Here is a 115,343-nt window from a genome sequence, read left to right on the forward strand (position 1 = left end):
CGGCTGAGAATGGCTGGATCATGGTCGGTTCTAACGGCACCAAGTTATCAGCCGCCACGTGCGCTTCGGTGCGTATCGATGAATACGCTGCTGAAATGCTCAAGGACCCGAATAAGGTTCGAGCGTTTTTCGAACGTGTGAATGGGGAAGCCAAGGCTCGCTGATGTATTGCATTTCTCCTTCTTTTGTTCTTGGTTTTCATGGGTGCGAACGAGAAATTGGCGAGCGCGTACTGGCTGGCGAGGCAACGCTCCTTGATAGTACTAATGACTATGATTGGCTTGGTCGCGGCGCCTATTTTTGGGAAAACAACCCGCAGCGCGCACTGAGCTTTGCGACGAATGCGCAAAAGCGGAGTTCTATCAAAAATCCCTTTGTGATTGGCGCAGTGATTGACTTGGGCCGTTGCCTGGATTTCACAACCGAGAGTGCGTTGCGTGAAATCCGTCAGACCTACCTCTGGCTTGAAGCCGCCTCTAAAGAAGAGGGCGGTCAACCGCTTAAGAAAAATAATCCCTACCTACGTCGTTTGGATTGTCAGGTCATAGATGCCTTGCATACCTTCCGGGAGGTTACAGAGGCACCTGCGTACGATTCTGTTCGTTCACCATTCTGGGAGGGTGAACGTCTTTATCCAGGCACGGATTTTATGCATGAAACGCATGTTCAGCTGGCGATCCGTAACGTAAAGAGCATCAAGGGCTATTTTAGAGTTCTGGATCTGACTGGGAAGCCGGTTGAGTTTGTTCGAGCCGAGTAGTTTCGTTGCCTGGCCCAGTCCTGGTGTTCACCATCAGAACAACAAAAAGGCAGCCCGAAGGCTGCCTTGTGATCATCCGGAAGAGCAGATCAGGACAAGAACCCACCATCCACATTCAACGAAACCCCGGTGGTGTAACTCGACGCATCACTGGCCAGATACAACACCGCCCCCGCCATTTCACTCGGATCCGCCACACGCTTGAGTGGAATCTGCTGCAACGCGGTGTTCAAAATAGCCTCGTTTTTCACCAAGGCCGAAGCAAACTTGGTGTCGGTCAGACCCGGCAGCAGCGCGTTGCAGCGGATGCCGAACTGCGCGCATTCCTTGGCGAACACTTTGGTCATGTTGATGACCGCCGCTTTGGTCACCGAGTAGATGCCCTGGAAGATCCCCGGCGAGATGCCGTTGATCGAGGCGACGTTGATGATGCTGCCGCCGCCGTTTTCGCGCATCAGCTTGCCGGCTTCCACCGACATGAAGAAGTAGCCGCGGATGTTCACGTCGACGGTTTTCTGGAAAGCGCTGAGGTCGGTGTCCAGTACGTTGCAGAACTGCGGGTTGGTTGCCGCGTTGTTGACCAGGATGTCCAGGCGCCCGAACTGTTCGCGGATGCCGGCGAAGACTTGGCTGATCTGTTCCATTTCACCGATGTGGCAAGCCACGGCAGTGGCTTTGCCGCCGGCGGCGATGATCGCATCAGCCACGTGCTGGCAGCCGTCCAGTTTGCGGCTCGAGACGATGACATGGGCGCCTTGCTGGGCCAGCAGTTTGGCAATGGCTTCACCGATGCCGCGGCTGGCGCCAGATACGAATGCGATTTTGCCGTCGAGGTCGAACAACTGAGTCTTGGACATGGTTTTTCCTTGTTATTGGGGCCAGTGGCTTGATCAGAGGCTGGATTTCGAAATGACTTGCAGGCTCATCTGCTCCAGCAGTTTGTTCATGTGAATGAACTGCGCGAAGCGTTTGTCCTGGGTCTGACCATGGAAGAAGCGGTAGTAGATCTGCTGCACGATGCCGGCCAGGCGGAACAGGCCGTAGGTGTAGTAGAAGTCGAAGTTGTCGATCTGGATACCGGAGCGCTCGGCGTAGTAATCGACGAACTCACGGCGAGTCAGCATGCCGGGTGCGTGGCTCGGCTGGCGGCGCATCAATTGCACCGGTGCCGGGTCGTCGGCTTCGATCCAGTAGGCGAGGGTGTTGCCCAGGTCCATCAGCGGGTCGCCGAGGGTGGTCAGTTCCCAGTCGAGCACGCCGATGATGTCCATCGGGTTGTTCGGGTCGAGGATCACGTTGTCGAAGCGGTAATCGTTATGGACGATGCTGGAGGTCGGGTGATCGGCCGGCATCTTGTCGTTGAGCCAGGCTTTGACCGCCTCCCACTTCGGCGCGTCCGGCGTCAGGGCTTTCTCGTAGCGATCGCTCCAGCCTTTGATCTGCCGCGCGACATAACCTTCGGGTTTGCCGAGGTCGCCCAAGCCATAGGCGTTGTAGTCGACCCGGTGCAGTTCAACGAACTTGTCGATGAAGCTCTTGCACAGCGTTTCGGTTTTCGCCGAATCCAGACCCAGTTCCGGCGGCAGTTCGGAGCGCAGGATGATCCCCTTGACCCGTTCCATCACATAAAACTCGGCGCCAATCACCGATTCGTCAGTGCAGTGCACATAGGCTTTGGGGCAGTACGGAAAACCATCACGAAGCTGATTGAGGATGCGAAATTCGCGGCCCATGTCGTGGGCGGATTTGGCCTTGTGGCCAAACGGCGGCCGACGCAGGACAAACTCCTGTTCCGGGTATTCCAGCAAGTAGGTGAGGTTCGACGCACCGCCTGGAAACTGGCTGATCTGCGGCAAACCACTCAGGCCCGGAATGTGGGCCTTGAGGTACGGATCGATCAGGCTGGCATCGAGTTCTTCGCCGGTGCGGATACGGGTGGACTGGTCAGTAAGCGCCATGCTTATCCCTTCTGCTTATTTTGGAGGCCTGAGACTATTGGCTAATCTAATGCGCACGCTCGACACCCACAACCACGAACAGCCCTTATAGGTGAGCGTGTTGCCGGGCAATCATTGTTTTTGATACACCTGTTTGAATGGTCGTCAGATCATGCTCGTCGTCGATGGCAGGGCAATCGGGGTCAATACCGGATTGCCGGTGAAGAACGCCACCAGATTGCGACCGACCAGCTCCACGGTGCCTTGAGTGGCTTCCGGGGACAAACCGGCGACATGCGGGGTGAGGATCACATTGGCCAACGCCTTGAAGGCATTGGGTACTTGGGGTTCTGTGTCGAAGACGTCCAGCGCAGCGCCGGCAATTCTGCGCTGCTCAAGCGAGCTGATAAGGTCTGCGGTGACGATCACACTGGCTCGGGCGATGTTGACGATGAACCCCTGGGGGCCCAAGGCGTCGAGTACTTGTCGGTTGATCAGGTGTTTGGTGCCAATCCCGCCAGGGGTGGCGACGATCAAAAAGTCTGATTTCCGTGCCAGCTCCGTGGGCGTCGAGCAGAAGCTGTACGGCACATCGCTGCGATGCTGGCGGTTGTGGTAACTGACCGTCATGTCGAAGCCGTGGGCGGCGCGTTTGGCGATGGCCATGCCGACCGCACCGAGGCCCAGGATGCCCAGGCGCTTGCCGGTCAGGGACGGGCGCATGATTTTCGGCCACTCACCCCGGCGCACGGCGGCGTCGCAACGGGGAATGTCACGTACCAGAGACAGCAGCATCGCCATGGCATGGTCGGCGACTGAAGAGGCATTGACGCCGGCGCCGTTGGTGACCGTAATGCCCCGGTTGGCGGCGGCTTGCAGGTCGACGTGTTCGTAGCCGGCGCCGATCACGCAGATGATCTTGAGATTGGGCAGGGCGGCGATTTCGTCGGCATACAGGCCCAATGGGCCGCGGGTCAGCACCGCATCGATCTGGGTGCCATGCCGTGTAATGGCATCGGCGCGCTCGGTAGGCGTGGGAGCCAGTATCAGGTGAAAGCCCTGATGTTCGAGAATCGGCAGGTAATCATTGATGGTTTCAACCAGTACCAGAACGGTTGCGGTCATGCTGGGCTCCTGTGGGCATCGGAAAGTCGGGGCTCGAACGTCGCTTCAGATTGCTGGTTGCGCAACGGTCTGGCATTTACCAAAGATAGCAGGCTTGTGGCCTGCGACCTCAGTGTAGGAGCGTTCCGTAGCGCTTACCTATCCACGGTGTTCAACACCTTTACGAATGCACCGTTCAACGTCGCGTTATGGTGTTCGATGATCGACCGGGCCGGCAGCGCCGGTGTGTCCATGCAGGTATGCGCATCGGCCACGAGTATGGGGTTGAACCCCAGTTCAGCCGCTGCCCGGCAAGTACTGTCGATGCAATATTGGGTTTTCATTCCGGCAATGAACACGTCAATGATCCCGCTTGCCCGCAGTTGCTCCGCCAGCGCGGTGGCGTAAAAGGCGTTGGGTCGGGTTTTGTCGAACAGGATGTCGGTGCTGGCATCCAGATCCAGTGCGGGCAATAGCTGCCAGAAGGGGCTACCGACTTCGATAGGCGAACCTTGAGGGCCGGTATGGCGCACCGCGAAGATCGGCACGTTGCGCTCCCTGGCCTGACGAATGAGTTGCTGGATGTTCGCCAGTACCCGTTCACCGTCGTAGGGTTTTTCCGGGCCATGGAACAGACCGACCTGCATATCGATGATCAACAGCGCTGATGACATGGGTGTTTCTCCTTGGGTGTCGTACGAAAAGTGCCGAACGGACGGGAGAAACGACAAGGCCCCGTCCATTGCTGGCGGGGCCTTGGGTTCACTGCGCTGTGTTTATCTCAGCCAGCCACCGCACGACCCGCCGGAAGCGGTCGTAGTGGTGCAGGTGAGATTCAGCGCAGGAATATTCATGAGGCCGATCATGCTGTCGGCGTCGCGGGTGTGTCAACGGCCGTGTCCGAGGTGAGAAATGTCCGGGCTGCGTCGAGAATTTCATCGGACAAGGCGTCACCACGGGTCGCGCGGGCCAGGGTCAGGGCACCGACCATCAGCGAATAATCCACCAACGCTTTTTGCCGATTGGTTTCGGGCTGATCCGCGCCCATCAGCGGTGCCAGCATCTGCAACAATGCCTCCAGCCCTTGGGTGTAGGTCTGGTGCAAACCGCTTTCTACGGTTTCATGGCACATGTCGCCGGCAAACGCGGTCACCGGGCAGCTTTCGCCCGGATTATCGCGATTGGCCGCGGACAGGTAGGGCGCGATGATGCTCTCGCGAGCCGAGAGACTGTCGTCGTTATCCTCTATTTTCTGCTTCCAGCGTTCCATTGATTGGGTGAACGCTCGGCTGCACGCCTCTTGTGCCAGCGCTTCCTTGGATTCGAAGTGACCATAGAACCCGCCATGGGTGAGGCCGGCCGCGCCCATCACGTCGACGACACTGATCCCGTGCAGGCCGCGTTCGCGAAACAGACGCGTGGCGGCCTCGACGATGATCTCGCGGTTGAGTTCGGCTTGTTTGCGGGAGACTCGGGGCATTGGCGGCTCACAGGTATATAAAAGGTAAAAATCAGCTGGTGTATTGGGCTATGCCGTTGCCGAAGGACCAGTTCTCTTTCTTTACTTCCACCAGATTGATGAACACATCTTCCAGCCGCACCGCCAGTTCCGCGTTAAGGCTCTCGGCAATGGTTTTGTAGAGGAGTTTTTTCTGCTCGATGGTGCGGCCTTCGCTCAGGGTGATCTGAATCACCACCAGATTGTCGGTGCGATTGATGCCCAGGTATCCCGGGTCAAAAATGAAATGCTGTTCATCGTGCTCGGCAAGAATCTGGAAATTATCGTTCTCCGGTACGCCAATGGCGCTGTGCATGGCGGCGTAGATCAATTGCCCGACACGTTTGGCGTGAGTAGGGTCTTGATGCTTTTTGATGTCGACGCGAACGAGTGGCATGAGAGGGCTCCGAAATTAGGGTTGCCGGTCAGCAGTCGGGATCGAAATTACATGACGGCGATCCTTTATTGAATAGATTTTTTAAAACATCTATTTAATAAAGGGTGCCAATGGATCTGATCCGCACAACCACTCCTCAGCTAAGTCTTTGCTTCTGCTCATTAATCCCGGACAATCGCGCCCCTGTTTCGGCCAGGGCGCTGCCTGTCGGATTTTTCCGACTCGTCCTGACCGGGTAGCAACTGACCGGAATGCGGAGATCCCACCGGATGAATGATCAGGCCAATAGCGTCGACGAACGCTATGTATCGGCGGCACCAGCCACGCTTGAGAGCTGGAATCGCCATGACACCACCTGGATGCTGGGCCTGTTTGGCACGGCCATCGGGGCTGGCACGCTGTTTTTGCCGATCAACGCGGGTCTGGGCGGCTTCTGGCCGTTGCTGGTCCTGGCGGTGTTGGCGTTCCCTATGACGTTTTACGCACACCGTGGCCTGACACGTTTTGTGTTGTCCGGACGCGAAGGCGCGGACATCACTGAAGTCGTGGAAGAGCACTTCGGGATCAAGGCTGGCGCACTGATCACCTTGCTGTACTTCTTCGCAATCTTCCCGATCCTGCTGATTTATAGCGTGGCCCTGACCAACACCGTGGGCAGTTTCCTCGAGCATCAACTGCACATCATGCCGCCACCGCGCGCCGTGCTGTCGCTCGTGCTGATCCTCGGCCTGTTGGCGGTGGTACGTTGCGGCGAACAGGTGATCGTCAAGGCCATGAGCCTGATGGTTTATCCGTTCATTGTTGCGCTGCTGTTTCTCGCGGTGTTCCTGATTCCTCACTGGAACGGCGGCATTCTCGCCACCGCGTCGACGCTGCCAGAACCGTCGGCACTGCTGCACACGCTGTGGCTGGCGATTCCGGTGATGGTGTTCTCGTTCAACCATTCACCGATCATCTCGGCGTTCGCGGTGGACCAGAAGCGTCGTTATGGCGATCACGCCGAAGAGCGTAGCTCGCAGATCCTGTCCCGCGCCCACGCTTTGATGGTGGTGATGGTGCTGTTCTTCGTGTTCAGCTGCGTGCTGACCCTGTCGCCCGCGCAATTGGCCGAAGCCAAGGCGCAGAACTTGTCGATTCTGTCGTACCTGGCCAACCACTTCAGCAACCCGACCATCGCCTTCGCGGCACCGTTGATTGCGTTCGTGGCCATTTCCAAGTCGTTCCTGGGTCACTACATCGGCGCCAGCGAAGGTCTTAAAGGTCTGATTGTGAAGAGCGGCAAGCGCCCGGCACCGAAGACCCTGGATCGCATGACTGCCGCCTTCATGCTGGTGGTCTGCTGGATCGTTGCCACGCTGAACCCGAGCATTCTCGGGATGATTGAAACCCTGGGTGGTCCGATCATCGCCGCGATCCTGTTCCTGATGCCGATGTACGCAATCCGCAAGGTTCCGGCCATGGCGCGTTATCGTGGTCAGGCGTCCAACGTCTTCGTGACGGCGGTGGGCCTGGTGGCGATTTCGGCGTTGATCTATTCGCTGACTGCCTGATTTTGGCTGAGAACTGAAATTCCTGTGGGAGCGAGCTTGCTCGCGATTGGGGGCGACTCGGTCTTAAGGCAAGCCAGTGCAGTCATTAAAAAACGCCGCTCATCATCACGATGAGCGGCGTTTTTTTATGGCGAACACCCAGCACCTGACCCAGGGCACACATCCAAACGGATTAGCGGCTACGATAAAGCCTGCATTGACGCGTCATAGAGCGTTCGTGGCCTGTTGATCTTTCTCAGGAGACGCTTCATGGCTCAGGCTCACGGTGCATCGGCGCAACCTCGTACCGATAAGCCAAACCGCTGGCTGGATGTCGTGGCCGGGTTGTCGATTGCCGGTTTGTTGTTGCCCGAGGCGGTCGCCTATTCAAGCATTGCCGCGTTGCCGCCCCAGGCTGGCGTGATTGCGTTGTTTGCCGGTTTGCTGTGCTACGGACTGTTCGGCACCAGTCGTTTTGCCATCGTTTCTGCGACCTCGTCTTCGGCGGCGGTACTGGCCGCCGCCACGGCCACTTTGGCCAATGGTGACTCGGGCCTGCGAATGGCCCTGGCGATTGGTCTGGTGCTGGTGACGGGTGGGTTTTTTCTGCTGGCCGGACTGTTCAAACTCGGCAGTGTGACGTCTTTTATTGCCAAACCGGTGCTGCGAGGCTTTGCCTTCGGTCTAGCAGTGACGATCATCCTCAAGCAAGTCGCGAGCATCGTTGACGTGCACTTGAGCAACGGCACCCTGATCCGTTTCGTACCGCAACTGCTGGAGCAGTTACCGCAGTGGAACCGGGTCGGCGCGCTGGTGGCGGCTGTGTCCTTGCTGGGGCTGTGGCTGTGCGCGCGGGTCAGGCGTTTGCCGGGAGGTTTACTGGTGGTGGCGCTTGGCATCGCAGCCGGCCAATGGCTGAACTTGCCCGCCTATGGGGTGAAACTGATCGGCGTGATCGATCTGAGCCTGGAAGTGCCTCGTCTTCCCGTGTTGCCGTTTACCGACTGGTTGCGCCTGGGCGAACTGGCGTTTGCCATGGTGATGATTCTGTATGCCGAATCTTACGGATCGATCACCTCGTTTGCGCTCAAGCACGGCGATCGTGTGTCCTCGAACCGCGATCTGCTGGCACTCGGTGCGGCCAATCTGCTGTCAGGCCTGTTTCATGGGATGCCGGCAGGCGCCGGTTACTCTGCGACGTCGGCCAATGAGGCGGCGGGTGCCGGCTCGCGTCTGGCGGGCGCGGTAGCGGCGGGGGTGGTGTTGCTCATCGTCTTGACGGTATTGCCCTGGATTGCCCTGACCCCCGAGCCGGTGCTGGCGGCCATTGTCATTCATGCCTTGGCGCGTGGCTTGAGCCTGCAGCCCTTGGGCCGTTATTTCATCTGGCGTCGTGACCGTCTGCTGGTGATCTGTGCCGTGGCGGCGGTGCTGGTGCTGGGAGTGCTGGACGGTTTGTTGGTGGCGGTGGTGATCAGCGTGGTGCTGATGTTGAAACAGATGTCATCGGCGGATATTCAGGTGCTGGGACAAATGGGCGGTGGTCATGAGTATGTCGATGTGCAACGCCATCCCCAGGCCAGTGAGATCCCCGGTGTGCTGATTGTCAGGCCGAGCGAGGCGCTGTTTTTTGCAAACGTGGAGCGCATCCTGGGCGGTGCACTGCGCCTGGCCCGACATGCATCGCCACCGATTCATACGATCATTCTCAGTCTGGAGGAGTCTCCCGACCTGGATGGCACCAGCATCGAGGCGCTGGAAACGTTCTTTATGCAAGTGCGAGCCGAGGACAAGCTGCTGATTCTGGCGCGGCTCAAACACGAGCCCAAAGCGGCTCTCGCGAAGTTACCGGCGCAGGAGCTGGAGCAGGTAAGTCTTAGCGGTTTGAGCGTTGACGGGGCGGTGCGACAAGCACTTAAGTCATCCGCATAACCTGTGGGAGTGAGCTTGCTCGCTCCCACAGGGGTTAGGGCAAAACTTACGTGCATAAAAAAACGCCGCTCATCTCACGATGGGCGGCGTTTTTTATTGCGTTGCAGCGTTAGGCTTGAACGACCGGGATGTTGGCGTTCGCAGCAGCTTCACGGAACTCGGCGATCTGGTCGAAGGACAGGTAGCGGTAAACGTCGGCCGCCATGCTGTCGATCTTGCCAGCGTATTCCATGTACTCCTCGACGGTCGGCAGGCGACCCAGGATGGAAGCAACAGACGCCAGCTCGGCCGAAGCCAGGTAGACGTTCGCGCCGTCACCCAGACGGTTCGGGAAGTTTCGGGTCGACGTCGACACAACAGTCGAGTTCGGCTCTACACGTGCCTGGTTACCCATGCACAGCGAGCAGCCCGGCATTTCCATACGCGCGCCGGCCTTGCCGTAGATGCCGTAGTAGCCTTCTTCGGTCAGCTGGTGAGCGTCCATTTTGGTCGGCGGCGACAGCCACAGACGGGTTGGAAGCTGACCTTTGACCTGTTCCAGCAACTTACCGGCAGCGCGGAAGTGGCCGATGTTGGTCATGCACGAACCGATGAACACTTCGTCGATCTTCTCGCCAGCAACGCTGGACAGCAGACGGGCGTCGTCCGGATCGTTTGGCGCGCAGAGCACAGGCTCTTTGATGTCGGCCAAGTCGATTTCGATGATTTCAGCGTATTCGGCGTCAGCATCGGCAACCATCAACTCAGGGTTGGCGATCCAGGCTTCCATCGCTTGAGCACGACGTTCCAGGGTACGCGCATCGCCGTAGCCTTCGCCGATCATCCAGCGCAGCAGGGTGACGTTGGAGCTCAGGTACTCGGTGATCGACTCTTTCGACAGCTTGATGGTGCAACCGGCTGCCGAACGTTCGGCCGAGGCGTCGGACAGCTCGAACGCTTGCTCGATGCTCAGGTTGTCCAGGCCTTCGATTTCCAGAATGCGGCCGGAGAATGCGTTCTTCTTGCCTTTCTTCTCGACGGTCAGCAGGCCAGCCTGAATCGCGAAGTAAGGAATGGCGTGAACCAGGTCACGCAGGGTGACGCCCGGTTGCATTTTGCCTTTGAAGCGCACCAGGATCGATTCCGGCATGTCCAACGGCATAACGCCAGTGGCTGCGGCAAACGCTACCAGACCGGAACCGGCCGGGAACGAAATGCCCATCGGGAAACGGGTGTGCGAGTCACCACCGGTACCGACGGTGTCCGGCAGCAGCATGCGGTTCAGCCAGCTGTGGATGATGCCGTCGCCCGGACGCAGGGAAACGCCGCCGCGGGTCATGATGAAGTCTGGCAGGGTGTGGTGGGTGGTCACGTCGATCGGCTTAGGGTAAGCCGCGGTGTGGCAGAAGGACTGCATTACCAGATCGGTCGAGAAGCCCAGGCACGCCAGGTCTTTCAGTTCGTCACGGGTCATAGGACCGGTGGTGTCCTGAGAACCCACGGTGGTCATTTTCGGTTCGCAGTAAGTACCTGGACGAACGCCTTTGCCTTCTGGCAGGCCGCATGCCTTGCCGACCATTTTCTGCGCCAGGGTGAAGCCTTTGCCGGTGTCGACAGGTGCTTCAGGCAATTTGAACAGGTCGGTAGGACCCAGGCCCAATTCTGCACGGGCCTTGTCGGTCAGGCCGCGACCGATGATCAGCGGGATACGGCCGCCAGCACGAACTTCGTCCAACAGCACCGGGGTCTTCATTTCGAAGGTGGTCAGGACTTCGTCAGTGCCGTGTTTGCAGACTTTGCCAGCATGCGGGTACAGGTCGATCACGTCGCCCATGTGCATGTTGGTGACGTCGAATTCGATTGGCAGTGCGCCAGCATCTTCCATGGTGTTGTAGAAGATCGGAGCGATTTTGCTGCCGAAGCAGAAACCACCGGCACGCTTGTTTGGCACGTTAGGCACGTCGTCGCCGAAGAACCACAGCACCGAGTTGGTGGCCGATTTACGCGAGGAACCTGTACCGACCACGTCACCGACGTAGGCGATCGGGAAGCCTTGACCGCGCATTTCTTCGATATGCTTCATCGGACCGGTGACGCCCTGGGCGTCAGGCACGATGCCTTCACGGGCCATTTTCAGCATGGCGAGGGCGTGCAGCGGGATGTCCGGACGGGACCAGGCATCAGGAGCAGGGGACAGGTCGTCGGTGTTGGTTTCGCCGGTGACCTTGAACACGCGCAGGCTGATCTTGTCGGCCAGGACAGGACGGTTTTTGAACCACTCGCCGTCAGCCCAGGATTGCAGCACGCCTTTAGCGTGAACGTTACCGTTCTTGGCTTTTTCAGCGACGTCGTGGAAAGCGTCGAACATCAGCAGGGTGTGCTTGAGTTCTTCGGCAGCGACTGGCGCCAGTTCGGCGTCGTCCAGCAGATTAACCAGAGTCACGATGTTGTAGCCGCCCTGCATGGTGCCGAGCAGTTCAACAGCGCGTTTCTTGTCGATCAGAGGGGATTTTGCTTCGCCTTTAGCGAGGGCAGACAGGAAACCGGCCTTTACATAGGCTGCTTCGTCCACACCTGGCGGAATGCGATTGGTGATCAGGTCAACGAGGAAAGCTTCTTCGCCAGCCGGGGGATTCTTCAGCAGCTCGACCAGGCCTGCAGTTTGTTCGGCGTTTAGCGGCTGGGGAACGATACCCAGTGCTGCACGCTCTTCGATATGTTTGCGGTAGGCTTCAAGCACAGTTATTACCCTCATCAGTGGTCCCAAATGGGTGTCCGGGACGCTCATCCCGAAATTGCCGTACTCATGCGCTGCATGGCGTTTTGGGCCACTTAGCCAGAATTACCGACAATTCCTTACAGAAGCTGCTTTCAAAGTTTTACGCCTGCAGAACGGGGAGCTGATGAGGGTTGGCGTTAGGCTTTTCCCCGCTGGAAAAACCCTTCGCCAACACCGCTCTGAAGGAACGACTGTGCTCGTGACGCTTTGAAAACAGCTTCTAACGGACATTGGCGCCTTAAAAGGCTGGCTGATTCTACGGCAAAAAAAAATTAAACGTAAGTTAGCCCCTGAACTTTGAGGGGTGATGAATGTTAGACAAAGGGCTAACATGCCGACCTGTTCTGCTTTCCCGTGCTTTCCCTACCTATGCCCAATCAGACCATCAAGACCCCTTGCGTCGGCCTCTGCTCCACTGTTTACGGTGATTTGGTGTGCCGTGGCTGCAAGCGTTTCCACCATGAAGTGATCAACTGGAATGGTTACAACGAGGAAGAAAAGCGCGCGGTGTGGCTGCGTCTTGAGCTGCTGCTGTCTCAGGTGATGGCCAGCAAGCTTGAAGTTTTCGACCCCCAGCGCCTGCGTCTGCAACTGGAGCAGCGCAAGATCCGCTTTGTGCCGCATCAGTCCGAATATTGCTGGGCGTACCAGTTGATCGCCCGGGGCGCGCGGGTCATCAACAACCTGGAAGCCTACGGGATGGTGCTGATGCCGGAGTTTCGCGACTGGAACCTGCCGGAGCTGCGGGATGCCATTGATCGAGAGTTCTTTTTGCTCTCCGAGGCGCATTACCAGCGCTACATTGCGCCGGGGTTTCTAAAAGACGCCTTCGGCGCCTAAAAGCATCGCGAGCAGGCTCGCTCCCACAGTTGGAATGCAATCCCATGTGGGAGCGAGCCTGCTCGCGAAGTCAATCTGACTGGCGCCGCAACCCTCAATGCTGAGTCACGATCTCCTCCAGATGATCCATGATCGTATCCGGCTTCAGCACCAGCACATCGCTCTCCACCGCATCCAGCACCACCTCCGCCGTATTCCCGATCAACGCCCCTGACAATCCGGACCGAGCCACGGTACCGATGACCGTCACCGCCGCCTGCAGCTTGTGGACCATGAACGGAATCAACACATCCGCCGGACCTTCCTCGATATGCAGGTGCTCGTCATCAATGTCGAACTCGGCCTGAAACGATTTGCACTGTTCGCGATAGCGCGCCTCGATGGTTTCGCTGAGTTGCAACGTCGGGTCGGCCGCCGACAGCATCGGCGACGGATGGGCGCTGACCACGTGCAAATGGGCCTTGGCCAGGCTGGCAATGTCGTAACCGTGATCGACAATACAAGAGTGCAAGGTGCGGTGTTCACCATCGGTATTACCGACATCGATCGCCGCCAGAATGACGCCGCCAGTCCAGGGTTTCGAGGTTTTGACCAGCAGCACCGGCGTCGGGCAGTAACGCAGCAGTTTCCAGTCCGCCGGGGTCAGCAGGGCTTTTTTCAGCGGACTGTCGGGGTAATGCTGCTTGACCACCAGTCCGCAACCTTCAGCCTGCTGCACATCGACAATGGTTTCGTGCAGGCTTTCGTTCCAGGCCTGCTCGGTGGTGACGCTGTAGCCGTCCTCGATCAGCGCGGCCTTGAGCACGCCCAACATGCCGCTGTGGTCATGCTTGCGGTCGCAGACCAGCAGATGCAGATGAGCCTGGGTCACGCCGGCAATCAGCTTGGCCCGTTTGAGCGCCAGGCTTTCCGAGTGTTCAGGTTCGAGGACCACCAGAATGCTGCGAATGGCTTGCATGATCGGGATCTCCATGAAGTAAAAAATACTGCGTTGGACAACTATAGTTGCTGGCTGGCTATTCGGGACTTGATGTATATCAACGGTCGCGACTGGTGGTCTGCCGGCAGGCCGGTATAATCGGCGCCCTTCGATTTTGAACCTCTTATCCGTGAGCCCCATGATCCTTCCCGAAATTCACGAGTTCCTCGGCTGCCGCACCCCCGATGGCTGGGTTCAGGCCGCGCTGGCTGATCAGGAAACCCTGCTGATCGATCACAAGAACTGCGAGAAAAAGTCGGCAATGCAACTACGAATTGTGAGAGTTTTCCATGCTGCCTGAAATCCATGATTTTCTAGGATGTCGCACCCCGGATGCGTGGGTTGAAGCTGCCCTTGGCCAGCAGGAAGTGATGCTTTTGGATCACAAAAACTGCGAATTCAAGGCCGCCAGTACCGCGTTGAGCCTGATCGCCAAGTATCACTCCCACGTCGATCTGATCAACCTGATGTCGCGTCTGGCCCGGGAAGAGCTGGTGCACCACGAACAGGTCATGCGCCTGATGAAAAAGCGCAAGATCGAGCTGCGTCAGCTGTCCGCCGGGCGCTACGCTTCGGGCCTGCGCAAAGTGGTGCGCAGCCACGAGCCGGTCAAACTGGTGGACACTCTGGTGGTCGGTGCCTTTATCGAAGCCCGCAGCTGCGAGCGTTTTGAAGCGCTGGTGCCGCATCTGGACGAAGAGCTGGGCAAGTTCTACTTTGGCCTGCTGAAGAGCGAGGCCCGGCATTTCCAGGGTTACCTGAAACTGGCGTACCAGTACGGTGACGCCAAGGACATCGCCCAGGTGATCGACAAGGTCCGCGCCGCTGAGCAAGAGCTGATTGAGTCGCCTGACGTGGAGTTTCGTTTCCACAGCGGTGTGCCAGCCGCAGCCTGACGTTTTCGACCGAAAATGTAAAAAACTCTTAAAAGAATGAAACATCTCCGAAAACCGGCCCCCGAGGCCGGTTTTTGCTGGGGCGGGTATCGCAATCCCATGGCGGGCAAGTGGAAGTGGCGGACTCGCCGTGGGGCGGGGCGTCGTTTCGCATGACCTGGGCGCACCAGGATTAAGTTTGTATTGTTCTTACTGGCCCCTTCGCGAGCAAGCTCGCTCCCACATTTTGGAATGCATTCCCCTGTGGGAGCGAGCCTGCTCGCGAAGGGGCCATCAGCACCACCGCCCGATCAAAAGATGTAAACCACCCGCGAAGCCAACGATGTCTGCATCCGCCGCTCGACTATCGGGCTATCCGCCGCATCGTTGCCCAGATATTGCACGGCCAGCACCGTCGAAACACTCCACTGATCATTGACGGGCAATGTCCAGGTCAAATCCGCCCCGCGACTCACCAGCCCTCCATGGTTGTCATAAGCCCTGAACCGACTGCGCGAAGCCTGGGCATCGCTGACGCCGTACCAGGTACGCACGTAATTACTGTCACCAAACTGGCTATTGAGGCTGCCCACGACCTTGCCATAGTCACCTTCATAAAACGGCGCGCTGATGCTCAGCTTCAAGCGGTTCCACGCCGAGCCGGTGTCGTGATCGTCATCGTCCTTTTCCAACGCATGCTCAAAGCACTGTGAACCGGCTTAGCGGCTCAAACCCAGGCGCTCATGCCACTCGGCGATGGATTCTTCGGGATAGACGTCGAACTGCTTGTCTCCAAGACGCACTTCAACTTCGACCCACTGCGCCTTGGAACCTAGCAGCAAATGCGTGTGTTCCGGCGGCACCGGCAGCGGGGTGTCGATGGCAGAGGCAAACGGGTGAATCAGCTCCGGCCATTCCGGGCTGAACAGCCACAAGCCTGAACCACAGACAGAACAGAAATGCCGCTCGGCGGTGCTGCTGTGGGCGCGTTTATCGCCTTCGTCCTTGAGTCTTGCGTGATAAATCGCGATGTGCTTGCGCCCTCGCACTTTCAGGCTGTTGGCATCACCAGCAATATTGATCGCATACCCGCCACCGCCCTGAGTCTTGCGACAGATCGAGCAGTAGCAACACTGATACGGGTAGGGGTGGGCGCTGGTCAAACTGAACGACACCGCGCCGCAATGGCAGGAACCTTCGAGCTGCATGGGAACCTCCGGCAGGCCTGGAACTTACCCAAGACAGCCTAGACCTTCAGCGCCCCTCGACCGGTACGAGAATCGCATCGCCGGTCAACATGCGCCGGGTTTTGGGGGAAGTCATAGTGGATAAGGGAGGGTGATGGGTCGTTGGATTAATGGTGAATGTGCTGGCCTCATCGCGAGCAAGCTCGCTCCCACAGGGTTCTTCTGTGAATACAGGTTTTGTATACGACAACAATCCCTGTGGGAGCCGAGCTTGCTCGCGATGAACGATAACGCGGTCCCACTGGACGCCCACTGTCCGCCGGGTCAGCATGGCGCCTCGAAATCGGGACCTTGATCATGCGACGACTACCCTCCCTGGCTGCACTCAGAACCTTCGAATGCGCCGCCCGTCACGCCCATTTCGGCCGGGCGGCGGCGGAGTTGTGCGTCACTGACAGCGCGGTCAGCCACCAGATTCGCCAGCTCGAAGAGCAATTGGGCGTGACGTTGTTCATCCGAGAAGGCCGGCAAATTCGCCCGACGATGGCCGCCGGGCGCCTGATGCAAAGTTTGCAGCAGGCCTTCGAGCTGATCGGCGATGCCTGCGATGAACTGCGCGACCCGTCATCGCTGGCGGTGTTGCGCCTGGCAGTCACCGCCGAGCTGGCGCAAAAGTGGTTGATGAGTCGCCTGACGGATTTCTACGCGCGCTATCCGCACATCACCTTGCACCTCTACGAACAACCGATCGACGCCACGGCGCCAGGGGAAGACATCGACCTGGCGATCACTTACGGCACCGGACCGGTGGACAGCAGCGCGTACTTCGTCAGGCCTTTGCCGGCGTTGCAGTTCTTCCCGGTGTGCAGCCCCGGTCTGTTCAACCAGGGCACGTTGAAAACCCCGAAGGATCTGGCGCGTCACTGCCTGCTGCACGACGATCAGGACGGCAAGACCTGGACCGCCTGGCTCACCAGCCATGCCGGCGATCAGCGCCCGGAACGTCAGCTGTATTTCGCTCACGCGGGTTTGGCGCTGGAAGCAGCGGCTCAAGGCCAGGGTGTGGCCATGGGCGATAACTTGACCGCGCAGGAGGATTTGCTTAGCGGTCGCCTGGTCCGACCGTTCACCTCCAGCATGACTGCACTTGGCCAATATGCGCTGGTGTGTGAGCGGGTGCGGCTGGAACGGCCGGCCGTGGCTCAGATGCTGGAATGGTTCAACGATCAGCTGATCGATTGATGAATTGAGTTCAAGTATTCCGAAATAATCATCGTTGGCGAGGAGGGCGCCGGCGACCGTAGCCTGTGGTCATTCCAATCCCCGCTGATGAGGTTTGACCATGGCACGTTTGCTCGACTCCACCCCCAAACTTGATGGTTTCCGTTTGCCCGGCGAGTTCGAAACCAAGTCCGGTTGCTGGCTCGGCTGGCCGGAGCGCACCGACGTCTGGCGCAATGGTGCCAAGCCTTCGCAGAAAGTCTGGGTGCAGATCGTCACCGCCATCTCCTGGAGCGAACCGGTCACCGTGTGCGCCTCCGCAGCGCAGTTCGCCACCGCTCGCCGCCAATTGCCGCCTCAAGTGCGGGTGGTGGAAATGACCTGCAACGACACCTGGTTCCGTGACAGTGGCCCGTGCTTTGTGGTCAACGACGACAGCGGTGAGGTGCGCGGCGTGGACTTTGAGTTCAACGCTTACGGCGGCCTAGACGGTGGCTTGTACTACCCGTGGGACAAGGATGATCAGATCGCCAGTAAAATTCTCGAAATCGAACGGTTCGACCGCTACCGCGCGCCGCTGATTGCCGAACTGGGCGGTATCCAGAGCGACGGCCAGGGCAGCATCCTCACCACCGAACAATGCCTGCTCAACCGCAATCGCAACCTGCATTTGGGCAAGGAAGAAGTCACCCGCCGACTGACCGATTACCTCGGCGCCGAGCAAATCATCTGGCTGCCACGGGGCTGCAAGTTCGACGAAACCGACGGCCATGTCGACGATCTCGCGTGCTTCGTGCGCCCCGGTGAAGTGGTGCTGCAATGGACCGACAATCGCGATGACCCGCAATGGGAAATCTACCAGGAGGCCTACGACATTCTGCGCAGCACCCGCGACAGCCGTGGCCGCGAGCTGAAAGTGCACAAGCTGCCGCAACCGGATGTGCTGGAATGGACCGCTGAAGAAGCCGAAGGCCTGGATCAGCAAGACAGCACGCACACCCGTCAGGCCGGGACGAAAATCTGCGCGTCGTACATCAACTACTACGCTGGCAACACCTCAATCGTGGTGCCGCTGTTTGGCGATCGCCATGATCAGGCGGCGCAAGCGACCCTCGCCGAACTGTTCCCGCAACACAAAATCGTCGGTATCGAAAACTCCAGGGAAATCCTCCTTGGCGGCGGTAACGTCGCCTGTATCACCATGCCGCAGTACGCAGGCAGTGCCTGCCACAAAAAGGGAGTTTGAAAATGGGCCTGCACAAACTGACTCAAGCATTACTGCTGGTGCTCGCACCCCTGTGTGTGCAGGCCGCCGACACCGCCAAACCGGTGGTCAATCTGTACATCTGGGGCGAGTACCTGGCCCCGGACACCCTGAGCAATTTCGAGAAGAAAACCGGCATTCACGTGGTGGCCGACCACTTCGACTCCCTGGAAACCGTAGAGACCAAACTGCTCACCGGCCGTAGCGGCTATGACCTGGTGCTGACCGCCGGCCAGCATTTGTCCCGGGCGATCCAGAGCGGTGCGATTCAAACGCTAAACCCGCAGCAGCTGCCGCATTTTGCCGGCGTGGGTGACGAGTTCCGCCAGCACATGGCGGTGTTCGATCCGGGCAATCGCTACGCCGGGATCTACGCCTGGGGCACCACCGGCGTCGGCTATCAGGAAGAAGCAATCAAGAAGCGCCAGCCCGACGCACCACGGGACAGTTGGGCCATGCTGTTCGACCCGGCGGTGGTATCGAAATTTGCCGATTGCGGGGTCAGTTTGCTCAATGATCCCAACGAAGTGTTCGCCGCGGTCATGAAGTACATGGGGCTGGACATCAACCGCCAGGACCTCGATGACCTGAAACGGGCAGAGCAGCAACTGGCGAAGATCCGGCCGTACATCCGCTACTTCGACAACGACCTGAATATCAGCGACCTGGCCAATGGCAACACCTGCGTCGCGATGTCGTGGAACGGCAACGTGGCCATCGCCGCCGGACAGGCCGAGGCTGCGAACAAGCCGTTCACGCTGAGTTATCGGATACCGAAGGAGGGCACGTTGATCTGGTTTGACGCGATGGTCATTCCCAAGGATGCGCCTCATCCTCAGGCAGGGCTGGCGTTGATGGATTATCTGATGACACCGGAGGTGATTGCGCCGATCACTGACACCATCCACTACGCCAATGCGATTACGGCTGCGGACGGGTTGATTGATCCGGCGATTCGCAATGATCCGGGGACGTATCCGTCGGCTGAGGTGAGGGCTTCGCTGTATAGCAAGAATGACAATGGCAAGGCGTTTAACCGGGCTTTGATTCGGGCGTTCAGTCGGTTGAAGTCGGGGTTGTGATTTGGGTGCGGTGTTCGGCATGACATCCACCCCTCACCCCAACCCTCTCCCCAAGGGGTAGAGGGCGCTGACCGAGGTGTTCTACGTGATCCGTCGACCTGTGAAGTCGAGTCGATTATGGATTCAATACAATACTTTCAGGTCGCAGTAATTCGTCAGGTCTTTACGGTCAGCCCCCTCTACCCCCTGGGGAGAGGGTTGGGGTGAGGGGTGGTTTCGGCACCCGCCACAAATACCACGCCGCCACCGTCCGATACGGACTCCACCCCAGCCCGATCTCAATCATCTGCTTGCGATTGGGCTGTACCTCCAGCCCCTTCATCCGCCGATACCCCTCACGCACCCCGAAATCATCGGCCGGCAAAATATCCGGCCGCTCCAGGCTGTAGATCAGCAACATTTCAACCGTCCAGCGCCCAACCCCACGCAGGGTGATCAAGCGTTCGATCAACGCTTCATCATCCATCGCCACTGCCTCAGCGTAATCCGGCACCACACCGTCCAGCGCCGCTTGGGCAATGCCCTGAATGGTCGCGATCTTGCCAGCGGAAAACCCGCAACCGCGCATTTGATCAAAGCCTGTCGCCAGAATCTGTTCAGGCCTCGGGAACGCACCCGTCCCAAACAACGCGATCAACCGACCGACAATCGCATCCCCGGCCTTCGCATGCAGTTGCTGGTAGGCAATTGCCCGCACCAGCGACTCATAAGGATCGCGAGCCGCATGGGGCTGATGCAGGCAAGGGCCGATGGCGGCGATGTGGCGGCGCCAGTCCTCATCGATGGACGATAGGAACTCGGTGGCGGGCAGATAGGCGTCGGGCATGGGGTCAAGCTTTCCCGGACGGTGCCAACAGGGCGTTCACTTCGCCATAGGTGAAGGCCTTCAGATCACGGCTGTCGAGTGTCCCTGTTTCCAGAAAGCTCTTGGCCAGTGCGCCCATGGCGCCATACAGAAACTCGGCGATGCGTGAACCCGCGCTCAAACGGCGTACGCCGAGGGCTTTTAGCTCTTCAGGCGATGGCAAGCCGGGGAGCCCGAGCACGTTCAACGGCAGCGGGGTGCCCTGGCACAGTGCAGCGATTTCGTACTCGGCGGTGACCCCGGCAGCAAACAACCCATCGGCACCGGCGGCTTGATACAACGCGGCGCGCTTGAGCGTCTCTGCCACGCGATCTTCGGCGGGGACCAGGCTCTTGAGGTAAACATCGGTCCGGGCATTGATGAATAGCTTCACGCCGCGACGTTCGGCCACCTGACGAGCGACTTCGATCTTGCGCACCAACAGCTCGGGCGGGGAAGCACCGTCCTCGATATTGATCCCGACGGCCCCGGCGGCAATCACCGCATCGATGAGGTCGGCCACCCGCGTCAGGTCATCGGAATAACCGGCCTCGATGTCCACGGTCAACGGCACCGAGATCACCCGGGCGATGGACTCGACCGTTGATATCAGGCGCTCAAGGGGCAGGGCGTTGCCATCCGGATAACCGTGAGCCCAGGCCACCGCTGCGCTGCTGGTGGCAACGGCTTTGCTGCCCAGTTGCTCCACGATTCGCGCCCCGGCGGCATCGGCGACGTTGGTGAGAATCAGCAGGCCGTCCTGGTGCAACTGGTGAAATTGGTTGTCGAGCGTGTGCATCGAATGTCCTTCCTTATGACTTTTTGAGAAACCTGCAAGTAATCAGAATGCGAGTTGTTGCGTGATCTGCACCGCCGCTTTTTCCAGCCTTAGCAAGAACGCCTTGCGCGGTTGTCCTCCACCATAGCCGGTCAGCGAGCCGTCGGCGCCGATCACCCGGTGACAGGGCACGACAATCGAGAGACGGTTATGCCCGTTGGCCAGGCCCACGGCGCGACTGGCGCCGGGCTTGCCCAATAACGCCGCAATGGCGCCGTAGGTGCTGGTCTGGCCGTACGGGATCTTCACCAGTTCGGCCCAGACCTGTCGGGCGAAATCGCTGCCAGGCAAGTGTAGTGGAACGTTGAAGTCAGTGAGTTTGCCGGCGAAATACTGCGTCAGTTCGGCTTCAATCTGCTGCAAATGCGCGTTATGTCCTGGCGCGACCGCATAGCCGTATCGATTCTGCAATTCTTCGACTTCCTTGGTCAGCGCTGGCCGATCAAGAAACTCCAGCAGCACCAGCCCGCGTCGTTCGGCCATGGCGATCATCGGCCCCAGCGGTGTGGTCAGGCGAGTGAACAGCAGTGGCTCGCTGTGGGCGGCGCGGCCGGGCGTGATGTTGAAGGACTTTTGAAACGCATCGCGAAACCCGCTCAGGGACTCGTAACCCGAATCAAATGCGGCGTTGTCGATGGAATCGCCCTGTTTGATCCCGCCCAACGCCATGCCGAGGCGTCGGGTGCGCAGCCAGGCGTGAAAGGTCATGCCGAAATGCTGCTTGAACCAGCGGCGCAGTTTCAGCGGTTCGATGCCCTCAGCCAGCAGCTGGGCATCGGTCCAGCGCTGCTCGGAGTCGGCGTCCACCGATTTGAGCAGCCGCTGCACCCAGTCCGGAGCGATGGCCGCCGCGTCCAGTGGTTTGCAGCGCAGGCAAGCGCGGTAGCCCGCGGACATGCACTCATCGGCATGGGCGAAGAACTCGACGTTCTCCGGTTTCGGCTTGCGCGCCGTGCAACTGGGGCGACAGAAGATGCCGGTGGTTTTGACCGCGGTAAAGAACACCCCCTCGTAGGCGGTGTCTCGTTCGAGCATGGCGCGAACCATCTCGGCGTGGGGCGGAAGCAAAGCGTTTTGTAGGTTCATGAGGTGAGCATAAGACGCGTCGCCCAGCGCCTCCACCGGAAAATCGACAGAGAATTCCAGTCATTCGTCATGAAGACTGCCTAATGGTTATGTCGGTGATGGATGTCCGGAAAATGTGGATGACTGTGGCGCAGCGGTGTGTGTTCATGTTCGTGACTGTGGGGCTCGGTACCGTCCCACTGGAGCGAATGTTCATGTTGATGATGCTCGTCATGCACGTGGCGATGAGCATGCTTGAGCGCCTCATGTTGATGCTCATGGGCATGATTTTCCTTGAGGTGAATCCATACCCCAAGGCCCATCAACAGCGAAGCGGCCCAAAATGTCAGCGTGACGGGTTCATCCAGCAGCAAGATGGCGATTGCCGCGCCGAGGAAAGGTGCCGTGGAAAAGTAGGCGCCGGTACGCGCAGTGCCCAGGCCACGAAGTGCCAGAACGAACAACACCAGGCTGATGCCATACCCCAGGAAACCGACGATCAACGTAGGCCCCAGCACCGTTATGTGTGGCAGCGTTGCGCCGAGCAACAGCGCCAGAGAACAGTTCACCACCCCGGCGACCAACCCCTTGATGCCGGCAATAAACAGCGCATCCGAGGCCGATACCTTGCGCGTCAGGTTGTTATCGATCGCCCAGCAGACGCAGGCCAGCGCTACCGCCAACGGTCCGATCCAGCCCTGTGACTGCGCCGGGTTCTGGGGCCAGGCCAGCAGTAAGCCACCCGCGACGATGGCCAGCATTCCGACAACGATGCGCCGGTCAGCGTTCTCCTTGAATACCACCCAGGCCAGCACGGCGGTCAATACCGATTCGAGGTTGAGCATCAGCGAGGCCGTGGCGCCGGAGGTCAGGGTCAAACCGAACATCAGCGCCACCGGCCCGAGCACGCCGCCAAACGCGATGGCACCGATCAGCCAGGGCCACTCTGACGATTTCAGGCCGCTGGACTGCCAGCCCCGGTCACGCAACAGTCTGATGAGCGTCAGGCCCAGGCCGCTGCCCAGGTACAACAACCCGGCCAGCAGCACCGGCGAAAGGTTCAGGCCCAGCAACTTGGCCAATGGCGTACTCGCGCCAAAAAGAGCGGCAGCGCCAAGGGCGTAGACAATGTTCAGGTTCATTCAAGGCTCGTCGGGTATTGAGACGGGATCAAACGCAGTTTGAACCTGCGTTGCATCCCGTCAATCCATAACTTCACGCCCGCCGCGCCATCAGCAACACTCCTTTTGCTCACACAGAGTTTAGTTGTGTTGGATCGCCGAACACGGTCACGTCATGCGTCTCCTGCGACCAAGCCTCTTGCCAGTCGTTAGTCAACGGCAAGGGGCGCGCTTCAAGCCAACTTGAAATAGTCGGGGATGCCGGGATCAGTGAATGTGTTTCTTGATGAAGGTAGCTGTCGTCGAAATCAGCTCGTCGATCTGCTTCTCGTCTTTGGTCATGTTGAAGGCGTGATCCATGGGCCGGACAAGCAACTCATGTTCTCCAGGGTGATGGCTGATAAAACTTTTTCCGAGGGTTGGCTGTGGAAAAACGATGTCGTCGTTAGTGCCGACGGCGACGAGCAGTGGTCCCTTGTATTGGGTGATCTCGGCGGCGGGATCGAGGGTCATCAAGCTGACAAAGAACGCGGATTTAAGCTTGACCTCGCCACCACCAGGTATTGGCAGTGCGACGGGGGTGTCACCGCTGTGCAACGCTTCCTTAATCTTCTCGGAGCCCCACAGCAGCGGGAAAGCGGCTCCCATATTGGTCGCGGGGTTCCAGAGTGCGACCGCGTCAAGTTTATGCGGGGTCCGCCCTGCTACAGCAGCACCAACTGCTCCGCCCATGCTCCATCCAACAAGAGCCATGCGGTTGGCGTCGACGCGCCCGGACTTGGCCAGAAAGTCGAGCGCAGCCAGCCCGTCCTGAACATCCGTATCGAGTGTGCCGTCGGTCTTGGCACCATCACTGTCGCCATCAAAACGGTAATCGATACGGAGGCTGGCAATGCCTTGTTTGGCCCAAAGACGTGCGGCACGGGCATAGATACCTTCATTGACGGCCGGAATGATCCCCTCATCCCTACTGCCCCCGAAACTGTGAAGTAACAGAACTACCGGGGGCTTCTTAACGCCGTCGGGCAGGTTCAGAGTGCCGACGACGTTCATTCCCTCAACGGAGAAGGTGACTTTTTCTTCAGCCGCAGACGCGAAATATGGGGCTGTAACCAGGCTTGCGAGAAGTACTAAACGGATCAAAAAAGTAGACATGGTGGGATCCTCAGCTAAACGGGTAAAGGTTTAATTCTTGGGCTGGGGGGCATCGCCCGAAGATGCACTCGGCGCTCCGAGCAGTCCGATAGCGCTGTACCAGAGCGGTCCTTGATTGATGCGGTCGGGGTGGAGTTCGATCATCTTGTCGAAGAACTCACGTGGGGTCGGCTTCTCGGCGAGTAGCTCTATGGCATCCAACAGGTACTGGCGGGTCTGCTCCAGAATGACTGGATCGTCGGCACGATTTTTTTGTTTGTGCCCAGCAATAACGATGCTCGGCTTCAAAGCTTCTACTTGGTCGATCGCCTTGACCCAAGCCTGGAGCCCCCCGTTGCCGCCTTCGAGGAGATATTGGTGTACACCGTTGTAGGCAACGTCGCCGGCCACCACCAGTCCCATGGACGGCACATACAGCACCGTGGTGTCGTCAGTATCTGTATGACCGACATCTATGGCCTGGATGGTATTGCCCTCAAGTGTGAAGCCTTCATCAGGTATCGGTTGAGCAATAACATCGGTCTTTCCAATGAGCCCGGGAAAGTCCTTGTCATATACCTTTTCGCGTCCAACAGTGGCCTGCTGGTGCATGAGCCGGATCGTGCCTTCAGTGGCATATACAGTGGCCCCTGGGAACCGATCGAGGATCTGTTCAGTACCGAACCAGTGATCGCCATGTCCGTGGGTTACGTAGATGTATTTCAAGTGCTTACCGGATTGCACAACCCAGTCGCTGACCTTTTGCGTTTGCTCACGGCTCATTGGTGGATCGATCAGCACAGCGTCGGTTTTCCCGAAGATCAGGGTTGAGGTGATCGGCGATGAAACGATTCGATCACCATTGGGTAGGCGTTTATCGCTCGCCCGAGTTACCCCGTCAGTAACGAGTACTTCATAGGACAATGTCGAAGGGTGGGACATATCGTTCACTCCTGTACTTTTCGCTGCGGCGGACTCAGCAGCGCCTGATAAGCAGGAGGCCGTGACCAAGATTGTGGTGAGCAGTGCCCGAATGGAGTTGCGGGGCATGACTGACCTCTATCTAGTGAAGTGGGACGGAGGTTGGACATCTGCTTGCGTTGCTGATGTCAGATGCGGCATTGATCGAGCCATTAGTCAAGAGTGCAGATTAGCACTGGGCACATGGGTCGGTACTCGATGCGATGCAGCTTCGACCGCTTATGTCCGGTTACTGCAGTGGTGGACATCGGTCGCGGTACAGCTGAGGGGTGTTTTGTTCAATACAGTCGTCAGGTCGCTCATTACCTTGAGGCCTCGTTCAACTGAATTGAAGAAGGTCTGTGATGAGTCTGATTATCTCGATGGCGGCGTTTGCACTGGTGGCCTCGATAACGCCAGGGCCGGTGAACATCGTGGCGTTGAGTTCCGGCGCGCAGTTTGGTTTTCGCGCCAGTCAACGGCATGTGGCCGGGGCGACGCTGGGTTTCGTCCTGTTGTTGGTGTTGATGGGATTAGGGCTGCATGAAGTGTTGCAGCGATGGCCAGCGCTGACGCAGGTGGTGCAATGGGCGGGTGTGACGTTCCTGTTGTACATGGCCTTCAAGTTGGCCGCTGACAAAGGGCATCTGGATGCGAAGGAATCTGGCCGGGCGCCGTCGATGCTGTATGGCGCGGTCATGCAATGGCTCAACCCGAAAGCCTGGCTGGCCTGCGTGGCCGGCATGGGCGCTTTTGTGGCGGATGGCGAGGCACGGCTGGTCTGGCAGTTTGCAGCGGTGTATCTGGTGATTTGCTACCTGTCCGTCGGCTGCTGGGCCTATGCCGGGACGTTTTTACGCGGGTATTTGAGCAACGCCAAAGGCATGCGGTTGTTTAACCGAAGCATGGCGTTGCTCTTGGTGGTGTGCGCGGGATATTTGTTCCGGGCTTAGGCGCTGCGCATCAACCCAGACCGCTCAGTGCATTTTCTACCGGTAGCGGCAGGGCGTTGAACCGATTGGCTCGCAGTTCCGTGATGGCATAGATGGTGCGCGCCGTGCGGCCATTTCCGTCGAAAAAACTGTGGTACCCCAGGAATGCCCCCAGCATCTGTTTGCCGAAGTGCTCATGAGCCGAATCCAGGGCTGCCAGGTGTTTTTCCAGCATCGCTGCGCCCGAAACGTTGGACGGGTAACGCGCTTGAGCAGTAGGTCTGCGCAAGGCATCTGTAGCTTCGGGTACCAGACGCCGATGCAGTTCTTTGTAAACGGCAGGGTCGGACAGGGACTTGCCATTACCGCTGAACTCGCGAAGCAAGCGCCTGATGTTATCAATCTCGTTTCGAGAGTTCGACGCTTTGAGAATCCAGGCGGCGGCTCGATCAGCGTTGTCGGTCAAGCGGTCCGGGTTAAAGGACACATCGTCGAGAAAGCCGCTGTAAGGTGCTTTGCCAAGGTCCGAAGCGAGCAATGTTTTTTGATGTTGATTCATTGCCGTCAGGTTTTTGTACTCCACCTCCAGAAGGTCGTTGAACAGCTCCGGCAGCGTCGTGTGATCCTTGAACTGTCGCAGGTTACCCAGGGAAAACGTTTGCGCTTGCTGGCGTATCAACGAATCGACAACGTCCGAATCCAGGACCTTCTTCAGCGATTGAGCGGTGTCAGACGGGCGTGCGAGGTCGGTCAACGAGCCTTCAAACAAATGCTGAAGCTCCGTTTGGGGAACGTTCTTGAGCAACTTTGCATCATTGGCTTGCAGGTGCTTGAGCACATGTTCGGCGGTTTCGAGCCCATCGTTTTTAAACAGCGCCCGCGCATGCGCTACGGTGTCGAGGCTCATGCGGATCCGCGCGGCCGCACCGGTGTGGTCGAGGGCGCGCAGCAGGTTGTAGGAATGGGCGCCTGTCAGGCGATACAGCTGCGCCCTGACGATATGCGCCGCAGGGGCAGTATGGCCGGCGAGTTTTATCGCGCCTCTGCCAATCAGTTTTACACCGCCCTTGATCAGGGTCGGTATTCCGTCCAGCGGGTTCAACAGGGAAACGACGGTGCGCGCGCCTATCCGGGACGCGGACAACAATTTTGTGGCCAATGACGCGCTCTTTCCAACGGCCTTGCCCACTTGTACCGGCACGCTGACGAAGACAAAGGCAACAAGCGCCGCGTCCATCACGCAACTGGCGATCGCGTCCCGCTGCCTGGCCGGAACACCGGAAGACAAACCCTCGATGCATTCCTTGAACGGAATGATCAAATTCAACAGCGTATTAATGATGGCATCGAACTTTTCCGACGCCAGTTCCTGTTCCGTGCTGTCACGGCCCATGTCCGCCAGTTCACTTTCGGTCAGGAAGGGATGCTGCTCAGCGATCAGGTCGCTGATGGCTTTTATGCGCTCGGCGTTGAAGTAAGCCATCGGTTTATTGGAGTGGCTCGGGTGCAACGCACTGTCGAATTCACCTATCTTGCGCACGAATACCGAAGACTTCGCATCACTGCGAGGCGCAGCGTTTTTAAAGTAGGCATCCAGATCCAGTGGCGCATCCAGAAGGGCGTTGTCTTTGACAAAGTTGGCCCGTGTGCCGTCCTGTTCATAACTAAACAGGTATTGACCGACTCTCCCCCGGAGTTCCGGCGTGCTCCGGCATTCAGAGCGCAACGGGAACAGCTCGAAGCAGCGAACCAGCGTGCCTTGATATTCCGCACAAATAATCACGCCGTAACGGCCCGTTCGCTCCCGTGTCGCCTCGGGTATTGGTCTTGCGTTCAAAGTCTGTTTGTAGGCTTCTACGCGGTAGATAGCCAATCGCCCATGTTCGATAAATCTTCTGTTGGATTCCTCCAACTGTGAAAACACATAGCGAATCGTGGTCGACAGGCCGGATATCAGATCGTTGTAGTGATTGTGCACGGCTGTTGCATATAGGTCGGCAACCGGGTACAGCGCCTTGAATCTGGGAAATTCCTGATAAATATCGCGGCCCCTGGTACGCCCCCAGTCTTGCGTGTGAAGTTGGTCGCTCATGTACAAGTCCAACACTGACACTTGGCGTCCGTTACCACCACCGGAGCCCCGGTGTTTGACCAGCCGTTCATGAGGGTCGCAGGCCGGTACGTTCGATGTCAGCTCTTTCAATGCGAGGGCTTTGCGCCGGGGAATTGGCTTGTTGATCGCGTTAAGCGCGGTAGACAGCGTCTCGACATACTCGTTATAGGCCTTGATGCCTTTATTGATCGTTTCAAGGCTCAGGTTGCCGTCCGCGTCGCGTTGGACCAGTCCATTCATCAATGCCCACGTAACGACCGGGTCAATCCCCGCCATGGCGTGCAAATCGTTGAGTTGCGGGGTGAGTCCCGAGATCGGGCTAAAGCCCAGCAAGTGTTCATAGGTCATGCGCCGGGAGCAACCGGGAACAATGCTTTCGGCCAGGCCCACGGCTTGGCAGAGGATGACCCAGCCCGGGGTTCCGACCTTCAACGACGGGGGTAGTTCGCGCACCAGATACTCCGGTGCCATACCCGCCAATACCAGTTCGGCCACCAGGGGGGCGATGAGTTTATCGAGCTTGAAGCGCTGAATCAGATGCGCTTCCAGGTCGTTGCGGACATCGGATGGCCGGCGCTGAACCTGGGCTGAGGAGTAAAGGTTGAACCCTGCAAACGTCGTGTTGGCCGTGTCTACCTCGGGATCGAGGTCCAGCAGCATGGCGGCGATCAGCAACTGATCGACGAATTGTTTCGATGCCTTGGGGCCTGACTCGTCGGTGAACCAACCCAGCGCATCAATGTAGTTTTGCCCGGTTTCATCCAGCAGGCGCGCGTCGCTGATCAGCCGTTGCAAGCGGTACTCGAGGCTCTGCGGCTGCTTGTCCGATCCTGCGTTTTCCAACACCAGCGATGCGCCAAAGTATTCGGCCAACGGCATTTCGTTGCCGATCAGTTGCGTGGTGATGTCACGAATAATCGCGCGTTTGCTCTTGGTTAACTCGAAGGGCGAATCCTCTGGAGCGTCCAGCAGCTCCCAGTAGTTACCCGTGTCCGGCATGTCCGGCATGTCCGGCATAACGGCGAAGTTGAGCAGGTCAATCAACGCTTTGGTACTTTCTTCATCGGTGGGCAGTGGCAAGTTGTGAAAACGCAGCCATTGGCCAACGGCAATTCGATCATTGGAAGATATGAAACCGCCCATTAGCCTGGCCATCTTTGCCAGTAACGCCAGATTCTGTTTGAACTCGGCAACGTCGGTAACATGAGAAGTGATGTCGACGCGCGCGAAGAAGCGGTTGGTGACCTGTTCAACTACATCGCCAGGACGGCCGAAAGAGCTGATGTCTTCCCGGACGTAATAGAGACGGCCTGCTTGGTCAACATGGAAACTGGCGTGTTCGCTGATAAATTGTTCGGCGCGGATGGTCATGAAGTCGGGCTGTCGAATCATTCGCGACAAAAGAAAGGCGCTGCTGTGATGAACTTCATGGAAGGCGGAGTTGGGCACGCAGGAAACGGCCAGTCGATCCCACGGCCACGCCAAGGTCTGGAGAATGTACTCATCCCCCAGGGCGTTGGTGAGCGCTTCGGTAATCGCCACTCGTTGGCGTTCATTGCCAGAAGTCAGGTTGGCCTGTACTTGTAACTGCATGATTTAAGTTCCATCTTCGAGTAAGTGAGTAAGTTCTCTGGTTGGCGGGAACTTACCCATTACGCTAATTGAACTGATGCGCGTTGTCGTTTTACCTATATGTCCATATATGTATAAAACAGGCGTGGGGTGAGCAGGGTGTCGGGTGATGTGCCAAATACCTTAGTGCGGCGATGTATTGCGGTATGTATATACGAAAGTTTGCCGCGGGTTCTTTTGTTTGATGACGGCTGATGTCAACTCCGATATTGCCCAGGCGTCGCCGCCAAATGCTGTTTAAATACCCGTTGAAAGTGTGCCTGATCGGCAAACCCGGCTTCGAGCGCCACATCGGCGATCAGCTTGCCGCTGCGCAGCTGATCGCGGGCGAACTGGATACGCCGGTTAACCAGAAAGGCGTGGGGTGTCATGCCGTAATACTGCTTGAACGCACGAATCAGGTAGGACGGCGATAGCTGAGCCGCCTCGCAAATGTCTTCGAGCTTGAGCAGGTGCGTGCAGTTGTCGCGGATGTAATCGGCCGCCCGCTCCAGTTTGAAATTGGGTTCGCGCAGCGGTTGATCGATCGGGTTGAGCCGCTGCTGCACGTCGGTGAAAAACTCCACGGCCGCGCTTTGCTTGCGCAACACGTCTTGCTGCGCATCGACCAGCACGTCGTACAAACCTTTCAGGCCGGTAAACAGGTCGCTGTCGTGAGTGTGGGTGCTGGAAAACCGGCGAAACGCCAAGTCCTGGCTGAAACCGAGCTGATGCTGCAAATCGGTCAGCCAGGGTGTCTCGACGTACAGCATCAGGTACGACCACGGCTGGTCATCGATGGGATTGCAGGCATGGACATCACCGGGATTCATCAGCACCACGGTGCCGGCACTGACCTGAAACTCCGATTGCTCGTGGAGGTAGGTACTGCACCCGGCCGTGATCGCACCGATGGAAAAGTGCTCGTGGGAATGCCGGCTGTAGCAGACCTCGCGGCCGTCGGCGATGGAACGCGCTTCGATGAAGGGCAGGGCGTCGTCGCGCCAGAAGCGTGGGGCTTTGTCAGCGTCTTTGGCAATGGTGTGCTTCATCGCAGGTGTTCTCGGCAGGCCAGAACCGGAGTGTATTAGCTCTCGCCGTTAAAGGCCCGCTGCAAGGCGGCGATGTCGAGTTGTTTCATCTGCAACATCGCGGTCATGGCGCGCTGGGATTTTGTCGTGTCAGGGTCTTTCATCATGTCCATCAGCGCCACCGGCACGATCTGCCAGGACACGCCGAATTTGTCTTTGAGCCAGCCGCATTGCTGGGCCTCAACGGGACCGCCCGCGGACAGGCGCCCCCAGAAGTGGTCGACTTCTTCCTGAGTATGGCAATTGACCTGAAATGAAACCGCTTCATTGAACTTGAAGATGGGACCGCCGTTGAGGCCGGTAAAACTCTGCCCGTCCAGTTCGAAACTGACCGTCATCACCGAGCCTTCGGGCCTGCCGTGAATCTCCTGGCCAGCCTTGCCGTAGTGGGTGGTGGCGCTGATTTTCGAATGATCGAAGATCGCACAGTAGAACTTCGCGGCTTCCTCGGCCTGATTGTCGAACCACAGGCAGGGCGTGAGTTTTTGAACGCGTTGCATGGCACAGCTCCTCTACGGATTACTCAGGCTGGACTTTGAGCGTAGTCAGCCTCGGGTCGTCTGGCCGTACCGTAGATCGACAAGTTGAAAGAGTTTCCTCTTCACGGAATCAACGATGTCGGCATGACCCGTTAGTCGCTAGACTGCCGATCTGTTTTGCCGCAAGGACGCTCTGCATCATGGTTTTCCCTCGTTTATTGGCTGTTTCCTGTCTGCTGGTTGCCGCTGCCGTAAGCGCCGAACCACTGACGTATCACCTCACGGACCCTGCGCAGAAATACGTCATCGACGTGCTGTTTGCTCAGCCGCCGACCCAGACCTTCGACGGCGCTCCCGCGCTGATTACATTGCGCGAAAGGGCCGGCGGTCAGGTGCTGCAGCGCATCGAGTCAGACGAAGCGTTCACGCTGTTCAAGCCAGGCCGCAAAGCTTCTGAGTTCGACCGCAACCTGGCGTATGCCGATCAAAGTTTGCTGTTGTTCGGCGATTTCAATTTCGACGGGCAGCAAGATCTTGCCGTACGCAATGGCAATGATGCGGGCTATGGCGGTCCTTCCTACGACATCTATCTGTTCGATCCCGAGAGCCCGACGCTCGTGTTGAGCAAGCCCTTTTCCGCACTGACCCGTGACGCGAATCTGGGCATGTTCGACATCGACCCGGTCACCAAAAGCCTGCATACCCAGTCCAAAAGCGGCTGCTGCTGGCGGCAGAGCGCGACCTGGCAAATACAGGACAACCGCCCTGTGAAGGTGGCCGAGAAAATAGAGGTTGTGCAGAAACCGTCGGAAGCCAACCCGTTCATGCCTTATGGGTATGTGGACGTCACCGATCGTGAACTAAAATCCGGCCAGTGGACGGAGCGTCGGCGCCTCGAGGGGCCCGTCGGTGAAGCGCCCGTCATGTTGCGCGGCACCCTCGATGACAAGATTCCCGTTGAGCTGTGGTGGCAACGTCAGGGTGATGTCTACGTCGGGGAAGTTCGCTACAGCAAGACCGGCAGCGGTCAACCGATCCGGCTGGTGGGCAATACCTACGAAGATGGCGGTATTGTTCTGCGTGAACTGGACGACGACGGTCAGATGATCGGCAACTGGTTCGTCGAAGGCACGCCGAACGAGCAGGGCAGCCAGACCGGCACGTGGATCAACGGCTCTCGTCAATTAAGCATCGATATGAGGCCGACTGCGTTCAAGGTCGCCGCGCAAAAACTTGAGCGGGTAGCAGACAGTCAGCGAGAAGGGCGCTACCTCGTGAGCAATGTCCAGGATCGGCGTGTCGGCGAGTTGACCCTCAAAGTATTGCCGGGGATCGACAACCGCCCCGAGATGGCGGACATCAACCTGAGCATTTTTCAGCTCAAGGACCCGCCTGTCGAAGTCCATCATCAGTACCCATTGCTCGCCGGCAATCTCGTCATCGCACTGGACCCCCAAGGCGATCCGCTGTTTCGCCTGCAGTTGCTCAATGGCGCCGCAGAAGTGACTGGTTTCGGCGAATATCAGAAGTACAGCGCGGCTTACGTGAAACAACCCTGATGTAGTCGTAATGACTTTTTGTAGGGTCGGTATGACTACCAATGGAAGTAGTCATATCGACTCGTGCGAACTCAATTGATTGATCTTCATGGGTTTTTAATCTGGCACGCGACTTGATACATCAAACGTACAACTGATCTAATTCAGGAGTACGGAAAAATGTTCGAGTTCTTCAACAATCCTCAGCACGTTTTGCATCTGTCGAGCCGGGTACTCGGCGCCGGTCTCGCGTTGCTTGTGACGGGTATCTACGGCGCTTATCTCTACGACAGTCATTTGCCGATCGTGGTGCTGGTGTCGATGCATGCGATGACCATCATCGGGCCGACCTTACTCAAAATTGGCTATGTGATGCGCCTTCTGGCGCAACATCGGCTGGGCAAACGTCTGGTCGGCGCTGTGGCCTGAAGGCGACGGTTCAGCGGCGGTCCTGGCCTCCTTTTTCAGCGATCCACCGGGTGGCCAAATCAATAAAGGCCCGCAATTTCGGCTGTGTCTGGGTGCGGCTGGGAAAGTACAGATACAACGCCGAGCTGAGTGGCACGAAGGGTTGCAGCACCCGTTCCAGGCGTCCATCCGCCAACTCGTCGGCAATCTCCAGATCACAGGCATAGGCCAGGCCCGAACCGCTGCGAGCGGCCGCCACCAACAACCGGCGGTCATTGACGATCACGCCGCCCTCGACGCCCACGGTGAAGTCCCGACCCTCGCGGCGAAACTCCCAGCGATGCGCGCTGCCGGAGGTCGAGAAGCGAAAGCCGATGCATTCATGTCGGGTCAGGTCTTCCGGGATGGCCGGTTTGCCAACCTTGGCGAAGTACGCCGGGGAGCCCACCACAGACCATTGCAGGTCAGGTGTCAGGCGCACCGCGATCATGTCTTTTTCAATCGACTCTCCCAGGCGAATCCCTGCATCGAAGCCGCCGGCCATCAGGTCGACCGTGGCGTCGTCCAGGGAAATATCGAGAGTGACCTGCGGGTACGCCTCGCGGAACAGCGGAATCAGCGGCTCCATCAACAGGGCCCCGGACAATCGCGGTGCCGTGAGTCGCAGCGTGCCCATGGGCTGATCTCGGAAACCGCTGAGCACCGCCAGGGCTTCATCGATTTCACTGGCCGCCGGACGCAAACGCGCAAACAGACTGGCGCCGGCTTCGGTCAGCGCCACCCGGCGCGTGGTGCGTTGAAACAGCAGCACGCCGGTGCGCCGTTCCAGCAGTTTGATCGCGTGGCTGACGGCGGTGGGCGTAACGGCAAGCCGAGTCGCAGCCAGGGTGAAACTTTTGTGCTCGGCGACCGCGAGAAACTCGGTCAAGCCATCGAACGGATCGTGGTTCATGTCGGCGCCATTATGAAAGAGCGTTTCATAGTGCTTGTAACACGAGGGCATTTTTCAGACCAATGTTCCTGCGTACCTTGTGCCTACCCCAACTGCCTACAAGGATTCGCGAACATGACCACTTCCCATAGCTTCAAACGTGTCTGGCTCATCACCGGCGCTTCTCGCGGTATCGGCGCCAAGATCGCTGCCGCCGCGCTGGCCAATGGCGACGCCGTGGTCGCCACCGCCCGTGACGCCGGCAGCATCACCCAGCGTTTTGGCGAGCAGCCAGGCTTGCTGGCCGTCACCCTTGATGTGACCAATGAAGTCCAGGGAGTTGCAGTCGCCAAGGCGGCCATCGAGCACTTCGGGCGCATCGACGTGCTGGTCAATAACGCCGGCTTCGGCGTGCTCGGTGCGGTGGAAGAAGCCAGCGCCGATGAAGTGCGCCGCGTGTATGAAACCAACGTCTTTGGCTTGCTGAATGTCACTCGCGCCGTCCTGCCGCACATGCGCGCCGCTCGCCGTGGACATGTGATCAATCTCTCTTCTGTGGGCGGTTACACGTCGGGGCCGGGCTTTGGTGTCTACTGCTCGACCAAATTTGCCGTCGAAGGCTTGAGCGAGGCGCTGCACGCCGAACTGGCACCGCTGGGCATCAACGTGACCATTGTCGAGCCTGGTTATTTCCGTACCGAATTCCTCGAAGGTAATTCGCTGGTCGAATCCCCGGCTTCGATTGCCGACTACGACAGCACGGCGGGTGAGGTGCGCAAAATTGCCAAGGCCGTGACCCTGAATCAGCCTGGCGATCCGGACAAGCTCGCCCAGGCCATGATCAAACTGGTGGAAGCGGAAAAAGCCCCGCTGCGCTTACCGCTGGGCAGCGACTGTGTCGCGGCGATCGAAGCCAAGAACACCTTCGTCGCTGAGGAGTTGCAGACGTGGCGTGAGCTGTCGGTGTCCACCGACTTCTAAGCCAAAACCGCATAAGAAGGCCGCCCATCGAGGCGGCCTTTGTGTGACCGGTGGTCGATGAACCTGTCCGGTGGGGCAATTTGCGCTTAGCTGTAGAGATAACCCGAGGCGCGCGTAGGTTCTGAACCGCCACAGCGACGCCCCTTCAGAACACCGTGAGTCTGAGGAAATTCGCAATGCTGACCCTCAACATCAATGGCAAGGACCAGGTGCTGGATGTCCCCGCAGACATGCCGCTCCTGTGGGTCCTGCGCGATGTCGCGCACTTGACCGGCACCAAATTCGGTTGCGGCATCGCCCAGTGCGGCGCCTGCACCGTACACGTCGACGGCGCGCCACTGCGTTCCTGCATCACGCCCGCCACAGCCGTGGCCCACGGGCAAAAAATCCTCACCATCGAAGGCCTGTCTACCGACGGTTCACACCCGGTGCAACAAGCCTGGGCCGAGCTCGATGTGGTCCAGTGCGGTTACTGCCAGTCCGGGCAGATCATGTCGGCGGCGGCCTTGCTGGCGAAGATCCCCAAGCCCACCGACAGCGACATTGATCAGGCGCTGTCCGGCAACATCTGCCGCTGCGGCACCTACCCAAGGATCCGCGCAGCGGTCAAGCGCGCCGCCGAGATCGGTTGATGCCACGTTGAAGGGAGTCTGAGCAATGAACAGCCTCAATCCTCTGTCACGCCGTGGTTTCCTCAAGGGCAGCGCAGTGCTGGGCGGCGGTCTGGTGGTGGCGTTTGTCATCCCTGGTGGCCATCGCTTTGCCGTCGGCGCCGAGAATCAAGGCAATGTTTTCGCGCCCAATGCGTTTTTACGGATCGGCAATGACAACAGCGTCACCATACTGCTCGGCCATTCGGAAATGGGCCAGGGCATCTGGACCGGCCTGACCATGTTGATCGCCGAAGAACTGGACGCCGACTGGTCGAAGATCCGCGTCGAACATGCACCGGCTTCGGCCGCCGAGTATGGCCTGGCCGGGTTTGGCGGGATGCAAATCACCGGTGGGTCGACCTCGACCTGGATGGAGTTCGACCGCTACCGGCAGGCCGGTGCAGCGGCGCGTTTGATGTTGATCGACGCGGCGGCCAAACGTTTCAATGTCGCGCCCTCCGAAATTCGCACCGAATCGGGTGTGGTGATTGCCGGCGACCAGCGCGCCACTTACGGCGAACTGGCCGATGAGGCCGGCAAGCTGCCGGTGCCGGACCCAGCGTCGATCAAACTCAAGGAGTCCAAGGACTGGAAAATCATCGGCAAACCGACCAAGCGCCTGGACACACCGGAAAAAATCACCGGCCGCGCCAAGTTCGGCATGGACGTGCAGTTCGACGGCCTGATGACCGCCATGGTTGCGCGCTCGCCGGTGTTCGGTGGCAGCGTCAAATCTTTCGAAGGTGCCGAAGCGCTGGCGATCCCGGGCGTGCACAAAGTGGTGCAGGTGCCCACCGGGGTGGCGGTGATTGCCGACCATTACTGGGCGGCGAAGCTGGGGCGCGATGCGTTGAAGATTGATTGGGACCTGGGACCGAACACCGGGCTCGACAGTCAGACGCTGCTGGAAAGCTTCCGCAAACTCGCCGCCACCCCTGGCATGTCGGCCAATCAGGCCGGTGATGTCGCGGCGGGTCTGGGGAAAGCGGTGAAGGCCATCGATGTCGAATACAGCGTGCCATACCTGGCCCACGCGCCGATGGAGCCGCTCAACTGCACAGTTAAAATCACCAAAGAAAAATGCGAAATCTGGACCGGCACCCAGTTTCAGACGCTGGATCAAATGGTCGCCGGGAAAATCACCGGGCTCAAGCCCGAGCAGGTGGAGATTCACACCGAGTTTCTGGGCGGCGGTTTCGGTCGCCGGGCCAATCCGACCTCGGACTTTGTCGCTGAAGCCGTGGAAGTCGCCAAGGCCGCGGGCGCGCCAGTGAAAACCGTCTGGTCCCGGGAGGACGACATTCGCGGCGGCTACTACCGCTCCGCGTTCCTCCATCAGGCCCGCATCGGCCTCGATGCCGGTGGCCTGCCGATCGCCTGGAAGCATGTGATGGTCGGGCAGTCGATCATGGCGGGCACGTCATTTGAGGCAACCATGGTCAAAAATGGCATCGACAAGACCTCTGTCGAAGGGGTCGCCGACAGTCCGTACCTTGAGGGGTTGGCGAATCACCAGGTTGATCTGCATTCGCCGCAAACCGGCATCCGCGTGCTCTGGCTGCGTTCGGTGGGGCACACCCACACCGCGTTCGTGATGGAGTCGCTGATCGACGAACTGGCAGAGGCGGCCGGAAAGGATCCGGTCGAGTACCGACGAACCTTGCTCAAGGACCATCCACGGCATCTTGGCGTGCTGAACCTGGCCGTCGAGAAAGCCAACTGGAAGGCGCCGCTACCGGACGGGCATGCGTTGGGTGTCGCGGTGCATGAGTCTTTCGGCAGTTATGTTGCCCAGGTGGCCGAGGTGTCCCAGGACAACCTGGCGATCCGCGTCCACCGGGTGGTGTGTGCGGTGGATTGCGGCATTGCGGTTAACCCGATGAGCATCGCGGCGCAAATGGAATCGGCCATCACCTTCGGCCTCGGATTTACCTTGCACAGCAAACTGACCTTCAAGAATGGGCAAGTGGTGCAGTCCAATTACCATGACTATCAAGTGCTGCGGCTCAACGAAATGCCGGTGGTGGAAGTGCATATCGTGCCCAGCAGCGACAAACCCGGCGGCATCGGCGAGGCCGGTGTGCCGCCCACGGCGCCGGCAGTGGCCAACGCGGTGTTCGCCCTGACCGGCCAACGCTTGCGGGAACTGCCGCTGCAACTGTCGGGGGTGTGAGATGAGACGACATCTGATTCTTGGCGCGGTGGTGTTGATCGGCCTGGTCGGCTACGCCGAGGACCTGTTCGCTGACGATAAGGAGGCCATCAAGGCGTTCGATACCGTGCAAAAGGTCTTTCAGAGCCCGCGCTGCCAGAATTGCCATATCCCCGGCGATTCGCCGTTGCAGTTCGACGCCGGGATTCCCCACGCCATGAACGTCGTGCGGGGCATGGACGGCAAGGGCGCGGCGGGTTTGCCCTGCGCTACCTGCCACGCCGAGAGTAATCCGCCGGCCAGTTACGGCGCTCACGCACCGCCGGGGGCGCCGCACTGGAGCCTGCCGCCCGCCGCGCACAAAATGGCCTGGATCGGTCTGCCGGCCGACCAGTTGTGCGCAATGATCAAGGACCGTTCCAGCAACGGCGACCGCGATTTCGCCGCGCTGATCAAGCATGTCAGTGACGACAAACTGGTGCTCTGGGGCTGGAATCCGGGTCAGGGAAGGGCGCCGGTGCCGGTGCCGCACGACATTTTTGTCACCCAGTTCAAACGCTGGGCAGACGCGGGAGGGCCATGTCCGGTCGTGGGTAGTTGACCGGCGGTCCGTTAACAGGGAGTCAAAACGGGTATGGACGACTCTAAGAAACATACCCGCCAATGGAGTGAGTAATGCTGATCCCAGGCAAACCGGTAAAACCAGGCGCGTGCGCCGACCTGTTGCGCACGCCACTGCAGGAGCGCGAGCTACTGCGTGACCTGGCCCGCAAGGCCGAGGAGGAGCTGATGGGCGTGCAGATGGCGAGCATGGACGAGTTGACGCTGCTCTCCAATCGACACGGTTTTACAGCGCTGGCCCAACAAGGGCTGGATGTCTGCCAGCAGCTGAAAAAGCCAGCGACGCTGTTGCTCTTCAATATTGATGACTTCAAACACATCAACTATCTCTATGGTCGTGCCGAGGGCGACAACGCCCTGAAAACCTTCGCTGATGTGCTGCGAATTGCCTTTCGCGAGAGCGATGTGATCGGCCGGTTGGGCAGCGACAAATTCGTCGCGTTACTGACCGGCTCAAGCGTTGTGGAAATACCCGCGATCAGGGCGCGACTCGAAGAAATACTCGAAGAGCGCAATGCTACGGTGCATCGCGGTTATGACATTCGCTTCAGCATCGGACAACTCGAGTGCAACCCTCTGCTTCCCGGCTCGATCGAGGAGCTGCTGGCACAGGCCGATGCGTTCACTTGGCAAACAACTGAGCCACATCCTTGAAAGCCTTGAACTCAAGCGCGTTGCCGCACGGATCGAAGAGAAACATCGTCGCTTGCTCACCTACCAAGCCCTGAAAGCGAATGCCCGGTTCGATCACGAATCGGGTGTTGAGGGCTTTCAATCGCTCGGCCAGCGCCTCCCATTCGTTCATCCCCAACACCACCCCAAAATGCGGCACCGGTACGTCATGACCGTCGACAGCATTGGTGTGCGCGGCTTCTTGAGAGGCGTTTTTCGGCGCCAGGTGAATGACCAATTGATGGCCGAAAAAATTGAAATCGACCCAATGATCGCTTGAGCGACCTTCTTCCAGGCCGAACACTTCGCCATAAAAATTCCGCGCGGCCGTCAGGTCGTAGACCGGGATGGCCAAGTGAAAAGGGGAGAGTTGCATCGAATGTGCCTCGGTTGTCTGGATTCAGACTGAGTTTAGCCCTGTGCTTTTTGATTAAAAGACGATAATTTTTGCATCGAGCTCAAATTATTTCGATCAATCGAGAACGCCATGCTGCGGGAACTGAAAACCTTCATTGCGGTGACGCGCTACGGCACTTTTGCCGCGGCCGGGATGCACATCGGCCTGACCCAGTCGGCCGTCAGCGCGCAGATTCGCAATCTGGAACAGGCTCTGGGTATTCGTTTGTTCGACCGCACCGGACGTCAGGCGCTGCTCAATGCGGCGGGCCAGCGGGCGTTGCCGATGGCCAGGGAAATGCTGGAGACCTTCAGCCGCATGGCGGTCAGCGATGATGTCAGTGAGTATCGCGGCGAGTTGAAAATAGGCGCGGTGGCCACGGCCCAGACCGGACTGCTGCCCCAGGCATTGCTACGACTGAGGCAACAGGCGCCATTACTGGAGCCGAAACTGGTGCCCGGCGTATCGCTGAACCTGTTGAGCCAAGTGGACACCGGTGAGGTGGATCTGGCGATCCTGATCAAGCCGCCGTTCGAGTTGCCCAAAGAACTGTCAGCGCAGCTCATCCGCAAGGAGCCGTTTGTATTGATCGTGCCTGCGGACCTTGAAGGCGATGAGCCGTTGCAGATCCTCGCGAGCCATCCGCAGGTGCGTTACGACCGCAATTCGTTCGGTGGAAGACTGGTGACGCGTTTTTTGCGTGAGCAGCAGATTGATGTGCAGGTGGCTTTGGAGCTGGATGAGCTGGAAGCCATCGTGAAGATGGTTGAATGCGGGTTAGGCGTGTCGCTGCTACCCGAGGCGGGGCTCTGGCTTGAGCATGGGGCGAAGGTTCGGATCATCCCGTTGGGGGAGTTGACGTTCTACCGCGAGATCGTCCTGTTGCAGCGCTATAGCCAGCGCACACAGCCGATCCAGCAGCTGTTTTCCAGCTGCCTGACACACATTTCCGGCTAAACACCAAACCCCTGTGGGAGCGAGCTTGCTCGCGATGGCGGAGTGTCAGTCGACATCAATTTTGATGGTTAGTCCGCTATCGCGAGCAAGCTCGCTCCCACATTGATTGCGCCAGGCCTGAAATTACGGGCACAAAAAAACCCGCCTCAAGAGGCGGGTTTTTTCGTTACAACCCGAAGATTACTCTTCAAGGCTGCCCATGGCCGTGGTGTTGAAGCCACCGTCCACGTACATGATTTCGCCGCTGATGCCGGACGCCAGGTCCGAGCACAGGAAGGCGCCAGCGTTGCCGACTTCGTCGATGGTGACGTTACGACGCAGCGGGGTTTGCGCTTCGTTGGCGGCCAGCATCTTGCGGAAGTTCTTGATGCCGGAAGCGGCGAGAGTGCGGATCGGGCCAGCCGATACGCAGTTGACGCGGGTGCCGTCCGGGCCCAGGGAGCCGGCCAGGTAACGAACGCCAGCTTCCAGGGAAGCCTTGGCCATGCCCATCACGTTGTAGTTCGGCATGGTGCGCTCGGCGCCCAGGTACGACAGGGTCAGCAGGCTGCCGTTGCGGCCTTTCATCATTTCGCGGCCGGCTTTGGCCAGGGCCACGAAGCTGTAGGCGCTGATGTCGTGAGCGATGCGGAAACCTTCACGGGTGGTGGCTTCGGTGAAGTCGCCATCCAGTTGGTCGCCCGGGGCGAAGCCGACGGAGTGCACGATGCAGTCCAGGCCGTCCCACTTCTTGCCCAGCTCAACGAAGACCTTGGCGATTTCTTCATCGCTGGCCACGTCGCACGGGAAGCACAGGTCAGGGTTGGAACCCCAGCTTTGTGCGAACTCTTCGACACGACCCTTGAGTTTGTCGTTCTGATAAGTGAAGGCAAGCTCAGCGCCCTCGCGATGCATGGCGGCAGCGATGCCGGATGCGATGGACAGCTTGCTGGCGACACCGACGATCAGTACGCGCTTACCGGCGAGAAAACCCATGTGTTGCTCCTCTCTTTCAGGTTATTGCGCAGTGGCTGGAGCCAGGAAAGCGGCTTCCAGCAACTGCTGTGTATACGGATGTTTGGGGGCCGCAAAAATACTTTGCGCGTCTCCCTGTTCGACCACTTGGCCTTGCTTGACCACCATCAGCTGGTGGCTCAGCGCTTTGACGACAGCCAGGTCATGGCTGATAAACAGATACGTCAGGTTGTACTTGGTTTGCAGTGAACGCAAAAGCTCCACCACTTGGCGTTGCACTGTCCGGTCGAGGGCCGAAGTCGGCTCGTCCAGCAGAATCAACGCCGGTTTTAGCACTAATGCCCGGGCAATGGCGATTCTCTGCCGTTGCCCGCCGGAAAATTCGTGGGGGTAGCGGTGCCGGGTTTCCGGGTCCAGACCTACCTCCTTGAGTGCCGCAATAATCGCCAGTTCCTGTTCCGCCTCGGTGCCCATCTTGTGGATCCGCAGGCCTTCGCCGACGATCTGGCTCACGCACATCCGTGGGCTCAGGCTGCCGAACGGGTCCTGAAACACCACCTGCATCTGCCGACGCAGCGGCCGAACCTGTTGCTGCGTCAGGCAGTCTAGCTGCTTGCCTTCAAAACGGATGGCACCTTTGCTGCCGATCAGCCGCAAAATTGCCAAACCCAGTGTCGACTTGCCCGAACCGCTTTCTCCCACAATCCCCAGGGTCTGGCCCTGAGGCAGGCTGAAATTGATGCCGTCCACCGCTTTGATGTGGTCGACGGTCTTTTTCAGAAAGCCTTTCTTGATCGGGAACCAGACTTTCAGGTCCTCGACTTGCAGCAAGGGCGGGCCGATAACGTTAGTTGCCGGCTTGCCGCTGGGCTCCGCTGCCAGCAGTTCCCGAGTGTACGGATGCTGCGGTGCGCGGAACAACTCTTCGCACGATGCCTGTTCGACGATGCAACCGCGCTGCATGACACATACGCGATGCGCAATTCTTCGCACAAGGTTCAAATCGTGACTGATCAGTAGCAGCGCCATGCCCAATCGGGCCTGTAATTCCTTAAGCAATTCGAGGATTTTCAGCTGAACGGTCACGTCCAGCGCGGTGGTCGGCTCGTCGGCGATCAGCAGTTCCGGCTCGTTGGCCAGGGCCATGGCAATCATCACCCGCTGCCGTTGGCCACCGGACAATTCGTGGGGCAGGGCCTTGAGGCGCTTCTCGGGCTCCGGGATGCCGACCATTTCCAGCAACTCCAGCGTGCGCTTGGTCGCCACTTTACCGATCAGGCCCTTGTGGGTGCTCAATACCTCGTTGATCTGCTTCTCGATCGAGTGCAGCGGATTGAGCGAGGTCATCGGCTCCTGGAAGATCATCGCGATCCGGTTACCGCGGATGTGGCGGATGGTTTTCTCTTTCAGGCTCAGCAGGTTCTGCCCGGAGTACTCGATGGTCCCGGACGGATGCCGGGCGAGCGGGTAGGGCAGCAGCCGCAGGATCGAGTGGGCCGTCACCGATTTGCCAGAGCCACTTTCGCCCACCAGCGCCAGGGTTTCGCCACGCTTGATATCGAAGCTCACGCCTTCGACCACCCGTTGAACGCGCTCGCCGACGACAAATTCGACGGCCAGGTCGCGCACTTCGATCAGATTGTCCTGATTCATTTCACTTCCTCGGGTCGAAGGCATCGCGAGCGGACTCGCCGATGAACACCAGCAAACTCAACATCAATGCCAACACGGCAAACGCGCTCATGCCGAGCCACGGCGCTTGCAGGTTGGATTTGCCCTGGGCCACCAGTTCACCCAGCGACGGTGCGCCAGGCGGCAAACCGAAACCGAGGAAATCCAGGGCGGTCAGGGTGCCGATGGCGCCGGTCAGGATGAACGGCATGAAGGTCATGGTCGAGACCATGGCGTTGGGCAGGATGTGACGGAACATGATCGCACCGTTTTGCATCCCCAGCGCCCGCGCGGCGCGCACATATTCCAGATTACGCCCTCGCAGGAATTCGGCGCGGACCACGTCCACCAGGCTCATCCACGAGAACAACAGCATGATCCCCAGCAGCCACCAGAAGTTCGGCTGCACAAAGCTGGCGAGAATGATCAGCAGGTACAGCACCGGCAGCCCGGACCAGATCTCCAGAAAGCGCTGCCCGGCCAAATCCACCCAGCCGCCGTAGAAACCCTGCAAGGCCCCGGCTATCACACCGATGATCGAGCTGAGAATGGTCAGCGTCAGGGCGAACAGCACCGAAATTCGGAAGCCATAAATCACCCGAGCCAACACGTCGCGGCCCTGATCGTCAGTGCCCAGCAGGTTGTCGGTCGAGGGCGGTGCGGGTGCCGGGACTTTCAGGTCGTAGTTGATGCTTTGATAGCTGTAGGGAATCGGCGCCCACAGGACCCAGGCGTCTTTTTCCTTGAGCAATTCGCGGATGTACGGGCTCTTGTAGTTGGCTTCCAGCGGGAATTCGCCGCCGAAGGTGGTTTCCGGGTAACGCTTGAGCGCCGGGAAGTACCAGCCGTTGTCGTAGTGCACCACCAGCGGTTTGTCGTTGGCGATCAGCTCGGCGCCGAGGCTCAGCCCAAACAGCAGCAGAAACAGCCACAGCGACCACCAGCCACGCTTGTTGGCCTTGAACAGTTCGAAGCGTCGGCGATTGAGAGGGGACAGGTTCATCTCAATGCTCCCGGCTTTCGAAGTCGATACGCGGATCGACAAAGGTGTACGTGAGGTCGCCGATGAGTTTCACCACCAGTCCCAACAGGGTGAAGATGAACAGCGTGCCAAAAACCACTGGGTAATCGCGGTTGATCGCCGCCTCAAAACTCATCAGGCCGAGGCCGTCGAGGGAGAAGATCACCTCCACCAGCAACGAGCCAGTGAAGAAGATGCCGATAAACGCCGACGGGAACCCGGCGATCACCAGCAGCATGGCGTTGCGGAACACATGGCCGTAGAGCACGCGGTGGTTAGTCAGGCCCTTGGCCTTGGCGGTGACCACGTACTGCTTGTTGATTTCGTCGAGGAAGCTGTTTTTGGTCAGCAGGGTCATGGTCGCGAAGTTGCCGATCACCAGCGCCGTCACCGGCAATGCCAGGTGCCAGAAGTAATCGAGAACCTTGCCGCCCATGCTCAACTCATCGAAGTTGTTGGAGGTCAGCCCTCTGAGCGGGAACCAGTCGAAATAACTGCCGCCGGCGAATACCACGATCAGCAGGATGGCGAACAGGAACGCCGGGATCGCGTAGCCGACGATGATCAATGAGCTGGTCCAGACGTCGAAGTGGCTGCCGTGTCGCGTCGCCTTGGCGATCCCCAGCGGGATCGACACCAGGTACATGATCAGCGTGCTCCAAAGCCCGAGGGAGATCGACACCGGCATCTTTTCCTTGATCAGGTCGATGACCTTGGCGTCGCGGAAGAAGCTGTCGCCGAAATCAAGCGTGGCGTAGTTCTTGATCATGATCCACAAGCGTTCCGGCGCCGATTTGTCGAAGCCGTACATGTGTTCGATTTCCTTGACCAGCATCGGGTCCAGGCCCTGGGCACCGCGATAGGCGGAGCCGGCCACCGAGACTTCGGCACCGCCACCGGCAATGCGGCTGGTGGCCCCTTCGAAGCCTTCGAGCTTGGCGATCATCTGCTCCACCGGCCCGCCGGGGGCGGCCTGGATGATCACAAAGTTGATCAGCAAAATGCCGAGCAAGGTCGGGATGATCAGCAGCAGTCGCCGAAAAATATACGCCAGCATCTGATTACTCCATGCCCGCAGGGTCGGCTTGCAGTTTGGTTTCGACTTCTACCGCAGGTTTGGCATCGGGCTTGACCCACCAGGTGTTGATGCCGATGTCGTACTTGGGGGAGATTTTCGGATGACCGATGTGGTTCCAGTACGCCACGCGCCAGGTTTTGATGTGCCAGTTGGGGATCACGTAATAGCCCCATTGCAGCACGCGGTCCAGCGCGCGTGCATGGGCCACCAGACTTTTGCGCGAATCGGCGTTGATCAGTTGCTCGACCAACTGGTCCACCACCGGGTCTTTCAGGCCCATGGAGTTGCGGCTGCCGGGTTTGTCGGCGGCGGCAGACATCCAGAATTCGCGCTGTTCATTGCCCGGTGAATTGGACTGAGGGAAGCTGCCGACGATCATGTCGAAGTCCCGTGAACGCACGCGGTTGATGTACTGCGAGACGTCGACCCGGCGGATCACCAGGTCAATCCCCAGGTCGCTCATGTTGCGCTTGAACGGCAGCAGCACCCGCTCAAATTCGGTCTGGGCCAACAGGAACTCGATGGTCACCGGTTTGCCATGGGTGTCGACCATCTTGTCATCGACGATCCGCCAGCCCGCCTCTTGCAACAGTTGATAGGCTTTGCGCTGTTGGGCGCGGATCATGCCGCTGGCGTCGGTCAGCGGGTTCTGGAACGCCTCGCTGAACACCTGCTCGGGAATCTTGCCGCGGAACGGGTCGAGGATCGCCAACTGATCGGCGTCCGGCAGGCCGCTGGCAGCCATTTCCGAATTCTCGAAATAACTGCGGGTGCGCACATAGGCGCCATTGAACAGTTGTTTGTTGGTCCACTCGAAGTCCAGCAATAGCGTCAAGGCCTGACGTACACGTACGTCCTGGAAAACTGGGCGGCGCAGGTTAAACACAAAACCCTGCATGCCGGTGGGGTTGCCGTTCGGGATCTGTTCCTTGATCAACCGGCCCTCGGTGACCGCCGGAATGTTGTAGGCGTTGGCCCAGTTCTTTGCTGCCATTTCGAGCCAGTAATCGAACTGCCCGGCCTTGAGCGCTTCCAGAGCGACGGTGTTGTCGCGATAGTAGTCGGTGGTCATCACGTCGAAGTTGTAGAACCCGCGGTTGGCAGGCAGGTCCTTGCCCCAGTAATCCTTGACCCGCTCATAGCGCACCGAACGCCCGGCCTTGACTTCGCTGACCTTGTACGGGCCGCTGCCCAACGGCATTTCCAGGTTGCCCTTGGTGAAATCGCGAGTCGCCCACCAATGCTTGGGCAGCACCGGCAACTGGCCGAGGATCAGCGGCAGCTCACGGTTGTTGTTGTGTTTGAACTTGAACAGCACCGTCAGCGGATCTTCAGCGACCACTTCCTCGACATCGCTGTAGTAACCGCGGAACAGCGGCGCGCCGTCCTTGATCAAGGTCTGGAAGCTGAAAACCACGTCCTCGGCGCGCATCGGATGCCCATCGTGGAAGCGCGCTTCGGGGCGCAGGTAGAAACGCACCCAGCTGTTGTCCGGGGCTTTTTCGATCTTGCCGGCGACCAGGCCGTACTCGGTGAAAGGCTCATCCAGGCCCTGTTTGGCCAGGGTGTCGTAGATCATGCTGATGTCGTCGGCCGCGACACCCTTGTTGATGAAGGGATTGAGGCTGTCAAAGCCGCCGAAACCGGCCTGACGGAAAATCCCGCCCTTGGGCGCGTCGGGGTTCACGTAATCGAAATGTTTGAAATCGGCCGGGTATTTCGGCGGCTCGTTGTACAGGGTCAGGGCATGTTGCGGGGCGGCACAGGCCAGCCCGGCGAACAACAGACCGCTGGCCTGCAAGAGCAGGGTGCGTACGGGTTTCATCGATCTTTCTCCGAAGATTTCAGCCACCAGGCGCTCAGGCCCAATGTGTAGGGCGGCGTGGTGACGAAGGCGAACCGGTTGCGGTAGGCCAGGCGGTGATAACTGAGGTACCAGTTGGGAATGATGTAGTGCTGCCACAGCAACACCCGGTCCAGGGCCCTGCCGGCGGCGACTTGTTCATCCCGGGTCTGGGTGGCGAGCAATTGTTCAAGTAAATGGTCGACCACCGGATTGGCGATGCCTGCGTAGTTTTTGCTGCCCTTGATCCCGACCTGGCTGGAGTGGAAGTACTGCCATTGTTCCAGGCCCGGACTGAGCGTCTGGTTGAGGGTCATCAGGATCATGTCGAAATCGAACTGATCAAGGCGTTGCTTGTACTGGGCGCGATCAACCGTGCGCAGCCGAGCGTCGATGCCGATGCTGGCGAGGTTCTCGACGTAAGGCTGAAGGATGCGCTCCAGGTTCGGGTTGACCAGCAGGATCTCCAAACGCAACGGTTGGCCGATGGTGTTCTGTAGCCTCTGACCGTTGAGTTTCCAGCCGGCCTCGGCGAGCAGTTCCAGAGCCTTGCGCATGGTTTCCCGTGGAATGCCGCGGCCTTCGGTCTGCGGCAGGCTGAACGGCTCGGTGAGCAGCTTGGCGGGCAACTGATCGCGATAGGGCTTGAGCAACAGCCATTCGTGACCGACCGGTAGCCCGGTGGCGGAGAACTCGCTGTTGGGGTAATAACTCATGGCGCGCTTGTAGGCGCCGCTGAATAGCGTGCGGTTGGTCCACTCGAAGTCGAACATCAACCCCAGCGCTTCGCGGACCTTGGCCTCGGCGAAGGTTGGCCGCCGGGTGTTCATGAACAGGCCCTGGCTCTGGGTCGGGATCTGGTGCGCGATTTGCGCCTTGATCACATCGCCACGGCGCACGGCCGGGAAGGTGTATCCGTTGGCCCAGTTCTTCGCCTGGTGTTCGATGTAGATGTCGAACTCAGCGGCCTTGAACGCTTCGAAAGCCACGTCGCTGTCACGGTAGAACTCGACTTCCATACGGTCGAAGTTGTATTTGCCGCGATTGACCGGCAAGTCCTTGCCCCAGTAGTCCTTGACCCGTTCGAAAATGATCTGCCGCCCAGGCTCTACCGACGTAATGCGATACGGTCCGCTGCCCAGTGGCGGTTCGAAGGTGGTGGCCTTGAAGTCACGACCTTTCCAGTAATGCTGGGGCAGCACCGGTAACTCGCCCAGGCGCAGGATCAGCAACGGATTGCCGGCGCGTTTGAAGACAAAACGAATGCGCTGCGGGTTGAGGATGTCGACCCGCGACACTTCTTGAAGGTTGGTGCGGTATTGCGGATGGCCTTCCTTGAGCAACAAACGGTAGGAGAACGCCACGTCATAGGCGGTAATCGGCGTGCCATCGTGGAAACGCGCTTCGGGGCGCAGGTTGAACACCACCCAGCTGCGGTCTTCGCTGTATTCCACCGATTGGGCAATCAGGCCATAGCTGGAGGTCGGTTCATCGCCGGACGGCGCGTACTGGCCGGTGCCGACCATCAACGGTTCGTTGAGCTCGTTGATGCCGTATTGCAGGAAGTTCGGTGTGGAAACCGGGCTTGAACCCTTGAACGTGTAGGGATTGAGCGTATCGAAGGTGCCAAACGCCATCACCCGCAACGTACCGCCCTTGGGCGCTTGCGGGTTGACCCAGTCGAAGTGGGTAAATCTGGCCGGGTACTTGAGCGTGCCGAACTGCGCATAACCATGGCTTTCGCTGATCGTCGCGCTTGCGGGGGAGCTCAAGGCCAGGCTGATCAGGAGCAGGAGGAGGGGACGCTTCAAGTCAGGGATCCGATCCAGGCGGCTTGGGCTTTGTGGCTCGTACAGTAACAGCTTGTATCGACAGGAAAAAGACGGGTGCTGAAAGCGGTCTCGGGGCATAAAAAAAGATCGCAGCCTGCGGCAGCTCCTACCTGCGTTTACATCCGCAGGAGCTGCCGAAGGCTGCGATCTTTTTGGGTTTCACATCAATCAGCGTGGGGAAGCCACCGTCAGCATCTGACCAGGCTTCAGCGCTTGGCCAACACGCGGGTTCCAGCGCTTGAGGTGCTGCATTTCAACGTTGAAACGCTTGGCCACCATGTACAGCGAATCGCCTTGCTTGACCTTGTATTGGGTCTGCGGCTTCTGTTTGTCAGCTTTACTGTTTGCTTTGCTGTTCGCTGCCACGACGGTGTTGACCCGACCGCTGCTGCGCTTGGCGGTGTCCTGCATGACCAGTGTCTGGCCGACCTTGAGGTTCTTGCCGGTCAGCTTGTTCCAGCGCTGAAGGTCCTTGACGTCGACCTTGTTGGCCTTGGCGATGGCGGCCAGGTTGTCCCCGCGTTTAACGCGGTAAGCGCGTTTGAGACTGGCGAGTTCGGAGTCGTCTGAGCCTTCGAATACCGGCTTGAGCGGCTTCTTGCTGATCAATTCTTCAGGACGCATGGTCGACAGGCTGGCGGTCAGCAGCTGCGCCTTGGACGTTGGCACCAGCAAATGCTGGGGGCCATCGATGGTGGTGCGCTGCTTGAAGGCCGGGTTGAGCTGGAACAGTTCGTCTTCGTCGATGTTAGCCACCGCGGCGACCTTGGACAGGTCCATGCGCTGGTTGATTTCGACGACCTGGAAGTATGGTTCGTTGGCGATCGGGTTCAGGTTCACGCCGTAGGCTTCAGGTGCCAGCACCACTTGCGACAGGGCCAGCAGCTTTGGCACGTAGGCCTGGGTTTCGGCCGGCAGCGGCAGGTTCCAGTAATCGGTCGGCAAACCGAGCTTTTCGTTGCGCTCGATGGCCCGGCTGACCGTGCCTTCGCCGGCGTTGTACGCCGCCAGGGCCAGCAGCCAGTCGCCGTTGAACATGTCGTGCAGGCGGGTCAGGTAGTCCATGGCTGCGGTGGTCGAGGCGGTGATATCGCGACGGCCATCATAGAAACGGGTTTGACGCAGGTTGAAGTAACGCCCGGTGGAAGGGATGAATTGCCACAAGCCAACCGCGTCGGCCCGGGAATAGGCCATCGGGTTGTAGGCGCTTTCAATCACTGGCAGCAGCGCCAGTTCCAGCGGCATGTTGCGTTCTTCAAGGCGTTCGACGATGTAGTGAATGTAGAGGCTGCCGCGTTCGCCGGCGTTTTCGAGGAAGGACGGGTTGCTGGCGAACCACAGGCGCTGTTGCTCGATGCGTGGGTTGACGCCCAGGCTGTCCTGCAACTGGAAGCCCTGGCGCATGCGCTCCCAGACATCTTGTGGAATTTGTGGAGTCGGTTTTTCGCTGAGCCAGATAGGTTTCTGTTTGGCTCGGGCGGCGATATTCGGAGTGTGTGTCGCTTCGGTCTGCGGCACATGGCTTGAGCAGCCCGCCAGAGTGGCGGACACAGCCACCGCGATGGCTTGAGCCAAGCGGGTCAATGCGTCTGAATTGATGGCTTTACGAATAGATGACGACATTGGCTGGAAGTAAGTTCCGGGCAAAAATGTCGGGCGATTCTAGAAAGCGCACCCCCTGCGGTCAACCATTCAGAATTTTTGTACCAGCGTGATGGCTATTTAGAACTTATCTTTCCAAGCACGCAGAGCAGCAAAAACTGCACTCGGAGCCCGGTTTTGGGTTCCATTCCGTTCGTCCACTTTTTCTTTAACGGATGTTTCGTCGACACGCAAAAACGGGTTGGTAAGCTTTTCAAGCGCCAGCGTAGAGGGCAGCGACATGATTCCGGCTTCACGTTGTGCGGTGACTTTTTCCAGACGTGCGGCAGTGTCCGGATTGCCCGGTTCTACCGCTGCGGCAAACTTCAAGTTGCTCAGGGTGTATTCGTGAGTGCAGTAGACCAGCGTATCTTCAGGCAGCGCGGCGAGGCGGGTCAGTGAGGTATGCATTTGCTCCGGCGTGCCTTCGAACAAGCGCCCGCAACCGGCGGCAAATAGCGTGTCACCGCAGAACAGCAAACCATGATGGTAATAGGCAATATGCCCAAGGGTGTGGCCGGGGACGGCAAAGACATCGAAGTCCCAGCCCAGCACGCTGACGCGGTCGTTGTCCTTGAGCGCCACGTCCCGGAGCGGGATGGTTTCGCTGGCCGGACCGTAGACTGTCGCGTCTGTCGCTTTTTTAAGCTGCTCGACGCCGCCGACGTGGTCATGATGGTGGTGAGTGATCAAAATATCACTCAACACCCAGCCCGGGTGCGCTGCGAGCCAGGCCTGCACTGGCGCGGCATCGCCCGGATCGACCACCGCGCAGCGCTGGGTGCTGTGGTCTTGTAACAACCAGATGTAGTTGTCGGTAAAGGCGGGCAGGGCACTGATCTGTATCATCGTCGGATTCGCCAAGCGGAAAACATTGGCGCATCTTAGAACTTCCTGGCGCGTTGGAGAATGCAATGACCGATAAAGCGTTCGCTCAGGCTGATCCTGAATGGCTGACATTGATCAGCGCGGCCCGTGAATGGCTGTCCGGCCCCATCGGGCAATTTCTGCTGGACGAAGAACGTCGCATGCTCGAAGACGAGTTGGGACGGTTCTTCGGTGGCTACCTGGTGCATTACGGTCCGTCGGCCCAAACACCGCCGTCGGCGCCGCAAGTCCAGCGCAATGTGCGGCTCGGCGCGCCGTTGCCGGGTGTCGAGATCGTCTGCGAAGAGCAGGCATGGCCTTTGAGCGAGCATGCCGCCGATGTGGTGGTGTTGCAGCATGGGCTGGATTTCTGCCTGTCGCCCCACGGTCTGCTGCGCGAAGCGGCGAGCAGCGTGCGGCCCGGTGGGCATCTGCTGATCGTCGGGATCAACCCCTGGAGTACCTGGGGCTTGCGTCACGTTTTCGCTCACGACGCCTTGCGCAAGGCTCGTTGCATCTCCCCGTCGCGAGTCGGGGACTGGCTGAACCTGCTGGGCTTCGCGCTGGAGAAACGCCGCTTCGGGTGCTATCGTCCGCCGCTTGCGTCACCCGCCTGGCAGGCTCGTCTGGCCGGTTGGGAGCGCAAGGCCGGTGATTGGCAACTGTCGGGTGGCGGCTTCTATTTATTGGTTGCGCGCAAGATCGTGGTGGGCCTGCGGCCCGTCCGTCAGGAGCGGCGCGAACCGATGGGCAAGCTGATTCCATTGCCGATGGCCAAGGTCAATCGTCGCCGCATCGATCCGTAATACACTTTTTATTTTCCCGGCCGGGTTTGCCCCGGCCTCGGGCATCGTCGATCACCGATTGGCGAGCCACCGCATTTTCTGGATAGATTGGCATGAGCGATAGCGTAGAACTCTTCACCGACGGCGCCTGCAAAGGCAATCCTGGCCCAGGCGGCTGGGGCGCTTTGCTGGTGTGCAAGGGCATTGAAAAAGAACTGTGGGGTGGTGAAGCCAACACCACCAACAACCGCATGGAGCTGATGGGCGCGATCCGTGGCCTTGAAGAACTCAAGCGCTCCTGCGACGTGCTGTTGGTCACCGACTCGCAGTATGTGATGAAAGGCATCAACGAGTGGATGGACAACTGGAAGAAGCGCGGCTGGAAAACCGCCGCGAAAGAACCGGTGAAGAACGCTGATCTGTGGAAGTTGCTGGATGAGCAGGTCAATCGCCACAACGTCACCTGGAAATGGGTGCGCGGGCACATCGGGCATCATGGCAACGAACGCGCCGACCAACTGGCCAATCGTGGCGTGGATGAAGTGCGCGGTTACAAGCAGGCCTGATTCAGTTTCTGCCAATACACCGCGTCGCGGCCATCGCGAGCAAGCTCGCTCCCACATTGGATCTCTATTGTGCGCAAATCCCCTGTGGGAGCGAGCTTGCTCGCGATGAACGATGACGCGATTTTGCTGAAAATCCACGGCGTTTGCATCACTTGGCGTGGCGCGCCGGATCCCGCGGGCGTGTTAACATCGCCGCTTTTGCACGAATGACCCGTTGAGAGCTGAGCACTGATGGCCACCAGATCCGTTGTACTCGATACCGAAACCACCGGCATGCCGGTGACCGACGGCCACCGGATTATCGAAATCGGTTGTGTCGAGTTGATCGGTCGGCGCCTGACGGGCCGGCATTTCCACGTTTACCTGCAACCGGACCGCGAGAGTGATGAAGGCGCCATCGGCGTCCACGGCATCACCAACGAATTTTTGGTCGGCAAGCCGCGCTTCACTGAAGTGGCTGAAGAATTCTTTGAATTCATCAAGGGTGCGCAGCTGATCATCCATAACGCGGCGTTCGACGTTGGCTTCATCAACAACGAATTCGCCCTGATGGGCCAGCACGATCGTGCGGACATCACGCAGCACTGCTCGATCCTCGACACCCTGATGATGGCCCGGGAACGTCACCCGGGGCAGCGCAACAGCCTCGACGCCTTGTGCAAACGCTACGGCGTCGACAACTCCGGTCGTGAACTGCACGGCGCCTTGCTCGACTCCGAGATCCTCGCCGACGTTTACCTGACCATGACGGGCGGCCAGACCAGCCTGTCCTTGGCTGGTAATGCTTCCGACGGCAACGGTTCCGGGGAAGGTGCGGACAATTCCGCCACCGAGATCCGCCGCCTGCCGGTCGATCGTCAACCGACGCGTATCATCCGTGCCAGCGAAGATGACCTGGCCCGACACGTGGCTCGCCTGGAAGCCATCGCCAAATCCGCCGGCGCGGCGTCACTCTGGCAACAACTGGCCGAGGCCAAGGCTCAAGCCTGATTTTCTCGCCACACAATGGTGCGCCCGACGACCTCCTTCGGGGCATCGCGCTCGCCACATGCGCTCGAACCCTCTACCCTGAGGTGATTGGCGGACCACGGTCTGCCGCCTCAGGACACTGAGCCTCATGTATAAAGATTTGAAATTCCCGGTCCTGATCGTCCATCGCGACATCAAGGCCGACACCGTCGCCGGTGATCGCGTGCGTGGCATCGCCCGGGAGCTGGAGCAGGAAGGCTTCAGCATTGTCTCGGCGGTGGATTACACCGAAGGGCGTCTGGTCGCTTCGACCCATCACGGTCTTTCCTGCATGTTGATTGCGGCCGAAGATGCCAGCACTCACTCTCATCTATTGCACAACATGGCCGAGCTGATCGGCCTGGCGCGGGTTCGTGCGCCCGACTTGCCGATCTTCGCGCTGGGTGAGCAGGTGACCCTGGAGAATGCTCCGGCCGACGCCATGGCCGAACTCAATCAGCTGCGCGGGATTCTTTATCTGTTCGAAGACACCGTGCCTTTTCTGGCCAGACAGGTCGCTCGAGCGGCACGCAAATATCTGGATGGTCTACTGCCGCCGTTTTTCAAAGCGCTGGTGCAGCACACGGCTGACTCGAATTATTCCTGGCACACGCCCGGCCATGGCGGCGGAGTGGCGTACCACAAGAGCCCGGTGGGTCAGGCGTTTCACCAGTTCTTCGGGGAAAATACCCTGCGTTCCGATTTGTCGGTGTCGGTGCCGGAACTCGGTTCTTTGCTCGATCACACTGGTCCGCTGGCAGAAGCCGAGGCCCGTGCTGCCCGCAATTTCGGCGCCGATCACACTTTCTTTGTGATCAATGGCACCTCGACCGCCAACAAAATCGTCTGGCATTCGATGGTCGCTCGCGATGACTTGGTGTTGGTGGATCGCAACTGCCACAAGTCGATATTGCACTCGATCATCATGACCGGCGCCATCCCGCTGTACCTGTGCCCGGAGCGCAATGAGCTGGGGATCATCGGCCCGATTCCATTGAGCGAATTCAGTAGCGAATCTATTCAGGCCAAGATCGACGCCAGCCCACTGACCAAGGGCCGGGCGCCCAAGGTCAAGTTGGCGGTGGTGACCAATTCGACGTACGACGGCCTCTGCTACAACGCTGAGCTGATCAAGCAGCAACTGGGCAACAGTGTCGAGGTCTTGCACTTCGATGAAGCCTGGTACGCCTACGCGGCGTTTCACGAGTTCTTCGCCGGGCGTTACGGCATGGGCACTTCCCGCAGTGAAAACGGCCCCCTGGTGTTCACCACCCATTCCACCCACAAACTGCTAGCGGCGTTCAGCCAGGCGTCGATGATTCACGTCCAGGACGGCGGCGCGCGGCAGCTGGATCGGGATCGCTTCAATGAAGCGTTCATGATGCACATCTCTACCTCGCCGCAGTACAGCATCATCGCTTCGCTGGATGTGGCTTCGGCCATGATGGAAGGCCCGGCCGGGCGTTCGCTGTTGCAGGAAATGTTTGACGAAGCGCTGAGTTTTCGCCGGGCGCTGGCCAATTTGCGCCAGCACATCGCCGCTGACGATTGGTGGTTTTCCATCTGGCAGCCGCCGTCGGTGGAGGGCATCAACCGTGTGGTCACCGATGACTGGCTGCTGCAACCCGACGCCGACTGGCACGGCTTTGGCGGCGTGACCGACGATTACGTGCTGCTCGACCCGATCAAGGTCACGTTGGTGATGCCGGGCCTGACGGCAGGCGGCGCCCTCAGCGAGCGTGGGATTCCGGCGGCGGTGGTCAGCAAATTCCTTTGGGAACGTGGGCTGGTCGTTGAAAAGACCGGGCTGTATTCGTTCCTGGTGTTGTTCTCCATGGGCATCACCAAGGGTAAATGGAGCACGCTGCTGACCGAGTTGCTGGAGTTCAAGCGCAGCTACGATGCCAATGTCAGCCTCGCGACGTGCCTGCCGTGCGTGGCGCAAGAGAATGTCGCGCGCTATCAGGGCATGGGTTTGCGCGATCTGTGCGATCAATTGCACGCCTGCTATCGCAGCAATGCCACGGCCAAACACCTCAAGCGCATGTACACAGTGCTGCCGGAAATCGCCATGAAGCCCTCTGACGCCTATGATCAATTAGTGCGTGGCGAAGTTGAAGCGGTGTCGATCGATGCTCTGGATGGGCGGATCGCCGCCGTCATGCTGGTGCCGTACCCGCCTGGGATTCCGTTGATCATGCCTGGCGAGCGCTTTACCGAGTCGACGCGCTCGATCATCGACTACCTGGCATTTGCGCGCACGTTCGATAGCAGCTTCCCGGGGTTTGTCGCTGATGTGCACGGATTGCAACACGAAGACGAGGGCAATGGACGGCATTACACCGTTGATTGCATCAAGGAATGAGGACCTTTCCCAGTATGCAACCGATCATGAATCCGAAATACCCAGGGCTGTCGGTGCGCGTTGCCGACGATGGTTTTGCAGCCTACATCTGGGGCAGTGATTTCAGTTTTGAAGTCGCGGCCTACGGCGCAGCCGAAATCGGCAAACCAGTGGAGCAGTGGCCGGTGACGCCGATCACGCCCTATCGCAAGTGCTACGGCATTGATCCCGAAGAGTTCAGCAGTTTCCGCGATGCCGCTGACAGCGCGATTTTCATGGCTTATCTCGATGATGAGCCTGTGGGTCACTTGGTGGTCAGCACCAACTGGAACGGCTTTGCCCATATCGACGAGTTGGCGGTGCATGCGCCAGCGCGCCGTCATGGTGTGGCCAAGGCGTTGCTGGATGTGGCGCAGTTCTGGAGTCGCAAAAAGAAACTGCCGGGCATCATGCTCGAAACTCAGAACAACAACCTGGGGGCCTGCCGGCTCTATGAGCGCAGTGGTTACGTCATGGGCGGAATCGATCACCTACGCTACCGCGGGATCGATCCGAACACCGCCGAAGTGGCGCTGTTCTGGTATCGATTGTTCGATAACCCGCTGGAAACCTCGCTTAGTTCGCCAACATCGCCACGGCTTGTTCCGTGATGATGCCCAGCAATGCCTGAACCGCTGACGATGGCTCGCCGTTCTTGAGGGTCAAGGCATAAAGGCTGATCGGCACGGCCGGCGCTAGCGGGCAGGCATCCAGCCCGGCCGATTTAGCCCCGAGGGCGGTGAAAGGGTCGACGATGGCCAGGCCTTCACCGGCCTCGACCATGCTGCGCATCATCTGATGAGTCTGTACCCGGGTCTGAATGACCGGGGCAGGGCGCAGGGCATGCAGCTTGTTTTCCAGCGCCGGGCTCAGCGGATCATGACCTTCCAGGCCCACCATCGATTGGCCGGCCAGGTCCTGCAGTGAGATGTACTTTTGTTTGGGTTGCAACCAGCCGTGGGGCGCGAGCAACTGAAGTTTCCCCTGGGCGATCATTTGGCAATGAATGTCGGTGTGATCGGGGTCATGCAGGCTCAGGCCCAGATCGCTTTCGCGCAGCAGCAGATTTCTGACGATCTCGCAGGTAGGTTGACTCAGAAGGGTGCAAGGCGCGTCAGGAAGGCGTCGGCGCAGGGCGGCAATGCTCTGTGGCAATAGCTGCTGTGCCAGGGGCGGCGTGCAGACGATCCGCAAGGGCGGAGCCTGATATTGCTTGAGGCTGTTGGCCAGCCGCTGAACCGGTTCGAGTGCTTCATAGACGTGGGCGATCTGGACCTGCAACTCCCGCGCCTCGCGCGTGGCCTGCAAGCGTCCACGCACGCTGGAAAACAGCATGAAACCCAACTGATCCTCGGCGTCGCGCAGAATTCCTTCGACTTCAGCCACAGGCAACTGCAGCCATTCGGCGGCGGTGCCCAGGTGACCGGTCTGCAAGAGCGCCTGGATCACTTCGATATGACGTAAACGCATGCGTGAAGTCCATGTTCAGCAGGTGAGGGAGTCAGTGGCTGAATCCTAACTCAAGTGCGCGCATATGACTTCTGCTCATAACACGGGGTTATGAAGCGACGTTGGTTTCCGGCAGCTTGCCGACATAGGTGTCGGGTTCGCGCACGATGGTCACGTCCGACTGCACCAGCAAAAACTGGTTCTCATCGAGTTTCCGCACGCGGTCGCCAATGGCCAGCTTATAAGTGGTGACAGGCACCGAGCCAGTGAGACCGTCTGCCGACGGGGTGGATTCCTGGAACTCATGCACGGAATAAACGCGGCCTTCCGCGTCTCTTGCATGGAACTGACCGACGAGTACTGCTGCCATCTGCTTAGAACCTCTGGGGATAAATCACTCAATTTGCGGCTCTGTAGACCGTGGTTGGGCGAGGTAAGTTTTCCTACAGGAAAAAAATAGTCAGGGGCGGCGTTTTCAGTCGCCCACTGGTTGAATCGTCATCTATAACTACTAGCTCTTTCCATCGGACAGTCGAGAATCCTCCATGAGCAACGTCTATACGATCGCTGTACTGGTCGGCAGCTTGAGAAAGGAATCGATCAATCGCAAGGTGGCGCTGGCCCTGGCCGACCTGGCGCCTGCCAATCTCAAACTGGTTATCGTCGAAATCGGCGATCTGCCGCTCTACAACGAGGACATCGATGGTGCTTCACCGCCGGCAGCCTACAGCACTTTCCGGCAACAAGTGAGCTCATCCGACGCGGTGCTGTTCGTCACCCCCGAATACAACCGTTCGGTGCCTGCGCCGATGAAGAACGCGATCGATGTGGGTTCGCGTCCCTATGGCAAGAGTGCCTGGAGCGGAAAACCTGGAGCGGTGATCAGTGCTTCGCCGGGCGCTATCGGTGGTTTTGGCGCCAACCATCACCTGCGCCAGTCCATGGTGTTTCTGGATGTGGCGTGCATGCAGCAACCGGAAGCCTACTTGAGCGGCGCCGGTTCAGCGTTCGACGAGGCGGGTAAACTGTCTGAGTCGCTAAAGCCGTTTTTGCAGAAATTCATCAATGCTTATGGTCTTTGGGTCGAACAACACAAGAAGGTGTGACAAATCTGGTGTAGGAGAAAGCATTGCACCTACAGGGTTCGGCTACAAATCATTGCATGTGATTAGGCTATAGCCCACCGATCTGTCGTATCAGCTGCCGAGCCCGCGAGGCAGCTACATCGACCCCGGTGCGTTTAGGAGCAGGGGAGCAAGTTTGGGCTTTACTCCGTTTGTGTCTTGCGGCTGAATCGCGGTTTGTTTTTCCGACAGGGCTGCGCTGCATGCTGATCGCATCGTTGATTTTCCTGCTGACCATCACCTTGGTGATCTGGCAGCCAAAAGGCCTTGGCGTCGGCTGGAGTGCGGTATTCGGCGCGGTGCTTGCGCTGATTTTCGGGGTCGTTCACCTGAGCGACATCCCGCTGGTGTGGCAGATTATCTGGAACGCCACCGGGACTTTTGTCGCGCTGATTGTCATCAGTCTGCTGCTGGACGAGGCGGGGTTCTTCGCCTGGGCGGCGTTGCATGTGGCCCGTTGGGGGCGGGGCAGCGGACGTAAGCTGTTTGCTTACATGGTGCTGCTCGGTGCGTTGGTGTCGGCGTTATTCGCCAACGACGGGGCAGCGCTGATTCTCACACCTATCGTGATTTCCATGCTGTTGGCGTTGCGCTTTTCCCCGGCGGCGACCCTGGCGTTCGTCATGGGCGCCGGTTTCATCGCTGATACGGCGAGTCTTCCGTTGGTAGTGTCGAACCTGGTGAACATCGTATCCGCGGACTTCTTCCACATCAGTTTCAACCGTTACGCAGCGGTGATGATCCCGGTCAACCTGGTAAGTGTCGCAGCGACCCTGGCGATGCTGATGTGGTTTTTCCGTCGTGACATTCCCAAGGATTACGACCCCGAGCAACTGGCGCATCCGGCTTCTGCGATCCACGACAACGCCACGTTTTATGCCGGTTGGGCCGTGTTGGTGATTCTGCTGCTCGGCTGCTTCGCGCTGGAACCGCTGGGGATTCCGATCAGTGCCATTTCTGCAGTGTGCGCGGCGTTGCTGCTGGCCATTGCCGCCCGTGGTCACAAGATTTCCACCCGCAAAGTCATCAAAGAAGCGCCGTGGCATATCGTGATTTTCTCGCTGGGCATGTACCTGGTGGTGTATGGCCTGCGCAACGCCGGGCTCACGGGGTATCTGGCCGGATGGCTGGATGGTTTTGCCGGTTACGGCGTGTGGGGCGCGGCCATGGGTACGGGCGTGCTGACGGCGCTGCTGTCATCGATGATGAACAACCTGCCGACGGTGCTGATCGGTTTGCTGTCGATCGATGCCAGCCAGGCGACCGGGGTGGTGAAGGAGGCGATGATCTACGCCAACGTCATCGGCAGCGACCTGGGGCCGAAGATTACCCCGATCGGTAGCCTGGCGACGCTGCTGTGGTTGCATGTGCTGGAGCGCAAGAGCATTCGGATCGGCTGGGGATATTACTTCAAGGTCGGGATTGTGCTGACGGTGCCTGTTTTGTTGGTGACGTTGGCGGCGCTGGCTTTGCGGTTATCGGTATAGACCGCGGCGGCCCCTTCGCGAGCAGGCTCGCTCCCACAGGGATCTTCGGCATAAGGAGATCAAATGTGGGAGCGATCCTGCTCGCGAAGAGGCCATTGCAGTCACCATAAATCTCAGCCACTGCCAGGAACGTTAGGCCAAAGATCCGCCACCAGAAACAGCCGCTCGGCTTCTTCCCAATCGCCTTGGGTGTTTTCTGTGAGTCGCACCAGCAACTGCGCCGGGGCCAGTGGCTCCAGATCGCGGAGCCAAACATTCAGCTGTTCCGTGCTCCAGGTCTGCTCCACCGGATAGTGCGCCGGTGCCAGCCAGGCATGGCGGGGCAGGGGTTGCCAGCGACCGAACGGGCGTTGCACGACAAAGTCTGCCCAGTCCTTCTGGTGCAGCCAGCTACCGCGTAAATGCAGGGGATGTGCGCCATTCGGTGGCTCGGCCGGTCCCGGCCACGGATACAGCAAATAACCGCCCAGCCACAAATGCGCGCTGAACTGCTGGATATCCAGCGCCGCCAATACTTCGCGGCTCTCCGGGCGCGCTGAAATCGGCAATTGATGCTGCGTCAGATGGGCCAGTTTGCGGTCCAGCCGATCGTGGCAACCGGGGCCGAGCCACTGCGCCGTGTCGTGTCCGTCGCCATTTTGCGGGCCAAGGTAAAGTTTGATCGCCAGTTCCAGATGATGCACGCCGTCGCGATCGCGCAGCAGCATGTCCAACTCGCCCAGCGTGTGGCCTTCGCGGCGGATCGGCATGTTGGCGGCAATCAGGTCGATACCCGGCGCGTGCCGCACGGCGTATTGCCAGAGGCGTTCGTAGTACAAGCCCAATCGCCGGGTTCGGGCCTGCGCCAGCCAGTGCAGCAAGTCATAACTGTCGTGATCGAGTTGCCGCAGCCACCGTTCCAGCCGCTCCGGTGCTTGTACCCAGTCACTGCCGGTCAGCGGATGACGCTGCGGCCACGTCGTGACGCCAAGCATCGGCGGCGCGAGGATGACCCAGGCCAGGTCGCGCACTTCGGGATGGCGCAACTGGTGGGGTAACTGCAGCAAATCGGGAAATAGGATCATCTTGCGAGCATAGCCTCAATCGTGAGTACACCGTTGTGGCTGAAAGGATTTTGTCTATCCCGCGCTTTCGCCCATAATCGTGTTTTTCGCCGCCGTAGACCTTAGGGGCCCCATGGAGCAATTTCGTAATATCGGCATCATCGGTCGCCTGGGCAGTTCTCAGGTGCTGGATACCGTTCGCCGACTGAAACGGTTTCTGCTCGATCGTCACCTGCATGTGATCCTCGAAGACACCATTGCCGAAGTGCTGCCGGGTCACGGCTTGCAAACCTCGTCGCGCAAGATGCTCGGCGAAGTATGTGACATGGTGATTGTGGTCGGTGGTGACGGCAGCCTGTTGGGCGCCGCTCGCGCGCTGGCCCGACACAATATTCCGGTGCTCGGCATCAACCGTGGCAGCCTGGGCTTCCTGACCGATATTCGCCCCGATGAGCTGGAAGTCAAAGTCGCCGAAGTGCTCGACGGCCACTATCTGGTGGAAAACCGCTTCCTGCTGCAGGCCGAAGTCCGCCGTCACGCCGAGGCCATTGGTCAGGGCGACGCGCTGAATGACGTGGTGCTGCACCCCGGCAAATCGACGCGGATGATCGAGTTCGAGTTGTACATCGACGGCCAGTTCGTCTGCAGCCAGAAGGCCGACGGCCTGATCGTCGCTACGCCGACCGGTTCGACTGCCTACGCGTTGTCGGCGGGCGGGCCGATCATGCATCCCAAGCTCGACGCTATTGTGATTGTGCCGATGTACCCCCATACCTTGTCGGGCAGGCCGATTGTGGTCGATGGCAACAGTGAGCTGAAAATCGTCGTGTCCAAAGATATGCAGATTTACCCGCAAGTCTCCTGTGACGGGCAGAACCACTTCACCTGCGCGCCGGGTGACACCATCACCATCAGCAAAAAGGCCCAGAAGCTGCGGCTGATTCACCCGCTCGACCACAACTACTATGAAGTCTGCCGGACCAAACTCGGCTGGGGCAGCAAGTTGGGTGGTGGAGGCGACTGATGCTCGATCCCGCGCGAAGCTACGACCTGATCGGTGACGTGCACGGTTGCGCTCTGACCCTTGAGCACTTGCTCGACCGGCTCGGTTACCAAAAACACGCTGGCGTCTGGCGGCATCCGTCGCGTATGGCGGTGTTCGTCGGCGACATCATCGACCGCGGTCCGCGGATTCGCGAAGCGCTGCACATCGTTCACGACATGGTCGAAGCGGGTCAGGCGCTGTGCATCATGGGCAACCATGAATTCAACGCCCTCGGCTGGAGCACGCCGGCGCCTCCGGGCAGCGGCAAGCAGTTCGTGCGTGAACACACCCCGCGCCATGCCCGTTTGCTGAACGAAACCCTGACCCAATTCGAAGACCATCCGGTTGACTGGCATGATTTCCTGCAATGGTTCTATGAGATGCCATTGTTCGTCGATGCCGGGCGTTTCCGCGTGGTGCATGCCTGCTGGGACTCGGGGTTGATCGAACCGCTGCGAGCCCTGTTCCCCAACGGTTGCGTCGACGAGCACTTCCTCCAGGCCTCCGCGGTGCCGGGCAGTTTTGCCTGCACCGTGTTCGACCGCCTGTTGCGCGGCACCGACATGCGCTTGCCGCACGGGTTGACCATGACCAGCGGCGATGGCCTGACGCGTTCGTTCTTCCGCACCAAGTTCTGGGAAGACGACCCACAAACCTACGGAGACATTGTGTTCCAGCCCGACGCCTTGCCCGAACCCGTGGCCCAGACGCCGCTGTCGTCTACCGAAAAAAACACCTTGCTGCGCTATGGCGTCGATGAGCCTTTGTTGTTCGTCGGCCACTACTGGCGCAGCGGCAAACCGGCGCCGATCCGGCCGAATCTGGCCTGCCTGGATTACAGTGCAGTGCTTTACGGCAAACTGGTCGCCTACCGTCTGGACCAGGAAACCCGCCTCGACCCGCATAAATTTGTTTGGGTCGATGTCGAGCGGCCGGAGGTGCTGCGATGAGCGCCGTTGCTGTTTTACGGCTGCCGCTGGCGGTGGACTTGAGCGGGTTCGTCAAACTGTTGCAGCGCATGCAGGTGCCGCATCGGGTCAGCGAAGAGGCGGGTGAGCAGGTGCTGTGGGTGCCGGCCAACATCAGCGAAGACGTGCGCTCGTTGTACGAACGCTTCCCGGCCGGTGATCCCGATCAACAGCTGGACATTCCGGTGGCGCAAACCACAAAGCGGCCCAGTTTCGTCGAGCAACTGCGCCACGCCAAGGCGACAGCGTTCGTGTTGCTGCTGAGCCTGCTTGTCGGCGCGGTGACGCTGCTGGGCGAAAACCTCGACACGATGCGCTGGCTGACCTTCCTCGATTTCCGCATTGTTGGCGAGTACATCCACTTCGTGCCCTTGGCCGACAGCCTGGCGGCGGGGCAATGGTGGCGTCTGGTGACACCGATGCTGATCCACTTCGGCATCCTGCACCTGGCCATGAACGGCATGTGGTATTGGGAACTGGGACGACGAATCGAGTCGCGCCAGGGCAGCATCAACCTGATTGGCCTGACCTTGCTCTTCAGCTTGGTGTCCAACTACGCCCAGTATTATTTCAGTGGCCCGACCCTGTTTGGCGGGTTGTCTGGCGTGCTCTATGGCCTGCTCGGGCATTGCTGGATTTTCCAGATATTGTCGCCGAACCGTGCTTATCGCCTGCCTCGCGGTGTGCTGGTGATGATGCTGGTGTGGCTATTGCTGTGCCTGTCCGGGCTGGTCTCGATGATCGGCTTCGGTGAAATTGCCAATGCGGCCCACGTCGGCGGGTTGCTCGTCGGATGCTTGACCGGTTTGTTGGGTGGTTTGTACAACCGCCGTAAACTGGCCGCCATAAATTAGTTATGTGAATAAAGAGCGCGGAGCCCTTGATGTCCTCTTTTAACGAAATGATCAACAACATCACCCCTGATATCTACCAGAGCCTGAAACTGGCGGTGGAAATCGGTAAATGGTCCGACGGTGGCAAACTCACCGCCGAACAACGCGAACTGTCGCTGCAAGCGATGATCGCCTGGGAAATCCAGAACCTGCCCGAAGACCAGCGCACCGGTTACATGGGCGTGCAGGAGTGCGGCTCCAAGTCAATCGAAGTGCCGAATATCCTGTTCAAATCGGATGCCGTCCATTGATCGAGATTGGCCGCGGTGCAATCAGCAAAATGTCGGCGCGCCTTGACGGGCCGAACGTGCAGTACGCGTTTCGTCTGGACGACGTCGAGGTGCCGGTCAATCCTTTGATCGGGACCACGGTGCGCCTGGAATACCTGGGGGCGATTCACTGCACCCATTGCGGACGCAAGACCAAAACCAGTTTCAGTCAGGGTTACTGCTACCCGTGCATGACCAAACTGGCCCAGTGCGACATCTGCATCATGAGCCCGGAGCGTTGCCACTACGACGCTGGCACCTGCCGTGAGCCGGAGTGGGGCGAGAAGTTCTGCATGACAGATCACATTGTGTATCTGTCCAACTCCTCGGGGGTGAAGGTCGGGATTACCCGCGCCACCCAGCTGCCGACCCGTTGGATCGATCAGGGCGCTCGTCAGGCCTTGCCAATCATGCGCGTCTCGACCCGTCAGCAGTCGGGCTTCGTCGAAGACCTGTTCCGCAGTCAGGTGGCGGACAAGACCAACTGGCGTGCTTTACTCAAGGGCGATGCGGTGTCGGTCGACCTGGCGCAGGTTCGTGACCAGCTGTTCGACAGCTGCGCAGAAGGATTGCAAAGTTTGCAGGAACGATTCGGCCTACAGGCGATCCAGACCATTGCCGATGTAGAAACGCTAGAAATCCGCTATCCGGTCGAGCAATACCCGGCCAAAATCGTCAGTTTCAACCTGGACAAGAATCCGATTGCCGAAGGCACGCTGCTAGGGATCAAAGGCCAATACCTGATCTTCGACACTGGCGTGATCAATATTCGTAAATACACGGCCTACCAGCTCGCCGTGCATCAGTAAGGACTCCAGCATGCGCACCGAACAACCGAAGATGATCTACCTGAAGGACTATCAGGCGCCCGAGTACCTGATCGACGAGACTCACCTGACCTTCGAGTTGTTCGAGGACCACAGCCTGGTCCATGCGCAACTGGTGATGCGCCGCAATCCTGAACGTGGCCCGGGCTTGCCGCCGCTGGTACTGGATGGCCAGCAGCTGGAATTGCTGTCGGTGACCCTGGCTGATCGCGAGCTGAGCGACGCGGACTACCAACTGACCGAGAATCACCTGACCCTGCACCCGACCAGCACCACCTTCACGGTCGACACCAGCGTCAAGATCCACCCGGAAACCAACACCGCGCTGGAAGGCCTGTACAAATCCGGCACGATGTTCTGCACCCAGTGCGAGGCCGAAGGCTTTCGCAAGATCACCTATTACCTCGACCGTCCGGACGTGATGAGCACGTTCACCACCACGGTGGTTGCCGAGCAGCACAGCTATCCGGTGCTGCTGTCCAACGGCAACCCGATTGCCTCAGGTCCCGGCGAAGACGGCCGGCACTGGGCGACCTGGGAAGATCCGTTCAAGAAACCTGCCTACCTGTTCGCGCTGGTGGCCGGTGATTTGTGGTGCGTCGAAGACACCTTCACCACCATGACCGATCGCGCTGTGGCGCTGCGCATTTATGTCGAGCCGGAAAACATCGACAAGTGCCAGCACGCCATGAACAGCCTGAAGAAGTCGATGCGCTGGGACGAAGAGGTCTACGGTCGCGAGTACGACCTGGACATCTTCATGATCGTCGCGGTCAACGACTTCAACATGGGCGCCATGGAGAACAAGGGCCTCAACATCTTCAACTCCAGCGCCGTGCTGGCCCGCGCCGAAACCGCCACCGACGCAGCGCACCAGCGGGTCGAGGCGATCGTTGCTCACGAATACTTCCACAACTGGTCGGGCAACCGCGTGACCTGCCGCGACTGGTTCCAGTTGTCGCTCAAGGAAGGCTTCACCGTGTTCCGCGATTCGGGCTTCTCCGCCGACATGAACTCGGCGACCGTGAAGCGCATCCAGGACGTGGCGTACCTGCGCACCCACCAGTTCGCCGAAGACGCCGGTCCCATGGCTCACGCCGTGCGGCCAGATAGCTTTATCGAGATTTCCAACTTCTACACCCTGACCGTGTACGAAAAGGGTTCGGAAGTGGTCGGCATGATCCATACCTTGCTCGGTGCCGAAGGCTTCCGCAAAGGCAGCGACCTGTACTTCGAACGCCATGACGGCCAGGCCGTGACTTGCGACGACTTCATCAAGGCCATGGAAGACGCCAACGGTGTCGACCTGACCCAGTTCAAGCGCTGGTACAGCCAGGCCGGCACACCGCGTTTGGCGGTCAGCGAGTCCTACGACGCGGCGGCGAAAACCTACAGCCTGACGTTCCGTCAAAGCTGCCCGGCAACCCCGGACAAGGTTGAGAAGTTGCCGTTCGTGATCCCGGTCGAATTGGGCCTGCTGGACTCCAAAGGCGCGGCCATTGCGTTGCGTCTTTCCGGTGAAGCCAGCGCTCAGGGCACCTCACGGGTCATTTCGGTGACCGAAGCCGAGCAGACATTCACCTTCATCGACATCGCGGAACAGCCATTGCCTTCGTTGCTGCGTGGCTTCTCGGCGCCGGTGAAACTGAGCTTCCCGTACAACCGCGACCAACTGATGTTCCTGATGCAGCACGACAGCGATGGCTTCAACCGTTGGGATGCGGGTCAGCAATTGTCGGTTCAGGTGCTGCAAGAGCTGATTGCTCAGCAGCAAAAGGGCGAGAAACTGGTGCTGGATCAGCGTCTGATTTCTGCCTTGCGCACCGTCTTGTCTGACGAGACGCTGGATCAGGCGATGGTCGCGGAAATGCTCTCGCTGCCGGGTGAGGCGTATCTGACCGAGATCAGCGAAGTGGCTGACGTTGACGCCATTCACATCGCTCGCGAGTTTGCTCGCAAGCAATTGGCGGACAATCTCTTCGAAGCGTTGTGGCTGCGTTATCAGGCCAATCGCGATCTGTCGAAGCAAACCCCGTATGTAGCCGAGGCCGAGCATTTCGCTCGTCGCGCATTGCAGAACATCGCGCTGTCATACCTGATGCTCAGCGGCAAACCGGAAGTGTTGGCGGCGACGCTGGAGCAGTTCGAGACGAGCGACAACATGACCGAGCGCCTGACGGCGTTGGCGGTGTTGGTAAATTCGTCGTTCGAAGAAGACAAGGCCACGGCACTGGCGAGTTTTGCCGAGCACTTCAAGGATAATCCGCTGGTCATGGATCAGTGGTTCAGCGTCCAGGCGGGCAGCGTGTTGCCCGGTGGTCTGGAGCGGGTCAAGGCGTTGATGCAGCATCCGGCATTCAACATCAAGAACCCGAACAAGGTGCGGGCACTGGTCGGCGCGTTTGCCGGGCAGAACCTGATCAACTTCCATGCGGCCGATGGTTCGGGTTATCGGTTCCTGGCGGATCTGGTGATTGAGTTGAACGGGTTTAACCCGCAGATCGCTTCTCGGCAGTTGGCGCCGCTGACTCGCTGGCGCAAGTATGACGACGCGCGTCAGGCATTGATGAAAGGTGAGCTGGAGCGGATTCGCGCTTCGGGTCAACTGTCTAGCGATGTGTTTGAGGTGGTCAGCAAAAGCCTGGCCTGACTCTGGGTTCGCTCCTACAGCGGTTCACCTGAACCCTGTAGGAGCTGAGCTTGCTCGCGATGGCGGCCTTAGAGCCGACCGGGATTTCTGATGGTGTACATATCCATTCCTGCGGTAACGGCCGCTTAGGGTTTCGCCCTTACGGCGACTCACTTTTTTTACAAACCCCTCCGTGTCAGGCTACCTGTCGCCCTTGTTGATTGACTCGTTCATTCAAGAGGGCGAAGGTACATATCGATGTCCAAGCTAGGCAAACGCTACGACAACGACTTCAAAGACTGGGTCGTTTTGCAAATGATGCCGCCCCTCAATCGATCAGTGGCAGAACTTGCCGTTGCGCTCAATCTCACGCCACAGTCGCTGCGAAATTGGAGACAAATGGCTAGAGATAAAGGCTTGATCGTTCCGGGAAACGGCAAGACCAGTGACCAATGGTCTAGCGCCGATAAATTCAATGCTGTCATGGAAACCGCGCCGTTGAGCGAGGTGGAGATCTCTCAGTATTGCCGAATCAAAGGCATTTACCCTGAGCAAATCCAACAGTGGCGAATGGCATGCCAAAACGCCAATCCGGTCGTTGATCTCAACTCTCGAACCTCTAAGACGGCCGAGCAACGGCGTATCAAAATACTTGAGCGTCAATTGATTCAGTCTGATGCCGGACGTGCGGAGGCGGTGGCCTTGCTGGATCTCAGAAAAAAAGCCAATGCGATCTGGGGCAAGGACAAGGAAGACTGATCGACGCCTCTGATCGTACGCAAGCCATGAAGTTGATTGCAGACGCGGTACTCAATGGCGCTCGTCGATATCGAGCCTGCAATGAGTTGGGGCTGAGCCTGCGCACAGTCCAACGCTGGCGACACGCTGACTGTGACGGACGACGGCTGGCTCAACGGGCAGCTCCGGCTAATAAGCTCAGTGAGACAGAACGCCAAGCGGTGCTTGATGCTGCCAATCAGGCTGGCTACGCCAGCCTCACCCCGCACCAAATCGTTCCAAAACTAGCGGATGAAGGCATTTATCTGGCTTCGGAGTCGACGTTTTACCGTGTGTTAAAAGCCGCCAATCAAAACGTGCGCCGTGGTCGTACCAAGACCCCGAAACGCAGAGTACTGACGACGCACCGTGCTGACGCACCCAATCAGGTGTGGTGCTGGGATATCACCTGGCTGCCCAGCACCGTCAAAGGCCGTTTTTTCTACTGGTACATGGTCAAGGATGTCTACAGCCGCAAGCTGGTCGCTAATGAAGTGCATGAGGTGGAATGTGCCGAACACGCGTGTGAGTTGCTCAGAAAGGGATGCTTGCGGGAGCACACAGCGGGTCGTCCGTTGGTGTTGCACTCGGATAACGGCCACGTTATGAGAGGCTCTTTATTACGTGAAAGCATGATCGCCCTGGGCGTCGAGCCGTCCTTCAGCCGGCCGAGGGTGAGCAATGACAACGCTTATGCCGAGGCGCTTTTCCGTACCGCCAAGTACTGCCCACTCTGGCCGGATCAACCATTTGATACGGTCACTGAAGCAAGGCTTTGGGTGCAGAAATTTATCGAGTGGTACAACGAAGATCACCGCCACAGCGCCTTGAAATACGTCACGCCGAACGAACGCCACGAGGGCAAGGCGACGGTTCTATTACAAGCTAGAGCAGTGCTTTATGAAGACGCCAGGGACGCTAATCCGAGCCGCTGGAGTACTCGGACACGCAACTGGAAGCTGGCAGATGCGGTGTATTTAAACCCAGAGCGCCCTGAGGTTAAGGGTGCAGCTGGCTAACAACAGTTGGAACAAGGTGACAGGTACCTTGACACGTACCGAAACGCCTAAAAAAAGTAAGCAAAAAAACGCTCGCCCCGAGCGTCCGGCCCCTCGCTTAGGCTCGGCGTTCCTTCGTTCCGGCATTCATCTGGGGGCATCGCCTCCGGTTGGCTTCGCTTCAACCTCCTCTCGATGTGTTCGACTTCGTCGAACGGCGCTGCGCGCCTACCCCCCAGATGAACACCTCCACTCAGCCTCCCGAAGGGGCGGGTGAATCAAGATCAAGAGCTGCAGGCGAGCTAACGCTCGGCCTGTTGAGTGGTGAGAAGCGAAAAGCGAACACCAATCTCCTGTGGGGGCGAGCTTGCTCGCGAAGCTGTTGATCTTGTCGTTGTCGTTGTCGTTGTCGTTGCCGTTGGCTTTGGCTTTGGCTTTGGCTTTGGCTTTGGCTTTGGCTTTGGCTTTGGCTTTGGCTTTTGACGTTGATCTTGATCTTTCGCCCCTTCGGCAGGCCGAGTGGAGGTGTTCATCAGGGGGTAGGCGCGTAGCGCCGTGCGGCGAAGCCGCACACATCGAGAGGAGGTCGTCGCGAAGCAGACCGTAGGCGATGCCCCCTGATGGATACCGGAGCGAGGGAACGCGGAGCTTTAGCGAGGCGCCGTACGCCGGGGCGAAGCCTTTTGCTTACTTTTCGGCGTTTGGAAAAGTGAGTCGCTGTAGGAGCGAAACCGTAAGTAGCCATTACCGCAGCAACGGATATGTACCCCATCGAAATCAAGCATCCGAATGTCCTGCCATTCAGCGACCTCCCATACCCCCCAGGTTAACAAAACATAACGTGGCGTCGATTGTCAGACCTTTCCAAACCCCGATAGGATAAGCCAGCTTCCGAAGGGGCTCTAGATTGCGTATTTCAGGACTATGCTTCAGAAAAGGCAATCGCAAAGAGCACCCTTATGGCGCCCAGAAAGGTTGAACGACCTAACAATAATAATGGGGGAAGGTCTATGAGTGAGCCTGTCATGGGTGTGGGTATCTGCCGCCCGCCGGCATTACGCAAATTCGCGTTGCTGGCTACAGCGCTCTCGCTGTTGGGCTGTGCCGTGCTGTCGGCACCTGTGCTGGCCGCTGCTGCGCCAGCATCCGACATTGTTTATTCCGTTGAATCTGCCAAAGCCAGCAAGAGCCTGATGCTCGACGTCGTGCACGCCGGCAAGCGCCTGGTGGCGGTCGGGGATCGCGGGCACATTTTGTATTCCGATGACCAAGGCGCGACCTGGACCCAAGCCAAGGTGCCGACGCGGCAACTGCTGACGTCGGTGTTTTTCGTCGACGACAAACACGGCTGGGCTGTCGGCCATGACGCGCAGATCCTCGCGAGCGAGGACGGCGGCGTCACCTGGACCAAGCAATTCGAAGATCTGAAACGTGAATCACCGCTGCTCGACGTCTGGTTCCAGGACGTCAACAGCGGCTTTGCCGTGGGTGCTTACGGCGCATTGCTGGCAACCACCGACGGCGGCAAGAACTGGGAAGACGTCAGCGATCGCCTCGACAACGAAGACCAGTACCACCTCAACGCCATCGCGGCGGTCAAGGATTCCGGACTGTTCATCGTCGGCGAGCAGGGCAGCATGTTCCGCTCCGCCGACTGGGGCCAGACCTGGGAGAAGCTTGAAGGCCCATACGAAGGTTCACTGTTCGGCGTGATCGGCACCGCTCAAGCCAATACGCTGCTGGCCTACGGGCTGCGCGGCAATCTGTTTCGCTCCACCGATTTCGGTACGACCTGGGAGCCGATTGAACTCAAGGCCGCTCGCGGTGCGCTGGAGTTCGGTCTGTCCGGCGCGACGCTGCTCGACGACGGTTCCATCGTGATCGTCGGCAACGGTGGCTCGGTGATCCGCAGCAACGACAACGGCGAAACGTTCAGCGTGTTCAACCGTCCGGATCGCATTTCCGTTTCGGCAGTCACCGCAGCGGGCAACGGCAATCTGATTCTGGCAGGACAGGGTGGCGTTCGCGTCACTTCGCCAACTGGCGCCGGCGCAGAGAATGGAAAAAACGGGTCGTCCAAATGAGCCGGGCAAATAATAAGAAGGCGGGTCTATGACATCCTTGAGCAGTCATCATCAAGACAAGGCGACGTTTCTTGAACGCCTGATTTTCAACAACCGCCCGGCAGTGATCACCATCTGCCTGCTGGTGAGTATCTTTCTGTTCTGGCAGGCGACGCTGATCCGGCCGTCCACCAGTTTCGAGAAAATGATCCCGCTCGAGCATCCGTTCATTCAAAAGATGATGGAGCATCGCAATGATCTGGCGAACCTGGGCAACACGGTGCGCATCTCGGTGGAAGCCACTGATGGCGACATCTTCTCCAAGGAGTACATGGAGACTCTGCGTCAGATCAACGACGAGGTGTTCTACATTTCCGGTGTTGACCGTTCCGGCCTCAAGTCGCTGTGGAGCCCGAGCGTACGCTGGACCGAAGTGACAGAGGAGGGCTTCGCCGGTGGTGAAGTGATTCCGCAGAGCTACAACGGTTCCCAGCAAAGCCTCGACCTGTTGCGCAACAACGTGCTCAAGTCCGGTCAGGTCGGGCGTCTGGTGGCCAACGACTTCAAGTCGAGCATTGTCGATATCCCGCTGCTGGAGTCCTACCCGGACCCGCAGGACCAAGGCAAGTTGCTGGCGCTGGACTATCGCAAGTTCTCTCACGAACTCGAAGACAAGATCCGCAACAAATTCGAAGCCCAGAATCCTAACGTGCAGATCCACATCGTCGGTTTCGCCAAGAAAGTCGGCGACCTGATCGATGGGCTGGTCATGGTGGTGATGTTCTTCGGCGTCGCCTTCATCATCACCCTGATCCTGCTGTACTGGTTCACCAACTGCATGCGCAGCACCGTGGCGGTGTTGAGCACCACGTTGGTGGCGGTGGTCTGGCAGCTCGGTTTGATGCACTTCTTTGGCTTCGGGCTTGATCCGTATTCGATGTTGGTGCCGTTCCTGATTTTCGCCATTGGTATTTCCCACGGCGTGCAAAAGATCAACGGTATCGCCTTGCAGTCCAGTGAGGCAGACAACGCCTTGACTGCGGCGCGGCGCACGTTCCGTCAGCTGTTCCTGCCGGGGATGATTGCGATCCTCGCGGATGCGGTGGGTTTCATCACACTGCTGATCATCGACATCGGCGTGATTCGTGAACTGGCCATCGGCGCGTCTATCGGCGTGGCGGTGATCGTGTTCACCAACCTTATCCTGCTGCCAGTGGCAATTTCCTACGTCGGCATCAGCAAACGTGCCGTCGAACGCAGCAAGAAAGACGCGCACCGCGAACACCCGTTCTGGCGTCTGCTGTCGAATTTTGCCAGCCCGAAAGTGGCGTCGGTGTCGATTGTTTTGGCCTTGTTGGCCTTCAGCGGCGGCCTCTGGTACAGCCAGAACCTGAAAATCGGTGACCTGGATCAGGGTGCTCCGGAACTGCGTCCGGACTCGCGCTACAACAAGGACAACAACTTCATCATCAGCAACTATTCCACCAGTTCCGACGTGTTGGTGGTGATGGTCAAGACCAAGTCCGAAGGCTGCTCGCGCTACGAAGCCATGGCGCCGATCGACGAGCTGATGTGGAAGATGCAGAACACCGAAGGCGTGCAGTCGGCGATCTCGCTGGTGACCGTGTCCAAGCAGATGATCAAGGGCATGAACGAGGGCAACCTGAAATGGGAAACCCTGTCGCGTAACCCGGACGTGCTGAACAACTCGATCGCTCGGGCTGATGGTCTGTACAACAACAGTTGCTCCCTGGCGCCGGTGCTGGTGTTCCTCAACGATCACAAGGCCGCCACGCTGGATCGCGCCGTGCATGCAGTGCAGGACTTCGCCAAGGAGAACAATAAGGAAGGCCTGGAATTCATCCTTGCCGCCGGTAACGCCGGGATCGAGGCGGCTACCAACGAGGTGATCAAGGAATCGGAGCTGACCATCCTGATCCTGGTGTACATCTGCGTGGCGACCATGTGCATGATCACCTTCCGCTCCTGGGCCGCGACCTTGTGCATCGTGCTGCCGCTGGTCCTGACCTCGGTACTCGGTAACGCCCTCATGGCCTTCATGGGCATCGGCGTGAAAGTCGCAACCCTACCGGTTGTGGCGCTTGGGGTGGGGATTGGCGTGGACTACGGGATCTACATCTACAGCCGCCTGGAAAGCTTCCTCCGTGCTGGTCTGCCGTTGCAAGAAGCGTACTACCAGACGCTGAAGTCCACCGGTAAAGCCGTGCTGTTCACCGGCCTGTGCCTGGCGATCGGCGTGTGCACCTGGATCTTCTCGGCCATCAAGTTTCAGGCCGACATGGGCTTGATGCTGACCTTCATGCTGCTCTGGAACATGTTCGGCGCACTGTGGCTGCTGCCAGCGCTGGCACGGTTCCTGATCAAACCGGAGAAACTGGCGGGGCAGAAGGGCAATTCGCTGTTCGCTCACTGATCGAACTGCAACAAAAAAGCCGCAACCTAATCTGGGTTGCGGCTTTTTTGTTTCTCAAATTTCACACCATACCCTTGTGGGAGCAAGCTCGCTCCCACAGTGTGCAGTGGCGATCATGAGAGATCAGTGCCGAGCACCGCATTCAACGCACTACGCGCATCATCCAGCTGCACCAACGTCGCATGCCGGGCACCCAGCGCATCACGATTCTCGATCGCCGTCAGAATTGCCTTGTGCCGTGGCAACGCCAACTCATGCAGGTTCGGCCGCTGGTTGGAATGCTTCAACGCTTCGGCAATCGCCACCGACAGCATGTTGCACAGGTTGGCCAGCAAGTCGTTGTGGGTTGCATCAGCGATCCGGCTATGGAAATCCAGGTCCGGTTGCAGCAGCGCTTCTGGTGTCGGCGCGGCTTCCATGCGTTGGTAGGCTTCACCGATGGAGGCGATGTCATCGTCGGTGGCGAACTGCGCGGCGAGGGCGGCCGCAGCGGGTTCGATGATGCTGCGCACGCTGGTCAACAGGTCGAAGAATTCATTCTGCGGGCTGCTTTGCATCAGCCAATGCAAGACGTCCGGGTCGAGCATGTGCCATTCCTTGCGCTGCTTGACCACTGTGCCCACTCGCGGACGGGAATACACCAGACCCTTGGCGACCAAAACCCGGGTGGCTTCACGCAGGACTGGACGGCTGACCGCGTACTCCTCGCACAACAGGGCTTCGGCGGGCAGTTTGTCACACGGCTTGAAGCGCCCGGAAACGATCTGCATGCCCAGTTCCTGGACGATGCGCGAATGCATGCTTTTGCGGTCGGAGGGTTTGCGGTAATCCATGGGGAACGGCGCGATCCTGGGTGATGGGGTGCCGCGCATGATAGCAGGCCCGGCGAGTGATGGTCGTTAGCGCAAGATTCTGATGCAGACGCAGAACCAATGTGGGAGCGAGCCTGCTCGCGATAGCGGTTGAACATTCAACATTTAAGTTGGCTGTCAATCCGTCATCGCGAGCAGGCTCGCTCCCACAGGGGGACAGATGGTGTCAGTGAGAATGGCGCGGTACTTCAGAACCGCGGCAACCGACCAGGAAGTCGAAATCGCAACCTTGATCCGCTTGCAGGACATGATCAATGTACAGCTGACGATAGCCACCCACGATCAATTGCTGCGGTGGTTGCAGATCAGCCATGCGCGCCGTCAGTTCGGCGTCGGGAATATCCAGGTGCAGACGACCGTTGGCGCAATCGAGCTCGATCCAGTCACCTTCTTTCACCGTCGCCAAAGGTCCGCCAGTGGCCGCTTCCGGGGCCACGTGCAGAACGACAGTGCCGTACGCCGTGCCGCTCATGCGGGCATCGGAAATGCGCACCATGTCCGTCACACCTTGGGCCAGCAACTTGGCCGGCAAGCCCATGTTGCCAACTTCGGCCATGCCCGGATAACCCTTCGGACCGCAGTTCTTCATCACCAGAATCGAGTTGGCATCCACCTCCAGCTCCGGATCGTTGATCCGCGCCTTGTACATGTCGAAGTTTTCGAACACCACAGCGCGCCCGCGATGTTGCATTAGTTCGGCGCTGGCGGCGGACGGCTTGAGCACTGCACCCAGTGGTGCCAGGTTGCCGCGCAACACACAGATGCCGCCGTCGGCGCGGATCGGGTTGTCGAGTGTGCGGATCACTTCGTCCTGGCCATAGATCGGCGCATCTTTGGTGTTCTCGCCGAGGGTCTTGCCGTTGACGGTCAGGGCATTCGGATGCGGAATCAGGTTGGCTTCACCCAGACGACGCAGCACCGCTGGCAGGCCGCCGGCGTAGTAGAACTCTTCCATCAGGAAGCGCCCGGACGGTTGCAGGTCGACGATGGTCGGCATGCCGCGACCGATGCGGGTCCAGTCATCCAGGTCCAGCTCGACACCGATGCGTCCTGCGATTGCTTTCAAGTGGATCACGGCGTTGGTTGAGCCACCGATGGCAGCATTCACCCGAATGGCGTTTTCGAAGGCTTCTTTGGTGAGGATCTTCGACAGCTTCAAATCTTCGCGAACCATCTCCACTGCACGCATGCCGGACATGTGCGCCAACACATAACGACGCGCATCCACCGCTGGAATCGCCGCGTTGTGGGGCAGGGAAGTACCCAGGGCTTCAGCCATGCAGGCCATGGTGGACGCGGTGCCCATGGTGTTGCACGTACCGGCCGAGCGGGACATGCCACCCTCGGCCGCAAGGAAATCGTCGATGGTGATGGTGCCGGCTTTCACCTGTTCACTGAGCTGCCAGACCACGGTGCCCGAGCCAATGTCCTGGCCCTTGTGCTTGCCATTGAGCATCGGCCCTCCGGTGACGACGATCGCCGGCACGTCGCAACTGGCCGCGCCCATCAACAACGCCGGGGTGGTTTTGTCGCAGCCGGTCAGCAGCACAACACCGTCGATAGGGTTGCCGCGGATCGCTTCTTCAACGTCCATGCTCGCCAGGTTGCGGGTGAGCATCGCGGTCGGACGCAGGTTCGACTCACCGTTGGAGAACACCGGGAACTCCACGGGGAAGCCTCCAGCCTCGATCACCCCACGTTTGACGTGCTCCGCAATCTGGCGGAAATGCGCGTTGCACGGGGTCAGTTCCGACCAGGTGTTGCAGATGCCGATGATTGGCTTGCCGTGGAACTGGTGGTCGGCGATGCCCTGATTCTTCATCCAGCTGCGGTACATGAAGCCGTTCTTGTCGGCAGTGCCAAACCATTGGGCGGAGCGCAGGGTGGGTTTCTTATCAGACATGATCGGTTCTCTTATTGTATGACTATATTGTTCGAGTTGAGGCGTAACATAAGCGCAATTTCGACCGTTTGGAAGTGTTGTTGCGTAAATAGTATTACTATATAGTCCGTTTCAACGGAGGGATGGCCCTGGCGGTTTTCCGCGAGAGGCGTCCCCCGAGGTTCTATAACAACAACAATCGGAGACCGATCTCATGAGCCAGGAACTACGGCTTATTCGTCGCATCACGCTGAAACTGATTCCCTTCCTGATCCTGCTGTACCTGATCGCCTATGTGGATCGCTCCGCCGTAGGCTTCGCCAAATTGCACATGGGCGCCGACCTCGGCATCGGTGACGCGGCCTACGGGCTGGGTGCCGGGTTGTTTTTCATTGGCTATTTCCTGCTGGAAATCCCCAGCAACCTGATGCTCGAACGTTTTGGCGCGCGGCGCTGGTTCGCGCGGATCATGATCACCTGGGGCGCCATCACCATCGGCATGGCCTTCGTCCAGGGGCCGCACAGTTTCTATGTGATGCGCTTTCTGCTCGGCGCGGCGGAAGCCGGATTCTTTCCGGGCGTTCTCTACTACATCACCCAATGGTTTCCGGTGCGCCATCGCGGCAAGATCCTCGGGTTGTTCATCCTTTCCCAACCCATCGCGATGTTGATCACCGGCCCGGTGTCCGGCGGTCTGCTCGGCATGGACGGCGTTCTTGGCCTGCATGGCTGGCAGTGGCTGTTCATCGTCATCGGTGCCCCGGCGATCCTGTTGACCTGGCCGGTGCTGCGTTGGCTGCCGGACGGTCCGAAACAGGTGAAGTGGATGGACCAGGCTGAAAAGGACTGGCTGACCGGCGAACTGAAAAAGGATCTTGAGGAATACGGCCAGACCCGCCACGGCAATCCGTTGCACGCCCTCAAGGACAAACGTGTCTTGCTGCTGGCGCTGTTCTATCTGCCGGTGACCCTGAGCATTTACGGCCTGGGCTTGTGGCTGCCGACCCTGATCAAGCAGTTCGGTGGCACGGATCTGGTGACTGGCTTCGTGTCGTCGGTGCCGTACATCTTCGGGATCATCGGTTTGCTGATCATCCCGCGCAGCTCCGACCGCTTGAATGATCGCTACGGCCACTTGGCGGTGCTTTATGTATTAGGTGCCATCGGCCTGTTTCTCAGCGCCTGGCTGACGGTGCCGGTGCTGCAACTGGCGGCGTTGTGCCTGGTGGCCTTCGCGCTGTTTTCCTGCACCGCGGTGTTCTGGACCTTGCCGGGCCGCTTCTTTGCCGGCGCCAGTGCCGCGGCCGGGATCGCCTTGATCAACTCGGTGGGCAACCTCGGCGGCTACATCGGTCCGTTCGTGATCGGCGCGCTCAAGGAATACACCGGCAACCTGGCTTCGGGTCTGTACTTCTTGTCCGGCGTGATGGTGTTCGGGCTGATTTTGACCGGTGTGGTCTATCGCCTGTTGGAACGCAAGCACGTACTGCCGGCCGACCAGTTCGCTGCCAGCGCCCGTGGCGCTACCCGCACTTAATCTGCAAACAGGAGAAGGTTCATGCGTTTAGTTCAGTTCGAATTGAGTAACGGCGAGCGCCGGGTGGGCGTGGTCGAAGACGGTCTGGTGCGCGAAGTGCAGGACGCGCGCACGGTTCGCGACCTGGCGTTGGCCGCGATCGAGGCGGGCGTCAATCTTGAGCAGCAGGTGAAAACCCTGGGCCTGGGCATCAGCCATGACTATGCAGAACTGTTGGCCACATTGCGCATCCTGCCGCCGCTGGATCACCCGGACCCGGCGCACATGCTGGTCAGCGGTACGGGCCTGACCCATCTGGGCAGCGCGTCGGCACGGGACAAGATGCATCAGCAAGTCGGCGATGAAGCCGCGATGACCGACACCATGCGCATCTTCAAATGGGGCGTGGAGGGCGGCAAACCGGCAGCGGGGCAGGCCGGCGTACAACCGGAATGGTTCTACAAGGGCGACGGCAGCATCGTCGTGCGTCCGGGCCAACCGTTCCCGCTACCGCCGTTCGCCGAAGACGCGGGGGAGGAACCGGAGCTCAGCGGCCTCTACGTCATCGGCCATGACAGCAAACCGTATCGACTCGGTTTTGCCGTGGGCAACGAGTTCTCCGATCACGTAATGGAACGCAAGAATTACCTGTACCTGGCGCACTCCAAACTGCGCAGTTGCAGTTACGGCCCCGAACTTCGGGTCGGCGAATTGCCGGAGCATCTGGCAGGCACCAGCCGCATCCTGCGTGACGGCGAAGTGCTGTGGCAGAACGAGTTTCTCAGTGGCGAGGCCAACATGTGCCACAGCCTGGAAAACCTTGAGTACCACCATTTCAAATACAGCCAGTTCCTGCGCCCGGGCGATGTGCATATTCACTTTTTCGGCACTGCAACCCTGTCCTTTGCCGACGGCATTCGCACCCAACCGGGTGACGTGTTCGAGATCAGCCAGGCCGAATTCGGTGCACCGTTGATCAACGGGATTGCACCGGTTGAAGCGGCGTTCGAGCCCGGCACCGTTGGCACCCTTTAAGGAGATAGGCATGACCCAGATTCTTGGTCACAACTACATCGGAGGTCAGCGCAGCGCTGTCGGCGAAATCATCGTCAAAAGCGTTGATGCCAACACGGGCGAAAACCTGCCTTACAGTTTCCACCAGGCCACCCTTGAAGAAGTCGATGCCGCCGCCAAGGCTGCCGCCGCGGCTTATCCGACGTATCGGAGCTTGAGCGCCGAACGTCGTGCGCAATTTCTCGATGCGATAGCCGAAGAGCTGGACGCGCTGGGCGATGACTTTGTTGCGGTGGTCTGCCACGAAACCGCACTGCCCGCCGCACGCATTCAAGGCGAACGCGGTCGCACCAGCGGCCAGATGCGTCTGTTCGCTAAAGTGCTACGACGCGGTGATTTCTACGGTGCGCGGATCGATCAGGCGTTGCCTGAGCGCCAACCGTTGCCGCGTCCGGACTTGCGTCAGTACCGCATCGGCCTCGGGCCGGTCGCGGTGTTCGGCGCCAGTAACTTTCCGTTGGCGTTCTCTACGGCTGGCGGCGACACCGCGTCGGCGTTGGCCGCCGGTTGCCCGGTGGTGTTCAAGGTCCACAGCGGTCACATGGCCACAGCCGAACGGGTGGCCGACGCGATCATTCGCGCCGCAGAAAAAACCGGGATGCCGGCCGGCGTGTTCAACATGATCTACGGCGGCGGGGTCGGCGAAGCGCTGGTCAAGCATCCGGCTATTCAGGCGGTTGGCTTTACCGGCTCGCTCAAGGGCGGCCGTGCGTTGTGTGACATGGCCGCAGCACGCCCACAGCCGATTCCGGTGTTTGCCGAGATGTCGAGCATCAACCCGGTGATCGTGTTGCCGCAGGCGCTGCAAGCGCGCGCCGAATCGATCGCCCGTGACCTGACTGCTTCGGTGGTTCAGGGTTGTGGTCAGTTCTGCACTAATCCCGGTTTGGTGATTGGTATTCGTTCGCCGCAGTTCACCACATTCGTGCAGCAGGTAGCGGGTCTCATCGGCGATCAGCCGGCGCAAACGATGCTCAACGCCGGGACCCTGAGCAGCTATGGCAAAGGCTTGCAAAAACTCCTCGCTCACCCCGGCATCGAGCACCTGGCCGGCAGTCCGCAACAAGGCAATCAGGCGCAACCGCAGCTGTTCAAGGTGGATGCCAGCCTGTTAATCAAGGGCGATGAAGTGCTGCAAGAAGAAGTGTTCGGCCCGACCACTGTGTTCGTCGAAATCGCCGATCAGGCGCAACTAAGCGCCGCGTTGAACGGCCTGCACGGGCAGCTGACGGCAACGATTATTGGCGAGCCGGCGGACTTAGAGCAGTTTGCTGAGCTGACGCCGTTGCTGGAGCAGAAGGTCGGTCGGATCCTGCTCAACGGCTATCCGACTGGCGTGGAAGTCTGCGATTCAATGGTCCACGGCGGTCCGTATCCGGCAACTTCCGATGCTCGTGGTACGTCGGTGGGCACCTTGGCCATCGACCGGTTCCTGCGCCCGGTGTGCTTCCAGAACTACCCTGACAGCCTGCTGCCGGATGCCTTGAAGAATGGCAATCCGCTGCGTATTCAGCGGTTGGTGGATGGCCAACCGTCCCGAGACGCCCTCTAACAGCGAGCACAATCCCCTGTAGGAGCGAGCCTGCTCGCGAAGGCGGAGTGTCAGTCGACATCATTTTTGACTGATACATCGCCTTCGCGAGCAGGCTCGCTCCCACATTTGTTCTTTGTCGTTAGTGAGTTTTGTGCCGGGCGCGGGACCGCTGCCACATTGAGCTATCATTGCGTCTTTCCCATTCAAAGATTGACTGCCATGACCGCCGCAACCGACACCTTGCTCGCCACCCTCGAACACTGCGATATGGTGGAAATCGACGGGCTGCACGCCTTCGAATTCTCCCTCGATGAAGACGATAACCTGCACATCGAATGCTTGGACGGTCGTATGTCCAAGCACTGGGAGTTCACCCCGGCCGAAGTCGAGGCCGCGACCTTCGATCCAACCCTGCAAAGCTGGCTGATCACCGGCAGTTCCGGTGAGCACCGGTTGGTGTGCATGACCGCGTTCCGCGGTGATGACGACGAGGAAGAAGCGAATGAGGATGCGTAAGCTCTGGCCACTGTTCATGGCCGGCAGCGTCGGCGCGATGGGTTTTCAGGTTGCGTCGGCCGACGACTATCAGTTGCTGGTCGGTTCCTATACAGCCGGTCAGAGCCAGGGGATTTATCGCCTGAACTTCGACGCCACCACCGGGCAGATCGACGCCAAACCACTGCAAGTGATCAAGAGCGAAAACCCATCCTGGCTGACCCTGTCCAAGGATCAGCGTCAGCTGTTCGTGGTCAACGAAAACGGCCCGGGACAGACCGATCCGGTAGGGCGCGTCAGCAGTTATGCGATCGATCCCAAAACCCATGCGCTGAGCCTGATCAATCAGGTGCAGAGTCTGGGCAACGAGCCGACGCATTCGGGCCTCAGCGTTGAAGCCAGTCACCTGTTTGTCAGCAACTATTCGGTGGCTGAAGATCCGGGCGGCACGCTGGCAGTATTGCCGGTGGGCGCGGATGGCAAGCTCAAACCCGTGGTGCAGATGAGCAGCCATCCATCGAGCCGGGTCAATCCCGAGCGGCAGATGTCGGCGCACGTGCATTCGACGGTTTCCTCGCCGGACGGCCAGTATGTGTTCTCCAATGACTTGGGCGCCGACAAGATCTTTGCCTACCGCTTCGACCCAAAGGCCAACCCGGAACGGCCCTTGACCGCCGCTACACCGGCATCCGTCCAGTTGCCACCCGGCAGCGGGCCGCGTCATCTGCTGTTCAGCGCCGATGGCAAGCACGCGTGGCTGACCATGGAAATGAGCGCGCAGGTTGCGGTGTTCGATTACAAGGACGGCAAACTTGAGCAAACGCAGATGGTCGAGTTGGCGACGGGTCAGCCGACATCGGACAAGGCCGCCGCTGCGCTTCACGCGTCGGCGGATGGCAAGTTCCTCTACGTCAGCAACCGTGGCACCGCCAATCAATTGCTGGTGTTCGCCATCGATCCTGCGACCGGGCACCTCAAGGAACTGCAGCGCCGTTCCGTAGAAGGTGATCACCCGCGCGAGTTCAGCCTCGATCCGAGTGGCAAGTTCTTGTTGATCGCCAATCAGAAAAGCAACCAGATTGTCGTCGTCGAGCGCGATTCAAAGACAGGCCTGCTGGGTAAAACCGTGCAAAAACTGCCGATGGACGCCCCGAGCGACCTCAAGTTCGTGGTGCGTCAATAGACCGCAGGCCCCGGTTGATGGGGCCTGCATCCTTCTATTAATGATGCTGATATCTGCTAATGCTACAAAAGATTTCAAGGCGCCAACCTCGAAGGTTAAGTTTGCTTAACGGCCCCACCGGGCAAGCAAGCCAACTGAATCCGAGGAACACCGCTATGAACTTCAATCTCTTCTCCGTAATCGCCGCTTCCGCTATCTCTGCCACCGTTGCGTTGCCAGCCAGCGCCAACGTTGAAATCAGCGACAAAAAATCCCACGCCCAAAGCTACACCCAGAAATACCTGCAACAGAGCGCCAACTTTTACGCGGCTCTGGATCACAAGACCCAAGCCTGAAATTTGAACCCTGCATCCTTTATGCAGGAGCGAAGTCACTTGCGCCGATCGAGCTGAAAAGCTTTGAGAAACCTGAGTGATGTCGCTCCTGCATAACGCGTTTACGACAGCATCATATTGCTATCAATGTTTTGCTTGATATCACATGGCCATAAGTTTAAATTTGACGCTGATTTTTTGACTCCTTCTCATGATAAGGATCGACAGCATGGCAATGCGTCTGGCCGTGGTTCTTCTGTTTCTCTATTCCACCCCCATTCTTTCGGCTGCCCAGCCCGTTCCAGACGAGCCGGATGCGGCCCGCGAGCGCTTGATGAGTTTTATCGAAGACTGAAATAAACTGGCTTAATGATCAACGAAGCTGATGGTCACTATGGATAACCCTGAGTGGTTATCACCGCTTTTTTGATCGATTCTGTGGGCATCTAAACATGCCTGCGGAGAACATCATGGCCAGCTCAATCATCATTTCTGCCAAATACGGCGCCTACCTGGCTATCGCTCTTTACGTAGCCATGGTGCTGGTTTTTAGCCTCTCGCCTCAATCGCAACAGACCCTCGATGCGCCGATTCAAGTCGCTCATCCCGGCATCCAGTTTGAACACCGTTCGCAAAGCGCGATGGTCGATCAGGCTGAACTCGCAGGAGTCGCCGGGGAATGAAAGGGCACAGACTTTGGGTCATCGCCTTCCTGGCATTCATGACCAATGGATCTTCCTTGTTGGGGATCGGCCAGGGCTCGGCGGGGTCGGTGGCGCGGACTATCGAAGCCAATCACAACCTTGCTCGCAACATTGAAACCGCGAAGGCCCTGGGGTTGCTGGCCGGCAATCCGCCGATCAAACGCCAGGGCAGTTTTTTCGGGCCGTTCCAGGTGGATTGCTCGGCGTTGGAGATGTGTGCAGTGTTGGCGTGAATGCCAGCGGCCATGAGGTCTATTGTGGCGAGGGGGCTTGCCCCCGTTGGGTTGCGAAGCGACCCTCTGCAATTTTTCAGGCCCACCGAGTCGCTTGGATTACGACTGCTTCGCAGCCGAACGGGGTGATGCGGCATTCCGACAAGCCCCCTCGCCACAATGAACCGTTACTTCGCCATTACTCCGATGAAAAGCTCCGACGCCAGAAACCGCTGCAACCAGGCCTGCAAACGGTGATAGGGCGTCTGCCCGAACCACTCGCGATCCACATGGGCGAACTGCCGCACGAACGGCATCAGCGCCACATCCGCCAGACTCGGATGCTCGGCCAGCAAGTAGTCGCGTCCCTCCAGCAACTCATCGAGCCTGCGCAAAAACACCTCGCCCTCGGTGCGATAAAACGCCATTGGCTGCTCGGGGTATCGCTCGGCGTACTTGTAGCGATTCAGGTGCACCTTGAACACCTGATCGTTTTCTTCGATCAACTCGGCGATGTGTTGCTGCCCGACAGGATCATCTTTGAGCAACCAATCCTGCGGATCGTTCTGCGCCAGGGCCCAGTGCATGATCGCCAGGCTTTCATCGATCACCTGACCGTTAACGCTCAGTACCGGCACCGTGCCTTTGCTCGACAGCGCGAGCATGTCGGCAGGTTTGGCCTTCAGGCTGACCTCGACGATGTTCACCGCAACCCCTGAATAGCGCAGGACCATGCGCGCCCGCATCGCGTAGGGGCAGCGACGGAAGGAGTACAGCGTATTCATTTCACCTCCAGCGTACTCAGGCCATTGCCCTGACGGCGGACCTGAATTTGCACCGGAATCCGTTCATGCATTTCCTGCACGTGTGAAATCACCGCGACTTTTCGTCCCTGCGCTTGCAAGCCGTCGAGAGCGTCCATGGCCAGTTGCAGCGATTCCGGATCAAGGCTGCCGAAGCCTTCGTCGATGAACAGCGATTCGATTTTCAGCGTGCTCGATGCCATGGACGCCAAACCGAGCGCCAGAGCCAGCGACACCAGGAACGTCTCGCCGCCGGACAACGAATGTACCGAACGCAGTTCATCACCCATCTCGGTGTCCATCACCAGCAAACCGAGCATGCTGCCGCCACGTTTGAGGCGATAGCGCCGCACCAGTTGCCGTAACTGAACGTTGGCGTGATGCACCAGCAGGTCGAGGTTGTAGGCCTGGGCGATCTTGCGGAAGGTGTCGCCCGTGGCCGAACCGATCAGTGCATTCAAACGTGCCCAGCGCTGGTATTCGGTATAGGCGTCGGCAATCTGCTGCGCGAGGGCCTGATTGGCGTTTTGCCGGCGCTGATCCTCGGCCTGTTCGGCACGCAGTTCGGCGCAAAGGTGTTCGCTGGTGGTGAACAGGCTTTGCAGCTCGGCAAGCGCTGTCGCCAGTTGTTCGGTGTCGAGATTGCCGTTGTGCTGTGCTTGATGATTGAGCAGACGCTGATCGCGTTCCTGCAACAGGACCTTGGTTTGTTCGATGGCTTTTTCGCTTTGCTGCAATTGCTGACGCAGTTCGCTGACCTGCTGGTCGTCGACACTCAGCAGATCTTCCAGACCACCGTCATCCAGTTCCGGATGCAATGCGCGCCAGTCGGCAATCTTGCCGCTCAGCTCGCGATCTTCGGTTTCCAGTGCCTGGGAGCGTTCCTGCTGGGCCTTGAGTTCTGCGCCCAGCTGCACCAGCCGCGTACGCACGGTTTGCAGTTCCTGATTGGCCGTCGCCTCAGCATTGCGCGCCTGTTCGACGGCTTGATCCAATTGCTGCTGCCACTGCTCGGCGCTGGCGTGTTTGCCGAGCAATTGCGTGAGTTTTTGCTGGCAGGCCTGTTGCTGGTTGGCGAGGGCGGTGAACTGCTGGTGGGCCGTTTCCAACTGCTGGAGGCGAGTGAGTTGGCGGTCCTGTTCTTTCTCCAGCGTCTGCTGCCGTTGTTGCTGTTCGCCGAGTTCATCGCGTTGCTGATCGAGTTGTTCCAGACGCTGGGTGATCTGCCGGTCCAGTTGCATGAAGGTCGCGGCCGGTTCGTTGCGCAGCGCTTGCAGCGTGTCGGCCGGGAGCAGGGTGCTGAACGCCGTCAGCTCCTCGTCCAGACGCTGGCGATCACTGCTCAACTCACGTTGCTGGTTGGCCAGGTGCTGGGTAGCTTGCTGGCTCGCCGCTTCAGCGCTACGCAGTTGCTGTTGAAGGCGCGCGGCGTCCTGTTGCAAGGTGAGCAGGGCGGTCTGCCGTTGTTCGTCCTGAGTGATGCTTTGGTTCAACTGGTTGTTTTGCTGCGTCAGCCAGGCATCGCGTTTGAGCGCATCCTGCGTGAGCAGCTGCGCAGACAACGGATGTGCTTCAAGGATCGGTGCCAGGCTCTGCTGCTGGGTCGCGAGGTGTTCTTGTTGTTGCAGCAATTCCTTTTGCTGCGCAATCACGCCGCCCACTTCAGCGCGCAGGTCGGTGAGTTTTTCTTTCAACAGGTCGACGGCTTTCTGGGCGTTGGCCTGTTCGCTTTCATCATGCCGACCAAGGCTCTGCAGCAGGGCTTCGGGCTGATGATAAGGATGGTCGGGGCTGCCACAGACCGGGCACGGCTGATCGTCCTGCAACTGCTCGCGCAGTTCTTCGACGCTGGCGCTGCGGGCCAGGCGCTGGCGTTCCAGCAGTTCGCGGGTGACGGTCAGGGTCTGTTCGGCGACGACCAATTCGTTCTTGGCTTTCACACCGTCCTGGGTCAGACGTTCTCGTTCTTGCTGAGCGGTCAGCTGGCGCTGCTGAAGTTCGGACGCGCGCTGGTCCAGTTCCTGCTGACTGGCCCACAGCCGCGTCAGCGCTTCAAAGGCCCGCTGTTGCTTGCGGTTGTCCTGCAACAGACTCCCGAGAATCTGGATCTGTTCGGCCACCGCTTCCGGTTCGGCGCCGGCCTCCTTGTACAGCACTTCAAGGCTCTGGCGCTGGGTCGACAGATCCTCGGCAGCGCGAGCGGCGCTCTGTTCCAGGGCGGCCAATTCGGCCTGACCCTTGTTCAGACGGTTGCCGATCAGCATCAGCTGTTGCAGGCGATCACGGTAGGCGTTCCAGGCATCGCTCAAAGGCGCCAGAGGGGTACTTTGCTCAAGTTCCCCGGCAATCCGCTGCAAACGTTCGGCGACCTGTTTCTGTTGGTCGAGCAAGCCTTGGATCGTGTTTTGGCCCTGAGTGCAGGCCAGTTCCGCCTGCTGCTTGAGGTCGGCACTAAGACTGGCGTCTTTGACCAGACGAGCGAGGGTGCTTTGCTCTTCGAAGGCCTGACGCAGCAGTGGAGCGCTGGTGGTGTGTTGGCTTTGGGCTTCGACGAGTGCGGTCTGCGCAGCGCTCAGGCTGTGTTCGAGTTGCGTCTGGCGCTCGTTCAGCTCGGCTTGCTGTTGGGTGTGCTGCTGAATCTGCGCGACCAGCGGTGTGAGCTGGGCCGTGAGTTCGGTCTTGCGGGCGAACTGGTGCCGTTGCGGGGCCAGTTGCTCCAGGCGAGTCAGCTTCAAACGTTCGCCGGCCAGACCTTCCCAGTGCTGCTGGGCCGATTGCAGCTGCTCGGTGGCGCTCTGCTGCTCGTCCTGCAACTGGCGTAAGTCCTTGAGCCAGGTATGTTGCAGTTCCAATTGCTTGAGTTGCGCTTGCTGGGTCTTGAGTTGTTGCTGAGCCTCGCTGAAGCGTTCATCGAGTTCCGCGCGTGCTTCCGGCGACAGCGGCGTCACGCCTATGGCCTGGTCCTGCAGCAGCTTGTGGGTTTCGCGAGCCTCTTTGGTTTTGTCGAACGCCCGGCGACCGAGGCGCGTATAGAGCGCGGTATCGGTGAGCTTTTCCAGCAGTTCGCTACGTTCGTTGTCGTTAGCCTTGAGGAACGCACTGAATTCGCTCTGGGCCAGCAGTACCGCACGGGTGAATTGCTCAAAGTTCAGGCCCAGTACGGATTCGAGATGGATTTTGAATTCAACTTTCTGACTGGCCAGCAGTTGATCCAGATCGATGTCGCGCAAACTCTGACGGCTGGCTTGCAGCTTGCCGCCGGCCTTCTCGCGGGCGCGATTAGCTTCCCAGCGAGCGCGGTAGCGACGGCCATCGATGCCAACGAAATCGACTTCGGCATAACCTTCACCCGTGCCGCGACGCAGCAGCGTGCGGGGGTCGCCAGTGCTGATCTCGCCATCGGCGTCTGGCGCTTTGGCAGACACCTGAGCATTGCTCAGCCGAGGCACAGCACCGAACAACGCCAGGCACAAGGCGTCGAGCAAGGTGCTTTTACCGGCGCCGGTCGGCCCGGTGATCGCGAACAGACCGGCGCTGGCCAACGGCTCAGCGGTAAAATCGATTTCAAAGGGCCCGGCCAGTGAGGCGAGGTTTTTCAGGCGGATCGCGAGGATCTTCATGGTTGTTCGCTCTCCATCTGCACGTCTTGCAACAGCTCGGCGAAGTCCTTGAGGGTTTGTTCATCGACCTCGCTGCCGTAGTTGTCCTGCCAGGCGCGGCTGAACAGTTCCTGAGGTGAGAGCTGGTCGAGTTCAATCAAGGTCGTGCCGTCATCGACGCCATCGCGGCTGCCATTGCCGGCGTATTCAGCGGCGATCCGCACCAGGCGCACGGCTTTGCCTTGCAGGGCGGTTTCCACTTGATAACGCAAGTCGGGTTGCGGCTCATCGAGGCGCACCCGAACTTCCAGCCACGGCTGGCGCTGGATATCGGCCAGCAGGTCGATGTTCGGCAAGTCGGCCAGTTGCAGCAGGATTTCCGCCAATGGCACGGGACCGATGCGTTGCAGATTCACAGCCCGGGGGATCAGTTTGGGTTCGACGCTGACCAGGGTTTCGCCCTCGAGTGTGATGTCGAGAATCTGATGCTGATAGCCAATCTCGGAGAACGACAGCGGAATTGGCGAGCCGCTGTAGCGGATACGTTCTTCACCATTGACTTTCTGCGGCTTGTGCAAGTGACCGAGGGCGACGTAACTGATGCTCGGCCCGAACAGGCTGGCGGGCAGCGCTTCGGCGTTACCGATGATCAGGCTACGCTCGGAGTCTTCCGACACCGAACCGCCGGCCATGTGCGCGTGGCTGATGGCGATCAGCGCCTGACCTGGTTTGCGCTTGGCATTGGCGGCTTCGATCAGCCACTCGTGAACCTGACCGATACCACGCAGGTAGTTGTCACCCAAATGCGCGCCGGTCACTTCGGCGGGACGCAAGAATGGCAGTGCCAGGCACCAGGCGACGGTTTTGCCTTTGGCATCCGGCAATGGCAGCAACAAGCGCTCGGCGTCGAGTTGACCATCATCCAGCCACAGCACACGGCCCAGCGCATGCGTGCGCAAACGTCGCATCAACGGCGCGGGCAGTTCAATCCGCGAACCGGAATCGTGGTTGCCGGCGATCATCACGATGGTCAGCTTCGGCTGTTGTTCATGGGCGCTGACGATGAAGTCGTAGAGACGCTCCTGGGCTTTGACCGGCGGGTTGACCGTGTCGAAGATATCGCCGGCGATCAGAAGCACGTCTGGCTGGTCCAGCTTCAGCTGGCGCAGCAGCCATTCGAGAAAGCAGGCGTGTTCGAAATCGCGCTCCTGGCCGTGCAGGTTTTGCCCAAGGTGCCAGTCGGAGGTGTGAAACAGACGCAAGGTGAACTCCGTAGGAAATAAGGTGATGGCCGCGAAGAAAATGATGGCGGCTAAAGGGGAGGGAGTTTACTGGCAAAAGACCGGGGATGCTGAAAGCCTTGAAAGATTGCCTGTCGATTGGGTGGTGCAGCTTCAGTATGGTAGAGGGCAGTCGGCCGCTGTTGCGCAACATCAGGGAGTTTTAATGTTTAAGGAGGCGTCATGACCCAACGGTTACTTCAACTTGATCAAGTGTCGTTCAACTTGCCCGACGGGCGCGTTCTATTCGATCACTTGAACCACACCTTCAGTACCAGGGCCACCGGCATCGTGGGCGCCAATGGCTGTGGCAAGTCCTTGCTTGGCCGGCTCCTGACGGGGGAGCAACTGCCCACCAGCGGCATTGTCCGTCGCGAAGGCCAGGTTTATGCCGTGGCGCAGTTACTGGAACCCGAGCGCTATCCCAGCGTTGCCGCGCTGGCCGGTGTCGCCCCTATTCTGGCGGCGCTGGATCGCATTGCTCAGGGCAGCGTCGACGATGAGGATCATGCGTTGGCGGTCGATCAATGGGATTGCGCCACACGCCTTGAGGCGGAACTGCAGCAGATCGACCTGGGTCACTTGAATGCCGACGCGCGTACCGACGCACTCAGTGGTGGCGAACGGCAGCGGGTGGCGCTGCTAGGTGCGTGGTTATCCAGAGCCGATTGGCTCATTCTGGATGAGCCCAGCAACCACCTGGATATTGATCAGCAACACAAGTTATCGCAGCAGATCGATCGCTGGCCCAACGGCCTGGTGTTGATCAGTCACGACCGGGGTCTTCTGGAGCACGTGAACGAAATTGTCGAGCTTTCACCCTTGGGACTGGCAGCTTATGGCGGCAACTACAGTCAGTATGCGGCGGCGCGCGAGCAAGAACAGCAGTCGTTCCAGTCTGCATTGCAAGGGGAGCGGGCGCAGGCCAAGCGTGAGCAACGTGAGATGGCCGTGCAGATGGAGCGTCAGCAACGGCGTAATGCCCGCGGCGACCGTCAGGCCCGTGACGGCAATCAGACCAAGCTGATCACCAACGCCCAGAAAGAGCGCAGTGAAAACAGCCAGGGAAAATTGCGCCTCAATCAACAGGTGGCCCGGGAGCAGCAGCAACAACGGATCGCCGAGGCCCGTGCACGGTGTGCGCCGGACATTCAACGCATGATGTTGTCTCCGGAAAGCGTAGTGCCCAATGGCAAGCTGATTGTGCAGCTCAACGACGTCATTCTCCCGTTCGGTTACGCGGCGCCGGTCAATCTGACGCTGACGGGGCCTATGCGCATGGCAATCCTGGGCGCCAACGGTAGCGGCAAGTCGACCTTGTTGCAGGTGATCGCTGGCCAATTACCGGTGCGCGAGGGCGAGGTCGTGCGCAGTTGTCATGTCGGTTGGCTGGATCAACACGCCGGATTGAAGCACCCTGAACGCACGGCGGCGCAATGGCTCTACGAGAGTAATCCGCAGTTGCCCGAAGCCGAGGCGCGAACCCGGTTGGCGCAGATGGGCATTGATGCGGATCGTGCGACGCTCAAGACCTGTCAGTTGAGTGGCGGTGAGCGTCTGAAAATCGCACTGGCTGCGCAGTTATATGCACAGCGGCCACCACAATTGCTATTGCTGGACGAACCGGACAACCATTTGGACTTGCCCAGTAAAATTGCGCTGGAGCAGATGCTCAATCAGTACCAAGGGGCGTTGATCGTGGTCTCTCACGACAGCGCTTTTTTACAGGCCATTCATCTGGATGCCGAGTTCCATCTCGACAGCTAGGGACCGTTACTTCGGATAAAGCGGTGGCAGACCACTGTCGCCAACCGGGTCCTGAACCCGCTCGGCAATCGGAATCGCCTTGATCGCACGCCACAGATCTTCACCTTGCCAATGCTGGCCGGTTTCGCTGTAGAGCGCGCCGTTCAGGCCGTCGAGGGCGTCGGACAATGGCACAAAACGCGCCGCCATATCGGCCAGGGTTTCCGGTTGTTGCCGGGCCCAGGCGTCGAGGGCCTGGCGGGTGGCGTGGGTATCGTTGGCCTGACAGGCGCGCTTGAGATCGTCGAGCACGGTGCGCGGGCTCGGGCCGGTCTGCGCCGCGCGCAGGATCGCCGGTTGCCAGCGGGCGCGCCACCAGAGACCGAAGCCCAGCAGGGTGGTGCAGGCCAGGATCAGGCTGCTGAGTTTCCACCACCAGAGGGCTTCGTTGTCGGCCGCGGAAAAGACTTGAGGCGTGCCGGCCGGGGTGTCGACCATCAGGCTCGGATTGTTCGCCACTGGCAGGGTTCGGGCCGGCAGGCTGCTGTGATCGAGGTGATCCTCGAAGGTGTTCCACCAGATCACTTCAACCGCTGGCAACTCGATTGCGCCGGTACGCGTTGGCACCAGGGCTTCACGGTCTTCGCGACTGCCGATCAAGCCTCGTTCGCTGTGCTGGTTGCCTAGCACCGGTTGATCCGGGTAGCGCCGTAAGCCGTTGACGTCGGTGGCGGGCAGCGGTGGCAATTGCGAACTGTCCAGCCCTTCAGCCTTCACCGTCAGGCTGCGGGTCAACGAATCGCCCACCTGCGCATGATCCGGTTCCGGGTTCCAGCTTTCGCTCAGGCTGAGGCTGCGGGCGGGCAGCCATGGCACGTCGGCCGGATAGGTGGCGGGTTTGGCCTTGACCGTCAGCAGAATCTCGGCGGAGCTGACCCGCATCAATTTGCCGGATTTCGGTGCCTGCGCGGCGGAGTCCTGTGCGGGCTGTGCGTCCACCAGTGCGGCATTGAATATTTGCGGCGGAATGATCAACTCACCGCTGTGTTGCGGGTAGATCGCGTAGCGCATCTCGATCACGCCGTGGCGCAGGCCATTGATATCTTTCTCATAGGTGCGCGCCTCGCCCAGTTGCTCGATGCGCACATCGGGGATTTGTAAAGGGGGCAGGCTGCTGTCGTCGTACAGCGACACCGAATGGTAGATGCGCAAGGTCAGGATCGCCTGGGCTTGTACGTACACGCTGTTTTGATCGAGGCTGGCGTCGATGAACACCGGGTCCCGTTTGGTCGGGGTGTCCTGGGTTTCGGTTTCGACCACTTGCACGGTGATTGGCTGGCTCTGCACGTCACCCAGTTGCAGTGACGGAATCACCACGCTGCCATTCTGCCGAGGCAGCAGGGTGATGATCCAGCGGGTGGTCGCACGGTTGTCGCCGTTCAGGGTGGTCAACTGGTTGACTTGACGGGTGCCACGCACTTCGAACAGCGGCTCCAGCGGTGCCAGATCAGGCTTGCCAAACTGCGTCACGTCGTTGGTTTCCAGGGTCAGTTCAATCGTTTCGCCGCTGTTCAGGCGACTGCGATCCACACTGGCGACCAGCCCGGCTGCCTGTGCCTGAACAGTGCAGAGCAACAGGGCGGACAGCAGTGCGAGCAAGAGAGTGGTGAAGCGGGTCATCGAGTTTTTCCCTGATCCTGATGTTGTTGCTGTTCGTACCAGAATTTGCGTCTGAGCAATTCACCCGGATCATCCGGGATCTTGCGCAGCCATTGCTCCAGCGCCTGGCGCTGTTCACCATCGATGCTGTCACTGGCCGGGCGCATCGGTGGTCGGGTGCTGTCTTCATCCCCCAGCTCGCTGCCCGGGACTTCATTGGTGCCAGGTTTCGACGGGGTTTTGTTCTGTTGGTCGGAGTCCGTCGTGGCTTGTTGGCCGTCGGTTTTCGGTTCGCCACTATCCGACGGTTGCGTGGCCGCGCCCGGCGGCGGTTCTTGCGTGGGGGGCTCGGTCTCATTGCCGGCGTTTTTGTCCGGTGCAACGGGCGGTGGAGTGTTTTTCTGCTTGAGCAGACTTTCCACCAGCGCTTTGTTGGTCAGGGCCGGGCGCAAATCCGGTTGACGCTCCAGCGCCTGTTCGTAGGCATCCAGCGCGGCTTCCAGCTCACCGCTTTTGGCCAGGGCGTTGCCACGATTGTAGTGGGCGTGGGCGTCGCTGCCTTCGGCGAACCGCTGGGCGGCGCCGCTGTAGTCGCCGGCCTCGTAGAGCGCCACGCCTTGCCATTGGCGATCTTCGAAATGCTGCGCAGCCTCGGCCGGGCGCTTCTGCTTCAGCAAGATCAGACCCTGTTGGTCGGGTCGCAGCCACAAATCGTTGAAGTCGAAGGCATAACTCGGTTGTGGCAGCAGCAAGAGCAGTGGCAGGCAGAACAGCCAGCCGCGACGACCGGCGCACGCCGCCAGCAGCAACAACGGCAACAACAGCCAGTAACCCTGATCGGCCCATGTATCGAGGCGCAGGGTCTGGCCGTCGTCGCGCAGCGTGCGTGGTCCCTCGAGCAAGCCGAGTGCGCGCAAGTCGGCATCGTCCAGGCGCGCGTGGCGATAGCTTCCGTTCAGGTCGTTGGCAAAGGCTTTCAGGCTTGGTTCGTCCAGATGTGGCACCAGAATCGCGCCTTGGTCATCCTTCAGAAAACTGCCGTCCTCCTGGGTGATCGGCGCGCCTTCGGCAGTGCCGATACCGAGCATCAGAAATTGTGTCGACTTGCCGTCCAGCGCCTGCTGAATCCCCTGGCGTTCCAGTTCGGTCAAGGTCGAACCGATCAGCAGGATCCGCCCGTCACCGAGGGCGCCCTGCTCCAGCAGGGCAAGGGCCTTGGTCACCGCCAGATCGGCGCGATGCCCTGCTTGGGGCATCAGTGAAGGTTTTAGGGCATCCAATAGATTGCGGCTGGTCGACAGGTCATCCGACAGTGGCACCAGCGTGTGAGCGCTGCCGGCGTAGACGACGATCGCGGTCTGGGCGTCGCTGCGGTTCTCCAGCAGGTCGAACAGCTTGCGCCGGGCCTGTTCCAGCCGGTTGGGTGGTACGTCGGTGGCGAGCATTTCCGGGGTCAGCTCAAGGACCACGACCAGCGGGTCGGCGGGTTTCTGGCTGGCTTGTTCGACACGTTCCCAGCTCGGTCCGAGCAGCGCCAGAACGGTCAGAACCCAGGCACATCCAAGGATGACCCACGGCAATTTGCTGTCGCGACCGTTGCCACCACTGAGCAACGCTGCATGGAAGGCCGGTGGCAGAATCATCTGCCAGCGCCCGGCGCGTTTCTGCCGATGCCAGAGTTGCCAGAGCAACCAGCCGAGCAATGGCAACAACAGCAACCACCAGGGGCGGAACAAGTACGGCCAGAGTGCACTCATCGGCGCCTCCGCAGACGCAGGCGTTTAAGCCGCTGGCGCCAGTCGGGCAGTTGCGTTTGCAGAAGATCCTTGGTGAACAGTCGCCGCAACGGGTTATCCGGCCAGCGCTCGCGAACCACCAGCAGCATGCTCAACAGCAACGCAAGCGCCAAAGGCCAGTGGTACAACGCCTGTGCCGGGCGAGCCTGAGTCGGTTGCTGGGTCACCGGTTCCAGTTTGTCGAGGGTGTCCTTGATCGCTTGCAGTTCCTTGTCATTGTGGGCGCGAAAATACTGACCGCCCGTGGCTTCGGCGATCGCCATCAAGGAGGGTTCGTCGAGGTCGAGGCTCGGGTTGACCCCCAGGAAACCCAAAGTGCCGCTTTGCTCCGGATCGGCGCCGATACCGATCGGGTAGATTTTCACGCCTTCGCTGGCTGCCAGTCGTGCAGCCGTGAGCGGGTCGATTTGGCCACCGTTGTTGGCGCCATCAGTGACCAGAATCAGTACGCGATTTTGTGCCGGGCGTTGGCGCAGGCGTTTGAGGGCCAGGCCGATGGCATCGCCGATGGCGGTGTTCTTGCCGGCGATGCCGATCCGCGCTTCGTCGAGCCACACGCGCACCGTGTGCCGGTCGAACGTCAGCGGTGCTTGCAGATAGGCCTGGCTGCCGAACAGGATCAGGCCGACGCGATCGCCGTCGCGACTTTCAAGGAAGTCACCGAGCAAGTGCTGAACCAGTGTGAGTCGACTGACTTCTTCGTCCTGCCACTGCATGTCTGGGAAATCCATCGAGCCGGACACGTCGACCGCTACCAGCAGATCGCGACCGCTGGCGGCGATGGGCAGCGGTTCACCAAGCCATTGCGGGCGCGCCGCGGCAATCAGTAACAACAGCCACAGCAAAATGAACGGTGCCTGTTGGCGCCAGGCCGGCAGGTTGGCCCGGGCGCGGCGGCGGACCAGGCCTTCGAGGTCGCCGAGGAAGCTGACTTTGAGCGCCGGCTCGCCACTGTCGGCGACAGGCAGCACGACGCGCATCAGCCAGGGCAGCGGTAGCAGCGCAAAGATCCACGGCCAGGCGAACTCAAACATGTTTACGAATCCAGGTGTCGACCGCTTGAGTCAGGCCGGCGATGGCCTTGTCGTCGAGTTTGCATTCGGGTTTGTAGGCGCCTTCGACCAGCACCATCCATCGGGTCAGGCCGGCGGCCGGGCAGCGATTGTCAAGGAATGCCAGCCATTTGCGCCCATTGAGGGTATGGCTCTGGCTGTAGGGGTAGTGATTGCGGCACAGGCGTTTGAGCAAACCGTTGAGTTGCTGCAACCAGGCCCCGGCCGGAGCGCCGTCGTAGGGTTTGGGCATCCGCGCGAGTTCTGCCAGCGCGGCGAGGCGCACCGGGTCCAGCGGCTGTTCGGCGCGCACGATCGGGCGTTTGTTCGGAAGAAAGCCCCTTGCCTTCCACAGACCGAAACCGATGAGCGGCAGTAACACCAGCAACAGCCACCAGCCCGGTGCCGGTGGCCAGAATTCGATCGGTGGCGGGGAGATCAGCGGTTGCAGTTGATCGAGGCTGCTCATCGGCCTTTCCCCGGTTTCTGCGGGTTCAGGTACTCGCGCAATTGTTCAACCATCTCGCTCTGGGTGCTCAGGGGCATCAGCAATACCCGCAGCTTCTGCGCCAGTAATTCCCAGTGAGCGATGCGCGCTTCGGCCTGGGCGCGATAGGTCTGGCGCAGCTCGAAATTCAGGGTGTCGAGTTCCAGTTGCGCACCGCGTTCGGCGAAGCGTAAAAGCCCGGCGGCGGGCAGGGCGTGATCCAGCGGATCGGATACCGGCAGCAGCAATAGATCGCAATGCCGCGACAACAGGCTCAGCTGTTGTTCGGCGCCCTCGGTCAGGGTGCGTTCGTCGCAGATCACGATCACCAGGCTGCCGGGACGCAGGACTTCCCGGGCACGGCGCAGGGCAATGTTGAAGGCGTCCCGGTCCGGCTCGTTTTCCGTGTGCAGCGACTGATTGACCCGCACCAGACGGTTGAGCAACTGCAGCAGGCTCTGTTTGCTGCGTCGTGGCTTGATTTCATAGTGTTCGTTGTTGCCGAACACCAGCCCGCCGACGCGATCGTTATGACCCAGTGCGGCCCAGCCGATCAGGCTCGCGGCCTGGGCGGCGAGCACCGATTTGAACATCAGCCCTGAGCCGAAAAACAACCGGCGACTTTGCTCGACCATGATGAAAATCGGCCGCTCGCGCTCTTCATGGAACAGCTTGGTATGGGGTTCCTGGGTGCGGGCGGTGACGCGCCAGTCGATGCTTCGCACGTCATCGCCGGCCTGATAGACCCGCACCTGATCGAAGTCCACCCCGCGCCCGCGCAGTTTGGAGTGGTGCAAGCCGATCAGCGGGCTGCGCTGGCTCGGTGTGGAAAACAGTTGCACTTCACGCACGCGATGGCGCATCTCGATCAGCTCGGCGAGGCTGACACGGATGCCCGGCTCGGGCGGCAGGAGGGCGTTCATAGGGGTCAAGCGACGGCTACGACGTCGAGAATCCGCTGGACCACCCGGTCCTGGTCGATGCCCGCAGCTTCGGCTTCAAAGGAAAGAATGATGCGGTGGCGCAGTACGTCGAACAGTACGGCTTGAATGTCTTCCGGGCTGACGAAGTCGCGACCGGCCAGCCAGGCGTGGGCCCGGGCGCATCGGTCGAGGGCAATCGAACCGCGCGGGCTGGCGCCATAGGCGATCCACTCAGCCATCTCCGGGTCGAACTTGGCCGGGGTGCGTGTGGCCATGACCAGTTGCACCAGGTATTCCTCCACGGCGTCGGCCATGTACAAACCGAGGATTTCCTTGCGCGCGGCAAAAATCGCCTGCTGGCTGACCCGGCGCTCGGGCTTGGTTTCTCCGTTCAGCGCTTCGCCACGGGCCTGTTGCAGGATCCGACGTTCAACGGCGGCGTCCGGGAAGCCGATTTTCACGTGCATCAGGAACCGGTCAAGCTGCGCTTCGGGCAGTGGATAGGTGCCTTCCTGCTCGATCGGGTTTTGCGTGGCCATCACCAGGAACAGCGGCGACAGCTCGTACGTGCTGCGTCCGACGCTGACCTGGCGCTCGCCCATGGCTTCGAGCAGGGCGGATTGAACCTTGGCCGGGGCACGGTTGATTTCGTCCGCCAGCACCAGGTTGTGGAAGATCGGGCCTTGCTGGAACACGAAACTGCCGGTTTCCGGGCGATAGATTTCCGTACCAGTGATGTCGGCCGGCAACAGGTCGGGGGTGAACTGGATGCGATGGAACTGTGCTTCGATGCCTTCGGCAAGTTCTTTGATGGCCTTGGTCTTGGCCAGGCCCGGAGCGCCCTCGACCAGCATGTGGCCGTCGGCAAGCAAGGCGATGAGCAAGCGCTCGATGAGTTTTTCCTGGCCGAGAATCTGCGTTGAAAGAAAGGTTCGCAGCGCTAGCAGCGCTTCACGATGTTCCATCGATGACTGTTCCTGGAAAGGGTGACCGAAGACGTTCGAATAACGCCAGGGCTGGGGGCGTTACTTTAATCTATCGCGGGGGGCGGCGACTAACGGCATTTTGTGCAAAGTGCAGGAATTGATTGGCGAGATTGTTTGAATTTTGTAGGACTCAAAGGGTGGTGGTGTTCTTTCGGGCCTCATCGCGAGCAAGCTCGCTCCCACAGGTGACCGAGTTGTTTCAAGAAAATGCGATCAAATGTGGGAGCGAGCTTGCTCGCGATGGGGCCAGTTCAGACACTCGAGAATCCGAGGCTTAGAGCTGGCTGATATAGGTACCAGTGCCTTTGAGGATGTTTTGCAGTGTTTCTTCCACTTCCGGCAGATCGCTCGCATCAGTGCTGTGAATGATTTCCAGCGAATCATCACCATTCAGCGCATCGGCGTCAGCGGCTGCGATTTCGATCAGCAGGCGGGTAGGGCTGAGGGTGACTTTTACGCCGTCCAGCGTCGAAGGCTCGCCGTCGAGGGTGATGTCCAGCGCGTCCTCGTCCGGGTAGCGGGTCATCAGGAACATATCGCCCTGATCGCTGTGGCAGCAGAGCATGGCCATGTTGTCTTCTTCGTCGTCGCACGGGTTGACGATCAAGAGGGCGGTGGTCATTTGCATGGGGAATTCCTGGCTCGACGAGCGTTGTGAAGACGAACAAAGGGCGATTCTGCCAGCAGACGGGAATTTCTGCTCGCCTGAGTGTCAGAGGATGTGTCGTGAACATCCGGGGTGTTGCTGGTCATTTCTGGTACGGATGTGCCGCAAAACCGGGCTTAAACCCCCCGTTTTGCCGTGCGGCTGCTAGTGTTGTTCGATGCACAAGGCGCAAGCTGCGTACCGATGACCGAATATGTCGCAGCGCTGCAAGCACGGGGCTTGCCGCACTGGTTAAGCTGCGCAACGGATGAGCACCTGTAAAGGCATTGCGCTGCACCTTGCCCAGTCGTTTTTGCAGATGCCCATTCATGGAAGGTGAATGTGACCTGAGTGTCTCGTCCAGCTTCACCCACCTGTCATCCTGTTTCCTCTGCCCGAGAATCAGGAACAGGGTGACGGATCACCCCGAAAGGGGTTTGCACGCGACGCTTCCATCAATAACAAGCCCAAGCGGAGTACCACAGATGGCGTTCTTCACCGCAGCCAGCAAAGCCGACTTCCAGCACCAACTGCAAGCGGCACTGGCCCAGCACATCAGTGAACAGGCACTGCCACAAGTGGCGCTGTTCGCGGAACAATTTTTCGGCATCATTTCCCTGGACGAGCTGACCCAGCGTCGGTTGTCCGACCTCGCCGGCTGCACCCTTTCTGCGTGGCGCCTGCTTGAGCGCTTCGATCACGCGCAACCGCAAGTGCGCGTTTACAACCCCGATTACGAACGCCACGGCTGGCAGTCGACCCACACCGCGGTCGAAGTGCTGCACCACGACCTGCCATTTCTGGTGGACTCGGTACGCACCGAGCTGAACCGTCGCGGCTACAGCATCCACACCCTGCAAACCACTGTGCTGAGCGTGCGTCGCGGCAGCAAGGGCGAGCTGCTGGAAATCCTGCCGAAAGGCACCCAGGGCGACGATGTACTGCAAGAGTCGTTGATGTACCTGGAAATCGACCGTTGCGCCAACTCGGCCGAACTGAATGTCCTGAGCAAGGAATTGGAACAGGTTCTCGGTGAAGTCCGCGTCGCGGTCGCCGATTTCGAGCCTATGAAAGCCAAGGTCCAGGAAATCCTCACCGGCCTGGACAACAGCCAGTTCGCTGTCGATTCTGAAGAAAAAGCCGAAATCAAAAGCTTCCTGGAATGGCTGGTGGGCAACCACTTCACCTTCCTCGGCTATGAAGAGTTCGTGGTTCGCGATGAAGCCGATGGCGGCCACATTGTCTACGACCAGGATTCCTTCCTCGGTCTGACCAAATTGCTGCGCACCGGCCTGACCTACGATGACCTGCGCATCGAAGACTACGCCGTGAACTACCTGCGCGAACCGACCCTGCTGTCGTTCGCCAAGGCTGCGCACCCAAGCCGTGTGCACCGTCCGGCTTACCCGGATTACGTGTCGATCCGTGAAATCGACGCCGACGGCAACGTCATCAAGGAATGCCGTTTCATGGGCCTGTACACCTCCTCGGTGTATGGCGAGAGCGTGCGGGTCATCCCGTACATCCGCCGCAAGGTCGAAGAAATCGAACGCCGTTCCGGCTTCCAGGCCAAGGCTCACTTGGGCAAGGAACTGGCGCAGGTAGTTGAAGTACTGCCGCGCGACGATCTGTTCCAGACCCCAGTGGATGAGCTGTTCAGCACCGTGATGTCGATCGTGCAGATCCAGGAACGCAACAAGATTCGCGTATTCCTGCGTAAAGACCCGTACGGTCGTTTCTGCTACTGCCTGGCCTACGTGCCGCGCGACATCTACTCCACCGAAGTGCGCCAGAAGATCCAGCAAGTGCTGATGGATCGCCTGAAAGCCTCCGACTGCGAGTTCTGGACCTTCTTCTCCGAATCCGTGCTAGCCCGCGTGCAGTTGATCCTGCGCGTCGATCCGAAAAACCGCCTGGACATCGACCCGGTTCTGCTGGAAAAAGAAGTGGTACAGGCTTGCCGCAGCTGGCAGGACGACTACGCCAGCCTGACGGTTGAAAGTTTCGGTGAGGCAAGCGGCACCAACGTGTTGGCCGATTTCCCGAAAGGCTTCCCGGCCGGTTACCGCGAGCGTTTCGCCGCGCATTCGGCTGTGGTCGACATGCAGCACCTGCTGAGCCTGAAAGAATCCAATCCGCTAGTGATGAGCTTCTATCAGCCACTGGGTCAGGTCTCCGGTCAGCGCGAGCTGCACTGCAAGCTGTATCACGCTGATACCCCGCTGGCGTTGTCCGACGTATTGCCGATCCTGGAAAACCTCGGCCTGCGCGTGCTGGGTGAATTCCCGTATCGCCTGCGTCACAACAGTGGCCGCGAGTTCTGGATTCACGACTTCGCGTTCACCGCTGCCGAAGGCCTGGAACTCGACATCCAGCAACTCAACGACACTTTGCAGGACGCTTTCGTCCACATCGTGCGCGGCGATGCCGAGAACGATGCGTTCAACCGCCTGGTGCTGACCGCCGGCCTGCCATGGCGCGATGTCGCGCTGCTGCGTGCCTACGCCCGTTACATGAAGCAGATTCGCCTGGGCTTCGACCTGGGTTACATCGCCAGCACCCTGAACAACCACACCGACATCGCTCGCGAGTTGACCCGGTTGTTCAAAACCCGTTTCTACCTGGCGCGCAAGCTGACCAGCGACGATCTGGAAGACAAGCAGCAACGCCTGGAACACGCGATTCTGAGCGCACTGGACGACGTCCAGGTGTTGAACGAAGACCGTATCCTGCGTCGCTACCTGGACCTGATCAAGGCCACCCTGCGGACCAACTTCTACCAGACCGATTCCCACGGTCAGAACAAGTCCTACTTCAGCTTCAAGTTCAACCCGCACCAGATTCCAGAGCTGCCGAAGCCAGTACCGAAGTTCGAAATCTTCGTGTACTCGCCTCGCGTCGAAGGCGTGCACCTGCGCTTCGGCAACGTTGCTCGCGGTGGTCTGCGCTGGTCTGATCGTGAAGAAGACTACCGCACTGAAGTCCTAGGCCTGGTAAAAGCCCAGCAAGTGAAGAACTCGGTCATCGTGCCGGTTGGCGCGAAGGGCGGCTTCCTCCCGCGTCGCCTGCCACTGGGTGGCGGTCGAGACGAGATCGCGGCCGAGGGCATCGCCTGCTACCGCATCTTCATCTCGGGCCTGTTGGACATCACCGACAACCTGAAAGACGGCGCGCTGGTACCGCCGGCCAACGTCGTGCGTCATGACGACGATGACCCGTACCTGGTGGTGGCAGCGGACAAGGGCACTGCAACCTTCTCCGACATCGCCAACGGTATCGCCATCGACTACGGCTTCTGGCTCGGCGATGCGTTCGCATCGGGCGGCTCGGCCGGTTACGACCACAAGAAAATGGGCATCACCGCCAAGGGCGCGTGGGTTGGCGTTCAACGTCACTTCCGCGAACGCGGCATCAATGTTCAGGAAGACAACATCACTGTGGTCGGCGTCGGCGACATGGCCGGTGACGTGTTCGGTAACGGCTTGTTGATGTCCGACAAGCTGCAACTGGTCGCAGCGTTCAACCACCTGCACATCTTCATCGACCCGAACCCGGAGCCGGCCAACAGCTTCGCCGAGCGTCAGCGCCTGTTCGATCTGCCGCGTTCGGCCTGGTCGGACTACGACACCAGCATCATGTCCGAAGGCGGCGGGATCTTCTCCCGTAGCGCGAAAAGCATCGCGATTTCTCCGCAGATGAAAGAGCGCTTCGACATTCAGGCTGACAAGTTGACCCCGACCGAACTGCTGAACGCCTTGCTCAAGGCACCGGTGGATCTGTTGTGGAACGGCGGTATCGGTACGTACGTCAAAGCCAGCAGCGAAAGCCACGCCGATGTCGGCGACAAGGCCAACGATGCACTGCGCGTGAACGGCAACGAACTGCGCTGCAAAGTCGTGGGCGAGGGCGGTAACCTCGGGATGACCCAGCTGGGTCGTGTCGAATTTGGCCTCAATGGCGGCGGTTCCAACACCGACTTCATCGACAACGCCGGTGGTGTGGACTGCTCCGACCACGAAGTGAACATCAAGATTCTGCTGAACGAAGTGGTTCATGCCGGCGACATGACCGACAAGCAACGTAACCAGTTGCTGGCGAGCATGACCGACGAAGTCGGCAACCTGGTTTTGGGCAACAACTACAAGCAGACTCAGGCACTGTCTCTGGCAGCACGCCGTGCCTTCGTGCGGATTGCCGAATACAAGCGTCTGATGAACGATCTGGAAGGCCGCGGCAAGCTGGATCGCGCCATCGAGTTCCTGCCGGCTGAAGAAGCGATCAACGAGCGCCTCGCGGAAGGCCATGGCCTGACCCGTGCCGAGCTGTCGGTGCTGATCTCTTACAGCAAGATTGACCTCAAGGAAGCGCTGCTCAATTCACAGGTACCGGACGACGATTACCTGACTCGCGACATGGAAACCGCTTTCCCGCCGACCCTGGTGAGCAAGTTCTCCGATGCCATGCGCCGTCACCGTCTGAAGCGCGAAATCGTCAGCACCCAGATCGCCAACGATCTGGTCAACCACATGGGCATTACCTTCGTTCAGCGACTCAAAGAGTCGACCGGCATGAGCCCGGCGAACGTGGCCGGTGCTTACGTGATCGTGCGTGACATCTTCCACCTCCCGCACTGGTTCCGTCAGATCGAAGCCCTGGATTATCAGGTATCGGCCGACGTACAACTGGAGCTGATGGATGAGCTGATGCGTCTGGGCCGTCGCGCTACGCGCTGGTTCCTGCGCAGCCGTCGCAACGAGCAGAATGCTGCTCGTGACGTCGCGCACTTCGGTCCACATCTGGCAGCGCTGGGCCTCAAGCTCGACGAACTGCTGGAAGGCCCGACCCGCGAAGGCTGGCAGACCCGTTATCAGGCGTACGTTGCGGCTGGCGTTCCTGAGTTGCTGGCACGCATGGTTGCAGGCACCACTCACCTGTACACCTTGCTGCCGATCATCGAAGCGTCCGACGTGACCGGTCAAAACGCAGCCGACGTGGCGAAGGCTTACTTCGCTGTCGGCAGCGCGCTGGACATCACCTGGTACCTGCAACAGATCAGCGCTCTGCCGGTTGAAAACAACTGGCAGGCCCTGGCCCGTGAAGCGTTCCGCGATGACGTCGACTGGCAGCAACGTGCGATCACCATCTCCGTCCTGCAACAGGGCAACGGCACTCAGGACGTGGAAACCCGTCTGGAGCTGTGGATGGAAGAGCACGAAGGCATGATCGAACGCTGGCGCGCCATGCTGGTAGAAATCCGTGCCGCCAGCGGCACTGATTACGCCATGTATGCGGTGGCCAACCGTGAGTTGCTGGATCTGGCGTTGAGCGGTCAAGCGGTAGTACCTACCACTGCCGCTGCTACTGCCAGCGCTGAGTTGGAGCCGGCTGCCTGATCAGGCGCTGAATGAAGAAGCCCCGCAATGAGAGTTGCGGGGCTTTTTTTTGCCTGAATGTTTTGTACCGTCTGGTCGGGCTCCATCGTCGGAATGCCGCCCAGACCAAGCTCGGCTCCCACAGGTTTTGTGTCGTGTGCATGTTATGTGTTCAACACAAAACCTGTGGGAACCGAGCTTGCTCGCGATGGGGCCATTCGCCTTAATACAACTTCTGACCTGTTGTGTTATCGATCATCGACACTTTATCTGTCGGTCTGGTCAATAAATTACTGAGCGACTGGTTAAACTTTTGCAAGGCCCTGACTTGCACATTCTGTTGTTCGTTTATATCGGCAACTATCTCTTCGCTGCGTTTATAGTCCGCCCATAACGGACTCAGTTCTTTAGCGTCATGACCTTGCGCAGTGCCGATGTAATTGAAGTTCGAATCGTAGAAGTCCGCGCTGACATCGGCCTTGATATCCGAACTGCGCGATGTCATCAGTTGACTGCGCGTGTCGATGATGGCGACCACGTCCGGTTTAGCGGCCCTGAGACTTTGCATGTCGGGGTACACGGTCACCGAGCCAAACTGACGTTGCAAGGACGCCTTGACCCAGTCCACCGCAAGGTCCGGTTTGGAGGTGGCGACGTAGGCGTCGTGAATCGACTGCACCAGCAGGCTCTGGCCGAAACCGGTGCCGGCGTTGGCCTGGTAATCCTGAAGGTAGGCGCGGTTGGTCTGAGTGCTGCGGCTGTAGACGATGCCCAGGGAAACGTTGTTGCCATTGGTGACATGCGTGGCGCTGCTGCGGCCCACCGGCTCGGTAAAGACGCCGTCGAGCGAAGAAACTGCCTTGGGTGCAGTGGGTATTGAGCAGCCCGTTAAAAGAATCGTCAAGGTGCTGACAAGTGCAAGTTTCATGGTGTTTCTCCCGTGAAACAACTTGAGTCGGAAAGTTAATAGGCCGGAAACAGTCGGCGGAGATTCCAGACTAAACCTGTCGTCACTGAATGAAATGGCCAATCACCGCACTTGTCAGGTAACTACTAGTTTTGTTTGGTTTAAAAGCCCCCGGTTAATTGCGCCGGGAAATAAACAGGCCCGAATTGTTAATTTGGGCCTGTTTATTTATGGCTGACGCAACAGCTATCAGTTTTCCAAAGGGATCAATACTTTTTCGTCGGGCGCTAACACCATAAACACCAACAGTTTGGCGGGTTTGGTGGTACTGGCATTTTTCGAGACCAAATGCTCCGAACCGGCCGGTTCGTACCAGTATTCACCGGCCTTGTAAGTGATCGCCTTCTCACCTTTGACCTGGGAGATGATTTCTCCCGAAATGACGTAAGCCATGGCCGTGCCCTCGTGCTTGTGGGCGATGGACGATTGGCCGGGTAGATAGTCGACCTCGATCATCAGCGCCTTTTTATTGGGCACGTTTTTCAACATCTGGTCCTGCAACACGGTGACCTTTTCCGAAGGCGCGGCTTCGTGGGCGAATGCCCCGGCGGAAACGGTCAGGGCGAGGGCGGTGAGGGGGGCCGCACAGTAGCGTAAGGCGTTCATGGATTATCACCTGCTGTGGTTAGTTGTCAGGGACCACAGTAAGTCTCGGCCAAGGCCAATCAAACGTAAGCGCTCCATGAACCCCACATTCAAAGCGCTTAGCTGATGCCGGATGCTGTGCTCCCGATTCTCTCAGGAGCCAGCTCGTCATGATGCGACCCGACGCCAAAGTTGAAAAAGTTTATCTCTACCCCAAGCCCGTGGACTTCAGAAAGTCCATTGATGGCCTCGCTGCGCTGGTCGAGCTGGACATAAAAGTGGCGGTGTTCGATCCCGTGCTCTTCGTTTTTCTCAACAAGCCCCGTAACCGCGTGAAGATTTTGTACTGGGAGCGCAACGGCTTCTGCCTTTGGCTTAAGCGCTTGGAGTCCGAGCGATTCAAAACATCGCCTGATCTCAGCGATGAAGTGATCGTTCTGACCGTCCAGGAACTGAACTGGCTGCTCGACGGTTTTGACCTGTGGCGCAACCGTCCTCACCAGGTTTTGACTCCACGCTACGTAGCCTGACCCGGTATAATCCGGGCCATGATTTCTCTGCCCGACGATCTTCCTGATGACCCCGTTTTGCTCAAGCAGATGCTGCTTGAGGCACTCAATCGCCAGGAAGAAGTTGCCCAGGCTTATCAGGCTCACATCGTCGACCTGAAAGGACAGATCAAGCTGTTGCGCCACCGCTTGTTCGGGCGTAAGTCCGAGCAGACAGCGCAGCCCAATACGCCGCAACTTGCACTGTTCAATGAGCCTGAAAGCGAGCCGATGCCATTGATCGGCGATGCCGAAGAGGAAGTCGTTTCCCCGGGGCCGCGCCGAGGAAAACGTAAGGCATTGTCGGCTGAGCTGCCGCGTGTCGAGGTCATCCACGAACTGCCCGAGCACGAACTGACCTGTGCCTGCGGTTGCCGCAAGCACGTGATCAGCGAAGAAATCAGCGAACAGCTGGATATCGTGCCGATGCAGATCCGTGTCATCAAACATATCCGCAAGGTTTACGGTTGCCGTGGCTGCGAAACGGCACCGGTCACCGCCGACAAACCGGCTCAACTGATCGAAAAGAGCATGGCCAGCCCAAGCGTTCTGGCCATGTTGCTGACCACCAAGTACGTCGATGGCTTGCCGCTGCATCGTTTCGAGACGGTGTTAAGTCGACACGGTATCGATATACCAAGGCAAACACTGGCGCGCTGGGTGATGCAGTGCAGCGAACACTTTCAGCCACTGCTGAACTTAATGCGCGACCGATTACTGGAAAGCCCGGTGATCCACTGCGATGAAACCCGTGTTCAAGTATTGAAAGAGCCAGGTCGAGACCCTACCAGCCAATCCTGGATGTGGGTACAAGCCAGCGGCCCGCCAGATCGCAAAGTCGTGTTGTTCGAGTACACGTCCAGCCGTGCGCAGGAGGTTCCGTTGCGTCTGCTGGAAAGTTATCGCGGCTATGTTATGACCGATGATTACGCGGGCTATAACGCCTTGGCGTTGCAACCGGGGGTTGAACGGCTGGCCTGCATGGCCCATGCGCGCCGCAAGTTTGTCGAGGCTCAGAAAGTGCAGCCGAAGGGCAAGACGGGACGTGCCGATATCGCCCTAAAAATGATCAACAAGCTGTATGGCATCGAGCGCGAGCTCAAGGACGGCGATGATGAACAGCGTTTAATCGGCCGTCAGCAAAAGAGCGTACCGATCCTGGCTCAGTTGAAAAGCTGGTTGGAGAAAACGCAGCCCCAAGTCACGCCACAAAGTGTGCTGGGTAAGGCCATTAATTATCTGGCCAGCAACTGGAGCCGGCTGGAGCGTTATGTAGAAGCCGGTTTTTTACCTATCGACAACAATGCGGCCGAAAGGGCGATAAAACCGTTCGTTATCGGTCGTAAGGCGTGGCTGTTCAGCGACACGCCCAAAGGCGCTACCGCCAGTGCTCAGATATACAGTCTGGTGGAGACCGCCAAGGTCAACGGCCAAGAGCCTTATACGTGGCTACGCCACGTACTGGAGCAGTTACCACATGCGCAGTCGGTGGCGGACTATGAAGCACTGCTGCCGTGGAACTGTTCGCCAGAGATACGACGTTAAGCCTGACCCTATCGTGGGTGGTTGGATCGTACGCTATCGAGACCTTTCGATATCCTTTGCTGTACCGACAAATCCACCCAACACGTAATAGACTCGGTACGTTTTTTGGGCCTCCAAAGCCCTGTAAAAACGGAAAATCCTACCCCCGGTACAAAAATAGTCCTACCCCCGGTACAGGTCCAAAATGGCTCACATGAGCACAGATAGGGCGTACTTCTCCATTTTCGTGGCATTTATGTGGCATTTGAATGGCATTTAAATACCACAGAAATAGGGCCCATCTTTTGTACCACCTGAAATACCTGGCCTTGGCATTTTTGTGCCACTGAAATAACCAAACTTTGGCATTTTTGTGCCACTAAAATAGCCAAACATTGGCATTCTTATGCCAGCAAAATAGTAAGTGAGCTATTTATGTGCCACAGGTAGAGAAATATGGGGCACCGCGTCTGGGACAGGTGGTGACTTTGAATGTGGGGTTCATGGAGCGCTTACAATCAAACAGCCAATTCTCGTGAAGGTGAGGGGACCAATCATGCGCGTTGAAAAAACTAGATCGCCGCCTCCAGCCACTCCTGCAGGGGTACCCATAGCCCTGTAGGAGTGGTCGAAGGCGGCGACCTAATTTTTAAACGATAGGAAAACTGTTGAAGTCGACGCTGTTGGCCAGACGGCTGTCGATCAGGCCGATAAAGCCTTGTACTTCAGGGCAGTTGAAATGCATCTGCATGGCCGCTTCCGATTGCCAGCGGGCGCTGACCGTCCAGCGGTTGTCGTCCTCGGGGCAGCGGTCGACCATATAGGAATCACAGCCCGGTAGTTCGCGCAGGGTGTCGACAATCTTTTGCAGTTGCTTACCCAGTTCGTCCGAGCGGCCGGCGGCGGCCTGCACCTTAACGGTATTGATCACTTCGTTGGACATTGCTCACACTCCTGAATCAGGCCGGACGAATCCTGCTCATTGAGAGATAACGCTTATGCAGGATAGGCCTGCATCCCCGGACCACCAATAGCCAATCACGGGATAAAAACACAGACCAATCCGTCAGGCGACTTGCTGCAAAATGTCCCGCAGACGGTCCAAGGCGATGTCGATGTCGAGGGTTTCAATGACGCCAAAACCGAGGAAAAGCCCGGCCTGCGGCGCTTGCTGATAAAAAAAGCTGTCGATGGGATACACCCCGACTTCGACTTTTTTGGCCAGTTCGATCACCAATGGAATATCGATAGGCACTTTGCACATAACCACCATGTGGAACCCGGCGGTGGTCGGGACCGCCTCGAGCCACGGTGACAGATCGCTGGCCATGCGCTCGAGGATCCGCTCACGACGCCCGGCATAGATCGTATGGCAGCGCCGGATGTGCTTGAGCAGACAGCCTTCGGCGATGAACTTGGCCAGCGCCCATTGGGGCAGGGTGGACGTGTGCAGATCGGTGAGCTGCTTGGCGCGAATGACCGCTTCGAGTATTGCTGGCGGCAGGATCGCATAACCCAGGCGCAGCTCCGGTAGCAGGGTTTTCGAAAAGGTCCCGACGTAGGCGACGATGCCGCGTTCGTCCATGCTTTGCAGCGAGTCGGTAGGCCGGCCCTCGTAGCGGAATTCGCTGTCGTAATCGTCCTCGATGATGATCGCGCCCAACTCATGGGCTCGCTCCAGCAGCGCCACCCGGCGCGCCTGACTCATCGGCATGCCGAGCGGGAACTGGTGGGATGGCGTGACGTAAATCAGGCGGGTGCCAAGGGGAATTTTGTCCACCTGAATACCTTCGGCATCCACCGGGACGCCGATCACCGTGGCGCCGTGGGTACCGAACAACAGGCGTGCGGGCGGATAGCCGGGGTCTTCCATGGCGACAAGGCTGCCGGGGCGCGTTAGCACCCGGGAAATCAGGTCCAGTGCCTGTTGCGCGCCGTTACACACCACCACGTCTTCGTCCTGGCAATTGACCCCGCGAGAAAACGCGATGTGCCGGGCGATCGCGTTGCGCAGTGCCGGCAGGCCTTCGGGCAAGCTATAGAAACCCTTGGACGCGGCGATCTGGCGCAAGGCGTGAGCGGTGCAGCGCCGCCAGTCATCCTGGGGAAACTGGCCCTTGCTGGTGGCGCCGCCGATGAAGTCGTAGCGCAACGAACCTTCCAGCGTCGGATGGCGCAGGAACACCGGCAGGTTGCACCAGGACTCGATGACCTCGGCACTGGCCAACTCCGAATGGCTTTGTTTACGAGTGATTTTCGCCGGTCGGGCGTTGACGTAGGTGCCTTTGCCTATGACTCCGGTGAGGAAGTTTTCGTAGGTCAGTTGCGTGTAGGTGTCGGAAATGGTCTTGCGCGAAATGCCCAGTTGTTCTGCCAGCAAACGACTGGGCGGTAGCTGCGTTCCGGCTGCCAGGCGACCGGATTCGATGGCGCTGCGCAGTTGGTTGTACAACTGGCCTGCCAGGTCCTTGCGGCCGTTGATGACAACGTGAAGTTCCATACCGGCGAGGCTCCTGGGGCGATTGAGGCGCGTGTGCGTCGGGCCAGATTACCCGCATGAGCGCCTGCGCAAAAGTTGCGTGGGCGAAAAACCTCCGATTGGTCTGGTGCCTGAGTGGTCCACGGGTATTTCGCAGAATTGGATCTGTAACGCCTGCGTATCAACGCCTACCTTGGGGGGCACACATTCGATCCACGAGGTCACTCCATGAACGCCCGCCTGGATTACTACAGTGCATCGCCCAAAGCGATGAAAGCGATGATTGCCATGGAGGCGTTGACCAGCAACCTCAGTATCGAGCCGACCTTGCTGCACTTGATCAAGATCCGTGCCTCGCAACTCAATGGCTGCGCCTTCTGCACCGACATGCACTCGGTGGATGCCCGGCGACTCGGCGAGACTGACCGTCGTTTGTATTCGATCGTGGTCTGGCGCGACAGCGGCTTCTTCAATGCGCGAGAGCGTGCGGCGCTAGCCTGGACCGAAGCCGTCACCTTGCTCTCTGAGAGCCATGTGCCGGACGAGGTCTACGCGCAGGCCCGGGAGCAGTTCAACGAAGGCGAGATGGTCGACCTGACCATCGCCGTCACCACCATCAATAGCTGGAATCGCCTCGCGGTGAGTTTTCGACAAACCCCCGGAGGCTGAATCGATTTTCTGCCCCGAGCGTCACATCAGGTTCATAAACCCTGCGCAGGATGAGGCTATCAAGGACAGATCGACAGGGAGTCAGCGATGCCATTTATGGAAACCACAGATCGTCAGCAAGTTGCCCAGTACCGCTCACCCGTAGAAAAAACCGCATCCTGGCGCACACTGGCGGCAGCGATCGATCCGGTACTGGCGCAGTCTTTTCGGGTCAGTGCCCGTTGCGGCTGTTTCATGCAGGCGGCCCGCAGTCTCAATATCAAGGCCACCCAGCTGCGCAAACAATTGGCGCAGCTTGAAGCGCAACTGCAGTGTTCGCTATTCAGCCACTCAGAGAATGGCGTTGCCCTCAGTCGTGACGGATTGCAGCTGCAATCGCAGTTGATTGCCCTGGCCCATGAGCGCGACTTGCCGGTGATCGAACAGCCTTTGATTCGCCTGGCCGTCGCCGAATCGATCCTGCATGACATTCTCGGTCGCGATCTGGTTGCCTTGTTGCGGCGCAACGCCAGCGTGCGCCTGGACATCATCACCCTGGACAGCGAACTGTCCCTGCAAGCGGTCAGTGCCGATGTGGTGCTGTGGCTGGCCGGCACCGAGTCACCGCTGCCCGGCCCGAGTTTTGCTGTCAGCGAGCCTCGGCGTCTGGCACGGCTCGACTACCTGCCCCACATCGCCAAACGGTATTCACGGGTCGCGTCCCGCCCTGAAAGCCTCGATGACCTGGCGGATTTCCTGCTGGTGCAATGGCAGCATGACCGTCAGGTCGACTGTTTCCGGCCGTGGAATACCCTTGTGGACCAGCGCCTGGCCGGGGTGGTGCAGTTACATTCCTATGAGCTGATGCTGGAGATGATCCGTTGCAGTGCCTGCATTGGCCTGCTGCCCCGATACATCAGCCGCTTCGACCGAGGCCTTATTGAGTTGCCGGGGTTGTTCAGTCAACCGATGCAGCGTCAGGTGTGGATGTCGGTCAATGCAGAGTCCGAGGGGCAAGCGCAGGTGCAAATGATCGTTGAGCTGATCCAGAACACCTTCAATGAACGGCGGGAGTGGTTCGAACAACCTTCGGCGGTATAGAGTGGGCGGCCATGTCTGCATCAAGGATGAATCACCCATGCCCGCCACTGACGCTGTCATTTCCCTCGAACGTTTCAACGAATCCCACATTGACGGCATTACCGCGCTCTACAACAACCCGGCCATTACCCGTCAGGTGCTGCAAATGCCATTTCAGTCCCCCGAAGTCTGGCGCAAACGCCTGGAGTCGGACAACGAGCGTGTGGTGCAGCTGGTGGCGCTGCATCAAGGGACGGTCATCGGCAATATTGGCCTGGAGCAGTTTTCGCGGATCCGCCGCAGCCATGCCGGCAATCTCGGCATGGGCGTCGCGGTGGCCTGGCAGGGCAAGGGCGTCGGCTCGAAGCTGTTGGCGGCGGCGCTGGACATCGCCGACAACTGGATGAACCTGCAACGGCTCGAGCTTTCGGTGTACGCCGACAATGAAGCCGCCATCGGGCTGTATCGCAAGTTCGGCTTCGACACCGAAGGGCTGTTTCGCGACTACGCCGTGCGTGATGGCGTGCTGGTGGATGCCTTGAGCATGGCGCGCCTGCGTCGCATGCCCAAGGCCGGTTGAGTCACTCGCCCAACGCGAACGCCACCGCCGCCTGCGCATGCAGTTCGGTGGTGTCGAGCAAGGGCAGGGCGCTGTGCTCGGGTTTGATCAGCAGGCCGATTTCCGTGCAACCGAGGATGATCGCCTGGGCGCCACGTCGGGTCAGTGATTCGATGACCTGCTGATACACCTTGCGTGACGCCTCGCTGATCACCCCGACACACAACTCGTCATAGATGATCCGGTGGACGGCCTGACGTTCATCGGCCTCCGGCACCAACACGGTCAGCCCCATCGAAGTCAGGCGTTCCTTGAGGAAGTCCTGCTCCATGGTGAACGCGGTGCCGAGCAATCCAATCTTCAGCGCGCCAGCCTCGACGGCAGCCTGACCGGCCGGATCGGCGATGTGCAGAAACGGAATACTGATCGCTGCCTGAATCTGCCCGGCCACTTTGTGCATGGTGTTGGTGCAAAGCACCACGCAATCCGCGCCACCCACCTGCAGCCGTTGCGCCGCGTCCACCAGAATAGCCGCGGCATCGTCCCAGCGCCCGGCATGCTGGGCCTGTTCGACAGGGCCAAAGTCGACGCTGTACATTAGCAATTTCGCCGAGCGCAACGGCCCGAGCCGGTCGCGCACCTGCTGATTGATGAGACGGTAATACTCGGCGCTGGACTCCCAGCTCATGCCGCCGATAAGGCCGATGGTGCGCATGTCGTGCTCCTGTTGATAGCAACCCTTTGCGAGAGAGTGTCCAGTGGATCCCGGTTTCGATCTATCAGGAAATTTCATATGCCTGATGCAATGAATCAGCGCTTGTTCGGCGGCAAAATCTGCCTGCAGCTTTTGCCTCGTGCGGCATACAGCGCGCGTGACGCGGCACAGTCGCAAACGCTCGGGGTAACGCTGGAGCGTCAGCAAGGCGTGCACGCCATCGATTCCGACCGTCGGGTGGATTTTGATACCTTGCCCGGCGTTTTGGCTTATACACCGATCGGAGTCGAGGTGTTTTCCGAGTCCGCCACCGGCGGTGAATACCTGCTGATGCGCCTGGACCAACAGTTTGCCAGTGAGCAGTTACCCTGCGTCACCCACCGCTTGCAGTCTTCAGGCAATCGGCGCGCGCTGACCCTTGCACGAGAGTTGCGACGTCTGTTGCTCGCCCCACAGCCCGATCTACTGGCGTTTGAGCAATGTGCCCTGGATCTCGTTGACTTGACCCACCTGAAAATCGAAACAACACACCGGATCACGCCCACGTCCTTCACCCAAGTGCTGGATCAGATCGCAGAGCAGTTCCACGAACCCCTGACCCTGGAACAATTGGCCGCCACCTACGGGCAAAACGAGCTGCGCTTTCTGCGCGATTTCACTCGGGCGATCGGCCTGACACCTCACGCTTACCTCGTTGAAGTGCGGCTTCATGCGGCACGCCGGATGATCGAACACACTGACCTGTCCCTGGCCGACATCGCCCTGGACGCGGGGTTCGCCCATCAGTCCCATATGGGCAGTGCCTTTCGCAAATACCTGGCCATGACCCCCAGCCAATACCGTTCACGCTTTTAGTCGTACGCCGGCAGCGCGCATCTGCCATGCTCAAAGTCCGCAGCACCGCTTCAACAAAGGAACACCGCAATGGACGACGTACAGCAACTGGGTGAGATGCTTCGCCATTACGCAGAAAGCGAAGCGCACAAGAAGCAGCTGTTCGAGTCGCAGTCGGCCGTGTGGGCGACACGCATTGGTGAACTGTTCGATCAGATCCAGCAATGGCTGGAACCGGTCCAGGCGCCGAATCTGCTGGAGGTGAGCCGCGAGGCCTATGTGGCCTCGGGACCGAGCGTTCCGGTCGAGACATCGACCTTCAAGACCGAGAAACTGACGATTGTGATTGCCGGTAAACCGGTGGAGTTTGTGCCGGATGTGATGGGTGCCGGTGGGCAGATTTCACTGGCCGTGATGGGCCTGACAGCGGCGCGGTACGGCAGCATTTCGCTGGTGTGCCTGCCGCCGTCCAGTAGCTGGCAATGGCGCAAGACCAATGGCTTGAAAGACCCGGATACCTTTGCCTTTGATGCGAACTTTTTGGCGCAGCAGTTGCAGAGCCTGATTCCCCGCGAGCGCAGCTAAAGTCAAGAACCACCCCTCACCCCAACCCTCTCCCCAGAGGGGAGAGGGTGAAAGGGGGCAGATCTCCATCGTTTTCAGAACCTGAGTTCAACTCGATATTTCAGGTCGATGTATCTCGAAAGATACCTCGGTCAGTCCCCTCTACCCCTTGGGGAGAGGGCTAGGGTG

Annotated in this window: 102 protein-coding genes and 1 pseudogene (1 of these 103 running past the window's edge); 54 read left to right on the plus strand and 49 right to left on the minus strand. The window is 59.2% G+C overall.

All coding sequences use genetic code 11. The features are described 5' to 3' along the window. Positions 1–164, plus strand: partial view of a hypothetical protein gene (locus tag ACA056_RS13095; RefSeq protein ID WP_497273284.1) — the 3' portion only. It extends 250 nt beyond the left edge of the window; the window shows 164 of its 414 coding nt (coding positions 251–414); its start codon lies beyond the left edge, outside the window; it ends in the stop codon at positions 162–164. Then, on the plus strand, positions 164–760 hold the full coding sequence (locus ACA056_RS13100; protein ID WP_497273285.1) for a hypothetical protein: 597 nt from the start codon (positions 164–166) through the stop codon (positions 758–760). Before ACA056_RS13095 ends, ACA056_RS13100 begins: the two co-directional genes overlap by 1 nt. Before the next feature lie 89 nt (positions 761–849). On the opposite strand, the gene ACA056_RS13105 is transcribed toward ACA056_RS13100, so the two are convergent. The 6 genes from ACA056_RS13105 to ACA056_RS13130 all read right to left on the minus strand — a co-directional run bounded on the left by ACA056_RS13105 (position 850) and on the right by ACA056_RS13130 (position 5,696). Then, on the minus strand, positions 850–1,617 hold the full coding sequence (locus ACA056_RS13105) for an SDR family oxidoreductase (protein ID WP_008149805.1): 768 nt from the start codon (positions 1,615–1,617) through the stop codon (positions 850–852). Between the two features lie 33 nt (positions 1,618–1,650). Further along, a complete protein-coding gene (locus tag ACA056_RS13110; protein ID WP_095128210.1) occupies positions 1,651–2,718 on the minus strand; it encodes a phosphotransferase family protein in 1,068 nt (355 codons plus the stop codon). 144 nt (positions 2,719–2,862) lie between these two features. After that, complete coding sequence (locus ACA056_RS13115; protein WP_497273286.1) at positions 2,863–3,822, minus strand: 2-hydroxyacid dehydrogenase; 960 nt, start codon at positions 3,820–3,822, stop codon at positions 2,863–2,865. A 134-nt stretch (positions 3,823–3,956) separates the two neighbouring features. Continuing rightward, positions 3,957–4,475, minus strand: coding sequence for a cysteine hydrolase family protein (locus ACA056_RS13120; protein WP_497273287.1), 519 nt, complete (start codon positions 4,473–4,475; stop codon positions 3,957–3,959). 188 nt (positions 4,476–4,663) lie between these two features. Next, on the minus strand, positions 4,664–5,281 hold the full coding sequence (locus ACA056_RS13125) for a TetR/AcrR family transcriptional regulator (protein ID WP_497273288.1): 618 nt from the start codon (positions 5,279–5,281) through the stop codon (positions 4,664–4,666). A gap of 31 nt (positions 5,282–5,312) precedes the next feature. Further along, positions 5,313–5,696 (minus strand): tautomerase family protein, encoded by a 384-nt coding sequence (locus ACA056_RS13130; RefSeq protein ID WP_497273289.1) that lies wholly within the window; start codon positions 5,694–5,696, stop codon positions 5,313–5,315. Between the two features lie 269 nt (positions 5,697–5,965). Here ACA056_RS13130 and ACA056_RS13135 point away from each other — a divergent pair, with 269 nt between their 5' ends. Further along, positions 5,966–7,246 (plus strand): serine/threonine transporter, encoded by a 1,281-nt coding sequence (locus ACA056_RS13135; RefSeq protein WP_429510160.1) that lies wholly within the window; start codon positions 5,966–5,968, stop codon positions 7,244–7,246. Positions 7,247–7,495: 249 nt separating this feature from the next. After that, positions 7,496–9,157 carry a SulP family inorganic anion transporter gene (locus ACA056_RS13140; protein WP_497273290.1) on the plus strand — a complete coding sequence of 554 codons (1,662 nt, stop codon included), beginning with the start codon at positions 7,496–7,498 and terminating at the stop codon, positions 9,155–9,157. Positions 9,158–9,266: 109 nt separating this feature from the next. Here ACA056_RS13140 and acnB read toward each other — a convergent pair whose 3' ends face one another. After that, positions 9,267–11,876, minus strand: coding sequence for a bifunctional aconitate hydratase 2/2-methylisocitrate dehydratase (gene acnB / locus ACA056_RS13145; protein WP_497273535.1), 2,610 nt, complete (start codon positions 11,874–11,876; stop codon positions 9,267–9,269). A 408-nt stretch (positions 11,877–12,284) separates the two neighbouring features. Between acnB and ACA056_RS13150 the strand changes: the two genes are divergently transcribed. Then, a complete protein-coding gene (locus tag ACA056_RS13150; RefSeq protein WP_046048871.1) occupies positions 12,285–12,755 on the plus strand; it encodes a DUF1289 domain-containing protein in 471 nt (156 codons plus the stop codon). Positions 12,756–12,849: 94 nt separating this feature from the next. Here ACA056_RS13150 and uspL read toward each other — a convergent pair whose 3' ends face one another. Further along, complete coding sequence (gene uspL / locus ACA056_RS13155; protein ID WP_056741759.1) at positions 12,850–13,713, minus strand: universal stress protein UspL; 864 nt, start codon at positions 13,711–13,713, stop codon at positions 12,850–12,852. 160 nt (positions 13,714–13,873) lie between these two features. Here uspL and miaE point away from each other — a divergent pair, with 160 nt between their 5' ends. Both miaE and ACA056_RS13165 read left to right on the plus strand, forming a co-directional pair. Further along, positions 13,874–14,035, plus strand: coding sequence for a tRNA isopentenyl-2-thiomethyl-A-37 hydroxylase MiaE (gene miaE, locus ACA056_RS13160; RefSeq protein WP_497273291.1), 162 nt, complete (start codon positions 13,874–13,876; stop codon positions 14,033–14,035). Continuing rightward, the gene (locus ACA056_RS13165) at positions 14,025–14,630 is read left to right on the plus strand and encodes a MiaE family protein (protein WP_497273292.1); all 606 of its coding nucleotides are present in this window, start codon (positions 14,025–14,027) and stop codon (positions 14,628–14,630) included. Before miaE ends, ACA056_RS13165 begins: the two co-directional genes overlap by 11 nt. Positions 14,631–14,920: 290 nt before the next feature. Here the strand turns inward: ACA056_RS13165 and ACA056_RS13170 are convergent. Together ACA056_RS13170 and ACA056_RS13175 are read right to left on the minus strand one after the other, a co-directional pair. Beyond that, a pseudogene (locus ACA056_RS13170) lies at positions 14,921–15,313 on the minus strand (MipA/OmpV family protein); the annotation flags it as partial. Positions 15,314–15,328: 15 nt separating this feature from the next. Next, a complete protein-coding gene (locus ACA056_RS13175) occupies positions 15,329–15,817 on the minus strand; it encodes a GFA family protein (protein WP_497273293.1) in 489 nt (162 codons plus the stop codon). 336 nt (positions 15,818–16,153) lie between these two features. Between ACA056_RS13175 and ACA056_RS13180 the strand changes: the two genes are divergently transcribed. From ACA056_RS13180 to ACA056_RS13190, 3 genes are all read left to right on the plus strand, one after another. After that, complete coding sequence (locus tag ACA056_RS13180; protein ID WP_033054579.1) at positions 16,154–17,038, plus strand: LysR substrate-binding domain-containing protein; 885 nt, start codon at positions 16,154–16,156, stop codon at positions 17,036–17,038. Between the two features lie 100 nt (positions 17,039–17,138). Then, the gene (gene aguA, locus ACA056_RS13185) at positions 17,139–18,263 is read left to right on the plus strand and encodes an agmatine deiminase (RefSeq protein ID WP_497273294.1); all 1,125 of its coding nucleotides are present in this window, start codon (positions 17,139–17,141) and stop codon (positions 18,261–18,263) included. Between the two features lie 2 nt (positions 18,264–18,265). After that, the gene (locus ACA056_RS13190) at positions 18,266–19,363 is read left to right on the plus strand and encodes an extracellular solute-binding protein (RefSeq protein ID WP_497273295.1); all 1,098 of its coding nucleotides are present in this window, start codon (positions 18,266–18,268) and stop codon (positions 19,361–19,363) included. A 169-nt stretch (positions 19,364–19,532) separates the two neighbouring features. Here ACA056_RS13190 and ACA056_RS13195 read toward each other — a convergent pair whose 3' ends face one another. From ACA056_RS13195 to ACA056_RS13220, 6 genes are all read right to left on the minus strand, one after another. Further along, a complete protein-coding gene (locus tag ACA056_RS13195) occupies positions 19,533–20,189 on the minus strand; it encodes a DNA-3-methyladenine glycosylase family protein (RefSeq protein WP_497273296.1) in 657 nt (218 codons plus the stop codon). 4 nt (positions 20,190–20,193) lie between these two features. Next, a complete protein-coding gene (locus ACA056_RS13200; RefSeq protein ID WP_497273297.1) occupies positions 20,194–21,006 on the minus strand; it encodes an isocitrate lyase/PEP mutase family protein in 813 nt (270 codons plus the stop codon). Positions 21,007–21,048: 42 nt separating this feature from the next. Beyond that, entirely contained in the window at positions 21,049–22,131 is a 1,083-nt protein-coding gene (locus ACA056_RS13205; RefSeq protein ID WP_497273298.1) for a bifunctional transcriptional activator/DNA repair enzyme AdaA, read from the minus strand. 80 nt (positions 22,132–22,211) lie between these two features. Beyond that, positions 22,212–23,252 carry a DMT family transporter gene (locus tag ACA056_RS13210; protein WP_497273299.1) on the minus strand — a complete coding sequence of 347 codons (1,041 nt, stop codon included), beginning with the start codon at positions 23,250–23,252 and terminating at the stop codon, positions 22,212–22,214. A 246-nt stretch (positions 23,253–23,498) separates the two neighbouring features. Then, the gene (locus ACA056_RS13215; RefSeq protein WP_497273300.1) at positions 23,499–24,386 is read right to left on the minus strand and encodes an alpha/beta hydrolase family protein; all 888 of its coding nucleotides are present in this window, start codon (positions 24,384–24,386) and stop codon (positions 23,499–23,501) included. A gap of 30 nt (positions 24,387–24,416) precedes the next feature. Beyond that, positions 24,417–25,415, minus strand: a complete 999-nt coding sequence (locus tag ACA056_RS13220; RefSeq protein WP_497273301.1) for an MBL fold metallo-hydrolase — start codon at positions 25,413–25,415, stop codon at positions 24,417–24,419. A 275-nt stretch (positions 25,416–25,690) separates the two neighbouring features. Here ACA056_RS13220 and ACA056_RS13225 point away from each other — a divergent pair, with 275 nt between their 5' ends. After that, a complete protein-coding gene (locus ACA056_RS13225; protein ID WP_497273302.1) occupies positions 25,691–26,278 on the plus strand; it encodes a LysE family translocator in 588 nt (195 codons plus the stop codon). A gap of 10 nt (positions 26,279–26,288) precedes the next feature. Here the strand turns inward: ACA056_RS13225 and ACA056_RS13230 are convergent, their stop codons facing one another. The 3 genes from ACA056_RS13230 to ACA056_RS13240 form a co-directional block, all read right to left on the minus strand. After that, the gene (locus ACA056_RS13230; RefSeq protein ID WP_497273303.1) at positions 26,289–29,963 is read right to left on the minus strand and encodes a hypothetical protein; all 3,675 of its coding nucleotides are present in this window, start codon (positions 29,961–29,963) and stop codon (positions 26,289–26,291) included. A gap of 236 nt (positions 29,964–30,199) precedes the next feature. After that, complete coding sequence (locus tag ACA056_RS13235) at positions 30,200–31,033, minus strand: AraC family ligand binding domain-containing protein (protein ID WP_497273304.1); 834 nt, start codon at positions 31,031–31,033, stop codon at positions 30,200–30,202. 35 nt (positions 31,034–31,068) lie between these two features. Next, on the minus strand, positions 31,069–31,572 hold the full coding sequence (locus ACA056_RS13240) for a VOC family protein (protein WP_497273305.1): 504 nt from the start codon (positions 31,570–31,572) through the stop codon (positions 31,069–31,071). A gap of 179 nt (positions 31,573–31,751) precedes the next feature. Between ACA056_RS13240 and ACA056_RS13245 the strand changes: the two genes are divergently transcribed. After that, entirely contained in the window at positions 31,752–33,110 is a 1,359-nt protein-coding gene (locus ACA056_RS13245; protein WP_497273306.1) for an XAC2610-related protein, read from the plus strand. Between the two features lie 159 nt (positions 33,111–33,269). Continuing rightward, positions 33,270–33,518 (plus strand): transmembrane sensor/regulator PpyR, encoded by a 249-nt coding sequence (locus ACA056_RS13250; protein WP_497273307.1) that lies wholly within the window; start codon positions 33,270–33,272, stop codon positions 33,516–33,518. A gap of 10 nt (positions 33,519–33,528) precedes the next feature. On the opposite strand, the gene ACA056_RS13255 is transcribed toward ACA056_RS13250, so the two are convergent. Further along, positions 33,529–34,449, minus strand: coding sequence for a LysR family transcriptional regulator (locus ACA056_RS13255; RefSeq protein ID WP_497273308.1), 921 nt, complete (start codon positions 34,447–34,449; stop codon positions 33,529–33,531). A gap of 114 nt (positions 34,450–34,563) precedes the next feature. Between ACA056_RS13255 and ACA056_RS13260 the strand changes: the two genes are divergently transcribed. The 5 genes from ACA056_RS13260 to ACA056_RS13280 all read left to right on the plus strand — a co-directional run bounded on the left by ACA056_RS13260 (position 34,564) and on the right by ACA056_RS13280 (position 39,489). Continuing rightward, positions 34,564–35,409: an oxidoreductase gene (locus tag ACA056_RS13260; protein ID WP_497273309.1), complete on the plus strand. Its 846-nt coding sequence runs from the start codon at positions 34,564–34,566 to the stop codon at positions 35,407–35,409. A gap of 176 nt (positions 35,410–35,585) precedes the next feature. Further along, positions 35,586–36,041: a (2Fe-2S)-binding protein gene (locus tag ACA056_RS13265; protein ID WP_497273310.1), complete on the plus strand. Its 456-nt coding sequence runs from the start codon at positions 35,586–35,588 to the stop codon at positions 36,039–36,041. Between the two features lie 25 nt (positions 36,042–36,066). Further along, complete coding sequence (locus ACA056_RS13270; protein ID WP_497273311.1) at positions 36,067–38,235, plus strand: xanthine dehydrogenase family protein molybdopterin-binding subunit; 2,169 nt, start codon at positions 36,067–36,069, stop codon at positions 38,233–38,235. A 1-nt stretch (position 38,236) separates the two neighbouring features. Further along, positions 38,237–38,815 carry a hypothetical protein gene (locus tag ACA056_RS13275; RefSeq protein ID WP_497273312.1) on the plus strand — a complete coding sequence of 193 codons (579 nt, stop codon included), beginning with the start codon at positions 38,237–38,239 and terminating at the stop codon, positions 38,813–38,815. Positions 38,816–38,889: 74 nt separating this feature from the next. Next, entirely contained in the window at positions 38,890–39,489 is a 600-nt protein-coding gene (locus tag ACA056_RS13280) for a GGDEF domain-containing protein (RefSeq protein ID WP_497273313.1), read from the plus strand. Here the strand turns inward: ACA056_RS13280 and ACA056_RS13285 are convergent. Beyond that, positions 39,458–39,883, minus strand: a complete 426-nt coding sequence (locus tag ACA056_RS13285; RefSeq protein ID WP_497273314.1) for a VOC family protein — start codon at positions 39,881–39,883, stop codon at positions 39,458–39,460. The two genes, ACA056_RS13280 and ACA056_RS13285, sit on opposite strands and share 32 nt — an antisense overlap. 111 nt (positions 39,884–39,994) lie before the next feature. Here ACA056_RS13285 and ACA056_RS13290 point away from each other — a divergent pair, with 111 nt between their 5' ends. Beyond that, the gene (locus ACA056_RS13290) at positions 39,995–40,861 is read left to right on the plus strand and encodes a LysR family transcriptional regulator (RefSeq protein ID WP_497273315.1); all 867 of its coding nucleotides are present in this window, start codon (positions 39,995–39,997) and stop codon (positions 40,859–40,861) included. Between the two features lie 180 nt (positions 40,862–41,041). On the opposite strand, the gene fabI is transcribed toward ACA056_RS13290, so the two are convergent. From fabI to gloB, 8 genes are all read right to left on the minus strand, one after another. Further along, entirely contained in the window at positions 41,042–41,836 is a 795-nt protein-coding gene (gene fabI / locus ACA056_RS13295) for an enoyl-ACP reductase FabI (RefSeq protein WP_008152082.1), read from the minus strand. Positions 41,837–41,857: 21 nt separating this feature from the next. Further along, entirely contained in the window at positions 41,858–43,468 is a 1,611-nt protein-coding gene (locus ACA056_RS13300; protein ID WP_223430832.1) for an ABC transporter ATP-binding protein, read from the minus strand. 1 nt (position 43,469) lies between these two features. Next, the gene (locus ACA056_RS13305) at positions 43,470–44,489 is read right to left on the minus strand and encodes an ABC transporter permease (RefSeq protein ID WP_095128240.1); all 1,020 of its coding nucleotides are present in this window, start codon (positions 44,487–44,489) and stop codon (positions 43,470–43,472) included. A 1-nt stretch (position 44,490) separates the two neighbouring features. Further along, on the minus strand, positions 44,491–45,564 hold the full coding sequence (locus ACA056_RS13310) for a microcin C ABC transporter permease YejB (RefSeq protein ID WP_497273316.1): 1,074 nt from the start codon (positions 45,562–45,564) through the stop codon (positions 44,491–44,493). A 4-nt stretch (positions 45,565–45,568) separates the two neighbouring features. Continuing rightward, positions 45,569–47,410, minus strand: coding sequence for an extracellular solute-binding protein (locus ACA056_RS13315; RefSeq protein ID WP_497273317.1), 1,842 nt, complete (start codon positions 47,408–47,410; stop codon positions 45,569–45,571). After that, positions 47,407–49,239 (minus strand): extracellular solute-binding protein, encoded by a 1,833-nt coding sequence (locus ACA056_RS13320; RefSeq protein WP_497273318.1) that lies wholly within the window; start codon positions 49,237–49,239, stop codon positions 47,407–47,409. Before ACA056_RS13320 ends, ACA056_RS13315 begins: the two co-directional genes overlap by 4 nt. A gap of 189 nt (positions 49,240–49,428) precedes the next feature. Then, the gene (locus ACA056_RS13325) at positions 49,429–50,883 is read right to left on the minus strand and encodes a transglycosylase SLT domain-containing protein (RefSeq protein ID WP_497273319.1); all 1,455 of its coding nucleotides are present in this window, start codon (positions 50,881–50,883) and stop codon (positions 49,429–49,431) included. 99 nt (positions 50,884–50,982) lie between these two features. Then, positions 50,983–51,750 (minus strand): hydroxyacylglutathione hydrolase, encoded by a 768-nt coding sequence (gene gloB, locus ACA056_RS13330; RefSeq protein WP_497273320.1) that lies wholly within the window; start codon positions 51,748–51,750, stop codon positions 50,983–50,985. Positions 51,751–51,815: 65 nt separating this feature from the next. Here gloB and ACA056_RS13335 point away from each other — a divergent pair, with 65 nt between their 5' ends. The 5 genes from ACA056_RS13335 to ACA056_RS13355 all read left to right on the plus strand — a co-directional run bounded on the left by ACA056_RS13335 (position 51,816) and on the right by ACA056_RS13355 (position 57,121). Next, on the plus strand, positions 51,816–52,574 hold the full coding sequence (locus ACA056_RS13335; protein WP_008152097.1) for a methyltransferase domain-containing protein: 759 nt from the start codon (positions 51,816–51,818) through the stop codon (positions 52,572–52,574). A gap of 92 nt (positions 52,575–52,666) precedes the next feature. Continuing rightward, complete coding sequence (rnhA, locus tag ACA056_RS13340) at positions 52,667–53,119, plus strand: ribonuclease HI (protein ID WP_008152099.1); 453 nt, start codon at positions 52,667–52,669, stop codon at positions 53,117–53,119. A gap of 231 nt (positions 53,120–53,350) precedes the next feature. Further along, positions 53,351–54,109, plus strand: coding sequence for a DNA polymerase III subunit epsilon (gene dnaQ / locus ACA056_RS13345; protein WP_497273321.1), 759 nt, complete (start codon positions 53,351–53,353; stop codon positions 54,107–54,109). Between the two features lie 127 nt (positions 54,110–54,236). After that, positions 54,237–56,492 carry an Orn/Lys/Arg family decarboxylase gene (locus ACA056_RS13350; protein ID WP_497273322.1) on the plus strand — a complete coding sequence of 752 codons (2,256 nt, stop codon included), beginning with the start codon at positions 54,237–54,239 and terminating at the stop codon, positions 56,490–56,492. Between the two features lie 14 nt (positions 56,493–56,506). Next, the gene (locus tag ACA056_RS13355) at positions 56,507–57,121 is read left to right on the plus strand and encodes a GNAT family N-acetyltransferase (RefSeq protein ID WP_497273323.1); all 615 of its coding nucleotides are present in this window, start codon (positions 56,507–56,509) and stop codon (positions 57,119–57,121) included. On the opposite strand, the gene ACA056_RS13360 is transcribed toward ACA056_RS13355, so the two are convergent. Beyond that, positions 57,087–57,980 (minus strand): LysR family transcriptional regulator, encoded by an 894-nt coding sequence (locus ACA056_RS13360; protein WP_497273324.1) that lies wholly within the window; start codon positions 57,978–57,980, stop codon positions 57,087–57,089. The two genes, ACA056_RS13355 and ACA056_RS13360, sit on opposite strands and share 35 nt — an antisense overlap. 88 nt (positions 57,981–58,068) lie before the next feature. Next, positions 58,069–58,329, minus strand: a complete 261-nt coding sequence (locus ACA056_RS13365) for a hypothetical protein (protein ID WP_497273325.1) — start codon at positions 58,327–58,329, stop codon at positions 58,069–58,071. 175 nt (positions 58,330–58,504) lie between these two features. On the opposite strand from ACA056_RS13365, the gene ACA056_RS13370 reads away from it, so the two are divergent. Beyond that, on the plus strand, positions 58,505–59,065 hold the full coding sequence (locus ACA056_RS13370) for an NADPH-dependent FMN reductase (protein ID WP_497273326.1): 561 nt from the start codon (positions 58,505–58,507) through the stop codon (positions 59,063–59,065). A gap of 221 nt (positions 59,066–59,286) precedes the next feature. Continuing rightward, a complete protein-coding gene (locus ACA056_RS13375; protein ID WP_497273327.1) occupies positions 59,287–60,570 on the plus strand; it encodes an arsenic transporter in 1,284 nt (427 codons plus the stop codon). Between the two features lie 113 nt (positions 60,571–60,683). On the opposite strand, the gene ACA056_RS13380 is transcribed toward ACA056_RS13375, so the two are convergent. Continuing rightward, positions 60,684–61,634 (minus strand): DUF1853 family protein, encoded by a 951-nt coding sequence (locus tag ACA056_RS13380; protein WP_497273328.1) that lies wholly within the window; start codon positions 61,632–61,634, stop codon positions 60,684–60,686. Positions 61,635–61,746: 112 nt separating this feature from the next. Here ACA056_RS13380 and ACA056_RS13385 point away from each other — a divergent pair, with 112 nt between their 5' ends. The 9 genes from ACA056_RS13385 to ACA056_RS13425 all read left to right on the plus strand — a co-directional run bounded on the left by ACA056_RS13385 (position 61,747) and on the right by ACA056_RS13425 (position 74,516). Continuing rightward, a complete protein-coding gene (locus ACA056_RS13385) occupies positions 61,747–62,637 on the plus strand; it encodes an NAD(+) kinase (protein ID WP_007906781.1) in 891 nt (296 codons plus the stop codon). After that, the gene (locus tag ACA056_RS13390; protein ID WP_497273329.1) at positions 62,637–63,608 is read left to right on the plus strand and encodes a metallophosphoesterase; all 972 of its coding nucleotides are present in this window, start codon (positions 62,637–62,639) and stop codon (positions 63,606–63,608) included. The genes ACA056_RS13385 and ACA056_RS13390 overlap by 1 nt, the downstream gene beginning before the upstream one ends. After that, positions 63,605–64,480 carry a rhomboid family intramembrane serine protease gene (locus tag ACA056_RS13395; RefSeq protein ID WP_497273330.1) on the plus strand — a complete coding sequence of 292 codons (876 nt, stop codon included), beginning with the start codon at positions 63,605–63,607 and terminating at the stop codon, positions 64,478–64,480. Before ACA056_RS13390 ends, ACA056_RS13395 begins: the two co-directional genes overlap by 4 nt. A gap of 29 nt (positions 64,481–64,509) precedes the next feature. Then, positions 64,510–64,770, plus strand: a complete 261-nt coding sequence (locus ACA056_RS13400; protein WP_008152127.1) for a YeaC family protein — start codon at positions 64,510–64,512, stop codon at positions 64,768–64,770. After that, a complete protein-coding gene (locus ACA056_RS13405) occupies positions 64,767–65,597 on the plus strand; it encodes a DUF2797 domain-containing protein (RefSeq protein ID WP_102614773.1) in 831 nt (276 codons plus the stop codon). Before ACA056_RS13400 ends, ACA056_RS13405 begins: the two co-directional genes overlap by 4 nt. A gap of 10 nt (positions 65,598–65,607) precedes the next feature. Continuing rightward, entirely contained in the window at positions 65,608–68,265 is a 2,658-nt protein-coding gene (pepN, locus tag ACA056_RS13410) for an aminopeptidase N (protein ID WP_497273331.1), read from the plus strand. 237 nt (positions 68,266–68,502) lie between these two features. After that, a protein-coding gene (locus tag ACA056_RS13415; RefSeq protein WP_497266439.1) for an IS3 family transposase occupies positions 68,503–70,040 on the plus strand; the annotation gives its coding sequence in 2 pieces (ribosomal slippage) (positions 68,503–68,971 and positions 68,971–70,040; 1,539 coding nt in all). A gap of 989 nt (positions 70,041–71,029) precedes the next feature. Continuing rightward, a complete protein-coding gene (locus ACA056_RS13420; protein WP_497273332.1) occupies positions 71,030–72,103 on the plus strand; it encodes a WD40/YVTN/BNR-like repeat-containing protein in 1,074 nt (357 codons plus the stop codon). A gap of 28 nt (positions 72,104–72,131) precedes the next feature. Beyond that, a complete protein-coding gene (locus ACA056_RS13425) occupies positions 72,132–74,516 on the plus strand; it encodes an efflux RND transporter permease subunit (RefSeq protein ID WP_497273333.1) in 2,385 nt (794 codons plus the stop codon). Positions 74,517–74,629: 113 nt separating this feature from the next. On the opposite strand, the gene ACA056_RS13430 is transcribed toward ACA056_RS13425, so the two are convergent. Together ACA056_RS13430 and ACA056_RS13435 are read right to left on the minus strand one after the other, a co-directional pair. After that, positions 74,630–75,349, minus strand: a complete 720-nt coding sequence (locus ACA056_RS13430) for a FadR/GntR family transcriptional regulator (RefSeq protein ID WP_282483389.1) — start codon at positions 75,347–75,349, stop codon at positions 74,630–74,632. A gap of 205 nt (positions 75,350–75,554) precedes the next feature. Next, positions 75,555–77,291 carry an IlvD/Edd family dehydratase gene (locus ACA056_RS13435; RefSeq protein ID WP_497273334.1) on the minus strand — a complete coding sequence of 579 codons (1,737 nt, stop codon included), beginning with the start codon at positions 77,289–77,291 and terminating at the stop codon, positions 75,555–75,557. Positions 77,292–77,484: 193 nt separating this feature from the next. Between ACA056_RS13435 and ACA056_RS13440 the strand changes: the two genes are divergently transcribed. From ACA056_RS13440 to ACA056_RS13480, 9 genes are all read left to right on the plus strand, one after another. Next, positions 77,485–78,807 carry an MFS transporter gene (locus ACA056_RS13440; RefSeq protein ID WP_497273335.1) on the plus strand — a complete coding sequence of 441 codons (1,323 nt, stop codon included), beginning with the start codon at positions 77,485–77,487 and terminating at the stop codon, positions 78,805–78,807. Positions 78,808–78,828: 21 nt separating this feature from the next. Beyond that, positions 78,829–79,821, plus strand: coding sequence for an AraD1 family protein (gene araD1 / locus ACA056_RS13445; RefSeq protein WP_497273336.1), 993 nt, complete (start codon positions 78,829–78,831; stop codon positions 79,819–79,821). 10 nt (positions 79,822–79,831) lie between these two features. Next, positions 79,832–81,412, plus strand: coding sequence for an aldehyde dehydrogenase (NADP(+)) (locus tag ACA056_RS13450; protein ID WP_497273337.1), 1,581 nt, complete (start codon positions 79,832–79,834; stop codon positions 81,410–81,412). A gap of 201 nt (positions 81,413–81,613) precedes the next feature. Beyond that, entirely contained in the window at positions 81,614–81,910 is a 297-nt protein-coding gene (locus ACA056_RS13455; RefSeq protein WP_497273338.1) for a DUF5629 family protein, read from the plus strand. Then, positions 81,903–83,072, plus strand: a complete 1,170-nt coding sequence (locus ACA056_RS13460; RefSeq protein ID WP_497273339.1) for a lactonase family protein — start codon at positions 81,903–81,905, stop codon at positions 83,070–83,072. Before ACA056_RS13455 ends, ACA056_RS13460 begins: the two co-directional genes overlap by 8 nt. Before the next feature lie 155 nt (positions 83,073–83,227). Further along, entirely contained in the window at positions 83,228–83,407 is a 180-nt protein-coding gene (locus ACA056_RS13465) for a hypothetical protein (protein WP_008030101.1), read from the plus strand. Between the two features lie 208 nt (positions 83,408–83,615). Beyond that, on the plus strand, positions 83,616–83,741 hold the full coding sequence (locus ACA056_RS13470) for a hypothetical protein (RefSeq protein WP_255141673.1): 126 nt from the start codon (positions 83,616–83,618) through the stop codon (positions 83,739–83,741). 115 nt (positions 83,742–83,856) lie between these two features. Continuing rightward, complete coding sequence (locus ACA056_RS13475; protein WP_497273340.1) at positions 83,857–84,069, plus strand: hypothetical protein; 213 nt, start codon at positions 83,857–83,859, stop codon at positions 84,067–84,069. Continuing rightward, positions 84,066–84,323, plus strand: coding sequence for a hypothetical protein (locus ACA056_RS13480; protein WP_497273341.1), 258 nt, complete (start codon positions 84,066–84,068; stop codon positions 84,321–84,323). The genes ACA056_RS13475 and ACA056_RS13480 overlap by 4 nt, the downstream gene beginning before the upstream one ends. Before the next feature lie 167 nt (positions 84,324–84,490). Here ACA056_RS13480 and ACA056_RS13485 read toward each other — a convergent pair whose 3' ends face one another. Genes ACA056_RS13485 through ACA056_RS13495 form a run of 3 tightly spaced genes read right to left on the minus strand, consistent with a single transcriptional unit; the run spans position 84,491 to position 89,966 of the window. Next, the gene (locus ACA056_RS13485; RefSeq protein WP_497273342.1) at positions 84,491–85,087 is read right to left on the minus strand and encodes a glutathione S-transferase; all 597 of its coding nucleotides are present in this window, start codon (positions 85,085–85,087) and stop codon (positions 84,491–84,493) included. Further along, entirely contained in the window at positions 85,084–88,725 is a 3,642-nt protein-coding gene (locus ACA056_RS13490) for an AAA family ATPase (RefSeq protein WP_497273343.1), read from the minus strand. The genes ACA056_RS13485 and ACA056_RS13490 overlap by 4 nt, the downstream gene beginning before the upstream one ends. Further along, entirely contained in the window at positions 88,722–89,966 is a 1,245-nt protein-coding gene (locus tag ACA056_RS13495) for an exonuclease SbcCD subunit D C-terminal domain-containing protein (RefSeq protein WP_497273344.1), read from the minus strand. Before ACA056_RS13495 ends, ACA056_RS13490 begins: the two co-directional genes overlap by 4 nt. Positions 89,967–89,991: 25 nt before the next feature. On the opposite strand from ACA056_RS13495, the gene ACA056_RS13500 reads away from it, so the two are divergent. Next, positions 89,992–90,171 (plus strand): hypothetical protein, encoded by a 180-nt coding sequence (locus tag ACA056_RS13500; protein WP_497273345.1) that lies wholly within the window; start codon positions 89,992–89,994, stop codon positions 90,169–90,171. Continuing rightward, positions 90,168–91,751, plus strand: a complete 1,584-nt coding sequence (locus tag ACA056_RS13505) for an ABC-F family ATP-binding cassette domain-containing protein (protein ID WP_497273346.1) — start codon at positions 90,168–90,170, stop codon at positions 91,749–91,751. The genes ACA056_RS13500 and ACA056_RS13505 overlap by 4 nt, the downstream gene beginning before the upstream one ends. 6 nt (positions 91,752–91,757) lie before the next feature. Here ACA056_RS13505 and ACA056_RS13510 read toward each other — a convergent pair whose 3' ends face one another. The 7 genes from ACA056_RS13510 to ACA056_RS13540 form a co-directional block, all read right to left on the minus strand. Further along, entirely contained in the window at positions 91,758–93,410 is a 1,653-nt protein-coding gene (locus tag ACA056_RS13510) for a BatD family protein (protein ID WP_497273347.1), read from the minus strand. After that, positions 93,407–95,146 carry a tetratricopeptide repeat protein gene (locus ACA056_RS13515; protein WP_497273348.1) on the minus strand — a complete coding sequence of 580 codons (1,740 nt, stop codon included), beginning with the start codon at positions 95,144–95,146 and terminating at the stop codon, positions 93,407–93,409. The genes ACA056_RS13510 and ACA056_RS13515 overlap by 4 nt, the downstream gene beginning before the upstream one ends. Then, positions 95,143–96,219, minus strand: a complete 1,077-nt coding sequence (locus ACA056_RS13520) for a vWA domain-containing protein (protein ID WP_497273349.1) — start codon at positions 96,217–96,219, stop codon at positions 95,143–95,145. Before ACA056_RS13520 ends, ACA056_RS13515 begins: the two co-directional genes overlap by 4 nt. After that, the gene (locus ACA056_RS13525; protein WP_497273350.1) at positions 96,212–96,706 is read right to left on the minus strand and encodes a DUF4381 domain-containing protein; all 495 of its coding nucleotides are present in this window, start codon (positions 96,704–96,706) and stop codon (positions 96,212–96,214) included. Before ACA056_RS13525 ends, ACA056_RS13520 begins: the two co-directional genes overlap by 8 nt. Next, positions 96,703–97,647, minus strand: a complete 945-nt coding sequence (locus ACA056_RS13530; RefSeq protein ID WP_497273351.1) for a DUF58 domain-containing protein — start codon at positions 97,645–97,647, stop codon at positions 96,703–96,705. The genes ACA056_RS13525 and ACA056_RS13530 overlap by 4 nt, the downstream gene beginning before the upstream one ends. Before the next feature lie 5 nt (positions 97,648–97,652). Continuing rightward, positions 97,653–98,612, minus strand: a complete 960-nt coding sequence (locus ACA056_RS13535; RefSeq protein ID WP_008150800.1) for an AAA family ATPase — start codon at positions 98,610–98,612, stop codon at positions 97,653–97,655. A gap of 295 nt (positions 98,613–98,907) precedes the next feature. Next, the gene (locus ACA056_RS13540; RefSeq protein WP_497273352.1) at positions 98,908–99,261 is read right to left on the minus strand and encodes a hypothetical protein; all 354 of its coding nucleotides are present in this window, start codon (positions 99,259–99,261) and stop codon (positions 98,908–98,910) included. 503 nt (positions 99,262–99,764) lie between these two features. Here ACA056_RS13540 and ACA056_RS13545 point away from each other — a divergent pair. Then, positions 99,765–104,672 (plus strand): NAD-glutamate dehydrogenase, encoded by a 4,908-nt coding sequence (locus ACA056_RS13545; protein ID WP_497273353.1) that lies wholly within the window; start codon positions 99,765–99,767, stop codon positions 104,670–104,672. Between the two features lie 202 nt (positions 104,673–104,874). On the opposite strand, the gene ACA056_RS13550 is transcribed toward ACA056_RS13545, so the two are convergent. Together ACA056_RS13550 and ACA056_RS13555 are read right to left on the minus strand one after the other, a co-directional pair. After that, positions 104,875–105,579 carry an ATPase gene (locus ACA056_RS13550; RefSeq protein ID WP_497273354.1) on the minus strand — a complete coding sequence of 235 codons (705 nt, stop codon included), beginning with the start codon at positions 105,577–105,579 and terminating at the stop codon, positions 104,875–104,877. Between the two features lie 228 nt (positions 105,580–105,807). Beyond that, positions 105,808–106,224, minus strand: coding sequence for a cupin domain-containing protein (locus ACA056_RS13555; RefSeq protein ID WP_497273355.1), 417 nt, complete (start codon positions 106,222–106,224; stop codon positions 105,808–105,810). Positions 106,225–106,373: 149 nt separating this feature from the next. Between ACA056_RS13555 and tnpB the strand changes: the two genes are divergently transcribed. Together tnpB and tnpC are read left to right on the plus strand one after the other, a co-directional pair. Then, the gene (gene tnpB, locus ACA056_RS13560; RefSeq protein WP_049285761.1) at positions 106,374–106,733 is read left to right on the plus strand and encodes an IS66 family insertion sequence element accessory protein TnpB; all 360 of its coding nucleotides are present in this window, start codon (positions 106,374–106,376) and stop codon (positions 106,731–106,733) included. A gap of 18 nt (positions 106,734–106,751) precedes the next feature. After that, positions 106,752–108,296 (plus strand): IS66 family transposase, encoded by a 1,545-nt coding sequence (gene tnpC, locus ACA056_RS13565; RefSeq protein ID WP_497273356.1) that lies wholly within the window; start codon positions 106,752–106,754, stop codon positions 108,294–108,296. A gap of 628 nt (positions 108,297–108,924) precedes the next feature. On the opposite strand, the gene ACA056_RS13570 is transcribed toward tnpC, so the two are convergent. Both ACA056_RS13570 and pdxR read right to left on the minus strand, forming a co-directional pair. Then, on the minus strand, positions 108,925–109,218 hold the full coding sequence (locus ACA056_RS13570) for a putative quinol monooxygenase (RefSeq protein WP_008150809.1): 294 nt from the start codon (positions 109,216–109,218) through the stop codon (positions 108,925–108,927). A gap of 123 nt (positions 109,219–109,341) precedes the next feature. Continuing rightward, a complete protein-coding gene (gene pdxR, locus ACA056_RS13575; protein ID WP_497273357.1) occupies positions 109,342–110,775 on the minus strand; it encodes a MocR-like pyridoxine biosynthesis transcription factor PdxR in 1,434 nt (477 codons plus the stop codon). Between the two features lie 207 nt (positions 110,776–110,982). Here pdxR and ACA056_RS13580 point away from each other — a divergent pair, with 207 nt between their 5' ends. The 3 genes from ACA056_RS13580 (at position 110,983) to ACA056_RS13590 (ending at position 113,062) form a co-directional block, all read left to right on the plus strand. Next, positions 110,983–111,423: a carboxymuconolactone decarboxylase family protein gene (locus tag ACA056_RS13580; RefSeq protein ID WP_497273358.1), complete on the plus strand. Its 441-nt coding sequence runs from the start codon at positions 110,983–110,985 to the stop codon at positions 111,421–111,423. A gap of 87 nt (positions 111,424–111,510) precedes the next feature. Then, positions 111,511–112,503, plus strand: a complete 993-nt coding sequence (locus tag ACA056_RS13585) for a LysR family transcriptional regulator (protein WP_497273359.1) — start codon at positions 111,511–111,513, stop codon at positions 112,501–112,503. 37 nt (positions 112,504–112,540) lie between these two features. Next, positions 112,541–113,062, plus strand: a complete 522-nt coding sequence (locus tag ACA056_RS13590) for a GNAT family N-acetyltransferase (RefSeq protein WP_497273360.1) — start codon at positions 112,541–112,543, stop codon at positions 113,060–113,062. Position 113,063: 1 nt separating this feature from the next. Here ACA056_RS13590 and ACA056_RS13595 read toward each other — a convergent pair whose 3' ends face one another. Continuing rightward, positions 113,064–113,756 carry an aspartate/glutamate racemase family protein gene (locus ACA056_RS13595; RefSeq protein ID WP_497273361.1) on the minus strand — a complete coding sequence of 231 codons (693 nt, stop codon included), beginning with the start codon at positions 113,754–113,756 and terminating at the stop codon, positions 113,064–113,066. A gap of 78 nt (positions 113,757–113,834) precedes the next feature. On the opposite strand from ACA056_RS13595, the gene ACA056_RS13600 reads away from it, so the two are divergent. Next, complete coding sequence (locus ACA056_RS13600) at positions 113,835–114,611, plus strand: helix-turn-helix domain-containing protein (RefSeq protein ID WP_497273362.1); 777 nt, start codon at positions 113,835–113,837, stop codon at positions 114,609–114,611. 69 nt (positions 114,612–114,680) lie between these two features. After that, on the plus strand, positions 114,681–115,175 hold the full coding sequence (locus ACA056_RS13605) for a hypothetical protein (RefSeq protein WP_033054692.1): 495 nt from the start codon (positions 114,681–114,683) through the stop codon (positions 115,173–115,175). The last annotated feature ends 168 nt before the right edge of the window (positions 115,176–115,343 follow it).

It is taken from the genome of Pseudomonas sp. LBUM1666, assembly GCF_059695775.1.

Bases quoted from the DNA above. Each gene is read 5' to 3' on its own strand.
- ACA056_RS13595 (WP_497273361.1), bottom strand. From the start codon at position 113,756: ATGCGCACCATCGGCCTTATCGGCGGCATGAGCTGGGAGTCCAGCGCC.
- ACA056_RS13305 (WP_095128240.1), bottom strand. From the start codon at position 44,489: ATGAACCTGTCCCCTCTCAATCGCCGACGCTTCGAACTGTTCAAGGCC.
- ACA056_RS13135 (WP_429510160.1), top strand. From the start codon at position 5,966: ATGAATGATCAGGCCAATAGCGTCGACGAACGCTATGTATCGGCGGCA.
- ACA056_RS13485 (WP_497273342.1), bottom strand. From the start codon at position 85,087: ATGAATACGCTGTACTCCTTCCGTCGCTGCCCCTACGCGATGCGGGCG.
- ACA056_RS13120 (WP_497273287.1), bottom strand. From the start codon at position 4,475: ATGTCATCAGCGCTGTTGATCATCGATATGCAGGTCGGTCTGTTCCAT.
- ACA056_RS13505 (WP_497273346.1), top strand. From the start codon at position 90,168: ATGACCCAACGGTTACTTCAACTTGATCAAGTGTCGTTCAACTTGCCC.
- ACA056_RS13230 (WP_497273303.1), bottom strand. From the start codon at position 29,963: ATGCAGTTACAAGTACAGGCCAACCTGACTTCTGGCAATGAACGCCAA.
- ACA056_RS13195 (WP_497273296.1), bottom strand. From the start codon at position 20,189: ATGCCCGACGCCTATCTGCCCGCCACCGAGTTCCTATCGTCCATCGAT.
- ACA056_RS13380 (WP_497273328.1), bottom strand. From the start codon at position 61,634: ATGATCCTATTTCCCGATTTGCTGCAGTTACCCCACCAGTTGCGCCAT.
- ACA056_RS13470 (WP_255141673.1), top strand. From the start codon at position 83,616: ATGGCAATGCGTCTGGCCGTGGTTCTTCTGTTTCTCTATTCCACCCCC.
- fabI (WP_008152082.1), bottom strand. From the start codon at position 41,836: ATGGGTTTTCTCGCCGGTAAGCGCGTACTGATCGTCGGTGTCGCCAGC.
- ACA056_RS13395 (WP_497273330.1), top strand. From the start codon at position 63,605: ATGAGCGCCGTTGCTGTTTTACGGCTGCCGCTGGCGGTGGACTTGAGC.
- ACA056_RS13570 (WP_008150809.1), bottom strand. From the start codon at position 109,218: ATGTCCAACGAAGTGATCAATACCGTTAAGGTGCAGGCCGCCGCCGGC.
- ACA056_RS13245 (WP_497273306.1), top strand. From the start codon at position 31,752: ATGGTTTTCCCTCGTTTATTGGCTGTTTCCTGTCTGCTGGTTGCCGCT.
- ACA056_RS13210 (WP_497273299.1), bottom strand. From the start codon at position 23,252: ATGAACCTGAACATTGTCTACGCCCTTGGCGCTGCCGCTCTTTTTGGC.
- ACA056_RS13385 (WP_007906781.1), top strand. From the start codon at position 61,747: ATGGAGCAATTTCGTAATATCGGCATCATCGGTCGCCTGGGCAGTTCT.
- ACA056_RS13335 (WP_008152097.1), top strand. From the start codon at position 51,816: ATGACCGATAAAGCGTTCGCTCAGGCTGATCCTGAATGGCTGACATTG.
- ACA056_RS13420 (WP_497273332.1), top strand. From the start codon at position 71,030: ATGAGTGAGCCTGTCATGGGTGTGGGTATCTGCCGCCCGCCGGCATTA.
- ACA056_RS13100 (WP_497273285.1), top strand. From the start codon at position 164: ATGTATTGCATTTCTCCTTCTTTTGTTCTTGGTTTTCATGGGTGCGAA.
- ACA056_RS13125 (WP_497273288.1), bottom strand. From the start codon at position 5,281: ATGCCCCGAGTCTCCCGCAAACAAGCCGAACTCAACCGCGAGATCATC.
- ACA056_RS13260 (WP_497273309.1), top strand. From the start codon at position 34,564: ATGACCACTTCCCATAGCTTCAAACGTGTCTGGCTCATCACCGGCGCT.
- pepN (WP_497273331.1), top strand. From the start codon at position 65,608: ATGCGCACCGAACAACCGAAGATGATCTACCTGAAGGACTATCAGGCG.
- ACA056_RS13110 (WP_095128210.1), bottom strand. From the start codon at position 2,718: ATGGCGCTTACTGACCAGTCCACCCGTATCCGCACCGGCGAAGAACTC.
- ACA056_RS13520 (WP_497273349.1), bottom strand. From the start codon at position 96,219: ATGTTTGAGTTCGCCTGGCCGTGGATCTTTGCGCTGCTACCGCTGCCC.
- rnhA (WP_008152099.1), top strand. From the start codon at position 52,667: ATGAGCGATAGCGTAGAACTCTTCACCGACGGCGCCTGCAAAGGCAAT.
- ACA056_RS13535 (WP_008150800.1), bottom strand. From the start codon at position 98,612: ATGGAACATCGTGAAGCGCTGCTAGCGCTGCGAACCTTTCTTTCAACG.
- ACA056_RS13280 (WP_497273313.1), top strand. From the start codon at position 38,890: ATGCTGATCCCAGGCAAACCGGTAAAACCAGGCGCGTGCGCCGACCTG.
- ACA056_RS13325 (WP_497273319.1), bottom strand. From the start codon at position 50,883: ATGTCGTCATCTATTCGTAAAGCCATCAATTCAGACGCATTGACCCGC.
- tnpB (WP_049285761.1), top strand. From the start codon at position 106,374: ATGATGCGACCCGACGCCAAAGTTGAAAAAGTTTATCTCTACCCCAAG.
- ACA056_RS13440 (WP_497273335.1), top strand. From the start codon at position 77,485: ATGAGCCAGGAACTACGGCTTATTCGTCGCATCACGCTGAAACTGATT.
- ACA056_RS13285 (WP_497273314.1), bottom strand. From the start codon at position 39,883: ATGCAACTCTCCCCTTTTCACTTGGCCATCCCGGTCTACGACCTGACG.
- ACA056_RS13450 (WP_497273337.1), top strand. From the start codon at position 79,832: ATGACCCAGATTCTTGGTCACAACTACATCGGAGGTCAGCGCAGCGCT.
- ACA056_RS13225 (WP_497273302.1), top strand. From the start codon at position 25,691: ATGAGTCTGATTATCTCGATGGCGGCGTTTGCACTGGTGGCCTCGATA.
- ACA056_RS13190 (WP_497273295.1), top strand. From the start codon at position 18,266: ATGGGCCTGCACAAACTGACTCAAGCATTACTGCTGGTGCTCGCACCC.
- ACA056_RS13255 (WP_497273308.1), bottom strand. From the start codon at position 34,449: ATGAACCACGATCCGTTCGATGGCTTGACCGAGTTTCTCGCGGTCGCC.
- ACA056_RS13175 (WP_497273293.1), bottom strand. From the start codon at position 15,817: ATGCAGCTCGAAGGTTCCTGCCATTGCGGCGCGGTGTCGTTCAGTTTG.
- ACA056_RS13165 (WP_497273292.1), top strand. From the start codon at position 14,025: ATGCTGCCTGAAATCCATGATTTTCTAGGATGTCGCACCCCGGATGCG.
- uspL (WP_056741759.1), bottom strand. From the start codon at position 13,713: ATGCAAGCCATTCGCAGCATTCTGGTGGTCCTCGAACCTGAACACTCG.
- tnpC (WP_497273356.1), top strand. From the start codon at position 106,752: ATGATTTCTCTGCCCGACGATCTTCCTGATGACCCCGTTTTGCTCAAG.
- ACA056_RS13400 (WP_008152127.1), top strand. From the start codon at position 64,510: ATGTCCTCTTTTAACGAAATGATCAACAACATCACCCCTGATATCTAC.
- pdxR (WP_497273357.1), bottom strand. From the start codon at position 110,775: ATGGAACTTCACGTTGTCATCAACGGCCGCAAGGACCTGGCAGGCCAG.
- ACA056_RS13580 (WP_497273358.1), top strand. From the start codon at position 110,983: ATGAACGCCCGCCTGGATTACTACAGTGCATCGCCCAAAGCGATGAAA.
- ACA056_RS13605 (WP_033054692.1), top strand. From the start codon at position 114,681: ATGGACGACGTACAGCAACTGGGTGAGATGCTTCGCCATTACGCAGAA.
- ACA056_RS13370 (WP_497273326.1), top strand. From the start codon at position 58,505: ATGAGCAACGTCTATACGATCGCTGTACTGGTCGGCAGCTTGAGAAAG.
- ACA056_RS13540 (WP_497273352.1), bottom strand. From the start codon at position 99,261: ATGCAAATGACCACCGCCCTCTTGATCGTCAACCCGTGCGACGACGAA.
- ACA056_RS13430 (WP_282483389.1), bottom strand. From the start codon at position 75,349: ATGGATTACCGCAAACCCTCCGACCGCAAAAGCATGCATTCGCGCATC.
- ACA056_RS13240 (WP_497273305.1), bottom strand. From the start codon at position 31,572: ATGCAACGCGTTCAAAAACTCACGCCCTGCCTGTGGTTCGACAATCAG.
- ACA056_RS13390 (WP_497273329.1), top strand. From the start codon at position 62,637: ATGCTCGATCCCGCGCGAAGCTACGACCTGATCGGTGACGTGCACGGT.
- ACA056_RS13130 (WP_497273289.1), bottom strand. From the start codon at position 5,696: ATGCCACTCGTTCGCGTCGACATCAAAAAGCATCAAGACCCTACTCAC.
- ACA056_RS13425 (WP_497273333.1), top strand. From the start codon at position 72,132: ATGACATCCTTGAGCAGTCATCATCAAGACAAGGCGACGTTTCTTGAA.
- ACA056_RS13290 (WP_497273315.1), top strand. From the start codon at position 39,995: ATGCTGCGGGAACTGAAAACCTTCATTGCGGTGACGCGCTACGGCACT.
- ACA056_RS13115 (WP_497273286.1), bottom strand. From the start codon at position 3,822: ATGACCGCAACCGTTCTGGTACTGGTTGAAACCATCAATGATTACCTG.
- ACA056_RS13490 (WP_497273343.1), bottom strand. From the start codon at position 88,725: ATGAAGATCCTCGCGATCCGCCTGAAAAACCTCGCCTCACTGGCCGGG.
- ACA056_RS13545 (WP_497273353.1), top strand. From the start codon at position 99,765: ATGGCGTTCTTCACCGCAGCCAGCAAAGCCGACTTCCAGCACCAACTG.
- ACA056_RS13555 (WP_497273355.1), bottom strand. From the start codon at position 106,224: ATGAACGCCTTACGCTACTGTGCGGCCCCCCTCACCGCCCTCGCCCTG.
- ACA056_RS13140 (WP_497273290.1), top strand. From the start codon at position 7,496: ATGGCTCAGGCTCACGGTGCATCGGCGCAACCTCGTACCGATAAGCCA.
- ACA056_RS13355 (WP_497273323.1), top strand. From the start codon at position 56,507: ATGCAACCGATCATGAATCCGAAATACCCAGGGCTGTCGGTGCGCGTT.
- ACA056_RS13205 (WP_497273298.1), bottom strand. From the start codon at position 22,131: ATGAACCTACAAAACGCTTTGCTTCCGCCCCACGCCGAGATGGTTCGC.
- ACA056_RS13150 (WP_046048871.1), top strand. From the start codon at position 12,285: ATGCCCAATCAGACCATCAAGACCCCTTGCGTCGGCCTCTGCTCCACT.
- ACA056_RS13515 (WP_497273348.1), bottom strand. From the start codon at position 95,146: ATGAGTGCACTCTGGCCGTACTTGTTCCGCCCCTGGTGGTTGCTGTTG.
- ACA056_RS13500 (WP_497273345.1), top strand. From the start codon at position 89,992: ATGGCCGCGAAGAAAATGATGGCGGCTAAAGGGGAGGGAGTTTACTGG.
- ACA056_RS13300 (WP_223430832.1), bottom strand. From the start codon at position 43,468: ATGAATCAGGACAATCTGATCGAAGTGCGCGACCTGGCCGTCGAATTT.
- miaE (WP_497273291.1), top strand. From the start codon at position 13,874: ATGATCCTTCCCGAAATTCACGAGTTCCTCGGCTGCCGCACCCCCGAT.
- ACA056_RS13180 (WP_033054579.1), top strand. From the start codon at position 16,154: ATGCGACGACTACCCTCCCTGGCTGCACTCAGAACCTTCGAATGCGCC.
- ACA056_RS13265 (WP_497273310.1), top strand. From the start codon at position 35,586: ATGCTGACCCTCAACATCAATGGCAAGGACCAGGTGCTGGATGTCCCC.
- ACA056_RS13215 (WP_497273300.1), bottom strand. From the start codon at position 24,386: ATGTCTACTTTTTTGATCCGTTTAGTACTTCTCGCAAGCCTGGTTACA.
- araD1 (WP_497273336.1), top strand. From the start codon at position 78,829: ATGCGTTTAGTTCAGTTCGAATTGAGTAACGGCGAGCGCCGGGTGGGC.
- ACA056_RS13375 (WP_497273327.1), top strand. From the start codon at position 59,287: ATGCTGATCGCATCGTTGATTTTCCTGCTGACCATCACCTTGGTGATC.
- ACA056_RS13475 (WP_497273340.1), top strand. From the start codon at position 83,857: ATGGCCAGCTCAATCATCATTTCTGCCAAATACGGCGCCTACCTGGCT.
- ACA056_RS13590 (WP_497273360.1), top strand. From the start codon at position 112,541: ATGCCCGCCACTGACGCTGTCATTTCCCTCGAACGTTTCAACGAATCC.
- ACA056_RS13600 (WP_497273362.1), top strand. From the start codon at position 113,835: ATGCCTGATGCAATGAATCAGCGCTTGTTCGGCGGCAAAATCTGCCTG.
- ACA056_RS13270 (WP_497273311.1), top strand. From the start codon at position 36,067: ATGAACAGCCTCAATCCTCTGTCACGCCGTGGTTTCCTCAAGGGCAGC.
- ACA056_RS13200 (WP_497273297.1), bottom strand. From the start codon at position 21,006: ATGCACACGCTCGACAACCAATTTCACCAGTTGCACCAGGACGGCCTG.
- ACA056_RS13585 (WP_497273359.1), top strand. From the start codon at position 111,511: ATGCCATTTATGGAAACCACAGATCGTCAGCAAGTTGCCCAGTACCGC.
- ACA056_RS13105 (WP_008149805.1), bottom strand. From the start codon at position 1,617: ATGTCCAAGACTCAGTTGTTCGACCTCGACGGCAAAATCGCATTCGTA.
- ACA056_RS13530 (WP_497273351.1), bottom strand. From the start codon at position 97,647: ATGAACGCCCTCCTGCCGCCCGAGCCGGGCATCCGTGTCAGCCTCGCC.
- ACA056_RS13550 (WP_497273354.1), bottom strand. From the start codon at position 105,579: ATGAAACTTGCACTTGTCAGCACCTTGACGATTCTTTTAACGGGCTGC.
- ACA056_RS13365 (WP_497273325.1), bottom strand. From the start codon at position 58,329: ATGGCAGCAGTACTCGTCGGTCAGTTCCATGCAAGAGACGCGGAAGGC.
- ACA056_RS13235 (WP_497273304.1), bottom strand. From the start codon at position 31,033: ATGAAGCACACCATTGCCAAAGACGCTGACAAAGCCCCACGCTTCTGG.
- ACA056_RS13460 (WP_497273339.1), top strand. From the start codon at position 81,903: ATGCGTAAGCTCTGGCCACTGTTCATGGCCGGCAGCGTCGGCGCGATG.
- dnaQ (WP_497273321.1), top strand. From the start codon at position 53,351: ATGGCCACCAGATCCGTTGTACTCGATACCGAAACCACCGGCATGCCG.
- ACA056_RS13480 (WP_497273341.1), top strand. From the start codon at position 84,066: ATGAAAGGGCACAGACTTTGGGTCATCGCCTTCCTGGCATTCATGACC.
- ACA056_RS13465 (WP_008030101.1), top strand. From the start codon at position 83,228: ATGAACTTCAATCTCTTCTCCGTAATCGCCGCTTCCGCTATCTCTGCC.
- ACA056_RS13250 (WP_497273307.1), top strand. From the start codon at position 33,270: ATGTTCGAGTTCTTCAACAATCCTCAGCACGTTTTGCATCTGTCGAGC.
- aguA (WP_497273294.1), top strand. From the start codon at position 17,139: ATGGCACGTTTGCTCGACTCCACCCCCAAACTTGATGGTTTCCGTTTG.
- ACA056_RS13350 (WP_497273322.1), top strand. From the start codon at position 54,237: ATGTATAAAGATTTGAAATTCCCGGTCCTGATCGTCCATCGCGACATC.
- ACA056_RS13435 (WP_497273334.1), bottom strand. From the start codon at position 77,291: ATGTCTGATAAGAAACCCACCCTGCGCTCCGCCCAATGGTTTGGCACT.
- ACA056_RS13455 (WP_497273338.1), top strand. From the start codon at position 81,614: ATGACCGCCGCAACCGACACCTTGCTCGCCACCCTCGAACACTGCGAT.
- ACA056_RS13275 (WP_497273312.1), top strand. From the start codon at position 38,237: ATGAGACGACATCTGATTCTTGGCGCGGTGGTGTTGATCGGCCTGGTC.
- gloB (WP_497273320.1), bottom strand. From the start codon at position 51,750: ATGATACAGATCAGTGCCCTGCCCGCCTTTACCGACAACTACATCTGG.
- ACA056_RS13360 (WP_497273324.1), bottom strand. From the start codon at position 57,980: ATGCGTTTACGTCATATCGAAGTGATCCAGGCGCTCTTGCAGACCGGT.
- ACA056_RS13315 (WP_497273317.1), bottom strand. From the start codon at position 47,410: ATGAAACCCGTACGCACCCTGCTCTTGCAGGCCAGCGGTCTGTTGTTC.
- ACA056_RS13220 (WP_497273301.1), bottom strand. From the start codon at position 25,415: ATGCCCCGCAACTCCATTCGGGCACTGCTCACCACAATCTTGGTCACG.
- ACA056_RS13310 (WP_497273316.1), bottom strand. From the start codon at position 45,564: ATGCTGGCGTATATTTTTCGGCGACTGCTGCTGATCATCCCGACCTTG.
- ACA056_RS13525 (WP_497273350.1), bottom strand. From the start codon at position 96,706: ATGAGCAGCCTCGATCAACTGCAACCGCTGATCTCCCCGCCACCGATC.
- ACA056_RS13510 (WP_497273347.1), bottom strand. From the start codon at position 93,410: ATGACCCGCTTCACCACTCTCTTGCTCGCACTGCTGTCCGCCCTGTTG.